Raw genomic sequence first — 115343 nt, 5'->3', positions numbered from 1 at the left:
CCCAGTAGGTAAAGTTGACGGTGAAGGTCACTTGACAACAACTGACCCAACAACTGGTAAAGTCATCGAAGGTGATAAGAACGTTACTTATGTTTACAAACTTGTGAAGACTCCAAACGTTCCAACACCAAACACTCCAGTGCCACCAACTCCAACACCAAATACACCGGTAGATCCAACACCTAATAAACCAATGGATCCAACACCAAACACACCGGTAGATCCAACACCTAATACACCAGTGAACCCAGTTTCTGAGCAACCAGCTCAACCAGCTCCAGCTCTTGAACAACTTCCAAATACTGGTGAAACAGGATCTGTAGCTTCAGCTCTTCTTGGAGCAGTTGCAGGGGTTGCAGGGGTTGCAGCACTTGGACGTCGCAAAAAGGAAGATGAAAAATAATCTTCTATCCTAATTTGATTCGGTCATTTCAGGTATGTGGGAAATGAAAAAGGATCCAAAAAGAGAACCTCCGGGTTCTCTTTTTGTGTGCTGTTTTTTATGTTAAAAACTAGTCTTAATGAGTTACTTTTGGGGAAAATTAGTGTATAATAACTCGATATCTTATTTTTAAGGAGCGGACATGTTTTTCAAACGTTCGAAGGGTGAGTTTCGTGAAACGGAACGAATCACACGTTATAAATTAATCAAATCAGGAAAGAATTGGGTAAGGGCATCTGTCTCGCGGTTAGGCCTATTTCGTGTCATGCGAGCTGGTGTGGATGAAAATATCGTGGTTCAATATGAAGCATCATCACACTCTATGCCTGCAGATCTGGTCAAAGGGATGGTTGTGCTAGGTGCTCTGGCTGGGGCGACAACGGTTGCCAATCCAGTATTTGCTGAGGAAAATGAAATGAATGCGACTGTTGGGTCTGAAATCAGCCCATCGACCGGTGTAGCGGGTTCGGATAGTCTTGTATTGGGGACGACGTCAAACTCAGATTCTGTGTCAGCCAGTCAATCTATAAGTGAATCTATCTCATTTTCAGAGTCAGCTAGTGACAGCCTTTCTCTGTCTCAATCGGTATCTTTGAGCGAATCTCATGTTGTCAGTGCATCAATGAGTCCGTCCACTTCAGAAATCGCTAGTAGCACTCTCTCAGAGAATAATACTATTCATGTAGCTACTTCTGAAACGAGTGAGAAAGTAGCAGAGGCTCAGACAACTCACTCGGAGGAGCAGGTGAAGCGTCTGCAGGTCTTGGCTTTGGATTTATACACTTATCGTGCACAGGCTCTGGAAATCCCTGGGACAGAATCTGCTATTGAAAATGGAGATCTGGCTTTAGAAGCTATTCGTACAGGCTTGTCCAATCCCGCAATTCAAATCGATGCCTTAGAAAGTCAAGCAAAGAGTGCTCGCAATCGCTTGGTCAATGCGGTGCTTCGTGCGACATCTGGTCAGCGTGATCCGCGTAACGGGAACCGTATTGACACAGATACCAGTCTCCGTGCGCCTCAGTATAATTTAGGGCTAGCCAATAATGCCTTGATTTCTGTGTATAACTCTGATTACATCAATCAGGTTTATAAGGTTGTTGAAACCAATCCTACACGAAATAATATTAAGAGCATTGGCTACGCTTCTGGTAGCGATCGTGTGAATGGCATTTATGTTCCGCAAACATCGGCCTTGAAAAATAGTGCAGCTGTCTTTAATATCGTGGGGACTGTTGGCCAGACAGAGGTCGTAACGCCTGGGAAAATTTATAATGTTTCTTTTGTAGTGACCAATACGGCTAATCAGTCAGTGACACGAACGCTACGAATCCAGGTTTTGCCGCAAAATGATGGTATTCGTAATCCGATTACGGCTGTGACGACAGCGACTTTTGTTAATGATACTACTAACTTGGCCCAGGCTGAAAAAGATAAGGTTTGGGAAGCGTTTAAAGCTACTAATCCAAATATTGCGACTTCAAAGGACTTTAAATCTTATTCAGTTTCATCATCTGGTGTGGTGACCATTACCTATAAAGATAACACTACAAATGATGTGACGGCTCCAGTGAAGCGACTTGCAGCACCAACTGTTGAAACGAGATTATTGGATAAGGCTTACACACAGACGCCTGTAACGGTGACGGGAGCTGAGCCAGGTTCTACAGTCGTTCTATACAATAATGACGACGAAGTGGGAACAGCTGTGGCAGATGCTTCGGGTCAAGCGATTGTGACGCCGACTGTTAAGTTACAAACGGGTGGTGTAACAGCCAAAGCTCGCATCATGTATGGTGATTATGCGGTGTATTCAGATGCCAGTAATTCCGTGGCTGTAACTGACGGAACGCGTCCTGAAGTGACGGCCAAGTTGACTGTCGATGGTGTGGAACCGAAATCAACCCCTCTTGAAGGTGGTGGGAAGAATTATACTATTTACGCTGGTGATGATGCGGTTGTGACCTTTACAGCTACTGATGACAGTGGCAAGTTGAAAGAAATGAAAGTCGTTGCACGAGCGGATCTGAACGACAATGCTTTGAACGGGAATTTCTTTGGTGGCAGCCAGTATGGAACAGGTGATATTGCTCCTATCACGGGAGATATTACGGCTACCAGTGCGAACCCTGCAACCATCACAACGACCATTCATCTGAAGGATGACCTTTACCATACCTACCGGAATACATGGCAACGCAACGTCGCGGCTATTGACAATGCGTCCAATATGAACCGTCCAAATGGTTTGGGTGAAATTCGAATTACTCAGGGGCGTCTCGCTGATCGTACGCCAGGTGTGGCGCCGACAAGCACTATTCAGGTGACGAGTCTAACTGCATTGACAGATACAGATAAGAGCAAGGTGATTGCTGCTGTGTCGGCTGTTAATCCAGAGGTAGCCAACCGGATTAAGTCCTATACGGTTAATAGTGATGGTACAGTCACCATTACTTATAAAGATAGTACGACCAATGTCGTAGCGGTGAAACTGTCAGATAGCGATCACAGTCAGTCTGTATCAAACAGTCAGAGTGCGTCTACGAAGACTTCGCAATCGATCAGTCAGTCTTTAAGTGCGAAGCAATCACAGAGCGTATCGGCTCAGCAGAGCGTTTCATTGAGCCAGTCACTGAGCTCGGTTCGCTCACAAAGTTTGTCAGCTTCACTAAGTCAATCAGCTTCTGCAAGTGTCTCAGCTCAAGCAAGTCTATCTCGCAGTCAATCGTTGAGCAAGGAGGTTTCTCAATCTCAATCCGCTTCAACGAGTCAATCTGTATCGACAAGAAAATCTGAATCTGTGAAAGTTTCGGAATCAGCATCCGCAAGTGTCAGTGCCTTGCAGTCTGCTTCGGTATCAGCAAGTGTATCCAAAGTGGTTAGCCAGTCTGTCTCAAGTTCGACATCCGCTTTAACGAGCGCCTCTGTTTCAGTGAGTCAGTCAGTATCAGCATCGCTTTCACAGTCGGTATCAGAGTCACTAAGTCAATCGACTCGCGAGTCGGCTTCAAAATCAGTGAGTCAATCGCAGTCTGAGTCTGCATCAGTATCTTTGAGTGAGTCCGCTAGAAAATCAGCATCGTTGAGCACTTCCGTATTAGAGAGTCAATCAGCCTCAACTTCGGTGTCGGTTTCTACCTCTGAATCGGTGTCGACTTCCGAGTCTGTTTCTGTATCTGAATCAGTATCAGAGTCCGTTTCGACTTCTGAATCAGTGTCAATATCCGAATCAGTCTCAACGTCCGAGTCAGTTTCAACGTCTGAATCAGTGTCGACATCCGAGTCTGTATCAATGTCCGAATCGGTCTCAACCTCAGAATCAGTCTCAGCATCTGAATCGGTGTCAACCTCAGAATCAGTTTCAGCATCCGAGTCAGCGTCAACTTCTGAGTCAGTCTCAACATCCGAGTCAGCGTCAACTTCTGAGTCAGTCTCAACATCCGAGTCAGCGTCTACATCGGAATCTGTATCAACGTCTGAGTCAGCATCTGCGTCCGAGTCAGTATCAACGTCTGAATCGGTATCGATGTTCGAATCTGCATCTACATCCGAATCAGTATCAACATCCGAATCAGTGTCTACGTCTGAATCGGTGTCGACATCCGAGTCGGTTTCTGTATCTGAATCAGTATCTACGTCTGAATCAGTATCTACGTCTGAATCCGTTTCAACATCCGAGTCAGTTTCAACGTCTGAGTCAGTCTCAACCTCGGAATCCGTTTCGGCGTCCGAATCAGCGTCTGCTTCTGAGTCAGTTTCAACATCAGAATCAGTCTCAACGTCTGAGTCAGTCTCAGCATCTGCTTCAGAATCAGTCTCAACATCAGAATCAGTTTCGACATCAGAATCGGCATCTACATCCGAGTCAGCGTCAACTTCTGAGTCAGTCTCAACATCCGAGTCAGCGTCTACATCGGAATCTGTATCAACGTCTGAGTCAGCATCTGCGTCCGAGTCAGTATCAACGTCTGAATCGGTATCGATGTCCGAATCTGCATCTACATCCGAATCAGTATCAACATCAGAATCAGTCTCAACATCTGAGTCAGCATCTGCGTCCGAGTCAGTCTCAACATCTGAGTCAGCGTCTGAATCAGTGTCAGCGTCTGAATCAGTGTCAGCATCTGATTCAGTATCAACGTCCGAATCAGTCTCGACTTCTGAATCGGCATCTACATCAGAATCAGTTTCTGCATCTGAGTCAGCGTCAACGTCTGAATCAGTATCAACCTCTGAATCGGTGTCTACGTCCGAGTCAGCGTCAACTTCAGAATTAGTATCGACCTCTGAGTCAGTTTCAACGTCTGAATCAGTATCAACCTCTGAATCGGTGTCTACGTCCGAGTCAGTCTCAACATCTGAGTCAGCATCTACATCAGAATCTGTATCAACGTCCGAGTCAGTTTCAACATCCGAATCAGTGTCAACATCCGAGTCGGTATCGACATCAGAATCGGCATCAACATCCGAATCAGCTTCTGCGTCTGAGTCAGTTTCAACATCCGAATCTGCATCTGCTTCTGAATCACTCTCGATATCAGAGTCAGCATCTACATCCGAATCAGTCTCAACCTCTGAATCTGTATCAACATCAGAATCAGTTTCAACATCCGAATCAGTCTCAACGTCTGAATCGGTATCGACGTCTGAATCTGTATCGACGTCTGAGTCGGTTTCAACGTCCGAATCTGCATCTACATCCGAATCAGTCTCAACATCTGAGTCTGTCTCAACATCTGAGTCAGCGTCTGAATCAGTATCAACATCAGAATCAGTGTCAGCCTCAGAATCAGTGTCAGCCTCAGAATCAGTGTCTACTTCTGAATCGGCATCTGCATCAGAATCAGTGTCAACCTCAGGATCGGTGTCGACTTCCGAGTCAGTTTCAGCCTCAGAATCAGTGTCTACGTCAGAATCAGTGTCTACGTCCGAGTCAGTTTCAACGTCCGAGTCAGTATCAGAGTCAGCGTCAACGTCTGAATCAGTATCGGCATCTGAGTCAGTTTCAACTTCTGAATCGGCGTCTACATCCGAATCAGCTTCTGCATCTGAGTCAGCCTCAACGTCAGAATCAGTGTCAGCATCTGAATCAGTGTCTACTTCCGAATCAGCATCAACGTCAGAATCGGTCTCAACTTCAGAATCAGTGTCTATTTCTGAATCAGTATCTACATCTGAGTCAGCATCGACATCTGAGTCAGTTTCAGTCTCTGAATCGGTCTCAACCTCAGAATCAGTCTCAACGTCTGAATCGGTATCTACATCTGAGTCAGCATCAACGTCTGAATCAGTGTCAACGTCCGAATCGGTTTCTGTCTCTGAATCGGTCTCAACCTCAGAATCAGTATCGATATCCGAGTCATTGTCCGCGTCCGAGTCAGTTTCAATGTCTGAATCAGTATCAGCCTCAGAATCAGTATCTACATCAGAATCAGTGTCGACATCCGAGTCAGCATCAACCTCGGAATCAGTATCTACATCTGAGTCAGCATCAACGTCTGAATCAGTGTCAACGTCAGAATCAGTCTCTACGTCGGAATCAATCTCGACATCTGAGTCAGCATCAACGTCAGAATCAGTGTCAACGTCCGAATCAGCATCTGCGTCCGAGTCGGCGTCAACTTCTGAATCAGTCTCAATGTCTGAATCGGTATCTACATCTGAGTCAGCCTCAACGTCAGAATCAGCATCTGCTTCTGAATCAGTGTCTACGTCCGAATCGGTTTCTGTCTCTGAATCAGCATCAACCTCTGAATCAGTATCGATATCCGAGTCATTGTCCGCGTCCGAGTCAGTTTCAATGTCTGAATCTGTGTCGACATCCGAGTCGGTTTCTGTATCTGAATCAGTTTCAACGTCTGAATCAGTATCAGCCTCAGAATCAGTATCTACATCAGAATCAGTGTCGACATCCGAGTCAGCATCAACCTCGGAATCAGTATCTGCTTCTGAATCAGTATCTGCTTCTGAATCAGTATCAACATCAGAATCAGCATCTGCGTCCGAGTCCGAGTCAACATCAGAATCAGTCTCAACCTCTGAATCGGCATCGACATCCGAATCGGCATCAACCTCGGAGTCAGTCTCAACGTCCGAGTCAGAGTCAGCCTCAGAATCAGCATCAACGTCTGAATCAATCTCGATATCTGAATCATTGTCAGCATCGTTGAGCACCTCAGTATCAGAAAGTCAGTCAGTTTCGACTTCAGAGTCAGCATCTACATCAGAATCTGTCTCAACGTCCGAATCAGTGTCTACCTCTGAATCGGCTTCAACATCCGAGTCAGTCTCAGCATCTGCTTCTGAATCAGCCTCAGTGTCCGAATCATTGTCCGCGTCTGAGTCGGTATCGATGTCTGAGTCCATCTCTACGTCCGAATCAGTCTCAACGTCTGAATCAGTGTCAATGTCCGAATCAGTCTCTACGTCGGAATCAATCTCGACATCCGAATCATTGTCAGTATCGTTGAGCAGTTCAGTATCTGAAAGCCAGTCAGTCTCTACTTCTGTTTCAGTTTCGACATCAGTATCTGCATCTGAGTCAGCATCATTGAGTACCTCTGCACCTGAATCAACTTCAACATCAGTAAGTACTTCAGTTTCAGTAAGTCAATCACAATCAGGATCGACATCTGGTAGCGGTTCATACTCTAATTCAATGAGCCAATCAATTTCTCATTCAGAGTCATTGTCTGCATCAGAATCAGCAAGTGGTTCACAAAAACACAGCCAGTCTGTGGTGCTTCCAAATACTGGCGAAACAGGATCTGTAACATCAGCTCTTCTTGGGGTAGTTACAGGGTTAGCTGGAATTGCTGGACTTACCCGACGTAAAAAGAAAGGGAACTGATCTAGTAGGAAAAATCATTTTTTTCGAGTGAATCTCATAGGAGATTCACTTTTTTTCTAGTAGAATGAGGTGTTTTTAATGTGTTACAAAAAAATTTGAAAATTAAACGATAATATATAAGTTTTTTGTAGCAAATTACTTGAATCTACGTAGTATTCCTGTATAATGAATAATGACTACAATGTAAGGGGAATATCATGCAATTTAAGCGTTCAAAAGGAAACTTTCGTGAAACAGATCGTGTCGTACGCTTCAAATTAATTAAATCAGGAAAAAATTGGCTTCGGGCATCAACGGCTGCCCTAGGCCTCTTTCGCGTGGTGCGTGGGCAAGTGGAGGAGACCATCATTGCCAACGTGCAGCAAGATCAAATAGAAAATCAAAAGCATAACCAAGCCTTCTTAAAAGGTTTGATTACGGTAGGGACTGTTTTTGGTGGTGCTGTGCTTGCTACGACAGCTAAGGCGGAGGATGCAACATCACTTGCACCAACGGTTTCTGAGACAAAAGAGGAAACTTTGGCAGAAGTGGATAGTGTGGTCTTAGGAAATACCTCTACCCAGTCTTCAGAATCCAGCTCTGTTTCAGGATCAACTAGCCTTTCTACATCTGTGAGTGTATCTACTTCGATCAGTGAATCTACTTCTTTGTCCTTGAGCGAAGTTGGATCAACTGCATTATCAACGGCATTTAGTGAGTCTGCTCAAGCTCTAGAGTCAGAGGTAGTTGTTGAAGAGCCGACTAGTTTAGAAGAAGCCGTTGTTTTGGAACAAAATACCTCTGAAGCTGAATTGCTTCAAGAAATTGCAGGGAATTACGCATCTAAAATGACGGACACTGATCGCCGAGCAGTGGTCGAAGCGGTCATTAACAAAGTGCAGGCCGAAGTGGCTGCAAGTAATAACTTGATCCATACCAATGCCAGTGCTCAAGCTTATGCTGACCAGCGCGATCGTTTGGAGAAAGCTGTCGATGAGATGATGACGACCTTGACAGCTGCAGGTTTTGTGGGAAATACAATTGTAGATGGGAAACCTGCGATCTCTGCTCAGTTGGCTCCCATTGCTGAGGAAACATACTTGGCTGATGATGTATTGGATATGAGCCCGAACCCAGAAGATCCCAATGGTGCGAGTGTAGAAGATCCTACACTTGACACACCAGGATATGCTAAGGATCCTCATCTAGATAAAGATCTCTTAAGGTTTTCGCCTGAAGAGTTGAAAAATTTTTTAGGTGAGCCCTACACCAATCGTTATACATTTGGTATTTGGGACTTTGTGAATAAACAAGGAGAGTCACTTGGTTACTATGCGACCATGTCGATTGATATCAGTGAGATAGACCCGGAAAAGCATAAGGCAATGGATGTTTATTTCCGCATTGTTCGGAAATCAGATGGGGCTGAAATTTTTTCACAAACTGTATCTCCAGAAGGATATGGCCAAGATATTCAATTACCAAAAGAAGTACTAATTGGTCAGGCTCCCCTTGGGAACAAGGTTTTTAATTCGGAACCTTCTACAGGTAATGGGACCTTTGGAATGCTAACGAATTTTATTCCGGAACAGGCTTTCTTATTCCGGAGTATTTATGATGTCATGACGCCTGAGAATCAAGGGCAATTGATTAGGACGTATCCTAGTATCAAAATTCCATCTATGATGGGACAACAATCGACCTTCTATAGAGAAGTGGACCCGAATGGTAGATGGTTCAATGGGCAATATGAACCAACGGGGAAAGAAAGATCCTTACTAGAGTATAGAATCTACGGATTGGAAGGCCAGCATTATACAGCTTCTAATCCACGCGAATTTCCTGGTTATGTACAGGTCCCAGCGCATACCGTATTCCCAAATCGTCAAAGTGGGGTGTTCGATAATAGCAAGAATGGGAAATCAAGAGTTGAACTATTAGGGGATGCACGTGAGCATTTCATTAAAAGTGAAGTTGTCACCCTTAATCAAAATGGTGATTATTCTCTTCGCTACTATGTTTTAGATCCTTCTAAAATCCATGATGTTAGTAGTGGTGATGTAGGAAATGCTAAGGTAACCGATGTATATACACTTGTTTATGAAAAAGAATTTAAACAAGATAGTACGGATAACCTTTCAGATTTAGGTGGAACTCGTAAAGTTGAAAGTAAAAACAAGGATTATTTCCTGAATGTTACACCAAGACGAATAGATTACCAACATTTTGAGTTGGATATTACAGGTTGGTTCTCTAGTAAGGAGACAGTTACTTACACTGATGAGAAAACAGGAATAGAATATACTGTTCCAAAACCATTCACGGAACTTCCAAAATCAGCATACCTCGATAAAAATACGACCATGGTCGTTGGAGAAGATGCAACACCTCAAGGAGCAGATGGTTTTTCCAACTTCAAACAAACGATCAAAAAAATAGTAGATTCATACCCCTTAACGAGTGTGAATTATTACTATCGGAAGATGACACCGTCAGAATCTGCTTCACAATCTCAAAACTTCTCGATTTCAACTTCAGAGTCACTAGTTTCAGAATCCATTTCATCTTCTCAATCTGTTTCGGTCAGTGAGTCCGTTTCCTTGTCACAAGCATCTAGCTCCGCCAGTCAATCAGATTCACAGGTTTCAACCTCGATTTCCTTGTCACAATCTGTATCGACAAGCGAATCCAACTCGTTGATCCAGGAATCGATTTCAGCAAGTCAGTCAGAGTCGTTGATTCAAGAGTCCGTTTCAGCGAGTCAATCAGATTCCTTGATTAAAGAATCCGTATCAGCAAGCCAGTCAGATTCATTGGTTCAAGCGTCCGTTTCAGCCAGCCAATCAGACTCGTTGGTTCAGGAATCTGTATCGGCAAGTCAATCAGAATCCTTGGTTCAGGAATCCGTATCAGCAAGCCAGTCAGAGTCACTGGTTCAAGCCTCTGTTTCAGCAAGTCAATCAGAGTCACTGGTTAAAGAATCAGTTTCTGCAAGTCAGTCAGAATCCTTGGTTCGAGAGTCAGTTTCAGCTAGTCAGTCCGATTCGCTTGTTAAAGAATCCGTGTCAGCAAGCCAGTCAGATTCATTGGTTCAAGCATCCGTTTCTGCAAGCCAATCAGAGTCACTGGTTCAAGCATCCGTTTCTGCCAGTCAGTCCGATTCGCTTGTTAAAGAATCTGTATCTGCCAGTCAGTCAGACTCGCTTGTTAAAGCATCCGTTTCTGCTAGTCAATCAGACTCACAATCAAAAGCAGCATCAGCATCTAAAAGCGAGTCTGAAAAAGCTTCTAAATCTGCTTCGTTGAGTCAGTCGGTATCCGTATCTAATTTAGCATCTAGATCAATTTCTGTGTCTCAATCGCAGTCGACATCAGCGGTTGGATCGGAGGAAGTGGTTTCTCAACTGATTTCCTTGTCACAATCTATTTCGATGAGCAAAAAGCTGTCAGAATCCGTTTCGTTGAGTCAGTCAGATTGCTTGCTTCAGGAATCCGTATCTGCTAGCCAATCAGAGTCGTTGGTTCAGGAATCTGTATCGGCCAGTCAGTCCGAGTCGTTGGTTCAGGAATCCGTATCAGCCAGTCAATCAGATTCGCTAGTTCAATCGTCAGTTTCTGCGAGCCAATCTAAATCGTTATTACAAGAATCCGTATCAGCAAGTCAGTCAGAATCCTTAATTCAGGCATCAGTTTCTGCCAGTCAATCAGAATCCTTGGTTCAAGCCTCAGTTTCGGCCAGCCAATCAGACTCATTGATTCAAGAATCAGTTTCTGCAAGTGAGTCAGACTCGTTAGTACAGGCCTCAGTTTCAGCAAGCCAGTCTGAATCGTTGATTCAAGCCTCAGTTTCGGCCAGCCAGTCTGATTCGTTGGTTCAAGCCTCCGTTTCAGCGAGTCAGTCAGAGTCGTTGGTTAAAGCATCTGTATCAGCGAGTCAATTAGAGTCGTCATTTAAAGAATCCGTATCTGCCAGTCAATCAGACTCGCTGGTCCAAGAGTCGGTATCCTTATCTAATTTAGCATCTAGATCAATTTCTGTGTCTCAATCGCAGTCGACATCAGCGGATGGATCGGAGGAAGTGGTTTCTCAACTAATTTCCTTGTCACAATCTATTTCGATGAGCAAAAAGCTGTCAGAATCCGTTTCGCTGAGTCAGTCAGAGTCCTTGCTTCAGGAATCCGTATCGGCCAGCCAGTCAGACTCATTGGTACAAGCCTTAGTTTCAGCGAGTCAATCAGACTCGTTGCTTCAGGAATCTGTATCGGCCAGCCAATCAGAGTCGTTGGTTCAAGAGTCCATATCTGCCAGTCAGTCAGATTCCTTGATTAAAGAATCTGTATCAGCGAGTCAGTCAGAGTCGTTGCTTCAGGAATCCGTATCGGCTAGCCAATCAGACTCGTTAGTACAAGAATCCGTATCTGCCAGCCAATCCGATTCGCTGGTTCAAGAGTCAGTTTCGGCAAGTGAATCGAATTCATTGGCTCAAGAATCGATCTCAGCAAGCCAATCAGATTCGTTAGTTCAAGCATCAGTTTCCGCAAGTCAGTCCGAGTCATTGGTTCAGGAATCAGTATCTGTCAGTCAGTCAGACTCGCTGATTCAAGCATCAGTTTCCGCGAGTCAATCCGAGTCTTTGGTTCAAGCGTCCGTTTCTACTAGTCAGTCCGACTCGTTGATTCAGGACTCCGTTTCAGCGAGTCAATCCGATTCGCTAGTCCAAGAGTCGATCTCAACTAGTCGATCCGAATCTTTGACCCAAGCATCCGTTTCAGCAAGTCAATCCGAGTCGTTGGTCCAAGAGTCAGTTTCCGCGAGTCAGTCAGAATCCTTGGTTCAGGCCCCGGTCTCAGCTAGCCAATCATACTCGCTGATTCAAGCATCCGTTTCAGCAAGTCAATCTGAATCCTTGGTTCAAGAATCAGTTTCTTCAAGTCAATCTGACTCCTTGGCCCAAGCATCCGTTTCGGCAAGTGAATCAAATTCGTTGGCCCAAGCATCCGTTTCGGCCAGTCAATCCGACTCCTTAGTACAAGCGTCGGTTTCAGCTAGCCAATCAGACTCGCTGGTACAAGAATCAGTCTCAGCAAGTCAATCAGATTCATTAGTTCAAGCTTCTGCTTCGACAAGCGAATCGGCTTCAACTTCTCATGTCGTAGCTGCATCGCAGGTTTCAGAGTCTGGATCGTTCTCTCGATCCGTTTCTGAGAGTCTATCTGCTTCACAATGGACATCCCATTCAGAATCTCTAGCATCAACATCTGTTTCAAAATCAGACTCCTATAGCCAATCAACTTCGCTCCTTTCAGCAAGCGAATCGGCTTCAACGTCCATGCCAGTATCTGAATTTCCTTTGACGAGTGTTTCAGATTCTATAAGCGCATCATCAACAGAGAGTCAATCCTTATCGCAGGAAATTTCTGAATGGATCAGTGTGTCTTATGCGTCAAGTTTCTCTGCTGTGACAAGTTCTTCGGAGTCTGTCGTGTCTTCGTTAGACACCTCTTACTCAGAATCTCCATCAGATGCAAGCTCGCTAAGTGCGACACGTTCTTCAGGACCTGCTCTTCCAGAGACAGGTGCCCATCCTTCATCTAATATTCTTGCTACAGGAGCTTCCATTCTTCTGTCTGGATTAGCCCTTTTAGGAATTCGGAAAAAAGATGGCAAATAAAACCTTAAAAGACCGGAATGAACCGGTCTTTTATTGATCTAGAATGTCTAAGAAGTTGGGAAATATGTTATAATGAATGAGGAAGTTTTCGTTGAGGGATATGAAAAAGGTTACTTTGTGAAAAGCTCTGTTTGCCTTCATATCTTCAGAAAATATGGGATTAAAAAAGAAGAGTCAGAGGAAAGAGATGAAAATCCATTTTACAAATTTATTCGGGCAATCTTCGAAAAGTGTTGCCCTGATGGCACAAAACGATATTATGAATGTCGTTCGTGAACTTGGGGTTAATGAACTAGGGATCTACTTTTATGATCATAGCAATGAACCAGCTAGCGAATTGAACTCGCGGATGGATGGGATTTTAGCAGGCGTTGCTTTTGGGGATATCGTCTTCGTTCAATCTCCTTCTTGGAATGGAATTGAGTGGGACCGCCGTTTGGTTGATAAGTTAAAACTCCTTCAAACCAAGCTGGTCATGTTTATCCATGATGTTCCACCACTCATGTTTGAGAGCAATTATTACCTAATGCCTAACTATATCGACATGTACAATCAGAGTGATCTGGTCGTTGTTCCGTCAGAGCAAATGTACCATCGTCTAGTATCAGAAGGGCTCACAGTGAAAAAATATGTGGTCCAAAAGTTGTGGGATTTGACCCACAGTTTGGATCTCTATACTCCGCAATTTGAGAAAAAACTGATCTTCTCAGGGAATCCGTCGCGTTTCCCACATATCATCGATTGGAAATATGAGACACCCCTTCATGTCTATACCGAACCAGTTGAAGGAGTCGATTATTCTAAGGTCCATATAGAAGGCTGGCGGACCAAGCAAGAGTTGCTTCTCGAGCTTTCCAAGGGTGGTTTTGGGCTTGTCTGGGGAAATTCTGAGAATCCTGAGGATGAGCGGGATTACTACAAAGAAAATATTTCCTACAAACTATCGACTTATCTATCTGCTGGTCTTCCAGTAGTAGTGCCAGACTATTTGTCAAATGCAGACTATATTCGAGAAAAAGGGCTGGGCTTTGTAGCTTCCAGTCTTGAAGAAGCCAATCGTTTGGTCCAAGACTGTACAGAAGAAGAGTATGCCCAAATGGTCCGAAAGGCTCAATATACTTCTTATTTGATCCGCAATGGCTATTTTACAAAGAAATTATTTGTCGATACCATCATGGCTTTAGGAGAATAATGTCCAAGTAAACCAGATTCTTCAGATAAACATCTGAAGGATTTTTTGTTGAATACGGTACCAAATGGGGAAATTGAAATATTATCAAATATTAGTGACAAATGAGTTTGGAAAAGTCGCAAATTATGGTAAAATAAGTTGAGATAAAATGCTCTAAAGGCACATATTTAAAGGCTGTTTCCCTGGTGGAAGAGTCAAAATGAGTAAGAGAAAGTTTAAAAGAAATGTTAAAACAATCTGAAGTAGGAAAGAGATTTTGTTGGACGATATTTTTCGTCTTTATTTATGTTTTGGGAAGTAAAATTTCCCTGCCTTTTGTTGACTTATCAAAGGCCTTGAGACTCAACGAGGGAACGACAACGGGCTTGCAGCTCTCAAGCGCTGTGATGGGGGGAAACCTCCGTGGGATGTCGATCTTTTCGATCGGTCTATCCCCATGGATGTCTTCCATGATTTTGTGGCGGATGTTTACCGTTTCAAAACGCTTTAACCTCGAAAAAACCAGCACGGAGATTGTGGAGCGGCGAAAGATGTACGTGACCTTGGCGCTCGCTATTGTCCAGTCTTTGGCAGTGGCCATGTATCTCCCCTTGAAGACAGGATTGAACCCCGGGCTTGTCATTGCGGTCAATACCATGATTATGGTAGCCGGAGCCTTCTTTTTAGTTTGGCTCTCCGATCTAAATGCCGCTTTGGGGCTTGGAAGTTCTGTTGTGATCATGATGGCTGGGATGGTTATGTACCTGCCAGAAGACGTGATGCAGACCCTTTCAAATGTTAATAATATCCCAGAAATCGCTTATGTTCTGGGCGTGATTTTCATCTTGATTTTTGTCTATGTGGCAGTCTTGGTGGAATATTCCAAGTACCAGATTCCTGTCAATAAATTAGGGATCCACAACAACTTGAAAAGTTATACTTTTTTGGATATCAAGCTTAACCCGGCAGGAGGGATGCCCTTCATGTATGCCATGACCTTGGTGTCCATTCCTCAGTATGCTATGCTCTTGATCTTGTCAATGGATTCCAATGCCAAGTGGGCTGCTCGTTTAGCCAAACACTTGGTGATGGGAGATCCGATTTGGATTCTTCTTTACATTCTGATGATCGCCCTTCTCTCTTTTGCTTTCGCCTTTGTCAATGTGAACGGAGAAGAAATTGCAGATAAGATGATGAAGGCTTCCGAGTATATCGATCATGTCTATCCTGGAGCAGATACACGTCGCTATATCAATAAAATTGTGCTACGCTTGACGGTTTTTGGGACCTTGTATCTGATCCTCTTCACGGCGCTTCCTTTTTCTCTCTTGTTATGGGATAAAGATCTCTTGCGCTTGACCATGATTCCAGGAACCTTCCTCATGTTTGTCGGGATGATTTACAATATCCGAGAAGAAATTCGTGCCCTTCGTGTGAATCAACGTTATACAAGAATATTCTAGGAGTAACCATGTATTATTTTGTACCAGCCTGGTATGGAACGGACCGCATCTGGCAGCAAACAGCTACCCCTTGGTACTGGATGCGAGAGTCCATTGAATTTGACGATACCATTAATCAAGTTCGTATTTTTCAAGAAGCAGAAATGGATCGGATCTTATTGTTGCCTCAATATAGTCCACAACTGCGCTATTTTTTGCACCGCCAAGATTTGTTAGAGACAGATGTGCTCTCGATTTTTGATAAGATCCAACAGGTTCCGTCTGATTTGGCCATGCGTCCAGTTCAGCTTCAGGACATCGAATGGCCGAGTGAGACCACTTTTTCCTATACTCCCTTTTTGGTGATGGCATTTCGAAAGGGCCACCACCTAGCGAAAATTGATATGGGAGTGGATGGAAACCTTCTCTCTTTGACCCGTTATAAGAATGACGAGATCAGCTACATCGAGTACTTAGATGATCGTGGCTTTATCTCTAGTAGAATTTACTACAATGAGGGAAAACCCTATTTCCAAGAGTATCTGAGTTTTGATGGGCAATGGGTTTTGAGAGAGATGTTGATCGAAGAGAACCACTCCGTCATGGTTAATGAAGCTTTCTTTCATGCCTTCAAAAAAGAAAGCTATGCCAATATGGGAGACGTTGTCGCTGAAAAAATGAAGGAGCAGCTAGCAACCTTGGTTCCAGGACGAGATCAGTTGGTTTTGGCAGCTCATCCAGCAAATTTGGCCTTTTTACAAGATACGGCAAGTAGCGTCAAGAAAGTCTTGTCTTTCTATGGGAATCGTCAGCCCTTGTCTGCTGAAAACTTTGCCCTCTATTTTGATATGATTGATGCCCAACTCTTGATTACAGATAGTGAAAAAACCAAAGAAGCGATTGGGGTCTTTTCTCCTAGCTTGGCTCAGAAGACACACCGGATTACCTCTTTTGACTCCCGCCTTCGTTTGGGATCTAGTCAGGAACGCAAGGAATCAAAGATTTACTTTTATGTCAACGAAGCCGAGCTCCCGAGTAAGAGCCAGCTCAAGAAGGTTCTGGAAGTGTTGGCGCAACATCCATTATTCGAAGTTGTTTTTGCATTTTACAATGGATCACCGGAGCGTGTTAAGGAATTAGAAGGGCAACTCGAGGAATTGATCGCTAGCGAGCAGGACTTGCATCTGGTTCAATCACCAGCCCAAATGGAAGGGCTTGGGGAAAACCAGATTATCGATGAAGAGTCCGTACAAGACGCACCGGATTATCGCTTTGTAGTTAAGAATTTTTCAAATGAAAATGACATTATTCAAGAATTGGAAAAAACCCGCTTGATCGTAGATTTAAGCGAGGAACCCAACCTCTACACGCAGATTGCAGGGATCTCTGCTGGGATTCCTCAGGTCAACCGCGTCCAGACAGAATATGTCGATCATTTGAAAAACGGCTATGTCTTATCAAAGGGAGACAAGGAATTAGAGAAGGCGATTACTCACTTTTTATTGGAATTGAAGCCTTGGAACGAAGCCTTGGTCTACTCGATCGAAAAAATTCAAGAATACACCGGTCAACGCTTGATCGAGAAATGGGAAGGATGGATGAAAGAACGTCATGGATAAAAAATTACAAATACCCCATATTCTCCAAATCGGCTCAAGCAGTTGGCAGGATCAAGTGGAGCTTCCTGCTGGACTAGGCTGGCACTTTTTTCAAGCTACCACTCTTCCATCGCTCAAAGAGTATATGGAAGAAGAGGAAATCTCCAAATTCAAAGCCTTGATTCTGGAAAAGCCAGAAGATTTATTAGCTTTAGGAGAAGACCTGGCTTATTTCCAGCCGTATACCGTTTTTTATGATCAAAGCCATGAACTAGAGGTGCCTTCTGAAGAATTGGCTCACCTATTAAGGCTCAAGCAAGCAAAACCCTGGGATTTCTCAAACAAGCATCAATTTCTCTACGTCTTAGAGCGCTTTTTATACGACAATCAATATGGAGATGCCTTTACGGTTCGTGACCTGCGAGTGAGACCGGATTTTGCGGGCCAGCAAACGGTGCTGGGGCAACATTTTCTTCAGCTAGATGGATCATACGGTGAAGAGTTTACACCGATTGCTCAGTGGGTCTACAACTACGTGTATGATGCTAGTCGTCCCATCAATTTTTGGTTGGAATATGAAAAAGATCCAAGCTGTCAGCTGCAATTGCGGATTCAATTTTACCGCTTTGGTGCTCTGGGAGAGTGGGTCAAAGATGCAGTCTTTTCAGAAGAAGAGATGGCACAACCACTAGAATTGGACGGCGCAGAGCCTTATTACCTAGCCTTTTCGCTGGAAGCAAAAGGAGAGGGGACGCTTACGATCGGAGCCCTACATAAGCGCTTGTCACATGGTCCTTTAGGAGAGATGACCGTAGGAGCTAAGACGCTACGGGACCACAAACGCCAAGAAATTTTTGCTTATTTCCATCCTGGCGATATGAAGCCACCTTTAAACATTTACTTTTCTGGGTATCGTCCGGCCGAAGGATTTGAAGGGTTTGGGATGATGCGTGCGATGGGGAGTCCCTTTATTCTCTTTTCTGACCCAAGACTGGAAGGTGGATCCTTCTATATGGGCTCAGAAGAATTAGAAAATCAAATCACTGCCTTTATTGATCAGCACTTGGACTTGCTCGGCTTTGAGCCAAAAGATATGAATTTCTCTGGCTTGTCCATGGGGACCTTTGGTGCCCTTTACTATGGTGCTCTTTATTCTCCTCATGCGATCTTGGTCGGAAAACCCATTGTCAACCTGGGGGATGTCGCTGCCAACCTGAAATTTAAACGTCCAGATGAGTTTGGAACATCCCTAGACATGATGCAGTTGATCATTGGTCAAGTGTCGCAAGAAGGGATCGGTCAGCTCAATCAACGCTTCTGGGACCGGTTTGACCAGGCAGATTTCAAGGATACGATTTTAGCCCTTGCCTATATGAGGGATGATGACTATGACCAGCAGGCTTATCCAGATATTTTAGAGGCCTTGTATGAATTGCCGGTTCGTATTATCAGTACTAGCCGCGCCGGTCGACACAATGATGCGAGTGGTCCGATCATTGAGTGGTTTGTGACCCAGTACAAAGAAATCATGGAAAGAGACTTTGGAAGAAACCAATGATAAAAATAAAAGAAAATGAAAGCAGACGAATCTACTGGGGCGATACCGTTCTGGCAGATTATCTTTGGGGGTCGACCATTCAAGCGACTGACCAAGGAAGCGTTCAGTTTCAGAACCCCCTCATGCCATCTGGTCAAGTACTGAAAACTTGGCATTCGCAGACAAATTTTGGCGCAACTCGTCAAATTCCTAGTCTGCCCCTGCTCAAAAGAGAGCAAGATTATGAATTGGTTATCACGATGGAAGCGACTCCGGCTCATACCGTTATGGTAGAAATCGTCTTCAAAGATCGCTTTGGAGAGGTCGTTGCCCGTCGAGTAACCGCAGAAGGTCGCTTGCTGTTTACCTATCCAGATCAAGCTTACGCCTATGAAGTACGCTTGCTCAGTGCAGGTTTGCAAGAGTTTACCTTCCACTATTTCACGATTCAACCAATATCGTCTGAGGGAGCAGAAGTTCTCGAATAGACGAACATCACTGCAAAAAAAGAGGATTACATTGGATTACGTTAAATTAAGAAACATCAAAAAAATCTTAAAAGAAGTCAATAGCTGGAAGGATGACATGGCCCGCTTGACGGATCGACAACTACAGGAGAAAACTGTGGAATTTCGGGAACGTCTAGCTAAGGGTGAGACCTTGGATGATCTCTTGCCGGAAGCATTTGCGGTTGCGCGTGAAGCTGATAAACGGGTCTTGGGCATGTTTCCTTATGACGTGCAAGTCATGGGAGGTATTGTCCTCCACCAAGGCAATGTCGCTGAAATGAATACTGGTGAAGGGAAGACCTTGACGGCAACTATGCCGGTTTATCTCAATGCCTTAGAGGGCAAAGGGGTCATGGTTATTACGACCAATACCTATCTGGCAACTCGGGATGCAGAAGAGATGGGACAGGTCTACCGCTTTTTGGGCTTGACTGTTGGAGTTCCCTTGAAACAATCAGAAGACGAAGAATTAGATCCAGAAGTCAAACGGGAGATTTACCGGTCAGATGTCATTTATACGACCAATACCAGTCTAGGCTTTGACTATCTCACAGAGAACTTGACGGCTTCGGCAGATGGCCAGTTTTTGGCAGACTTCAATTACGCCATTGTCGATGAGATTGATTCGGTGCTTCTAGATAGTGCTCAGACTCCCTTGATTATTTCTGGTTCTCCTCGGGTCCAATCCAACCTATATGGGATTATTGATACCCTGATCCAAACCTTCAAAGAGGGGGAAGACTTCAAGTTTGATGAAGAAAAGAAACGGGTTTGGTTGACTCGAAAAGGAGCTCATGCAGCAGAAGCCTTTCTAGCCATTCCCAACCTCTATGATCCCCAATACCGTGACTTGGTCCGCCATATCAGCTTAGCCCTGCAGGCCAATAAAAACTTTATTAAGGATAAGGATTATGTCATCCATCCCAATGTCGAAGGGCAACCGGAGATTGTCTTACTAGACCAGGCGACGGGGCGCTTGATGGAAATGACCCGTTTGCAAGGAGGACTCCACCAGGCGATTGAAGCCAAAGAGGGTCTCAAGCTCACCCAAGAAACACGGGCCATGGCTTCTATTACTTACCAAAACCTCTTTAAGATGTTTCGGAAGTTGGGTGGCATGACTGGGACTGGGAAGGTCGCTGAGGCAGAGTTTCTTGATACCTATGCCATGTCAGTGATCAAGATCCCAACCAATCGCAAGAAGATCCGCAAGGATTTGCCAGATGAAATCTATCAGACCTTGCCAGAGAAAATCGTGGCTTCTCTGGATTATGTGAAGAAGGTCCATGAAAAGGGTAATCCGATTCTGGTCTTTGCCGGATCCGTTGAGATGTCGATTCTTTACTCGAATCTTCTTTTGCGCGAAGGGATTCCTCACAATCTTCTTAATGCCAACAATGCTCCTCGAGAGGCCCAGATCATTAAGGAATCAGGTCGCAAAGGAGCCGTGACGGTTGCGACCTCAATGGCCGGTCGGGGAACCGATATCAAGTTGGGACCAGGAGTCGCTGAGTTAGGTGGCTTGGTGGTTGTTGGGACTGAGCGGATGATGAACCAGCGGATTGACCTTCAAATTCGTGGACGTTCAGGTCGTCAAGGAGATCCCGGTTTGACCAAGTTCTTTGTCTCTTTAGAAGACGATTTGATGAAAAACTGGGGACCAGACTGGATCCAGGATACCTATCAAGACTATGATGTGGATGAGCGGATTGGTTCAGCCAAAGCTCTGACCAAGCGCAAGTATAGAAACTTGGTGGAACGGGCCCAAAATGCTAGTGAAAGTTCTGGTCAGGCCAGTCGTCGGATGACACTAGAATTTGCGGAAAGCATGAATATTCAGCGTGCCATCGTCTACGAAGAGCGCGACCGCTTGATTAAACAAGAAGGACGCTTGGATGATATCGTTGAAAAAGTGCTTCGTTCCGTCTTTTCAAGTGTAGCCCATAAAAAAGAATACAAGGAACCGGTAGCTTTTTATCGCTATATGTTAGACAATGTGAGCTACCAAGTAGATCCGGAAAAGGCCCACCAAACCTTCCGTAGCAAGAAAACCAAAGAGAATTTCTTATGGGAGATTGCTAAAAGCGAGTTGGAAGCTAAGTATGAGATCTTAGGCACCGATGAGGTGATCGCCCAATTCCAGCGCATGGCCATCCTAAAAGCTATCGATGAAAACTGGGTCGAGCAGGTAGACTATCTGCAACAATTGCGCATGGCGCTCTCTGGTCAGTACACCAGTCAGAAAAACCCTTTGGTAGAATTTTTCCAAGAAGCCTACCAATCCTTTGAACGAATGAAAGAGGCGGCCAAAGAACAAATGGTCCGCAATCTCTTACTAAGTCGAGTAGAAATCAATAAAAAAGGGGAAATTGTCTTGCATTTCCCATAAAAGAGGACATTATGACAGTATACAATATCAACCTTGGAATCGGTTGGGCCAGCAGTGGTGTTGAGTATGCCCAGGCCTACCGTGCCCAGTTGTTACGCAATATCCATCAACCAGCCAAGTTTGTTTTTATGGATATGATCTTAGCCGATAATATCCAGCATTTAACAGAAAATATCGGTTTTAAAAATGATGAAATCATCTGGCTCTATAGCCATTTTACAGATATAAAAATTGCGCCAACGACCTATACCATTGATCAGGTCTTAGCAGGTTTTGCCGGAAAACCGACTCGGGAAGAAGTCGACGGCAAGATCAAGCGCTTCTTTTATGAGGACCAGGACAATTTTTTGACCTGCTACCTGCGCGAAGAAAACAGTCCTTATGTCGAACGCTGCGAGTACGTGTCTAGAGGGATTTTGGTGAGAAAGGATTATTTCTCCTATACCCGCTATTGTACCGAGTACTTTATTCCTAAGAACAATCAAGCCAACTTGATTGAGCGCCGCTTTTACAATGAAGACGGGACGGTTGCCTACAGCATGCAGATGGCGGATGGCCGCGAAATCTATCGTTTCCCAGATCGCTATCTAGTTGGTCGCCAAGAATTGATCCGCTACTTCATGCAAACCCTTCAATTGACCAAACAAGATCTGGTGATTTTGGATCGGGAAACCAATATCGGTCAGCCTATCTTTGAAGAAGCGCAAAAAGCCCGCCTGGGTGTGGTCGTCCATGCAGAGCACTTCAGTGCCAATAATGTTGACGATCAGTATATCCTGTGGAACAACTACTACGAGTACCAATTTACCAATGCTGACAAGGTGGACTTCTTTATTGTTGCGACCGACCGTCAAAAAGAAATCTTAGCCGAGCAGTTTGCCAAATACACCAACCATCAGCCAGCCATCTATACCATTCCAGTTGGGAGTCTTGCAAACTTGCCACAAAATGAAAATCGCACCCCATTTTCTATGATTACCGCCTCTCGTTTAGCGACAGAAAAACATATTGACTGGTTGGTGCGAGCAGTGGTTCGTGCCAAAAAAGAATTGCCAGAACTGTCTTTTGACATCTATGGAAAAGGTGGAGAAGAAGGCAAGTTGCGTTCTCTGATTGATGAATTGGGAGCAGCAGACTATATCCACCTCAAAGGGCATGCCAATCTAGAGGAGATTTATAAGAACTATGAGGTTTACCTGTCAGCATCGACCAGTGAAGGTTTTGGGTTGACCTTGATGGAGGCGATTGGTTCTGGACTTCCGATTATCGGTTTTGATGTTCCTTATGGCAACCAGACCTTTGTCACAGAAGGCAAAAATGGCTATCTCATTCCGCCTTCAGCAGACCAAGTGGTTGACCAGATCGCTGCTGCCTTTGCGGAAAAAATGATCCAGCTATACAAAAAAGATGATCTAGCCAGCATGCGTCAAGCATCTTATGCGCGTGCAGAAGACTTTTTGACCAGCCGAGTAGAAGAAGCTTGGGCACAATTGATAGAAGAGGTGACACATGCTGAACGTATTTGATAGTTATTCTCGTGAAAGCCAAGACCTGCTCCACTCCATGAAAGAGTCTGGCTTTGACCACCCGACCGTTGTTTTGGAGCCAAATGGTTTCTTACCAGACGGTGTCGAGTCTCCCTTTATCTATTTCTTAGGACAAGCAAAAGGGGAGAAGCGGGGACGCTACTTTAATGAAGTTCCAGTGCCTGATTTCTGGGAAGTTTCTGGGGATAACAGTTCGGGGAAAGTGACCTACTATGGTCAGGAAAAAGCTCGAATTGTGTACCATGCTGCTTCTTATAAACGCATCGTCGAGCGCATAGAGTGGCTGGATGATAAGGGGCAAGTAGTCATGATTGAGCACTATGACCAATACGGTCGTAAGATAGCTGTAACGACTTGTGGTGATCAAGGTCAGCATTTGGTGACCACTTATTTTGAAGGGGATATCGAGCGCTTGACAGAGAATCACCAAACAGGGGATTTGATCTTGACCTTGGACCATCAACCTATGCGGATTTTCAAGAATCGCTTAGATTACTTTGTCTTTTATCTAGAGTATCGTGGTTTTGATCTAGATGGTTTGGTCTACAATACGCTGGCTACCTCCTTTAGCATTAGTCTCCAACTGGGCAATAAAGGCATCAAAGGGCACGACGTCTTGGTGTGGCAAGAGCCTCTTCACGACAGCCTTCCGGGCAACATGCAGTTGATTCTAAAGAGCCCAGGAATCCGGACTAAGAAGATCTTGATTCCTCAAAACGAGACTTATCATCGTGCTTTGCAGTTGACCTCGCAAGACCAGCATAGCTATTTTGGTCCCCTTGGCTACCTGTATGATTTCAAGGTGAAAGACGATATCCGTAAAGACGCCTTTGTCTTGACCAATTCGGATCAGATCGAAGCCTTGACCTATCTAGTAGAGAACTTGCCAAATGTGACCTTCCGTGTAGCAGCTTTGACGGAGATGTCTGCGAGCCTCTTGTCTATGGTCCGCTACCCAAATGTGGTCTTGTACCAAAATATCAGCCAAGAGCGGATCAAAGAGTTGCTTAAGGTCTCTAGTATTTATCTGGATATCAACCACTATGCAGAGGTGCAAGGCATTGTCCGCAAGGCCTTTGAACACCAGCAAGTCATCCTTGCCTTTAGCCATACCCTGCATGACCGCCACTTCCTCGCACAAGCCAATATCTTTGACCAAGGAAAAGAAGCGGATATGGTGGCCCGTATCCAGGAAATCTACCAATCTGTAGATAGCTACAGAGAAGCAGTCGCGCAACAAATTGCCCAATCAAGTAGTGTCGAGCCAGCTGTTTTCACAGCTCGCTTACAAGAAGGGATCGGTGGACAAGGTGAGTGATCGTAAGAAAGATTTATTTTACAAAGAAGTAGAAGGACGGATGGAGTCTCTCAAACGCCGTCCTTCCGAAAAAGAAAAGACGACGCGTTCCGAAAAGATCAATGTTACCTTTAATGTGATCATTGGTTTGGTGATTCTGCTGGGAGTTATTTTTACCCTCTTGAGAGTGTTAGGAGGATCCTAAGATGGAAATGGTATTTGCAATCCTCATCTCGATTTTATCTCTAGCTCTGGTGGTTCTCATTACCCTGCAACCTCGCCAACAACAATCGCTCTCAACAGATGCAACCAGTAACTTAGGGAAGCCAAGTTATTGGCGCTCCCACCGCGGGCTCAAGCTAGCAACCCTTGCCGTTAGTATCGTCTTTCTCTTATCCTTGTTTCTTTATATGATGGTCGTACAGGCCTAGTGTCTAATAGAATGTAATCCACCTGTTTATTACATAATGCAACCTAAATGATACTTAAGAAATTAAATAAATATCAACTATTAGGCTCACTTAGACATCTATTGAAACTTTCCGCCGTGAGATAAGTGCTAGAAACATTCTTGTTTCTAGCACTCGGGAGTTTTGGAACCTTAGGTCCAAAACTAAGTCATGGAACTTCCTCGAAGTTCGCTGACGTCCGTACTCACCTAAGGAAAGTTTCTAAGGTGACTCTATCTATAATTTGAAAGAAGTTGGAGAATACCAACTTCTTTTTTTATCATGCTTCCTTCTCTTTTATGGTATACTGAAAGCGATAAAATAATTGGAGCTTCCGATGAAAAAGATCCCCTTAGTATTTTCAGGCTGTCTGTTAGGACTAGTTGGCGCTGGAAACCTTCTTGCAGACTCTCTACCCATTCTTGCCCATGCCTTTAGTTTGACAGGTTTGTTCTTCTGGTTTTTCTTTTTAGTCTATCATGCGATTCGCTGGCAAGAAACCAAGATAGAACTCCAACAGCCAGCTCTGTTATCTGGGATGGCGACCTTTCCCATGGCAGGGATGATTCTATCCACCTATCTTTTTCGCCTCTTTCCCGCCTTTGGAGGTCTATCTCAGTTGGTTTGGTGGTCAGCCTTTCTCTTGGATCTTTGCTTGATTCTTTATTTTACCAAGACCCATGTCATGGTGCGTCCAAGAGCCAATGCCACTCCGAGTTGGACCGTTCTCTATGTGGGCATTGCAGTAGCAGCCTTGACCTACCCTGTTGTAGGAATCAGAGAGATTGCTTATCTCGCTTTAGTGATTGGTTTTGGTTTGACCTTTCTTCTCTACCCAGTCATTTATTTTGATGGGAAAAAGCAGCCCTTACCCAATCATCTGCTAGGGCAAGAAGGCATCTATTGTGCTCCATTTTCCCTTCTTTTAGCAGCCCTGGTTCGTGTGGGTGGAGCAAGCCTTCCTACCTGGTTCTTACTGATCATGGTGATGGCCTCGCAAGGGTTTTATTTCTTTGTTTTGACGCGCCTGCCAAAAATGATCAAAGAAGGTTTTCAACCCGCTTTTTCAGCTCTTACCTTTCCAACGGTCATCACAGCGACCTCTTTAAAAATGGCCCAAGGCTTGTTGCAACTGCCCTTCTTGACAGTTCTTGTATGGATGGAAACTCTTCTTTGTCTCTTGATTCTAGTCGCTGTCTTAGGAGGTTATGTAGCTTATCTTAAAGAGTAGAAAGGCATCCTTTTTCATTGAAACCTTGTCACGATTATGGTAAGATGCACTATACGATTTGTCATACTCTATAAGAAAGGTCTCTATGAAATTCATCAAAGGAAAGCTCTCACTGCTTTATCCCCTCTTTCTGCTCTTGTTTTATTTTTATATCCGGCCTCAGTTTCGCCCCTTGGCCCAGTATGTCTCTACTAGTCTAGCAAGCGCAAATAGCTATTATTGGACCTTATTTGGCCTAGAAGGGCTCTATGCAACCTTTGCAGGATTTTTGGTCTATCGTTTTTCTAAAAAAGCGCAGTTTAAGCTGGGGAAAAACCCTCTTCAATCTCTGATGGAAGCCATTTTTGCAGCCTGTTTGGTTTACTGGTTGGACTACTTCATCAGTGGTTTTGTCCAAGGACGAGCAGCCGTTTTGAGTCTCTTTCCACGGAAAATTAGCCCCACAGGAGTGCTTATACTGGTGATCGCAATGGTCGTCATCCGGCCAGTGACAGAAGAGCTGATCTTTCGTGGAGCCTTGGTGAATGCCTACTTCAAAGGCTGGAAACTCTATGCTGAGATTTGGCTTCCAGCCCTCATCTACAGTGGCTTGCATTTTCTCCACAATCCCTTTTCGCTAGGAGCTTCTATCATCTATCTCCTGCCGAGTGTGATTTTTGGGATCCTGTATTATCGGAGTAAGACGCTCCTTGCTCCTATTTTGGCTCATATCTTGCTCAATCTCTACTACACCTTACCTTTACTTTTATCTGTATTTAAGTAGCAACCGATTTCCTGAGTGAGATTGGTTTTTTTTGAAAATATGGTATAATAGAATAAATTTAAAAGAGGGAGTTGAGGTTTGAAAAAAAGCTACCGCGTCAAACGTGACAAAGATTTTAATGCTATTTTTAAAAGTGGTCAAAATGTTGCCAATCGGAAATTCGTTGTTTACCGCTTGCGCAAAGACCAACCGCATTTTCGAGTCGGCCTGTCTGTTAGTAAGAAACTGGGAAATGCTGTGACCAGAAATCGCATCAAACGTTTGATTCGCCATGTTTTGATCAAACACCAAGCCTTCCTTACGACCGATGATTTTGTTGTCATTGCTCGTAAAGGAGTGGAGGAGCTCGACTTTCATCAAGTAGAGAAAAATCTTGTACATGTCTTAAAATTAGCGCATGTCTACCAAGAAAGGGAATAATGTGAAAAAGAAACTGAAGTTAACTGGATTATTAGGAGCGGCCTTATTGGTCTTGACAGCTTGTGGAACCTCTCAAGTGACAGCTCAGTCGACAGGTGGTTGGGAACGCTTCGTCTACTTCTTTGCAGAAGCCATCCGCTTCTTGTCCTTTGGCGGAAGTATCGGTGTAGGGATTATCGTCTTTACCATTGTCATACGGACGGTCCTCTTGCCCCTCTTCCAATATCAAATGAATTCAACCCGCAAAATGCAGGAAATTCAACCCCTCCTCAAGGAATTGCAAGCTAAGTATCCTGGGAAGGATCTTGATAGCCGGACCAAGCTTTCCGAAGAGATGCGGGCCCTTTACAAGGAAAAAGGCGTCAAAACATCTTCAGCCTTCCTTCCTCTCTTGATCCAGATGCCGGTCTTGATGGCCTTGTTCCAAGCGCTGAGCCGTGTCGAATTCCTTAAAGTCGGTCATTTCCTCTGGTTGGACCTTGGCGCGATTGACCCGACTTATATCTTGCCGGTTCTTGCAGCACTCTTCACATTTTTCAGCAGTTGGTTGACCAATAAAGCCATGCCAGAGCGTAATGGTAGTGCGACAACCATGATGTATGTGATGCCTGTGATGATCTTCTTCTTTGCCTTGTTCTCAGCCAGCGGGGTCGCACTATACTGGGTGACGTCCAATGCTTACCAAGTCGGGCAAACCTATCTCTTGAACAACCCCTTCAAGATTATTGCAGAGCGTGAAGCAAAAGAACAAGCTTCGCGCGACATGGAAAAACAAAAACGCCGTGCCCTAAACAAAGCACAGAAAAAGAAAAAATAAGAAAGAGGTGGACATATGGTCCTATATACTGGAGCAACTGTTGAAGAAGCGATTCAAAAAGGTCTGAACGATTTAGATATTCCTCGTATGAAGGCACATATTACGGTTGTAGCGCGTGAAAAGAAAGGTTTTCTTGGCTTGTTTGGGAAAAAACCAGCCCAAGTAGAGATTGAACCCATTGCAGAAACAACTGTTGTGAAAGCCAATCAAAAAGCTGTCAAAGGTGTCCCAGATGAGATCAATGCACAAAACGAACCGGTTAAGACAGTGAGCGAAGCAACGGTCGATCTCGGACGCGTCGTTGCAGCGATCAAAAAGGTCGAAGAAGAAGGAGAAGTTGTCTCTGAAGAAATCAAGACCGAAATCCTGAAACATGACAAAGAAGCAGATACCGTTCTTGAAGAAAAAGGGCATGAACATATCCTTGAAAAAGTCAAAGAACCAGCGGCAAAAGAATCAAGCGAGTCTGATTTCTCAAACCTAGGTATCGAGGTAGAGGAAAACTACAACATCGAAGAAGTCGTAGCTGATGTGACAGCCTATGTTCAAACAGTGGTCGATGAAATGGATGTGGATGCGACCATCTCAAGCAGTCACAACCGCCGTACGGTCAATATGCAAATTGATACCAATGAGCCAGGACGTGTCATTGGTTATCACGGAAAAGTCTTGAAGGCTCTTCAACTTTTGGCGCAAAATTACCTCTATAACCGCTACTCAAAGAATTTTTACATTACCATTAATGTGAATGACTATGTAGAACACCGGGCAGAAGTTCTTCAAATCTATGCTCAGAAGTTGGCAACGCGTGCTCTCGAAGATGGGCAAGCCCAACAGACAGATCCGATGTCAAACAGTGAACGCAAAATCATTCACCGTATCGTCTCTAAGATGGAAGGAGTCACTAGCTACTCTGAAGGGGAAGAACCAAACCGTTACGTGGTGGTAGACATCGAAGGATAATCTAGTTATTATTTTCCATAAGGGAGAGACGGGATTGAGCCGATCTCTCCTTTTTTAGGTTTAGAAAGGAAGCAGATGGCATTTGCAGCGATTCGAGATTTTTTAAAGCTTCAAGGAATTCACTACCAGGCCCCAGCAAAGGCTGGGGTGCTAGCATCGGAGATGGAGCAGTATCGTGCCCTAGCTCAAGCGGCTCGTAAGGAATTCACCGATTTGGTCTCGGCCTTTCAGCAGCGTCACCCTTACTTGGAGCAGGACCGGACTAGCCAATGGATGAACCAGGCCCAGGTCTTGCGGCCTCATTTTTGGGCCTATCTAAAAGGAGAAGGGACGATGGCAGAGCCCATGTTTGCCTTGAGACTTTATGGAGATGCAGCCGATTTTGGTGTTTCCTTAGAGGTGAGTTTTATCGAGCGAAAAAAAGATGAAGAGAGCCTTCAAAAGCAACACAAGGTTCTCACCCTTCCTATCTCTCAGCCAGTTTATTATTTCGCCCAGAAAAATGGGGAGAGTCAAAGGGTAGAAGGAACAGAAAAGAATCGCCATGATCTGTTGCAAGCAGTAGCAGAAGGGGTGGTTCGTAAGGTCCTCGTCAAATACGATGTTTCTCTAGTCGAGGAAGATTCTCTTGAGGATATCCTGGATCAGTTGCAAAAGGCGCTGGTGGCTCTGGAACCCTATTACTTGGCAACCCGTCAGGTGTAGAAAGGTGTTCTCCGACCTGTATTTGCAACAATTTTGCCATAGCTATTGACAAATAGAGTCGAATCCGATAGAATAGTAAAGTATGTTTAGTAACTGATCACAACTAGCCGGCTAAACGAATACAAAATCTATGAGGAGGTATTCATCGTGAAACGTACTTATCAACCAAGTAAACTTCGTCGTGCGCGCAAACATGGTTTCCGTCACCGTATGGCAACTAAAAATGGTCGTCGCGTATTGGCAGCTCGTCGTCGTAAAGGACGCAAAGTTTTGGCTGCCTAATTCAGATAAAAACCTAAAAACCAGTAGAAACTCGAGACTACTGGTTTTTGTTTTGTCCGAAAGTGAATTTAGAGGCGCTTTCTGCTATAATAGAAAGAAGAAAAACTCGGAAGAAAAGGAAGATCATGCAGATTTTTGATACCCACACCCATCTCAATGTGGAAGAATTCGCAGGAAAAGAACAAGAAGAGCTCGACTTGGCCAAGGAAATGGGTGTTGTAGCCCACAATATCGTTGGTTTTGACAAACCGACGATTGAGCGTGCCATGGAGTTGGCAGACCAGCATCCAGAACTCTATCTCACGCTTGGTTGGCACCCCACTGAGGCGGGAGATTATACTCCTGAAGTGGAGGCCTATTTACTTGAACAGCTAAAACATCCTAAAGTTGTCGCACTCGGAGAAATCGGTCTGGATTACCACTGGATGACGTCACCAAAAGATGTCCAAGAAAAGGTTTTTCGTCGTCAGATTCAATTGTCTAAGGACTTGGACTTGCCTTTCGTGGTGCATACGCGTGATGCTCTCGAAGACACTTATGCCATTATCAAGAGTGAAGGAGTGGGGCCTCGCGGTGGGATCATGCATTCTTTCTCAGGAAGTTTAGAAGAAGCGAAACGCTTTATGGATCTGGGAATGATGATCTCTTTTTCTGGAGTGGTGACGTTTAAGAAAGCCACAGATGTCCAAGAAGCAGCAGCTGGCCTGCCGCTCGATAAGATCTTGGTTGAAACAGATGCACCCTATCTGGCGCCAGTTCCCAAACGTGGTCGGGAAAATAAAACAGCCTACACTCGTTATGTAGTAGACTTCATTGCAGAACTACGTGGCTTAACAACAGAAGAAGTGGCTCAGGCAACCTATGACAATGCAAGAAAGGTATTTGGCCTTGACTGAGAAAAGAAAAATACCAGAAGTGATTGTCGTGGAGGGCAAGGACGACACAGCCAATCTCCGTCGTTTTTATGAGGTGGATACCTATGAAACACGAGGGTCTGCGATTGACCAAGATGACTTGGAACGAATTGCTACCTTGCAAGAATTGCGTGGGGTCATTGTTTTAACCGATCCAGACTATAATGGCGAGCGGATTCGCAAAATCATCATGCAAGAGGTGCCCCAGGCCAAACATGCCTTTTTAAATCGTGGTGAAGCAGTCCCCAAATCCAAGACCAAGGGGCGTTCCTTGGGAGTGGAGCATGCTAGCTTTGAAGACTTAGAAAAGGCCCTGGCTGGACTCGTGGGCTCCTATGAAGATGAGACGTTCTTTGATATTACCAAGTCAGACTTGATGCGTCTTGGGCTGTTGATGGGAAGCGATAGTCGCAAACGACGGGAATACTTAGGAGAAGCCTTGCGCATTGGTTACTGCAATGGCAAACAACTGATCAAACGCTTGGAGTTGTTTGGAATCAGCTTGGCTGAGGTTGAGGATGCTATGGCAGGCTATTCAGATGCCAAGGACTAGCTAGAGGAGCTACCTCTAGTGTGTATGAAATAGAAAAGAGAAAACATGAGAATTGCAGATTATAGCGTGACCAAGGCAGTGCTGGAGCGTCACGGTTTTACCTTTAAAAAATCTTTCGGACAGAACTTCTTGACCGATACCAATATCCTTCAAAAAATTGTGGACACTGCTGAGATTGATAAGCAGGTCAATGTTATCGAAATCGGTCCCGGAATTGGAGCTTTGACTGAGTTTTTGGCAGAAAATGCCGCAGAAGTCATGGCCTTTGAGATTGATGACCGTTTGGTTCCTATCTTAGCGGATACCTTGCGTGATTTTGACAATGTCACGGTTGTCAACCAAGACATCCTCAAGGTAGACCTCAACCAGTACATCGCAGAGTTTAAAAATCCAGAGCTTCCGATCAAGGTAGTGGCCAACCTTCCTTACTACATCACGACTCCCATCCTCATGCACTTGATCGAGTCTAAAATTCCTTTCCAAGAATTTGTGGTCATGATGCAAAAAGAGGTAGCAGATCGCATCTCAGCTGAGCCCAACACCAAGGCTTACGGGTCTTTGTCCATTGCAGTCCAATACTATATGACGGCTAAGGTGGCCTTTATCGTGCCCCGCACCGTCTTTGTGCCAGCGCCAAATGTCGACTCGGCCATCCTCAAGATGGTGCGTCGCGAAGAACCGGCAGTGGCCGTCAAGGATGAAGATTTCTTCTTCTCTGTCAGCAAGGCTAGCTTTGTCCACCGCCGCAAAACGCTTTGGAACAACTTGACCAGTCGCTTTGGCAAGACCGAAGAAATCAAAGCCAAACTAGAAGTAGGGATCGAAGCTGCAGGCCTGCAACCATCTGTGCGAGGAGAAGCTCTTAGTTTAGAAGACTTCGCCCGCTTAGCAGATGGCCTTCTAGAAGCAGGAATAAAATAACAGAAAAGCCATAGGTTATTACCTATGGCTTATTTGCATCGTAAGGAAAGGACGGGATTTGAACCCGCGCGTGAAGAAAATCCACTTGCCGGATTTCGAGTCCGGTGCCGTACCGAGCTGGGCCACCTTTCCAAGATGCGGAGAAAGGGATTTGAACCCTCACGCCCGAAGGGGCACATGCGCCTGAAGCATGCGTGTCTGCCGTTCCACCACCTCCGCATAGTTCTATTATACACTTTTTAGGGAAAATGCCAAGGAAAAAAAGGAACAGGGAGCCTACAGATGGCTCCTGTTCCTTTTATCCATAGATCATTTCAATGCCGCAGGATATAGGCTCTCTTGCTCCTTGGAGGTATCTTTGAGGATAAAGATGGCCCATAAAAGAGCTAAGATGCAGACCACTAATCCCGGGATGCCCCCTTCAGGACCGAATTCACCACCAGTGATTAAGGTGTGATTTGAAGTTGTGAAGTACATCAAGGATGATTCGCTGTCAAAGCCGCTGACATGAAAACCATAGACATTTCCCATCAGGAAATTCCAGGCAAAGTGGAAGCCACAAGGTCCCCAAATATTCCCGCGTTTCAGGGCATAGACTGCTGTAAAGACTCCAAAGAAGAAGAGATGAACAGTAGAGAACCAAGAAGCACCGTTGTTATTCATATGGAAGTAGGAGAACATAGTAGCTGAGATCAGGATAGCTAGAAGGGCATTGGTATGGTAGGAGATAGTTGGAATCAACCAACCACGGATATAAATTTCTTCTGCCGCAGTTTGGAAAATATAGCCGATCAAGACCAAAATCCAAGACACAAGAAATGGCATACTAAATTGAATGCGATGGAATGTGGCATTCCCTGTGACTAAAAAGACGATCAAGACTGTTGTGATCATGATGCCTCCCACAAGGCAACCTTTGGCGAATTCAGAAAGCCCATTTCCTTTGGAAAATCCCATGGTTCGAATAGGTCGCTTTTCAATCAAGCGAACCCAAAGGAAGAAGGCGATGATGGTATAGAGGAAGGACCAGAGGTCAAGGATGTTCCACCAGTCTGGGATCCAGTGTTGTTTATTGAGAAAAAAGCTAGTCGATGCCGTGCTAACAGGGGACATGTACTCTGTGATGTAATACAGAATAAACGGAGCCAAAAACCAGGGTGTCAGAAATTTTCCCTTTTTGATATTGGCAATCAAGGGATTCTCTTTAGAAAGAAAAGAAAGACTCATAAAGAACCTCCATCTAAAAACGTAGAACAAAGAAACAGCTTTCTTTGTACAGCAAGTAATCATTGAAACAAGGCGCTTCTTGATGTCACTTCCTTTCTGCGTTCTTGTTTCGAGCTTCCCACAAGCAACTTATTTATGAATGTTTTCACATTTATTATACCTAAATTAGGAAGCGGTTACAATGCCCCTATCTTTATTATCCCTAAAAATTTTACTGAAACTAGTTCCAGATTTTTCTTATTGAGCAATCCAGCCTTATTTCTCATTTTTTGGTATAATAGATAGTATTAATCTCAAAGGAGTGCGATTTGCAAGGAACAATCGTCAAGGCCTTGGCTGGCTTTTACTACGTGGAGTCAGACGGTCACATTTACCAGACACGGGCTCGTGGAAATTTTAGAAAAAAAGGACAGACTCCTTATGTGGGGGATCAGGTGGAGTTCTCTGCTGAAGAGAATTCAGAAGGCTACATTTTGAGCATTGCTCCTCGAAAAAATAGCCTCGTGCGCCCTCCTATTGTCAATATTGATCAGGCAGTAGTCATCATGTCAGCTAAGGAGCCGGATTTCAACGCCAATCTTTTAGACCGTTTTCTGGTTCTTTTGGAGCATAAGGGGATTCATCCCATTGTCTATATTTCAAAACTGGACTTGTTAGAAGATATGGAAGACATCCACTACTACCAAGGAATCTATCAGGCTATTGGCTATGATTTTGTCTTGTCGATTGAGGAACTCTTGCCCCTTTTGACCAATCAAACCACGGTCTTTATGGGACAGACCGGTGTAGGAAAATCGACCTTGCTCAATAAAATTGCTCCGGATCTGGAGCTTGAAACGGGTGAGATTTCAGATAGTCTGGGGCGCGGTCGACACACGACCCGAGCTGTCAGCTTTTACCATTTAAATGGAGGAAAGATCGCAGATACGCCAGGCTTCTCCTCCCTCGATTATGAAGTGACAACCAGTGAAGACTTAAATCAAGCTTTTCCGGAGATCGCCGATGTGAGCCACTCTTGTAAATTTCGTACCTGTACCCACACGCATGAGCCAGCTTGTGCGGTGAAACCAGCCGTTGAAAGAGAGAAAATTGCACCTTTCCGTTATGAGAATTACTTGCAATTTCTAAGTGAGATTGAAAACCGTCGCGAAACCTATAAAAAAGTTTCGAAAAAAATGCCAAAATAGGAGACACTACAACGATGAAAACAATGAAAATTGCACCCTCAATTTTGAGTGCAGATTATGCCAATTTTGAAAGTGAATTGAAACGCTTAGAAGCAGCAGGAGCTGACTATGCCCATATCGATGTCATGGATGGCCATTTTGTGCCCAATATCAGCTTTGGAGCTGGTGTCGTAGAGAGCATGCGTCCACATAGCAAGTTAGTTTTTGATTGCCACTTGATGGTCACCAATCCTGAACACCATATCGAAGAATTTGCCCGTGCAGGAGCTGATATCATCAGCATCCATGTGGAAGCTACTCCCCATATTCACGGAGCTCTTCAAAAAATTCGTCAAGCGGGTGTGAAGGCTAGTGTCGTGATCAACCCAGGGACTCCTGTAGACAGTATCAAACATGTCTTGAACTTGGTGGATCAAGTCTTGGTTATGACCGTTAATCCAGGATTCGGTGGCCAAGCCTTCTTGCCTGAAACAATGGACAAGGTGCGCGAATTAGCCGCTCTTCGTGAAGAAAAAGGCTTAGACTTTGATATCGAAGTGGATGGTGGAATTGATGACCAAAGTATTTCGCAAGCCAAAGAAGCCGGGGCCAATGTCTTTGTAGCAGGCTCTTATGTCTTTAATGGAGATGTTAATGAGCGCGTTCAAACGCTCCGAGATGCTGTAAATGGATAACATTGCAATACTGGCAGGAGGTGACAGCACGCTCTTGCCAAAAGATCATGACGTTTATGTAGGCGTTGATGGTGGCTGTTTGAAGTTACTGGAAAAAGGTCTGCCTTTAGATATAGCTGTGGGGGATTTCGATTCCGTCTCTGAGACCGATTTGAATAAGATCCGTACCCAAGCCAAGCAGGTTGTTCAGTCCGTTCCTGAAAAGAATGATACGGATTTGGAATTGACCTTGAAAGCGGTCTTTGAGGCCTATCCAGAGGCTGCTGTCACTGTTTACGGTGCTTTTGGTGGTCGCTTGGATCACTTTTTGTCCAATATCTTTTTGCCGACCGATCCAGACCTAGCTCCCTACATGGACCAGATCCAATTAGTCGATGGTCAAAATCGCTTGATCTACAGACCAGCTGGTTGCCATGAGATTCAGCCAGATCCAGCCATGTCCTATGTTGGTTTTATGCCTGTCGGACAAGGTCATCTAGAGATCACAGGGGCCAAGTATCCGCTCCATCAGGAGAATTATTTTTTGAAGGCCATGTATGGCTCCAATGAATTTTTGGATCAACCGATTCAAGTGAGTCTTGACCGTGGCTATCTTGTCATTGTTTATAGTAAAGACAGAGGTTAATATGAATATCATTCTGCTTCTGATTGGCCTGCTCAATCTGGGCCTCCTCATCTATTTCTTGCAACGGTCAGATGATACAAGACCGGCTTTACGAGAGATGCTGGAAGACCATGAGGATCATTTGACAGACCAGTTGGACTATCGTTTTGAAAAAGAAAGACAAGCAAGCCAGATTGCCAATCAGCAGTTAGAGATCGCCCTGACAGATCGCTTAACCGAGATGCGAGTGGAGATCCACCAGCAGACGACGGCTCTGCGCGCTGAGATGAATGAGCACTTTACTAAAAATCGGGACAAAACAGATGAGCGCATGCGCCAGATCCAAGAGTCCAATGAAGTGCGGCTAGAACAGATGCGCCAAACGGTAGAAGAAAAATTGGAAAAAACCTTGCAGCACCGCTTGCAGACCTCCTTTGAGACGGTTTCAAAACAATTGGAGTCGGTCAACAAAGGGCTGGGAGAAATGCAGACGGTGGCGCGGGATGTCGGAACCCTTAATAAAGTTCTCTCCAATACCAAGACGCGTGGGATTATGGGCGAATTGCAACTGGGCCAAATTATTGAAGATATCTTGACCCCAGCCCAGTATGAGCGGGAGTTTGTCACCGTTCCCCAATCCAGTGAGCGCGTGGAGTATGCCATTAAGCTTCCAGGGCAAGGAGAGGAGCCAGTCTATCTGCCAATTGACTCTAAATTCCCACTGGAAGACTACTATCGTCTGGAAGAAGCTTATGAATCAGGAGAGAAAGAGGAGATCGAGCGTTACCGCAAGGCCCTTCTTGCTAGTATCAAGCGTTTTGCTAAGGATATCCAACAAAAATACCTCTTTCCACCAGCGACAACGAATTTCGGAATTCTCTTTTTGCCAACCGAAGGCCTCTATTCCGAAGTGGTTCGCAATCCAGAATTCTTCGATGGCTTGCGTCGGGACGAACAAATTTTGGTGGCTGGTCCAAGCACCCTATCAGCCCTCTTGAACTCCTTGTCTGTTGGCTTTAAAACGCTCAACATCCAAAAGAGTGCAGATGACATTAGCAAGGTGTTGGGATCGGTCAAATCAGAATTCCATAAGTTTGGAGGGATTCTGGCCAAGACTCAGCGCCATTTAAAGAATGCTTCCAATAATATTGATGATTTGCTAACCAGACGGACCAGTGCCATCGAGCGGACACTCCGCCAAATCGAAAGCGATGAGGACCTGCTGGGACTAGATGTATATATAGAAGATGGAGAAGATGATGGTCAAAATTAACCAAATGAAAAAAGATGAATTGTTCGAAGGATTCTATTTGATCAAGTCAGCAGAAGTGCGTCAAACGCGGGCCGGGAAAAACTACCTCGCCTTTGTCTTCCAGGATGAGACCGGTACGATCGAAGGCAAATTATGGGATGCCCAACCTCACAATGTAGAGAGTTTTATGGCTGGGCGCGTGGTCCATATGTCTGGACGTCGAGAAGTTTACAATAATACTCCGCAAGTCAACCAATTGAACATGCGTTTACCTCAAGCAGGTGAGCCCAACAATCCAGCAGACTTCAAGGAAAAACCACCAGTAGATCCCAAGGAATTGCATGAATATTTGTCAAACATGATTTTCAAAATTGAAAATCCAGTCTGGCAACGGATTGTCCGGGCCCTCTATGGGAAATATGAGAAAGAGTTTTATAGTTATCCAGCTGCTAAGACCAACCACCATGCCTTTGAAGCAGGCCTTGCTTATCATACGGCAACCATGGTCCGCTTGGCAGATAGTATCGGCGATATCTATCCTCAGTTGAATAAGAGCTTGCTTTTTGCAGGGATTATGTTACACGATTTGGCCAAAGTGATCGAGTTGACGGGACCTGAAAATACAGAATACACTGTTCGGGGCAACCTCATCGGCCACATTGCACTCATCGATGAAGAAATCACCAAGGTCTTGCAAGACTTGAAGATTGATGATCAAAAAGAAGAAGTCATCGTCCTTCGCCATGTGATCTTGAGTCACCATGGTTTGCTCGAATACGGTAGTCCTGTTCGTCCAAAGATCATGGAAGCAGAGATTATTCATATGATCGATAATTTGGATGCAGAAATGATGATGATGACAACAGCACTTGGCTTAATTGGTCCTGGCGAGATGACCAATAAAATCTTTGCTATGGAAAATCGTTCCTTCTATAAACCGAATCTCGACTAGTAAAAACAGAGATAAATACGGGAATGATTCTGCCAAAAATAAAATAATCAGGAAAAAACGGCCTTCTGTAAATCAGAATGTTCGTTTTTTTCGCTTCTTATGGTATAATGATAGAAAAAACTACATGGTGAGAAAATGAAATTAAGAAGAAGTGAACGGATGGTCGTGATTTCTAATTACTTGATCAACCATCCCTATGAATTGACTAGCCTCAATACGTTTGCGGAAAAGTATGAGTCTGCCAAGTCTTCCATCTCAGAAGATATCGTGATCATTAAGCGGGCGTTTGAAGAGATGGAAATCGGAAATATTGAGACCATTACAGGAGCTGGTGGAGGTGTTATCTTTACACCGTCTATCTCAGATCAAGAATCCAAAGAAATCGTCGAGGATCTTTGCAAGCAGCTGTCTGAAAGTGATCGTATCCTTCCTGGTGGCTACATTTACCTGTCTGATCTGTTGAGCAATCCAAAGATTTTGAATCGCATCGGCCGCATCATTGCCAAAGCCTTCCGAGATAAGAAGATTGATGCTGTCATGACCGTAGCGACCAAGGGAGTTCCTCTAGCCAATGCAGTAGCCAATGTCTTGAATGTTCCTTTTGTTATTGTCCGTCGTGATTTGAAAATCACAGAAGGGTCAACCGTTAGTGTCAACTATGTTTCAGGCTCAAGTGGGGATCGTATTGAGAAAATGTTCCTTTCAAAACGGAGCCTAAAAGCAGGAAGCCGGGTCTTGATTGTCGATGACTTCCTTAAAGGTGGCGGAACGATTAATGGAATGGTCAGTCTCTTGGCTGAATTCGATTCTGAATTAGCAGGAGTAGCTGTCTTTGCGGATAATGCTGCAACTGACCGGGAATTCTTTGAACACAAATCCTTATTGCGCGTGACCAACATCGATGTAAAAGAAAATAAATTGAGCGTCGAAGTTGGAAACATCTTTGATTAAGAGCAGCAAAGGAGGATCAAAAAGTGAAAAGAATTTTAGATCGATTTGATAATAGTCCTTTGTGGATTCGCTTGGTGACAGTTCTGTCTCTATCCTTTATTTTGGTAGCTGGTTTGTATACCGTTAAAAAGAATACGGCTGCCCAGGTAACGACAGAAATTCAACCTGCTAAAAAAACAGGTTCCCTTCCAGTGAAAAAGGAAACAAAGGAAGAAAAAGAAAAGAAGGAAGAAAAGAAAAATACAGAAGCTGCTGAAAAAGCAGTCGTTCAAATGGAAACAACGCCAAGTCAAGATTCTGTGAACGCTGCCCAAGCTGCTGTGAAGAAAGTCAAAGATGCGACTCAAAAGCAATCGCTTGAGGCGCGTATCCAATACATCGCTAACTATTATGGACTGACCTATGAGAGCGACACAGCGGCAACACAGCAGACTCAAACAGACGCTAATGCCAACGCGAACGCAAATACTAATGCCAATGCTAATGCTAATGCTGGAGTAGCTGGAGCCAATGCGACAGTTCAACCACAACAGCAACAACAGTATGCTCCGGCTGCAGCTACAGGGGCAGAAGAACCTGCTGAAGCTGGTCAATAATGAACTTTTTCGACTTCTTTAAAAAATAAAAAAACATCTTGCAATCAAAGTGCCGTCATGTTATAATAATAGACGGTACTTTTTACTTTTGGTCTCTCAAGAGTGTACAGGGACGTGCTGACAAATGTTGCAAAAGTACACACAGATGGTAGCTGTCACCAAGTGTACCATCACCAAAAATAAAAAATTTCACAGGAGAATGTAGATGCCTACAATTAACCAATTGGTTCGCAAACCGCGTAAATCAAAAGTAGAAAAATCTAAATCACCAGCTTTGAACGTTGGTTACAACAGTCATAAAAAAGTTCAAACAAACGTTTCTTCACCACAAAAACGTGGTGTTGCAACTCGTGTTGGAACAATGACACCTAAAAAACCTAACTCAGCCCTTCGTAAATTCGCTCGTGTACGTTTGAGCAACTTGATCGAAGTAACTGCTTATATCCCAGGTATCGGACACAACTTGCAAGAACACAGCGTGGTTCTTCTTCGTGGTGGACGTGTAAAAGACCTTCCAGGGGTACGTTACCATATCGTCCGTGGAGCACTTGATACTGCAGGTGTAAACGATCGTAAACAAGGCCGTTCTAAATACGGTACTAAAAAACCAAAAGCATAAGGAAAGGGGATAAAGAAAAATGAGTCGTAAAAACCGTGCGCCTAAACGCGATGTATTGCCAGATCCGCTTTACAATTCACAATTAGTTACTCGTCTTATCAACCGCGTTATGCTTGATGGTAAACGTGGTACAGCTGCTTCAATCGTTTACGGAGCTTTCGAACAAATTAAAGAAGCTACTGGAAACGACGCTCTTGAAGTATTCGAAACAGCTATGGAAAACATCATGCCTGTACTTGAAGTACGTGCTCGCCGTGTCGGTGGTTCTAACTACCAAGTCCCAGTTGAAGTTCGTCCAGAACGTCGTACAACACTTGGACTTCGTTGGTTGGTAACAATCGCTCGTCAACGTGGTGAACACACAATGGTTGATCGTCTTGCAAAAGAAATCTTGGATGCAGCGAACAACACTGGTGCAGCTGTTAAGAAACGTGAAGATACTCACCGTATGGCTGAAGCTAACCGTGCATTCGCACACTTCCGCTGGTAAGATTAAGATACTAGGAACGGCAAGGATGCAAAGTGAAAATAGGAAACTGACGCAGTATTCGATGAATACAAGGAAGTTTATCTTTTTCACACAGCATCCCGTTCCGGCTCAGATCGGTTAACTTGAGCTTTTAGCCCGGGTTCAATTGAGCTCAACTCGGCTAACTAACTTTAGCCCGGGTTCAATTCAACTCTTCTTACAAGTTGGAACCAAAACTTAGCATGAAAACACTGAGAACGGGTAGGTCCTGCCTATCCGTTTTTATTAAATCATGTTATAATAGAATATAGAAATAAAAAATATAGGAGAAACAAACCTCATGGCACGCGAATTTTCACTTGAAAAAACTCGTAATATCGGTATCATGGCTCACGTCGATGCTGGTAAAACAACTACAACTGAGCGTATCCTTTACTACACTGGTAAGATTCACAAAATCGGTGAAACTCACGAAGGTGCGTCACAAATGGACTGGATGGAGCAAGAACAAGAACGTGGTATCACTATCACATCTGCCGCTACAACAGCTCAATGGAAAGACACTCGTGTAAACATCATCGACACACCAGGACACGTGGACTTCACTATCGAAGTTCAACGTTCACTCCGCGTTTTGGACGGTGCTGTAACCGTTCTTGACTCACAATCAGGTGTTGAGCCTCAAACTGAAACAGTTTGGCGTCAAGCAACTGAATACGGAGTTCCACGTATCGTATTCGCTAACAAGATGGATAAAATCGGTGCTGACTTCCTTTACTCAGTAAGCACACTTCATGACCGTCTTCAAGCAAACGCTCACCCAATTCAATTGCCAATCGGTGCTGAAGATGACTTCCGCGGAATCATTGACTTGATCAAGATGAAAGCTGAAATCTATACTAACGACCTTGGTACAGATATCCTTGAAGAAGATATTCCAGCTGAATACCTTGAACAAGCTCAAGAATACCGTGAAAAATTGGTTGAAGCAGTTGCTGAAACTGATGAAGACTTGATGATGAAATACCTTGAAGGGGAAGAAATCACTAACGAAGAATTGAAAGCTGGTATCCGTAAAGCGACAATCAACGTTGAGTTCTACCCAGTACTTTGTGGTTCTGCCTTCAAGAACAAAGGGGTTCAATTGATGTTGGATGCAGTCCTTGACTACCTTCCAAGCCCACTTGATATCCCTGCAATCAAGGGTGTAAACCCAGATACAGACGAAGAAGAAGAACGTCCAGCATCTGATGAAGAGCCATTTGCAGCTCTTGCTTTCAAGATCATGACTGACCCATTCGTAGGTCGTTTGACATTCTTCCGTGTTTACTCAGGTGTCTTGAATTCAGGTTCATACGTATTGAACACTTCTAAAGGTAAACGTGAACGTATCGGACGTATCCTTCAAATGCACGCCAACACTCGTAAAGAAATCGAAACAGTTTACTCTGGAGATATCGCTGCTGCCGTTGGTTTGAAAGATACTACAACTGGTGACTCATTGACAGATGAAAAAGCAAAAATCATCCTTGAATCAATCGAAGTTCCAGAACCAGTTATCCAATTGATGGTTGAGCCTAAATCTAAAGCTGACCAAGACAAGATGGGTATCGCCCTTCAAAAATTGGCTGAAGAAGATCCAACATTCCGCGTTGAAACAAACCCTGAAACTGGTGAAACAGTTATCTCTGGTATGGGTGAGTTGCACTTGGATGTCCTTGTTGACCGTATGAAACGTGAATTCAAGGTTGAAGCTAACGTTGGTGCTCCTCAAGTATCTTACCGTGAAACATTCCGCGCTTCTACACAAGCACGTGGATTCTTCAAACGTCAATCTGGTGGTAAAGGTCAGTTTGGTGATGTTTGGATCGAATTTACTCCAAACGAAGAAGGTAAAGGATTCGAGTTCGAAAATGCGATCGTCGGTGGTGTGGTTCCACGTGAATTCATCCCTGCAGTAGAAAAAGGACTTCAAGAATCTATGGCGAACGGTGTTCTTGCTGGTTACCCAATGGTTGACGTGAAAGCTAAGCTTTACGATGGTTCATACCACGATGTCGACTCATCTGAAACTGCCTTCAAGATCGCTGCATCTCTTGCGCTTAAAGAAGCTGCTAAGACTGCACAACCAGCTATCCTTGAACCAATGATGCTTGTAACCATCACAGTTCCTGAAGAAAACCTTGGGGATGTTATGGGTCACGTAACTGCTCGTCGTGGACGTGTAGATGGTATGGAAGCACACGGTGCAAGCCAAATCGTTCGTGCTTATGTGCCACTTGCTGAAATGTTCGGTTACGCTACTGTCCTTCGTTCTGCAACTCAAGGACGTGGTACCTTCATGATGGTATTTGACCACTACGAAGATGTACCAAAATCAGTACAAGAAGAAATCATTAAAAAAGCTAAAGGTGAAGCTTAATTTACCAAAGCTTAAAAACTCTTCCCACTTTGGGAAGAGTTTTTCTTTGTTCCAAAAGTGAGTACAAGTAAAATAGCGCTTTTCCTATCGATCAAGACTTTGTGAAAAACTTTAATAAAAGAGGTGGTGATCTATGATAAATCTTGCTTTTCGTTGGGAAATAGTTGCTTTTTAATGCAATAAAGTATATAATAGAGACTGTTAAAAGATGTTTGGCGCTGTGTCAAGTTACTCTTTTCACAAAAAATTTTTTTGATTTTCATAAGGAGGAAATCACGAATGGTAGTTAAAGTTGGTATTAACGGTTTCGGTCGTATCGGACGTCTTGCTTTCCGTCGTATCCAAAACGTAGAAGGTGTTGAAGTTACACGCATCAACGACCTTACAGATCCAGTTATGCTTGCACACTTGTTGAAATACGATACAACTCAAGGTCGTTTCGACGGTACTGTGGAAGTTAAAGAAGGTGGATTCGAAGTTAACGGTAAATTCGTTAAAGTTTCTGCTGAACGCGATCCAGAACAAATCGACTGGGCTAACGACGGTGTAGAAATCGTTCTTGAAGCAACTGGTTTCTTTGCTACTAAAGCAGCTGCTGAAAAACACTTGCATGCTGGTGGTGCTAAGAAAGTTGTTATCACTGCTCCTGGTGGATCAGATGTTAAAACAGTCGTATTTAACACTAACCACGATATTCTTGATGGTACTGAAACAGTTATCTCAGGTGCTTCATGTACTACAAACTGCTTGGCTCCAATGGCTAAAGCTCTTCAAGATAACTTCGGTGTTGTTGAAGGATTGATGACTACTATCCACGCTTACACTGGTGACCAAATGATCCTTGACGGTCCACACCGTAAAGGTGACCTTCGTCGTGCACGCGCTGGTGCTGCTAACATCGTTCCTAACTCAACTGGTGCTGCTAAAGCAATCGGTTTGGTTATCCCTGAATTGAACGGTAAATTGGACGGAGCTGCACAACGTGTTCCTGTTCCAACTGGATCAGTTACTGAATTGGTAGTTGTTCTTGACAAGAACGTTACTGTTGATGAAGTGAACGCAGCTATGAAAGCAGCTTCAAACGAATCATACGGTTACACTGAAGATCCAATCGTTTCTTCAGACGTTGTAGGTATGTCTTACGGATCATTGTTTGACGCAACTCAAACTAAAGTTATTGACGTTGACGGTAAACAATTGGTTAAAGTTGTTTCATGGTATGACAACGAAATGTCTTACACTGCACAACTTGTTCGTACTCTTGAATACTTCGCAAAAATTGCTAAATAATTCATGCGTATGATGAGAGGAGGGAAACCTCCTCTTTTTTTGTACTTTTTTTAGGGCTTTCTCATCATATTATAGGAATTGGCAAAATAGATTGACAGTGCTAAATAGATTAGGGTATCCTATTCTGGATTGGAGATTTCTAATACAATAAAATGAAAGCGATTACAGTTCGTAGAGAAAGGAGCCAATGGAAATCGCTCAAGAAAAAGAAAAAAACCATACAAGGAGGTCAAGATGAAAGGTCATCTATTTGAAAAGAAAGAACGATTTAGTATACGAAAATTCAGTGTGGGAGTTTGCTCCGCATTGATTGGGTTAGCATTTTTAGGAACAGGAGCTGTCTCTGCAGATGAGACAGTTTCTACTAGTGAACAACCCTTAGAAACATCTTCAGTAGCGACAGAAGATGTCAATCATCTAGTGAGAGAAGCTGGCGTCTATACTGCAGATGCGGCCTTGCCTGCTGCAGAAACGGAAAAACCAGTCGCAGAAGCGGTCGCTCCGGAGGCTAGTCCTACAAGTACAGAAGCTAGCTCGACAACTACAGATACTCCAGCTGTTTCAGAGACTGAAAAACCGAAAGCTGCTGCAGAAAAAGTGGCCGATTTACCAACCAATGAAGAAAAACAATTAAGACCCAAAGAAGTTAAGTTCGATACCTGGGACGATCTCTTGAAGTGGGAACCAGGAAAACGAGTGGATGACGATATGAACAGAGCAAGCGTTCCACTTGCGAGCCGCTTTCAAGGGAAACAAATTAATGAACAAGCCAACCCTGAAGCGAAGATCCAAGCGCTGTCAAACATGAACTCCAAAGCCAAGGATCATGCGTCTGTCGGCGGGGAAGAGTTTAAGGCCTATGCTTTTGATTACTGGCAATATTTGGATTCCATGGTCTTTTGGGAAGGACTGGTTCCATCAGCAGATGTGATCGATGCAGCCCACCGAAATGGGGTTCCTATTTATGGAACACTCTTTTATAACTGGTCTAGCAGCATCAAGGATCAAGAACATTTTGCAGAAACCTTGAAAGAAGATAGTGAAGGCTCTAAAACTTTCCCGATCGCCCGTAAATTAGTCGAACTTGCCAAGTACTATGGCTTTGATGGTTACTTTATCAACCAAGAAACGACCGGAAATCTTGTAGAACCATTGGGTCCAAAATTGAGAGATTTTCTTCTTTATACCAAGGAATATGCGAAAAGTCTGAACTATCCGATTAAGTATTCCTGGTATGATGCTATGACCTATGAATATGGCCGTTACCATGAGAATGCGCTGGGAGAATACAACTACAATTTCATGCAGCCAGAAAATGGGGAAAATCCAGTTGATACCTTCTTTGCTAACTTTAACTGGGGCAAATCAGAAGTGGATTATTCCATCAGTACAGCTAAATGGATTCATCGGAATCCTTATGATGTTCTAGCTGGACTCGAGCTCCAAAAAGGAGGCTCTTATAAGACTAATGTAGACTGGAATGCCATTTTAGATGAACATGGCAAGTTGCGTCTATCTCTTGGTCTTTATGCACCTGATACCATTACAGGGCTAGGAAAGACTGGAGAAGGTTACCATACCCATGAAGATCTATTCTGGACAGGTTTCCAAGGAGATCCGACTAAAGGAAAACCAGCAGACCAATCTTGGTACGGTATGTCCAATCTAGTAGTGGACAAAACTCCTATTACAAGTGAAAATTTCAATACTTCCTTCAATACTGGACACGGAAAACACTGGTTTGTGGATGGCAAGATTTCTAAAGAAGGGGAGTGGAACTACCGTTCTGTTTCTGGCTACCTTCCAACATGGCGTTGGTGGGTAGAGCATAGTGAGGATAGTGTGCCATTGAAAGGTCGTTATGATTTTGATCAAGCCTACAATGGAGGAAATTCTCTAGCCTTTGAAGGAGATTTAAAAGCCAATAGCAGTCAAAATGTCATGCTCTATTCGACCAAGATTCCTGTGACAGAAACGACAAAATTGAGCGTCAGTCATAAAGGTGGGATCGGAGCAGCTGCCTGGGTAGCTGTTGCCACCAAAGAAGACTACTCTGAATACGAATGGAAAGAATTGACACCGAGTGCAGATTGGTCTACTCAAACCTTTGATTTGGGAAGTTTGGCTGGCAAGACCATTTATGCTGTGAAGATGTTCTTTGACCATGATACGGATGTTAAAGACTACAAATTTAATCTCGGCCAATTGTCGATTACGTCGAACCAAGAGAAACCAGCGACTCCAGCAGAAGTATCCGTTCGGGCAAAACGCCTACAAAATGCGCAAGAAGCAGAAGCAGTCCTCAATTTTAAAGGGGTAGCAGATGCGGATTATTATGAAGTCTATGAAAAAGATGGCGATAACTGGCGTCTCTTAACAGGGTCTTCTGCGACAACCGTCTATCTACCAAAAGTTAGCCGTTCAGCAAGTGCTGAAGGAACCACTCAGGAACTCAAGGTTGTGGCAGTTGGAAAGAATGGTCAACGTTCGGATGCGGGAACTGTAGCCTTTGATTGGGGCATGACCGTGTCAGATACCAGTCTACCAAAAGCTTTAGCGCCAAACGTAGTCATTGGAGCCAAAGTGATCGGTTCGAGCTTCCCAGATGCGGATGGTAGTGAAGGCATTGAAGGTATGTTAAATGGGACCATTACCAGTCTTTCAGATAAATGGTCTTCTGCTCAATTGAGTGGAACCGTCGATATTCGCTTGACACAACCACGGACCATTGTTCGTTGGGTCATGGACCATGCCGGTGCGGGTGGAGAATCTGTCGACGATGGCAAGATGAATACCCGTGACTTTGATCTCTACTACAAGGATGAAGCGGGTGAGTGGAAGCTCGCTAAGGAAGTTCGTGGCAATAAAGCCCATGTGTCCGACATTACACTCGACCATCCAATCAAGGCTCAAGACTGGCGTCTCCATGTCATTACGGCAGATAACGGAACCCCATGGCAAGCCATCCGGATTTACAACTGGAAGATGTATGAAAGTCTGGATACTGAAACGGTCAACATCCCGATGAAACATGCTGCAGCGCAAAGCTTAGGCAATCATTTTGTCCAAGTCGGCTTCAAAGATGTTCCGGCCAATACTACACTGACTCTTTATGCTGATAAAGAAGCGACCAGTCCAATTGCGACCATGACAGCCGATCAAGCTGGAAATCTCATCTTTAAACCGCTCGCTTTTGAATCAACCCCATCTCTTCTCTACTACCGTGCGCAAGAACCTGGCAAAGATATCAGTAATGTTCTAGCGATCGAAGTTCCAAAGAATGATAAAGAAATTGCGGGACTTCAATTTGAAGATGGTTTGACCAAGAAGGTCTACCGGGAAGGGGATGCTCTTTCCTTGAAAGGAGCAACACTCCGTGTTCATTATAAAGATGGCCAAGCAGATCAACTGGTCAACCTCACCAACTCAGGTGTAGAGATTCATGGATTTGATAGTAGCAAGCTGGGAGAACAACACCTAGAAGTTTCTTACCTTGGTCAGAAATTGGATAAGACTCTCACTGTTTTTGTAGTCAGTGCAGAGGAAGCAGGTGAAAAAGCAGTTGCTGGTCTAGAATTGACCGACAAACCAAAAGTGGAATATATTGTCGGAGAAGCATTGGAGAAAGATGGCGGACGCTTTACAGTTGTCTTTGATGATGAAACAACCGAAACGCACGCCTTGACAGATGAAGGTGTGGAAGTGACTGGCTTTGATACGACTAAGGAAGGTCGCCAAACCATCACTGTCCATTACAAAGGAGCTAGCACAAGCTTTGATGTCCTCGTCAATCCAAAACCAGCTCTCAACGATGAATACCTCAAGCAAAAATTGGCTGAAGCTGAAGCTGCAAAAGCTAAAGTAGACTTTACATTTGCCACTCCAGAAGTCAAAGAAGCCTTGCTAGCTGGAATGGCTGCTTCTGAAAAAGTCTTGAAAGAGCATGATACCAGCACACAAGATCAAGTCAATGAGCAGTTGAACCAATTGACCGCTCTCTTGAAAGCCTTGGATGGTCAAGCTAATCTAACCAAAGAAAATGAAGCTCTCTCTGCCCTAACAACAGAAGCGACTGCTCTATTAGCAAGCAAGCCAAATCACCCTTCTGGTGAGGCTTTGCAGGCACTGGTTGAGAAAAATAAAGAGCTCCTAGCTTCTTCAGAGCTCACTCCTGAAGCGCTTGAAACAGCTAAGACAGGTCTAGAGACCTTGATTGGGCTCCTGAAAGAAGATAAGCCAGCGGTCTTTGTAGACCCTGCGACTGGAGTCGAAGTTCAATTCTCCAACTTAGAGCCAACCGTTGTCAAAGGACTGAAAGTCGCAAAAGTTGAAGCCAATCAGGCAGAAAAAGAAGAGCTGAAGGGTCGAGAAGGAATCGTCTTTGATATTGAAGGCGTGGATGCAAGCGGTCAAGATATCGATACCCACCATCCATCCCTTGTGCAAATCCCTGTGGATAAGGATAAAGAAGTGGAGCAAGTTCTCTTCTTCACAGAAGGTCAAGCTCCTCAATCCTTGGCCTTTGAGAGAGTCGGAGATGTAGTCATCTTTACAGCACCTCACTTTACCCACTATGCGATTGTCTATAAGCCAGCAAAAACGGAAGGACCAGATCAACCGATCCAACCAGAAGAACCGGCTAAACCAGATCAGCCTGTTCAACCGGCTCAACCAAATCAACCAGTCCAACCAGCTGCCCCAGTGACTCCGGATCCAGCTAATCCATTGAAGCCTACAGAGTCTTCTCAAGTGGATCAGTTGGCCACAACGACTTCTACTCAACCGGGTCATCAAGAGGAAGAACACAAGGATATGGTTGATCAAGAGATCCATCAGTTGTTAAGTGCCCACCAAGGAGCGAACTCACAGCCAACAGTTCAGCAAGAAACAAAAGATGCCAGCAAAGAAAGTCAATCGGAACACTTGCCAAATACGGCAAGCCTAGAAGCTTCCTTTGCAGCTGAAGCTGTTCTCCTAGCAGCCTTAGGCGGCTTCCTCTTGGCTGGTAAGAAGAAAGAAGAGTAAGTCTTTTACAGGATTCTTTCGTTCACTTAAAAAGTCACTCTCAAAAAACCTCTCTGGTGAAAACCAGAGAGGTTTGATCTTGTATCTAGAAGTGTCGTTCGGATCCTGTGAATTAGAAGGGAAAAGCATTGGATTTTTCTACCTCTTTTACAGCTTTTGTGATATAATTATCATGTATTAAAAATAGAAGGAGTCATATCTAATGGCAAAATTGACTGTTAAAGACGTTGACTTGAAAGGGAAAAAAGTTCTCGTTCGTGTTGACTTCAACGTTCCTGTAAAAGATGGCGTGATCACTAACGATAACCGTATCACTGCAGCTCTTCCAACTATCAAGTACATCCTTGAACAAGGTGGACGTGCAATCCTCTTCTCTCACCTTGGACGTGTAAAAGAAGAAGCAGATAAAGAAGGTAAATCACTTGCTCCTGTAGCTGCTGACTTGGCTGCTAAATTGGGTCAAGAAGTGAAATTTATCCCAGGTGTTACACGTGGTGCTGAATTGGAAGCTGCTGTTAACGCTCTTGAAGATGGACAAGTTCTCTTGGTTGAAAACACTCGTTTCGAAGATGTTGATGGCAAGAAAGAATCTAAAAACGATCCTGAACTTGGAAAATACTGGGCATCACTTGGAGATGGTATCTTCGTAAACGATGCATTTGGTACTGCTCACCGTGCACACGCATCTAACGTTGGTATCTCTGCAAACGTTGATAAAGCTGTTGCTGGATTCCTTCTTGAAAACGAAATTGCTTACATCAAAGAAGCAGTTGAAGCTCCAGAACGTCCATTCGTAGCTATCCTTGGTGGATCTAAAGTATCTGACAAGATCGGTGTTATCGAAAACTTGCTTGAAAAAGCTGATAAAGTCCTTATCGGTGGTGGGATGACTTACACATTCTACAAAGCACAAGGTATCGAAATCGGTAACTCACTTGTAGAAGAAGACAAATTGGATGTGGCGAAAGCTCTTCTTGAAAAATCAAACGGCAAATTGATCTTGCCAGTTGACTCAAAAGAAGCGAACGCATTTGCTGACTACACTGAAGTGAAAGACACTGAAGGTGAAGCAGTAGATCCAGGATTCCTTGGTCTTGATATCGGTCCTAAATCAATCGCTAAATTCGACCAAGAATTGACTGGTGCGAAAACAGTTGTATGGAACGGACCTATGGGTGTATTTGAAAACCCTGACTTCCAAGCTGGTACAATCGGTGTGATGGACGCTATCGTGAAACAACCAGGCGTTAAATCAATCATCGGTGGTGGTGACTCAGCTGCTGCTGCGATCAACCTTGGCCGTGCAGACAAATTCTCATGGATCTCTACTGGTGGTGGTGCTTCTATGGAACTCCTTGAAGGTAAAGAACTTCCAGGATTGGCTGCTCTTACAGACAAATAATCTAAATAGAATGAAAGAGGCTGGGACAAAAGTCCTAGCCTCTCAATTATTTTTGGATTGTCGAGCAAGACGCAGTGGTTGAGTGGGCTCTACTAGGCTGATTTCATCAGCTTTTATAGCCCTACTCAACTGTACGGAGGTGGGACGACGAAATCGAATTCTAACGAATTACCGATTTCTGTCCCGCTCTCTTTTTTCTTTCTATTTATATCTGTTCTCTCCTTTCTGAAAATATGGTAGAATAATAGAAATAGAAAGATAGGTGACCATGGATTACTTTAAACGACACAAATTTGATTGGTCCAAATTCCGTTTGGGGATGAGAACCTTTAAAACAGGGATTGCCGTTTTTATTGTACTACTTATTTTTGGAATATTTGGCTGGCGAGGCCTTCAGATCGGGACTTTGACAGCTGTTTTTAGTTTGAGGGAAGACTTTGATAAGAGTGTCCATTTCGGGGCTTCGCGTGTCATGGGCAACAGTATCGGAGGTTTTTATGCTGTTTTGTTCTTCCTTTTAAAAACGCTCTTTCATGGGGCGTATTGGGTGACTCTGATTTTTGTCCCAATTGCGACTATGTTAACCATTATGACAAATGTCGCTATGAATAATAAAGCAGGAATTATCGGAGGAGTTTCGGCAATGCTGATCATTACTCTCTCGATTCCTAACGGAGAAACCTTCTTGTATGTTTTTGCCCGAATATTTGAGACCTTTATCGGCGTTTTTGTTGCGATTTTGGTCAATTCGGATGTCGATCGCATTCGAGATTTTCTCAAGAAACACAAAAAACCTATGTAAGATTATATAACATTTAATCTTGACATAGATTTTTTTTTCGATATAATAGAATAGAAAGAGGAATGGTATGAAGGAAAAGGAATTACGACGCTCACTGGCTGTCTTCCCGATCGGAAGTGTTATGAAGTTGACCGACTTGACAGCTCGTCAGATTCGTTATTATGAAGATCAAGGGTTGATTTCTCCTGATCGGACAGAAGGCAATCGTCGCATGTATTCATTGGACAATATGGACCGCCTGCTTGAGATCAAAGATTATATTTCAGATGGTTTCAATATTGCGGATATCAAGAAGAGATATGCGGAAAAAGAGCAAGAGCAAACCAAGGTGGTCAGCCAAGAAGCCATTCGTAAGGCTCTTCATCGCGACATTCTTCAGCAAAGTCGCTTCACATCTTCCCCATCGCCATATGGTCAATTTCGTTGATCATTTCATAAGCTTGTAATCTATTTTAAGGAGACAAAAATGTCAATTACTGCTGCAGATATTCGCCGTGAAGTAAAAGAAAAAAATGTTACTTTTATTCGCTTGATGTTCTCTGATATTTTGGGAACCATGAAGAACGTCGAAATTCCAGCTACCGATGAGCAACTGGACAAGGTTCTTTCAAACAAAGCCATGTTTGATGGTTCTTCTATCGAAGGATTTGTCCGTATCAACGAATCAGATATGTATCTTTACCCAGATTTGGATACATGGACAGTCTTCCCTTGGGGAGATGAAAATGGTAGCGTAGCTGGCTTGATCTGTGATGTCTATACGACAGAAGGAGAACCATTCGCAGGAGACCCACGTGGCAACTTGAAACGTGCTCTTCGTCATATGGAAGAACTTGGATTCAAATCCTTTAACCTTGGTCCAGAACCGGAATTCTTCCTCTTCAAGTTGGACGAAAATGGAGATCCAACTCTTGAAGTAAACGACAAAGGTGGCTATTTTGACTTGGCTCCAACAGACCTTGCAGATAACACTCGTCGTGAAATCGTAAATGTCTTGACCAAGATGGGCTTTGAAGTAGAAGCTAGTCACCACGAAGTAGCCGTTGGTCAGCATGAAATCGACTTTAAGTATGACGAAGTTCTCCGCGCTTGTGACAAGATCCAAATCTTTAAACTCGTTGTGAAGACCATCGCTCGTAAACACGGCTTGTATGCAACCTTTATGGCCAAACCAAAATTTGGAATTGCCGGATCAGGTATGCACTGTAATATGTCTCTCTTTGACCAAGATGGCAACAATGCCTTCTTTGATCCAGAAGATCCAAAGGGCATGCAATTGTCAGAAACAGCTTATCACTTCTTGGGTGGCTTGATCAAGCATGCATATAACTTTACAGCGGTGACAAACCCAACGGTTAACTCTTATAAGCGTTTGGTGCCAGGATATGAAGCACCCGTTTATATCGCTTGGGCAGGTCGCAACCGTTCCCCATTGGTACGTGTGCCAGCATCACGTGGTATGGGAACTCGTTTGGAATTGCGCTCTGTAGACCCAATGGCCAATCCTTATGTAGCCTTGGCAGTCTTGCTTGAAGTCGGCCTTCACGGTATTGAAAATAAAATTGAAGCACCTGCTCCGATCGAAGAAAATATCTATGTGATGACACCGGAAGAACGTAGAGCAGCTGGAATCACAGATCTACCTTCTACCCTTCACAATGCTTTGAAAGCCTTGACAGAAGACGAAGTGGTGAAAGCTGCCTTGGGTGAACATATTTACACCAGCTTCCTTGAAGCCAAACGAATCGAATGGGCAAGCTATGCGACCTTCGTATCTCAATGGGAAGTAGACAACTATTTAGATCTTTATTAAGAAACAAGAGTAAAGAGGCTAGGACAAAAGTCCTAGCCTCTCAATTGTTTTTGGATTGTCGAGCAAGACGCAGTGGTTGAGTGGGCTCTACTACGCTGATTTCATCAGCTTTTACAGCCCTACTCAACTGTGCGGAGGTGGGACGACGAAATCGAATTCTAACGAATGACCGATTTCTGTCCCACTCTCTTTTTGATCCCCAAAAAGTCACCATAAAACCAGTTGAAACAGTGGTCTCAACTGGTTGTTTTGTTAATTTTCGTCATCTGGTGTGAGAATCATTGGGATAATGATAGGTTCACGTTCCGTGCTCTCGTATAAGAATGGGCGAAGGGCATTGACAATCGCACCATTGACGGTTTGGATATTGGCATCTTTGTTCTTCAAGGCGATACGAATAGCGTTGAAGAGGATGCGTTGGCTTTCACGGATCAGATCCCCTGATTCACGCATGTAGATAAAACCACGGCTCAAGATGTCTGGTCCAGCCAGGATCATCTTCGATTTGAAGTCAACAGTCGCAACAGCAAGCACGACACCATCTTCGGAAAGGTCTCTCCGGTCACGAAGGACAGCAGCCCCGATTTCACCGATACGATTTCCATCGACATAGATGTCTTGAGCGTTGAAGCTTCCTGCGATCCGAGCAGAGTTGGCTGTAAGGGCAAGGACATCACCATTACTCATGATGAAGATATTGTCTTTTTCTACTCCACAATCACGCGCAAGTCCTGCGTGGATCTTCTGCATCCGGTATTCACCATGAACAGGCATGAAGTATTTTGGTTTGATCAAGCGGAGCATGAGTTTTTGTTCTTGTTGCCCCCCGTGTCCAGAGGTATGGATGTTGTTGATCTTCCCGTGAATGACCTCTACACCCGCTTCAGAAATCGTATTGATCAATTTATTTACACTGGTTGTATTTCCAGGAATCGGACTAGAAGAGAAGATCACGGTATCTCCTGGTTGGAGTTGCACTTGGCGGTGCGTTCCGTTGGCAATCCGAGAGAGGGCTGCCATTGGCTCTCCTTGGCTTCCTGTACACATGATCAGGATTTCATTGGCCGCATAGTCTTTGATCTCATTTGGCTCGATAATGGTTCCAGCAGGGACCTTGATATAGCCAAGCTCGATTCCGTTGACGATGGCTTTTTCCATCGAGCGTCCAAAGACGACGATCTTGCGGCCAGTTTTCACAGCTGCCTCAGCTGCTTGTTGGAGACGGAAGATATTCGAAGCAAAGGAAGCAAAAATGATGCGCCCGTGAATCCCTTCGATGATCTTCATGATGGATTGGCCAACTACTTTTTCAGAGTTGGTAAAGGTTGGGACTTCTGCGTTGGTTGAGTCTGAGAGCAGGCAGAGAACGCCTTCTTCCCCAAGGGCCGCCATCCGATGGAGGTCAGCCGGTTCCCCAACAGGTGTGAAGTCGAATTTGAAGTCTCCGGTACAGACAATCTTTCCTTGAGGGGTGTGAATCACAATCCCTAAAGGTTCTGGAATCGAGTGAGTCGTACGGAAGAAGGTTGCTTTAAGATTTTTAAATTGAAGCTCAGTGTTTTGGTTGATTTCGTAGAGTTTGGCATCACGAAGAAGGCCGTGCTCTTCTAATTTTCCACGGATCAAGGCAAGCGCCAAAGGTCCAGCGTAGATAGGGACATTGGCTTGCTTCAAAAGGAAAGGAATCCCACCGATGTGGTCTTCGTGTCCGTGGGTAATGAGGACCGCTTTGACGCGATCGATATTGTCAACGATATAAGAGTAATCTGGGATTACATAGTCGATCCCAAGGAGGTCATCTTCTGGAAATTTGATCCCGGCATCGACAATGATGATTTCATCTTGGTATTCGATCCCGTAGGTATTTTTTCCGATTTCTCCAAGTCCACCAATGGCAAATACACCAACTTCTTCAGGTTTTAAGGTATAAGCCATGGATTAGTACTCCGTTAGTTCAAAAGCACCTGACTCTTTCTCGTAAGCAAGGTGTTGCTCAGAAAGTGGTGTGATAAATTCAATGTTGAAATCTGTGTTTGCTTCAACCAATTGACGTGCTTGGATGCGTCCTTCGCGTTCATTCGGTGCATCAATATCGAGATAAAGTGCATGCGTGGTTTCACGACGAGGGTTGCGGTCTTTTGTTTCCTGATAAAAAACTTTGTAAATCATGAAGTAATTTTCCTTTCATTATTTCGGTCTATTTGTTAGCTGCGGAGGAGTGCAATCACTAGAGTTTCCTACTCGCAACTAGTGGACCTGATTCGATACAATTATTTATCATTATATCATAAATTTGCCTGTAAGTAAAAGATAGACTGGAAAAGTCAGAGAGGCAAAGACCTATAATAGAGAAGCTTTTGAGCGGTTTTGGATATGAAAATCCTGCGCTCTGGAGGAGAGTTTCGCTGGGATTTAAAGGGAATTTGTAGTATAATATAATCCAGTTCAAGAGGAGTAGGAAATGAAATTATTAGCATTTGATACCTCGAGTAAGGCTCTTTCTGTAGCGATTTTAGAAGATGAGACTCTACTTGCAGAAACAACATTAACCATTAAAAAAAATCATAGTATTACCTTGATGCCGGTCATCGATTTTTTGATGCAACAAATCGACTTGACACCCAAGGACTTGGACCGCATCGTGGTGGCAGAAGGTCCTGGGAGCTACACTGGGCTGCGCATTGCGGTCGCAACCGCAAAGACATTGGCTCATACCTTAGGGATTGAATTGGTCGGGGTTTCGAGCCTCTTAGCTCTAGTGCCAGATGATCTAGAAGGTTTGGTAGTGCCTGTCATGGATGCCCGTCGAAACAACGTTTATGCAGGTTTTTACCAAGATGATCAGCTGGTCGCACCAGAAGGGCATTTTCCATTTGAGGAAGTCCTAGAGCGTGCAGCAACGAGTGAGCAGGTCACCTTTGTCGGAGAAATCACACCCTTTAAGGAGCAGATCGCCTCTAGCCTGCCAAGGGCTGCTTACTATGAAACGCTGCCAGATGCAGTGAAAATCGGACGTCTCGGTCTCAAACAAGCGCCTGTTAGCCTCCATGATTTTGTCCCTCATTATCTCAAACGGGTCGAAGCAGAGGAAAATTGGCTGAAAGACCACACAGAAACAACGACCTCTTACATCAAGCGCCTATGATGAAAGGAACAATCAGGAAAGGGAGCAACCAGGATGCGGCTGCTATTCTCGCTGTGCTGGAAGATGTCTATGAAGCTAGCCCCTGGAAGTTGGAGCAGATTGAAGCTGATTTAGAGCAGGAATCGATCTTCTATTTCCTAGCTGTGGATGAAGGACAAGTCCTTGGGTTTGTCGCCATTCAAGAAACTCTCTATGAAGCAGAAGTACTACAGATTGCGGTCAAGCGCGCCTTTCAAGGCCAAGGCTTAGCTCAGCAGTTACTCGCGCAGTTGCCGGGCCAAAAAGAAATTTTCTTAGAAGTGCGCGTGTCCAATCAACCGGCCCAAGGCCTATACAAAAAAATGTATTTTGAAGAAATTGCACGGAGGAAAAACTACTATCACGATCCCATAGAGGATGCTGTGATCATGAAGAGGAACCCAAATGAAAGATAGATATATTTTGGCTTTTGAGACATCTTGCGATGAGACCAGTGTGGCTGTCTTGAAAAATGACGACCAACTCTTGTCCAATGTCATTGCCAGTCAAATCGAAAGTCACAAGCGTTTTGGAGGGGTGGTGCCTGAGGTAGCCTCTCGTCACCATGTGGAAGTCATCACTGCTTGTATTGAAGAAGCCCTGGAAGAAGCTGGCATCACTGAAGCCGATGTCACAGCTGTGGCTGTCACCTACGGTCCAGGCCTAGTTGGAGCTCTTTTAGTCGGCCTAGCTGCAGCCAAGGCCTTTGCCTGGGCGCATGGACTTCCTTTGATTCCTGTCAATCATATGGCGGGGCACTTGATGGCCGCTCAAAGCGTCGAGCCCTTAGAATTTCCACTTTTGGCCTTGCTGGTGAGTGGAGGACATACAGAACTAGTCTACGTCAGTGAATCGGGTGATTATAAGATCGTCGGAGAGACCCGTGATGATGCTGTCGGAGAGGCTTATGACAAGGTCGGGCGCGTCATGGGCTTGACCTATCCAGCAGGACGTGAAATTGATCAGCTGGCCCACCAAGGATCTGATATCTACGATTTCCCTCGGGCCATGATCAAGGAAGACAATCTGGAATTCTCTTTTTCAGGGCTCAAATCGGCCTTTATTAATCTGCACCATAATGCGCAGCAAAAAGGAGAAAACCTCTCCAATGAAGACTTGTCTGCAAGCTTTCAGGCAGCCGTATTAGACATTCTCATGGCCAAGACCAAGAAGGCTTTGGAGAAATACCCAGTCAAAACCTTAGTCGTCGCTGGTGGGGTCGCAGCTAACCAAGGTCTTCGTGAACGCTTGGCTTCTGAGATCACCGATGTCAAGGTCATCATTCCGCCTCTGCGCCTCTGCGGGGACAATGCAGGGATGATCGCCTATGCCAGTGTCAGTGAGTGGAACAAAGAAAACTTCGCAGGCTGGGACCTCAATGCCAAACCAAGCCTAGCTTTTGAAGGAATTGAATAAGAAAAAGGAGCCAATTGGATGTGCAAGGTCCAATGGCTTTTTTGCTGGGATCTCACCAACTAGTAGCGGATTTGCGAGTCGAAAGAAAATTCGGTATGATAGAAGGAATAAAAGATTGAGGAGGGCTGGGATTATAAAGCTTTCTCTCTCAGTTGTCCTTTTTCAACCTTTTTTCTTGTGTTATAATAGAGGTCAATGATTTAGAAAGGAGTGAGAGAGTGGAAAAAGATTTTTGGCAGGGGGTGAGGGACGCGCTACCGACGGCTTTGGGCTATATCAGTATTGGCCTGGCTTGTGGTGTGGTGGCATCTCTCTATCTTTCTCCTTTGGAGATGGCCTTGATGAGTGTATTAGTCTATGCTGGGGCGGCCCAGTTTGCGATGATCTCTCTGATTGCGGCTCATTCTTCGATCTTGAATATGGCCTTGACGGTGTGTTTGATCAATCTCCGTAATATGTTGATGAGTCTGCATACATCGTCTGACTTTAAGGATGCTAGTCTCGCTCATACCATCGGGATTGGAAGCCTCCTGACTGATGAGAGTTATGGGGTCTACTTGAGTGAGAAGTTAAAGACGGATACCATTACAGTTCCTTGGATGCATGGGAACAATCTAGTAGGCTATGTGGCCTGGATCAGTGCGACGGTTATCGGAACAGCTCTAGGATCTCTCCTACCTGATCCAAAGGCTTTTGGGCTTGATTTTGCTTTAGTGGCTATGTTTATTGGGATTTTTGCAGCCCAGTTTCAAGGAATGCAACTGACAGAAAAGACCAAGACTATGCTCATGGTGCTGTTAGCAGTAGCAGTGAGTTTCTTTCTCTTACTCTTTTTTGTTTCGCAACCGCTAGCTGTGCTAGCTGCGACCTTGATCGGCTGTTTTGTGGGGGTGGTCTGTGATGCGCGTGAATAGTTATATCTTCATGGCCATTCTGGCCTCAGCCCTCGTTACCTGGATTCCTCGGATCTTGCCCTTCCTATTAGTCAAATACAAGGGACTGCCGGCTCCTGTAATCCGCTTTCTCAAATACCTGCCTATTTCCATTATCTTTGCCTTGGTTTTATCAAGCTTAGTAGATGGGAAAATTGGAAGCCTCCCGCAGTTTCACTGGTTGGACCTAGTAGTGACCATTCCCAGTCTCTTTGTAGCCTTTCGTTACAAAAACCTTATGGGAACCGTTTTGTTTGGAATTGTCTTGATCGCCCTATTACGATTGGTATTTTAAATGTAAAAATATGTTACAAAAAAATTACAATTGTTACAAAAAAACTTGATTTTTGTAACAATTGGAGTATAATGGGAGTCAGAAAGATAAAGAGGTGATCTTATGAAAAAATCAATCTTCCGTTGGAGTGCCGCTGTTCTGGTGGCTGCTTCACTTGGTCTAGCTCTCGGTGGTTGTGGTGCAAAGGATAAAAAGACAGCTACCTCATCCGCAAAAGCATCTACCAGTAAGGTAGAGAAAAAAGCCAAGAGCAATAGCAAAAAGAGTGCAGCATCTTCCTCTCAAGCAAACGATACAGCTAGCTCTTCGACTCAAGCCAGTAGCGCGACAGCTTCAAAAGACTCTGCTAAGACTGAGAATGCGTCTACTACGACGCAAGCTCCTGTCCCTGCAGAATTGGTGGGAACTTGGGTAGGATCTAGTCCACAAGCGGATGCGATTAAAATGACAGTGGATGCCAATGGAGATGTGACAACAGTGGTTAGCTTCAAAAATGATAGCGAACCAACTCGGACAGCGACCTATACGGCTAGAGCTGTCAAAGCAACTGGAAATATCTACTATTGGGAGTCAGAAGGATTGGATGGAGCTGATGCCTTGCTTCCTGGGATCACAGGTCTAGGTGTAGCCAACTTCCGACTGGAGCCAGGTTTTGTCTTAGAAGAAGGACATTATACCCCGATTGTTTTCACAGCGCCTATCAATACAGAATTTGACTACACCAAATACAATGATTTCCGTTTTTCATTAACCAAAGAACAATAAAAAGACGAACTCGATGGAAAATCGAGTTCGTTTTTTAGTAATGAGGGCTCCCTGCTACCCAACCGGTGCAGAGGGCGGATGTGATATTAAAACCGCCTGTATGGGCATTGATATCGAGGACTTCTCCTGCAAAGTGGAGCCCAGGAACGAGCTTACTTTCTAGGGTTTTAGGATTGATTTCTTTAAGGCTGACACCACCCTTGGTCACAAAGGACTTAGCTAGTGACATCTTCCCAGTGACGGGGATAGGTAGCTCTTTGATCTTTTGAATGAGCTCTTCTGTTTGAAGAGGAGTGAGTTGCTTGGCTTTTTCAGGGAATCCTTGCGCCAAGAAATCAGCTAATCGTTCAGGAAGCAGGGCTTTGAGGCTATTTTTAATGGCCTTTTCTCGATGCTCTTCTAGAAAGTCTTTTAACTCTTGAGAAGAGGTTGTCGGAAGGAGGTCCAGAGATAAGATTTCACCGCCTTTAACAAAGCTGGACATCCGAAGGGCTGCAGGGCCAGAAAGTCCAAAATGGGTAAAGAGCAGATCGTGTGTGATGATGTGTTTGCCGTAGCTGAGGGTCACATCTGTCAGAGAGATCCCTTGGAGGGCCTTGTGTGGAAAATCTGTCAAAAGAGGACTTTCTGCCGCTTCGAGATCTGTGATGGTGTGTTTAAAGTGGCGGGCAATTTCGTGTCCGTAGCCAGTAGAGCCGGTAGAAGGGTAGGATTTGCCTCCAGTCGTAACGATCAGCTTATCAGCTGTCCAAGTGTTTTCAGATGATTTGACGATGAAGACGTCTTCTGGCTTGGTGACAGAGACCACTTCACAGTTGGTGGCAATACTAGCACCAAGCTCAAGAATCTTATTTTCTAAGGCTTGAATAATAGTACGAGATTGATCACTAACAGGAAAGACCCGACCATGGTCTTCGACTTTCAGCTTGACGCCATTATCGGTGAAAAATTGGATGATATCATGATTATCAAATTGGGAAAACACACTGTAAAGGAAACGGCCATTTCCAGGGATACCGGCCATCAAATCGTCTAAGGTCCCGTTGTTTGTGACATTACAGCGACCCCCTCCGGTACCTGCAAGTTTCTTACCCAGCTTTTTATTTTTTTCGATCAGTAGCGTAGGTTGGCCATAAGAGGCGCTGGCAATGGTCGCCATCATACCTGCTGGGCCACCACCGATGACAATGGTGTGAAAATGAGTCATGTCGTTCTTCCTTCTCTTGTTTCTTTCATGATTTGCTTTGTCCATTATATCATTTTATGGACGGCTTCGGAAAATGAAGGAATCAAAAAACAAGCACCTTTCGATGCTTGCTTTCGAATGATTCTTCGATCAACTCATTACATGATTCCAAGGAAGTAACGGATGAAGAAGAAGGCAAGGACAGCACCAACAAATGGAGCAGTACCTGGTACAAGAAGACCATATTGCCAGTCGTTGTTTACTTTATCTTTGATTGGCAAGATTTGGTAAGCGAAACGAGGTCCAAGGTCACGCGCTTGGTTCATCGCGAAACCTGTAGTACCACCAAGACCCATACCGATAGCCCAAACGATCAAACCAACAGTGAATGGAAGCATTGCTTCGTTGGCGTGTTCAGCAGCCATGATAGATGTCAAGAAGATAAATGTTGCGAACGCTTCGACGAAGTAGTTACGTGGAAGGTTACGGCAGTTAGGGTTAGTTGAGAAGATGTTACGGATAGCAACACCATCAATTTGACCTTCAGAAATCTTGAAGTGGTCTGCGTACATAAAGTAAGCAATGACTGCACCAAGGAAGGCACCGATCATTTCAGCGATTGCAATTGGGAAGAATTGAGCGATTGTCAATTTACCAAGAAGGACTTTCAACAAAGCCATAGCAGGGTTCATTGAAACGCCGCCAAAGACGAACAAGCAGACAGTGATACCGAATGCCCATGTAGTGATCGCGAATAAGTGTCCAGTTCCAGCATATTTTGTTTTCTTCAAAACGTCGTCACAGTGTACGCCAACCCCGAAGATAATCATCAAAGCTGTACTCATAACTTCTGCAAGTAATTGATGTGTCATGTTAATTAATGTCTCCTAAATTAATAAATGTATTTTTGTAATTGGTGATAAACTTCTTGAATTGGCAACTGCATCTCCGTAGCAATACGCTGACAGTCTTCGTATTCAAGTGTTTTTTTAGTGGTAGATCCGTACTGGTTAATTTTTACCGTAACGGGTCCAAATTCCGTATCGATTTGTTCAAATCGACGTTGCATGACCTTTCGGTCGACTTGTTGGTATCGAAAACCAATGGTACTGGTTTCTTTGAACAAGAGGGCTGAAAAATCTTCCAACTGACTTCCCTGAATCAAGAGAATCAATTCAAAGCCAGGGCGATTCTTTTTCATAACGACGCTACGATAGTAGACATCTAAAGCTCCAGCGTCCAGGAAACGGTGGATAATATAACCGAGTTGCTCTGGTGTTTGATCATCGATCGTAGTGGTGATCTCAATAATTTGATCTTCCGTGCGATGAACAACAGTGGTGCTGTGAGAGGTGTCTTCTTTCAATAGCGAACCGCGTAAAGCATTGAATTTTCCAGTCTCTCTTTTACCAAATCCATAGCCCACACTTTCGATGGAAAGGTGAGAGGGGATTGGTTCAAAGATTGGGGACAATGCTTTAAGGAGGGCTAACCCTGTCGGAGTAATCAACTCCGTTTTAACTGTGAAGTCTTGAGTAATCGGAATAGTCGTTCCTTTTCTCAACTGCATCACAGCGGGAACCGGAACAGGCATTTCTCCATGGGCAACTGAAATGGTCCCACTTCCCTCAGTGAGAGGAGTAGAGTAAACTGTATCGATACCGAGCGATTCCACTAGGATGAAAAAACTAACGATGTCGACGATGGAGTCAATTGCACCAATTTCATGGAAATGAATCTGTTCGACAGGCATGTTATGCACAGCTGCTTCGGCCTTTGCGATATCAAGAAAGACTTCAAGACTTTTTTGTTTCACAAAAGGACTCAACTGTGAAGCGGCAATCAGATCGTGGATATCCGCATAACTGCGAGCATCCGCGTGGGAATGGTGATGATGATGTTCATGATCGTGATGATGTTCATGATCGTGATGATGTTCATGATCGTGATGATGTTCATGATCGTGATGATGTTCATGATCGTGATCAAAATCACCTTCAATCCCCGTATCTTTCTCCCCGTGGTGAAGGTGAACATCGAAATCAGTTCCCCAAATTGCGCTTTTTGCGACGCGATGAACGTGGAGGTGGAAACCATCCACTCCCAGTTTCTCGAGTTCTGTGTGAAGAAGGTCGACATCTGCCCCAAGGTCCACAAGAAGACCATTGAGCATATCGCCACTTATTCCAGAAAAAGGTTCTAAAAATAGACTGGTCATCAGTTTTCCTTTCGATTGTGGTTGAGTCGATTGATCATACATGCTGAATAAGCTGCACCAAATCCGTTATCAATGTTGACGACCGTTACGCCAGAAGCGCAAGAGGTCAACATACTCATCAAGGTTGTTAGTCCTTGAAGGTTGCTTCCGTATCCAATGCTGGTCGGAACGGCAATAACGGGGACATCCACAAGGCCTCCTACGACACTGACAAGAGCTCCTTCCATACCGGCAATCACGATGATTACACTGGCTTTTTGGATCTCTTCTAAGCGATTGAAGAGGCGATGGATGCCGGCGACTCCCACATCATAGATTCGGCGAACCGAATGGCCAAAGGTTTCTGCAGTGACTGCAGCTTCTTCTGCAACAGGAACATCACTTGTCCCTGCTGTGACGACCGCAATGTAGTGTTCAGGATCGGCTTCTTCCTTTTTAGAGTTGAGAACGAAGCAGCGGGCTTCTGGATAATAGTGGCCAGTCGGAAAGCGCTGAGAAAGAGCCTCTCCCTTTTGGAGAGAGACTCTTGTTGTGAGGATCGGCAATTCTTTTTGTGAAAGAAATTGCAGGATTCCTTCAATTTGCTCAACTGTCTTTCCTTCGCCGTATACGACTTCAGGGAAGCCGTTGCGACGTTGCCGGTCAGTATCAATTGCTGCATACCCTAGTTCTTTAACCCCGTTGATTTGCTCAAGCGCATCCTCTACTGAGAGATGACCTGCTTGCAAAGAACGGAGTGTCTGTTCTAGATTGGGTTGAAAATCCATGTTTGATTCTATTCAACAACGACAGAAAGTCCGTCGCGGATAACTGTTACTTTAGCATCTTTTCCTTCACGAGCCAAGGCTTTTTCAAGCGCTTCGTCAAATGAAGTTGCAAGTTCCATATGCATACCTTTGATCAATTCAGGATCTACAAGGTCAGATACAAAGATAACATGGTGGTGTACCAAAATACGTGCCAAGATTTGAGAAGTCCATTGGTCTGGGACAGTCTCTAAACGAGGTGTATTGATGGCTTGTTCCAAGAATTCTTTTGGATCTTCTACGTCAGCAAGGTTGCGATAGAAACCTTCTCCACCGTGACCGTCTGCACATCCAGCCACCATGATGATTGTTCCGCCTTCTTTGTTAGAAGCTTCGGCTGCAGTCATCCCTTTAACAGCTTGGTAGATGTTTTGGTCAAGTGGGAAACCACCGTTTGTTGAAATTGTGATGTCGCTTTCGATCTTAGACACATGTGCCAAGTCTGCAACGAATTCACAACCAACTTTGTGGGCTTCAACCATGTCCCCAGCGAAAGATCCGATGATGTGTTTTTCGCCGTCCAATACAACGTTGACGATGAAGGCCAAGTTTGCAGTACGAGCAGCGTAAAGCATATCTTCGTGGATTGGGTTGTGGTCAAGGTTACCAGTACGTGCCTTATCAGAATTGATGAAGTCACCTGAGTGGTTCGCCATGATAGTTTTGTATGATGCGATACCTGGAAGGACTGATTTACGTCCACCTGAGAATCCAGCAAAGAAGTGAGATTCGATGAATCCTTCTGCTAGCAACAAGTCAGCTTCAGCAGCGATCTTGTTGATGATACAATCACCACCTGAAGGAAGTTGACCGATTTTCACCATGTCATCGTCGTTTGTTGAAATGTGCATAACGATTTCTTCATTGTCAACGATTTCTTGGCCGTATTTATTGATCAATTCTTCACGAGTTGAAGGACGGTGGAAACCAGTAGCAACCAAGATACGCACGCGTGCATCAGGGTTAACTGAGCGAATACGACGCAAAATGATTGGAGTGATGATGTGAGAAGGGACGGGACGAGTGTGGTCAGAACTGATCAACACGATGTCTTTTTTGCCTTTAGCAAGTTCTTCCAAAGTTGGGCTGCCGATAGGGTTGTCCATTGAACGTTCAACAGTTTCTTCTTCAGACAGTGGGTTATGGAAGTTTTCCGCCTTAGACTCTAACAATCCTGCAAAGTTTTCATCTGGAATCTTTGCAACAATCGATTTTTTGTCGTACGGTAATTTAATTTCTACCATTATTTGCGATCTCCTTTATTAATACTGATACTTATAGTATAATTCTTTTTAAAAAGAGGTGTGCACCAATTGATGTCAACAAATGTTAACTATATTGTTTAAGAACAGGTGTATCATTAGTGTGACTTCTATGAAGAGCCAAAACAGGAGGAAAAACGCGCGTGGATTCAGCATTTTTAGTGAAATTCTTGGAAGAGAGGCGAACGCCTATTATCAAGAAAAAATACCACAGCTACCTCTCTTATCGCGGGATTAAAGAGGACTATATCTATATTTTAAAAGAAGGGGTTGTCAAGACCAGTGTCATCATGCGTGATGGTCGAGAATTTAACTTTTCCTATTTAAAAGCGACTGATATTGTATCCTTGTTACGGGATGAGGTATCCAATTATACGGACTCGCCTTTTAACGTGCGCGTCGAGACAGCTGAGGCTAGTTTTTACCGGATTCCTCGGGTCAAGTTCTGGACCTTTGTCAAAGAAAAAAAGGAACTGCAAGATTACGTACGGGATTATTATCGCAATAAACTGTCTGAGAGTATGGAATCCCAGCAGTACATGATGATGAATGGGAAAAAAGGCGCAGTTTGTTTTCACCTACAAAAGCTATGCAGCTTATTTGGGGTAGAGCAGGACGATGGTATCTTGATTGATTTCAACATTACCAATGAAGATATTGCCGGTTTTTGTGGGATTTCGACGCGAAACAGTGTCAATCGCATTCTCAATGAATTAAAACGAGAAGGTGTTTTAGACATTCGACAGCAAAAGATCGTTATTTTGGACATCGAACGAATTGAAGAATTTATTGGAAGGGAAACATTCTAACATGGCAACAGAAGCACAAATCAGAAAAGAAAAAGAAGAAAAATTACAAGATATTTTACGAAAAATCGGAAAGGTAGCCGTTACCTATTCAGGTGGGATTGACAGTTCTTATCTCTTGAAGGTGGCCTTAGATACCTTGGGACCTGACAATGTTATTGCGGCCGTCGTGAACTCTGAGATGTTTTCAAATGAAGAGTTCGATCTAGCGCTCGACTTGGCTGATCAGCTAGGAGCACCTGTGCTTGGTCTGGAAATGAGAGAATTGAGTGATCCACGGATTGCTGCCAATACGCCCAATATTTGGTATTACACCAAACAATTGATGTACCAAACTATTAAGGATTCAGTTACAGAACTGGGCTTTAAGCAATTGGTGGACGGCAATATTATGGATGATATCGACGATTTTCGCCCTGGTATCAAGGCTCGGGACGAAGCGGGTGTCCGCAGTGTCTTGCAAGAAGCCGGCCTCTATAAGACAGAAATTCGTCAATTGGCCAAGGAAAGAGGGGTCTCCAATTGGAATAAGGTGCCATCTTGTAGCGTTGCCTCACGCTTCCCATACGGAGTGAAAATCACTTCAGAAAATGTACAACGGGTTTTTGAAGGGGAAGAGTTCCTTGTAGGACTTGGCTTTGAGCAAGCCCGTGTGCGTGTGCATGGAGACTTGGCGCGCATCGAAGTGGAAAAAGACCACCTGCTTAAAGCCATCCAACTGCATGACAAGATCAATGACTACATGAAAAAAATCGGATTTACCTATGTAGCCTTGGATTTGGCTGGATATAAGTACGGCCGGATGAATGATGCATTGGATGAAAAAACAAAAGAAAAAATTATGGCAGGTTAAGCAATGAAGGAAGTGATAAGGTTCTGGTTTGAAGAGTTGAAGCCAGAGGATTGGTTCAAAAAATCAGACGCACTGGATCAAGAAATGCGCGTGCGCTTTGAAGAACTTTACTGGAAGGCCAGTCGTGGAGAATTGTTCAGCTGGCGCACTTCCGCCCAAGGGCGCTTGGCAGAGATTTTGCTTTTGGACCAAATTCCTCGGAATATTTTTCGAGGGACGGCCCAAGCCTTTATGACCGATTCGCTTGCCTTGGTCTTGGCCCAAGAAGGCCTAACACAAGCTCAAGAATTACCAGTTGTACAAAGAGGCTTTTTCTACATGCCCTTTATGCATTCGGAATCTTTAACCATTCATGAAGAAGCTCTGCGCCTATTTGATCAACCGGGCTTAGAAAAGCGTTTGAAGTATGAGAAGATGCACATGGACATTCTTCAACAATTTGGGCGTTATCCACATCGGAATGCCATCTTAGGACGGCCTTCGACCAAGGAAGAAGAGGAGTATTTGAAAGAACATTCTGGCTTTTAAGGGAAGATGAGGCCCACAGATTTCAAAACTCTTTTCTCTCTTCATGAAATTGCCTGAAACAGCAGGCATGATGTCAGAGTTCCCTCACCTAGGCTTTTCCAAGCGTCTAAAAAATGGTATAATGAACTGTAAATTTCACAATTTGGAAGGAATGTTATTGCTATGATGAATATGCAAGACTTAATTTAAGATTCTTAAAGTCTTGTTATCCGTCAAAATATTGATTTTAAGCAATTTTGCATTCGATAAAATCAACAATTTATAGATGTATTACATTATATTGGACAGTAAATGGACAGTGACAGAGTGTTTGAAGGAGAAAAAGAGGCCTAAGGGTCTCTTTTATGTTAATTACTTTCATTATTATAAATTATGGTCAGCAAAAAAAGCTCTTTTAGAAGTGACTTACCATATAGTGAAAATTCATGTGAATAATGATGTAACAATAGATTTAGAGTTTTTAATTTTCCTAGTAGTAAAAAAGATTGAAGAAAATTATCTAAAATAGACTTTTTCTTCAATCTAATACATTATAATCATCTTTTTGTCTGATTACATCTAACCTAACTTATCTTTTTGTGGTGCTGATATTAATACGGATATATCGTATCAACCACATTATGATTTTGTAAACTATAAATACTAATATGGGAATAAATATGGTTGTTTGTATCGAATTATAAATCATTGGGGAATAATGATTGATTACCGAAAATAAGCAAAATATTAAAAAAATAATAATAAATTCTTTAAGATTCTTCATGTCATACCTCTATTCTGCGGATATTCTACCAATCTAATTTATTTTATTATCCACGTTTTTCATTCAGGATTTGATAGCTCTCCTCCTTTTATAATATTACTATACCAAAATAAAGTTACAAAACTGTATCAATGTCTGTTATAATGGAAATTTCAAATAATGTCCATTATAACAGACATTAGTAAATTTTAGAAAAAGATCTATATTTGGCTATAGTTTTACTGAATCTCTACGACTATAGATTAATAATGTATACACTTCTATACAAATAGTAGAAAAGGACTCAGTCCTGTGCAATACAGAACTAAATCTTTTGGATAGCCTATTTGCCTAACTTTTTTGGGGCCAGTACAATCTGGTTGCTAGGGCTTTATTATGCTATATCTTACTAGGGATGATGATCTTTTTCAGGATTGCTCATGATATGTGTAAATATTTCTTTATATTTATATTTCAGATATTTTTCGTGTAGAATGAACAAAGCTACGTAAACAATCATAAAAACAATAGATAAATACAGCATATCAAATGTACTATGTCCAAAATAAGTTGCGGACTCATAAGATCCAATAGCTCCTAAGACCAACCAAGGAATATACTTGTAATACTTAGTTACCATAACACAGTCCCTCCTTTAATTAAACTAATGAGAATATCTAAAACTAAAAGTCATACCTGTACTTGTAGGATTATAATGATCTAAGGTCATCAAAGTGCTAAATTCTCAAACCAACTTCTACCGATAATAAACGTGGAAGTTAATTTGTCAAAACATGCTATTAAAAAATAAAAGGGAAAACTTTTTTGTTAAAAAAGGTTAACGTTACTATTAACCAAATATAGTTTTTAGACAATTAACTATAAGTGGTCTAAGTAATGGGATTAAGAATAGACCTACAATGATACCTAAAATAAATATTAGAAACATTTTTTTGAAGCTTCTTTTGTTCATCTATGGACACATCCCTTCTAACCTAAATAATCTATTTATTGAATTCGCTTTCATTATAACATTGTTATGCATTAAAGTCAAATAAAATAAACTATAATGTTATAGTATGTAATTGTATAAGTGGGCAATATCATAGTAAAAGGTCCTGATATAATTTATTTGCCAATGACAAAAAGTTATAAATATACCCATGAAACTTAATCCGTTAATTCTTAACAAAAACAAAGTAATTATGAAAGCTAAAAGTTGTAGGGAGATCTTGTGGGAAATCCAATATAGATAGTAAAAGCCTGATTTAAAATAACTAAGAGGATTAGATAATTAGTTTAAGTAAAACATAACACGGTCATGATTCATGAGTCGTGTTATTGTATGATAAGCAAAAAAAGCCTCAACTGTTGGGGTTGTAGGGAATTTTAGTGGTGGGATTTGTCCGTCCTCTAATCTGAAAATAGCTCAGAATGGCTATCTCAGCATCATTTTTAACAATTTATTTTACAAAAAATGTCCGTTATATCAGACATTTATTAAAATTTCTATTATAACAGACATTGACACAATTTTGTAATATTATTTTGGTAAAATAATATTACAAAAGGAGGCGAAGGATATGAAAAAAATTATAAGTGTTTTGCTACTGTCAATAATGGCAGTTCTATTAATTGCATGTTCTAAAAGCAATCAACAATCGTTGGATGGTGAATATTATTGGATATCGGACGAAAGAAATGAATTAGCATTTACTATAAAAGGTAACAAAGGTTCTATTGAGCATGGAGAAGCCGATAACTTTAGTATTGATAAACAGAAGAAAACCATTGAGTTAACTGGACAAGATATTGCAAACAGGACAGAAGAATATTCGTTTAACGATGGAGTCTTTTCTGTTGATATTAGTGGAATGAAACATGACTACTACTTAAAAGGTAGCAGTGCATATAAGAAAGCTCTTAAAGAATTTGGTTATAGATAAGAAAATACACCTATTTTACCGAATAGGTGTATTTTAGTGCTTTTTAGATGATTTATCTATTTTGGACTTATCAATTTGTACCAAATAGTTTATATTTCTTACAGAATAATTTAATTAAAATATTAGAGAAGAGTATATTTTTTCCTTCGACCTTTTCCTTAATTAGTTTACCTGATTTTGAAAAATTTGAACACAAAAATAATGCCATGTTATTAACTTTTTCCTCTTAATACACTGAAAAAATGGTAATGAAGATATTAAAGAATATCAGTTATCATTTTCTCTCTTTTGCATAGAGAGAAACTCTTGAAGGAATAGTTTTTTAGCCTCTCCATCTGATGAAGTATCTAAATCCTCGATAATCATTCTGGCTACCTCTTCGCGTGAGGTTGTTCCGTACTCTTCTAACAATTTATAATCAATCCGTTCTTCAACGTTTGTATACGGATAACGATCAAGTAATTCATCGATACGATTATCAAATTCATACTCAGTCCATAACTCTTCAAAGACATCCCTATAATTCTCTATATTAGACTCTGAAGCAATTAAAGATAATGTATCCAGAAAGCCAGATTTATATCCTTTTATTTCTGAACAAAGAGCGATGACTTCATCTTTATTAATTTTGGTTAAATCTTCTCGGATGTCTAACAAGTCCTTATCTCTAAAAAGTTTTTCAAAACCTTCAAGTTGAGTATTGAAGCCGCTTAGTTTTGAATGCTCTGGTTGAACCAATATTTCTCTAAAATCCATAATAATCTCCAAATTTCTCTAAATAAAATATTAGAGTGTCATGAATAGACACTCTTAGAATGGCAGCTAAAAGTCAAATTAGCTTGGAAGGGCTTACATATAAATATTATACATTTTATAAAAGTATACGTCAAATTTTATAAAAAACTCTCTATAAAATATAGTATTTTAAAAAAATTTTTTAAAAAAGCTCAAATTTCTATCGAATAGAGACTGATAGATCATCCTAAATTAAACATAAAATACAATAAAGTGAATTTTTTATTCATTTTATTAGTGATCGAGATAGAACAAATAATATAGAAAACAAACAAGACTAAACACGCTTTTATAGGTATATAAACAAATGAGTATAAAAAATAGCATAAATCAAAATGTTGTGAAAACGCAAACAATCTTACTATATAAAGGTTTGTTGTCGAACAAGAATATTTATGCTTTTTAAAAATACCCAAGCATTTTAGTTGACTTTGTTTGGGTAAAGGTTTATAGTTATACCAATCATAGAAAAATATTTTGGAAAAAAATATCCAAAATAAGATTTTAGCTAAAATTCTACTATTTATTTTATCAATTCAAATTGATAATATTATTAATCAATGGAGATAGATAATATTTAAATAAATATTCTTTGATTTAGAAAGGTGGCCCATTATGCTATGGTCTATTATTGTAGGAGGCCTTATTGGTCTCGTTGCAGGAGGAATTACTAAAAAAGGTGGTTCAATGGGTATTATTGCTAATGTTTTAGCAGGTTTAATTGGTTCATCAGTTGGACAATCCCTTTTGGGCAGTTGGGGCCCATCTTTAGCAGGCATGGCATTGCTTCCTTCAATTGCGGGAGCTGTCATTGTTGTTAGTGTAGTTTCATTCTTCTTAGGAAAAAAAGAATAATTTTCTTTTTCAAGAATAAATCATAATCTTTAAGACAGGGCAAGGTTATGATTTGATTGTATTCATGAAAGGATTCAATATGTCAAAATCTAAGAAAATACTTTCTCTTATATTTTGTATTTTAATCTTGACAATTTTGATTCCTATTTTGCTAGATTATCATAAAGTTAGCGGTTTAGAGCTCCATTTGATTAATTGGAAGAGGATTTCTTTTTTAGGATATTATCTTTCTAGATACATTTTTTGGGGTACTTTAGTTCTTTCAATTTTAATTTTATTCTCTATGATAGTGATAATTTTTTATCCTAAACAACATTTAGAGATAGAGTTAGAAAATGCTGGTGGTGAACTAAAACTAAAAAGTTCTGCTATTGAAGGATTTGTTCGTAGTGTGGTTAATGAAAACAACTTCATTAAGAACCCTAAAGTTCGTGTAAATAGTCGGAAAAATAAATGTTTAGTTTACGTGGAAGGAGAAATTCTTCCTTCAGATAATATTATTAAAAGAACTCAGTCTATAAAAGATGAAATCGGTAATGGATTAACACAGTTTTTTGGATTAAATCATGGTGTTAAGCTTGATGTTTCTGTAAAGGATTATAAGCCTAAAAAACCAACTAAAAAAACTGTGAGTCGTGTAAAGTAAGGAAATAAAAAATGGAATGGTTTAAAAAATACCAGTATCCACTCCTGTCTGGGTTAGCAGGTATTATTTTAGCTTGCTTCATCCTCTCCTATGGTTTCTTTAAAACATTATTTGTTTTAATCTTCGCCGTCTTAGGAGCTGGAGTTGGATATTATTTACAACAGAAAAATTTATTTAAATAAAAGGAGTTTCATATGTCAAACGAAAAAAATATCAAAGAAACTAATGCGAAAGCAGAAGATGTTAAACAAACTAATGTAAAATCAGAAGAAGTGAAGGGTGAATTGACTTACGAAGACAAAGTCATTCAAAAAATTATCGGACTTTCTCTAGAAAAAGTAAATGGCTTGTTGGCTGTTGACGGAGGATTTTTCTCTAATCTAACTGATAAGATTATCAACACTGACAATGTTGCTAACGGAGTAAACGTTGAAGTTGGTAAAGAACAAGTTGCTGTCGACTTGAATGTCGTGGTTGAATATCAAAAGAATGTTCCTGAAATATACAAACACATTAAAGATGTAGTTGTATCACAAGTTTCTAAGATGACTGACTTGGAAGTTGTTGAAGTGAATGTGAATGTTGTTGATATTAAAACAAAAGAACAATATGAAGCTGACTCAGTAAGCTTGCAAGATCGTGTGACTGGAGTTGTTGAATCAACAGGTGAATTCGCATCTGAACAGTTTGAAAATGTTAAAACAGGTTTAGGAAATGGATTCTCAGCAGTTAAAGAAAAAGTTGGTGAAGGCGTAGAAGCTGTAACTGACTCTTCATCAAATGAAAAACCACGTGTTCATTAATTTGAATTTGGATATATAAAAACATATACAAACGGAGGTAAGACCATGTCTACAGAAGAAAAAGTAAACCAAGCAAAAGGAGCAGTCAAAGAAGGATTCGGTAAATTGACTGGCGACAAGAAAACAGAAAAAGAAGGAGCTGCTGAAAAAGTAGTTTCTAAAGTTAAAGAAGTCGCAGAAGACGCAAAAGATGCTGTTGAAGGAGCAATCGAAGGCGTTAAAAATATGATTAAAGGTGACGACAAATAGTTGTCAAGATAAAAGATGGTAAATGGTCATAAGCCAACTAATAGGTTAAATGACGATCAGATTTAATTCGAGTAAAAATTATTCATAGAATAAATAAATTATAACGGAGGCAAGACTATGTCAACTGAAGAAAAATTAAACCAAGCAAAAGGTGCTGTAAAAGAAAAAGTTGGTGAACTAACTGGCGATGAAAAAACAGAAAAAGAAGGAACTGCTGAAAAAGTAATTTCTAAAGTTAAAGAAGTTGCCGAAGACGCAAAGGATGCTGTTGAAGGAGCAATCGAAGGCGTTAAAAATATGATTAAAGGTGACGACAAATAATAGTTATTTGTTATCATTCAATCACAACTAGTCTATCCTAAAAAAGCACCCTAAATTCTATAGTTTTTACATCTACTATAGAAGATGGGGTGCTTTTTGATCAAGATTTTTAAGAGGCTGTTACTATACAGATATGTTGAGAATCTAAAAAAATCTCTTAATGATATAAGCAATTAGCTACATTTCTGCTTTGCTTTAAAAATTAACGAAACACACACTTTGTATTTATTTTATACATTAAACAAATGTAAATAACTATAAAAAATAAAGTGAGATAAGACATAATTTAAAAGCAGAAAAATATATATAAATCAATATACAATAGAATGATTCAACATATATTTTCTATTTGTTTATCACAAACAATAATACTATTTAGGTATTTTGTTTTATAATTTAATATATTTCAACAATTTTAAAAAAGTCAAGTATTTTAGTTGACTCCATATAAAAAATAGGCTATAATTATATTATCTCTAGAAAAGTAAGCGCTTTAATTTTTATTCAATGAGAGACTTTTAACTAAAAAATCAAAATACAAAAATGTTATATTCATCATACTTGCTTATTGAATGTGATTTAAATAGCGTTTCTTTGAGATAGAAAGGAGTCCTATTATGCTTTGGTCTATTATTGTAGGAGGTCTTATTGGTCTCATTGCAGGAGGAATCACAAAAAAGGGTGGTTCGATGGGTATCATTGCTAATGTTTTAGCAGGTTTAATTGGTTCATCAGTTGGACAATCTCTTTTGGGTACTTGGGGACCATCTTTGGCAGGTATGGCATTGCTTCCTTCAATTGCGGGAGCTGTCATTGTTGTTTGTGTCGTTTCATTCTTCTTAGGGAAGAAGGAATAAATTTCTTTTTTCAAAAATAGATCATAATCTTTATAACAGGAAAAGATTATGATTTGATTGTAGTTTTGAAAAGATTCGTTATTTCAAAATTACAGAAGAAAAAGGCAACTAAGTAAAAGATGCTGTTTAAGGCGCAATCAAAGTTATAAAGAATTTATTTAATGGTGATGACAAATAAGTCATAAGTATAATCGATTTTTCGTGTTAGATCAACATACTCTATACAATTTTTAGTTCTGTTCATATTAACTTTTACAATAAGATTATATAGGCTATAAGCTGATATAATCAAATAAACCTAAGTAAAGCACTATTTCAATTTAACTGAATGATGGCACACTTAGCATAAGATTTAAGCGAAAAATCGGTTTTCTTTTGATATAAAATAAAATATATTACAGATGGAGGTAATAGTATGTCTACAGAAGAAAAAATCAATCAAGCAAAAGGTACAGTCAAAGAAGGATTCGGTAAATTGACTGGCGACAAGAAAACAGAAAAAGAAGGGGCTGCTGAAAAAGTAGTTTCTAAAGTTAAAGAAGTCGCAGAAGACGCAAAAGATGCTGTTGAAGGAGCAATCGAAGGCGTTAAAAATATGATTAAAGGTGACGATAAATAATTGTTAATAGTCATCTTTTAGTCCCTAATGACGCATTCTAATTAGCTCCACTATGGAGAATAGAGTGCGTTTTTGATTTTGTGAGATTAATTTGCTATTGTAACAGACATTTTTAAAAATTGCTGTTATCATAGATATTTTCGTAGTATTCCTGTAATGGTATTTTGTTATAACATAAACAATTAAGGAGGTATTACATTGGATAAACTATTGATTCTACTATTTTTAACGATTTTGAGTATGCCTTTAATTTCATGCTCTAATCAAAGAAATCAGACTTTGGATGGGGAATATTATTGGGTTAGTGAATCTAGAAATGAACGAGCATTTACTATCTCAGGAAATAAAGGGATACTTGATAGTAGTGTTGCTGACAATTTTGTAATTGATCGAAAGAATGAAACAATTGAGTTAATGGGTTCGCAAATGTTAAACCGTACAACAAGTTATATATATGAAAATGGTGTCTTTACTGTAGATATCTCTGGTGTAGAGCGTGATTATTATAAGAAAGATAGTGAGGCTTATAAGAAGGCACTGAAGGATTTAGATGAAAATTGACCACAATAATTAATCTTTTCTTTTGCTCTTGTCATTTAACGCTTATCCTATACAAAGGGATTGAGCGTTTTTATATTATAGTCTTTCTTGGTTATGAATTGATTCTCAGTTTTCCTAGTGTACCAAATCCTACGAATTTGACAAAACTATATAAATTTGCTATAATAAATTTATATAAGGAGTTGAATTAAATTACTACAACTAAGAAATATCCTTTAAATAATAAGCTAGCCTTGTTGCTTACTGTTACTTATAAAATAGAACAAGTTGTATAAATAGAAAGTGAGATTACTAGATGAGAATAACAAGTTTTAGAGATATGGACACCACTGAAGATTTTGAATTTGTAGAAGAAAAAATGGGAGATTATTTCCGTTGGGGAATTGCTGATTTCTATTCACTTCAACAAGCTACATATTGGATTGGTGATCTTTTAAGAAAAGAGCCTAGCGCTAATTTTGAAGTAAGAGCACGCCTTTCAGGAAGTGAAGATGTAGATGACTATGAAAGAATTGTGTTGTACGAAGGGAATCAATGTTTTGACAACTGGTTCTTAGAAGAAAAAGCAAGTTTCATGTCTCCATATTCCATGGTTCTATTTCTCAATAAAGATACAAATGTAGTATATGCGATTGAGAAAAACGAATTTGATGAGCCTGGACATGTGAAATATTTATGTGAGATAAGAAAATAAGAGAGTTGAAAAACTCTCTTTAAATCTAGTTAATAGTGTGTTGAAAATTTTATTTTTCAAAACCTTTTGTTAAAAAAGGGGGATCATAAAATGGATATGAAAATTAAATACATTAAAATACTTGTATTGCTATTCGTTAATTTTTTTTTAATTGGAGCTGGTATTATTACATATCAAAAAATTCAAGAGAAGAATGCGATTAAGAATTATACTCAAGAATTCTCGAAAGTTACAAGAGAAGAACGAGCAAAAGCGAAGAATACTGTCATTCAAAAAGGTATGGTTGGGGAAAACTATTTAGAAGCCTACTATCCTAAAATAGATGGAGAGCCTATTGGTCTTGTGAGGGATAGAATCCTTGCGGATGTAGGTGAACTTCCTCAAGAAGTGATAGAAAATAAACAGCCCCAAAAATTACTTTTTTATCATACTGAACTTTTAACAGAGCCTTTTGTAGGTGTTCATCCATATCAGATTAACCGTATCCGTTATAAATGGAAGAATGATAAGTTTATTAGTGAAAAATCAGAAAAATTGTCTTTACTCTATTTGGATGATAGCGGAAATGCTTTTCAGTTTACTCAATTGTTTGCTGATAGTGATGCAGTAAAGGAAATATTACTGATTGAATTACGATCACAACTTGTTTTTCTTCAATTAAGTGAGGAACGTATTGAAGAAGTTTTGCAGGTTGTTTCAGAATCAGATATGGCCAGCTGGGGATTTACTTATGAGAAAGGCACTTTTCTCATTGACTTACCAGTTGAAATAGAGGGAATGGGAACTTTTGATGTTCCACTATCGAAACTTTATGACGTTATCGATATAGATCGACTTCAACCTGAAGATTTAAAAGGCTACGAAGCATATCAAGAACAACGGAATAAAAAAATGGTTGCCTTAACTTTTGATGATGGTCCAGATCCGAGCACAACACCTCAAGCTTTAGAAATTTTAAAGAGGTATGGTGTTAAAGGTACGTTCTTCATGTTAGGGAAGAATGTTGCTGCATATCCAGAGGTAGTAAAGAAAGTACATAAAGAAGGCCATGAAATTGGAATTCATACCTGGGATCACCCGATTTTAACAAACTTACCTTTGGACGATGTTGAACATGAAATAATGGACACACAGGATATCATTCAAAAAGTGACAGGTATTCAAACGAAAATTACTCGCCCACCATATGGTTCCATTAATAGTGCTGTCCAGTATGCGGTAGATCAGGCCTTTATAATGTGGGATGTAGATACCTTGGATTGGAAGACTCATAATACAGATGCTATTCTACAAGAAATTAAAAATGAGGTTAGTCCAGGTTCCATCATTTTGATGCATGATATCCATCAAACTTCCATTGACGCCCTTCCGACTGTTATTGAGTATTTACAGTCTCAAGGATATGATTTGGTAACGGTTAATGAACTATTGGATCATAAAGTAGATAGTCATCATATATATTATAGAAAGAATTAAGAAAGTAATTGTAAAGAAAGAGAGTTGAAAAAAACTCTTTTTTTCTATAAAGAAGTGGATAAAATGCTGATATAAAGTGGATATCTAATTTTAATTTTTGTTTGAAATAGTAGTATGAAGTGTTTAAAACGTATTATTTGTAAGGTACGAAGTTCCCAACAATAATTCCTACAATTCTAGGATCTTCATCATACGATAAAAAAATATCTTGATAGTTTGGATTGATAGAAACTAACCGTAAGCCTTGCTCTTCACGATAAACTCGTTTAATGTAGGTCTGGCTATTACAGACTATGGCATAAACTGCTCCATCATAATCAAATCCTGTCTTACGAATGAGAGCCACAGAGCCATTTTGATATTTGGGCTCCATTGAGTCACCAGAAATCCATGAGGCGAAATCATGGGCTAGTTCTTCATTAAAATAAACAGTATCATAGTTCTGATCGTTATAAACCGATGAGCCAATACCAGCAGACATTTTTTCGTAAACATGGTATTCGTATAGTTTTTCTGATATCGAAACAACATTCTTACATTGTTCTTTTTGAGCTAAGCTTCTGACATAACTAAGTGCATTATTCTTACCTTCATCCGATAAAGTATTATATATTCGGACGATTTCGATCTCTGTAAAAAAATCTTTCGGTACATTTAGAATCTGCTCTAGTTGTTGCACTTTTTCTCTAGATGGTTGTTTTATTCCACGCTCCCATGCAGAATAGGCCTGGTAGGTAATACCTAATTGATCTGCAATATCTTTTTGAGTCATTTTTAGCTCTTTTCTGCGAGCCTTTAGTTTTTCTGGTTGGTACATCGTTTCCCTCACATTAATAGTAATTTCAATTCAGCTTTTTGTTTTGCCTCTTTGTCCGTTAGCTTATTTTTATCCCAAACATAAGCTATAGATTTTCCTTTGTCATAAATGAGCCATACTCTTAAATTATTACAGTAAGTCTTTATTGTTTTCCAATTCTCTTGATCTAGAAGTTCTGGATATTCTTGACTAGTCACGAAGCCTTTTTTGATTACTGATTGCTCAATCTTATTGATTAGAGAAGTCTGATAGTTGTTGAATTCCTTTATAATCTGTTCTTTGACACCGTGAAACAAAAGGAGTAGTGTGGCATTTTGTCCATCAATATAAGCATCGATAGCCTGCTTAATGGTACTTTCCTTTCCAGGATAATATTCTCTAAGAAGATCTAAAAGGCGATAAAACAATGCCTGTTTTGAAACATCCAGGCTATTTTGAATGTGTTGAAAGGTGTCGCAACTATAATAAATCTTTGACAACAAAACAATGTCAGGCATTAATACTACAGCAGAGAAAATATTCGCTTCTCGCTCTAGTAGGTTCTCCTGATTATCAATAGATTCAGTAAAATAATTTCCTTCATGCTCTAGGATAAAATGTCCCAGTTCATGACATAGAGTAAAATTTTGCTTTACAATTGGATTATCCTTTTCATAGGAAAAACTAATTCCTAATTCATCGATAACAGTTAATCCTTCAATCTTACGATTAGAGAAGTGGTGACTAATCACTTGAATCTGATATTCTTGAATACAGTGTTGAAAGAAGTAGTTGAAATTATAATTTAGTAATGAAATGTCATGATCTTTCATATACTGGTATAACACATGTTTTGTAGAATTACTTATTCTTGTATACAATTCATCCAAAGAATGATACCTCCTTTAAGTATAAAATACAAAACTAAACCAATTTAGTTGAGTTTATTATATAAAAAAAGTGGATGTGTGTCCACTTTTTTTATATTACGTTAAATATATAAACATAGTCTAATTATTTCTTTTTTTTACCAAAGCTGAAAGTGCTATTCCTCCAAAAGTCAGCAACGCCCCTCCAATTTTATTCCTGTGTTCTCTATAAAATCTTTCGTGCTCTCCACAGAATTTTGCTTTTGGAGAGTATACTTCTTTATTACATCTAAAGTATTTACATGTTTTAACTTTCTCTTCTTTCATTCGTATCTTCCTCTACTAATAATGTTTCTGAATGGTTAACCAATGCATTGATATTTTCTGAAATACTCTGTGTCAAATTTATAAAAGAGCTGCTATTTCCTTTTGTAAAATTATCAATTTTCCAAGCTAAACTTTTTCCATCATATTTAGGCTCAAGTAAAGTTTGCTCAGTAAAAGCTTTGTAATTGCTTAATACAGCTATAACAGACTCATGTTCCTCTAATACCGTATAAGCAACAACATTTAACTGCATTGCAGATGATAGGTAACTAATTGATTGTTGAAGCAGAGTATTTATTCTTTTTGCATCTTTTGAATTGGTTTTAATGTTGATAAAGTCTAAACCATCTGTGTAAATTGACATCATTAGTTTTGCAATAGTATTATTATTTTCTTTAATCGCTGAAAGTAGTAATTCTTTTTTTAATTGCTCATTTCTGGTTGCTAAGGCCTCTACAATTAGTTGGCGAGCACTGAAAAAGCCTGAAAATCTATCATTGTATTGCCCTTGTTCCACGCGGATAACTAGTTCATTTAAGCTTTCAATTTGTTCTGAAATAGATGCTAGTTGCCCTTGTATTGCAGAAAGCTCAGGTAGATTCCCTAACTCTTTGACAGTCCTTTTCTCTAAGGTTACACTACTTTTAATTTTTCCAGATTCAGTATCTTTTAATACTGCATAGGTCTCGCCTGTCTTTTTTCGTATACCATAACTCCATTCTCCCGATTTTAACTTTTCTTTTGCAACTTCGGATAATTTTGCAACGTATTCTACATTGTCATTATCATTCTTTTCAACAAGCTTTTTTAATAATTTAGCTTCGGGAATATGAGCAAATAAATTATTTCTAATCTTATTAGCAACTACTAAAGAGGCTTCTTTTTGCAGTGGAGTTAATGAATATGATTGGAAATCATAGTTGTATAATTCCTTTTTTCTGACATCAACTTCAAAATGCTCCATTTTTGGTATTTCAATTTCAAAACTTTCCATACTTTAATCCCCATTTTTGGAACTTTAATTTAAAGTTCTATAGTTTGTATTGTTTCTAGATCTTTGGTGACGATCGCAGTATCAAATCGTATTTCAAATAAAACTAAAGATTCCCCTGCTAATTCAATAGTATTTTTGTAACCTGGTACTTTAGCAATAAACTGGTCCGCCACTTCAAAAATAGTTTTGGTACTTTTTTGAACTAAGCCCTTAGCTTTTACGTGTTCATTTCCAGAGTGTGGAATTGTAGTAAATGCAATATGAAAGTTTGATTCCATTTCCTTAATCTTATCATTATCTTTGAAAGATGCGAAATAGAGTGTATTATTGGTTGAATCAAAAACAAAATTTACTATTCTTACATTTGGAATATTGTTTACAGATGTCGCTAAGGCAATTTCTTTTTGTTCTGACATTATTTTCAAAAATTCTTTTTTTACATCCATTTATAAAACACTCCTTTTAATCAATGAAGTTATCGAACAAAAAAGGCTAATTTTTTATTTACTTATTTTTTTCAAATGCTTTTTTTCTCTTTTCCATAAACTCGATCAACTCTTTCTTGAAAATAGCCTTTTCTTCTTCGGTTAGACCATTTGAATTCATACGGAAAAGAAGTTCTACATTATCTAACTCGTCTTCTTTTAGATGTTCATCCGAATTACCAACTAAATAATCAATTGATACATTTAAAACTTGTGCAATCTTGACTAAATTATCTTGTGTTGGTTTTTTAGCTCCACGTTCCCATGAAGCATAAGCTGGTTGCGAAATTCCTAGTTTTTCAGCTACATCGACTTGTGTAAGATGTGCTTGTTTTCTAAGGTTTTTTAATCGTTCCGAAAATTCCATTTTAAACCTCTAAAATTTTTTTGTATTAATTTCAAATAATCTCTTGACAAATATAACCAATGGTTATATAATATAAAATATAGCCGAGAGTTATATTGGTTTTAAAAATAATAACGCCTAACTATCGGCATTATGATCATTGACAATTAAATAAAAAGTGCGTCTGACAACCAGAGGACTGACTATCAAACTACACTAAACTTCGTACCTTTATTGTAATCTATTTGATAGGTAAAGTCAAGTCCGTTTTATGGTTGAAGTGAAGATATAAAACATTTTTGTGGGCTTCCACGCATTTCGGACTTTCGCACTTTTCCGAATAGTAAAGTGAACTGGCTTCGCCAAAGGGCGTAAGAGAATCCCTTGGGTATGATGAGGACTACCTGAAGAGATTGGCTGGGAAAGCGATGGTAATTGACGCAAAGCACCTTGCTAAACGTTGCCACCGTGAAGGAGGGATCCTTCAACCAAATAACTTTTCTTTACTGCTGTCTATCTAATAAGATAGACCTACTCTCAAGCTACTAAGTTCTTTCCTTTTTTCACTTAGTAGCTTTTTTACTTATTACAATAAAGGAGAACTCTATGACAAACTTTTTTCGCACTACAATGTAAACGACTCTATGATAACTATGAATTTACCTATGGCATGTTTAGCGAATCTGATAAACTACAGGCTAAACTCTATGCTCAAGCTCAAATTGATTTAGACAATCTCGCAGATGATGCTCGTAGAAATGGCTATGCTCATGGGGATATTCAATTCTATAGTCGAATGTTTAAACGAAAACTATTTACCCACTATTACTCAAGAGTAAAGCAACTAGCTTAACTCTTTTTATTTTACACTCAGAAAGGAAAATCTTATGATCTCAGAAACACTTAAAATGAAACCAGAATTTATTGGCCCTGCTTACTATGAACGTTTAGGAAATGCTCCTAAATTTATTTTTGGAAAAGAAGGCAAATACCAACGTCACATTCTAAACAGCGCAGAGCACGGTGCCTTTCATGTCATTACACCAGCCTCTACAACGGTCTTTCCAGAAGATGCTCTAGTAGAAACAGTCAACCCAATCTTTTTCCCAGACACTGCTTTAAATGGCAATACTGTTGCACCATATCTCAATGTCTTTGCGGAAAAATTGGTAATCAAAAAATAAGAAATAAAAGGAGAAAATTACATGGCTAAAATTGGATTAAACTACGGAGAAAAACTACAAATTGCTGACAAGACTTATCGTGTTATTACAGACGGGTTAGATGTCCCAGCTGTCCTTGGAAAACTGACTTTCCGAGGTGTTGAAGGTCCTGATATCATCTTTGAAGTGGATCGCTCACAACGGAATCCTGATGGATCGTTTGTACAAGTCAATACAGGTGAGATCCGTGGAATTGTTGTAGGGATTCATTCTTCTGTCCAGCACGAAACACTCTTTTTCACGATCGCAGATATGTCTGAGTCTGAAATTGAAGACCTGGGCATTAAATACCGAGAAGAAGTTGAACTGGAAGATATTGTTATTACGCATACTCATGTCAATCGTAATGATATCTATAAGCTCTTTGCTTCTAAAATCAAGAAAAAAGCTGGAAGTGCACCAACTAAAGAAAACAAACCAGTAGAAAATAAGAAGGAGAACTAGGAGGTGATTCAGGATGAAACTCTTTACCTATCGTGGAAAAAGAGTTCGAGTTTTTCATCGTAAACTAAAGGGAATCACATGGTTTATCTGGTGGTTTCCTTTTTTGTTGGCTATTAGTTTCTACAGCTACTTACATTTAGAAGAATTAAAAGTCCATCCCTTACCTCAAGGATATTTTCTAGAAGCTGGATTTATCTTTTCTTTGATCTTATCTTGGTTTATTAATCGTGTTTGCTACAGGAAGGTACTTTTTTTTCAAAAGCTCAATAGTCTTCGAATCCTATCTCGTTTCTTGCTAGAAAATAACCTCTATCTCGTTAAAAAGGTTAAACGTGAAAACAAGATCATTGAAAAAATCACCTTACCTCAAGTGTATGTCAAACAGTCTCGCTACAAGATTGAAGTGAGCTTCATTCTAGAAGGCAATAAGTTCCAAGATCGCTTTTTAAATCTAGGAGCTACGCTTGAAGTCATGTTTAACGGGGACTTTCGCAATAAAACCTTTGATAATCGCTTTATCAAATATGAAATTGCTATTAACCGAATTGATAGCAGGATCACCATTAATGAAGTAACAGTCAAGGGATCCAAACTCCAGCTCATGAAAGATGTATCTTGGGATTATATTGAAGAACCTCATCTTCTCATCGGCGGTGGAACAGGTGGAGGAAAAACAGTTGTTCTCATGACCATAATTTATGCATTAGCTAAAATTGGCTTTGTCGATATCTGTGACCCAAAGAATTCGGACCTTGCTGGATTAAAGAAAATTCCAGTCTTTCATGGCCGTGTTTATACTAGTAAGGAAGATATCATCAACTGTTTTAAAGAGAATGTAGAGTTCATGGAAAAACGCTATGAAAGGATGTCCACTTCGCCAAAATTCCAAGCTGGAAAGAACTTTACTCACTATGACATGAAACCAAAATTCATTCTTGTAGACGAGTGGGCAGCTCTTATGGCAAAGATTGACCGTGACTATAGCCAACAGTCCGAACTCATGGAATATCTCTCTCAGTTAGTTTTAGAAGGTCGTCAAGCTGGAGTCTTTATCATCTTTGCTATGCAACGGCCTGATGGGGAATTCATCAAAACGGCTCTTCGGGATAACTTTATGAAGCGTCTCTCCGTCGGTCATTTAGAATCAACAGGATATGACATGATGTTTGGAGATGCCAATAAAACCAAAGAGTTCAAAAAGCTGGATGAAATTAATGGAGTCAAGGTCAAAGGACGGGGCTATATCGCAAACAACGGAGAACTGGCTGGTGAGTTTTTCTCTCCCTATGTACCGCTTGATCAAGGTTTTTCCTTCTATGATGCCTACTCTAAAATTCCCATCATGGAGTTTGAAGGAGAAGTATTCTCAGTATTTGAAGAATATAAACCACCGGTTGAAACAATTAATCCTATAGAGGAAGAGGAGACTATAAAAAACGAACCAAACAAACGACCACTCAAGGAATTTGCGGACGAACAAAATCTTAAAATGCCAACCCTACGCAAGATTATCTATCTCTTAACAGAACAAGGGATCATCTTTGAACGGACTGTATCCGCTATTCTAGTGGATCCTTTTCAAGAAAAACTTCTTCTTGAAATCCTCGTTCAATTTGAAGAGGGAGGACGCAGGTCTTATCCAAAAGCAGTTGAAGCGACGATTGTTCATCATGGGCTAGGACAAGGGCAAGGGCAAGCCTGACCGCAGGTCAGGCGCAGACCGTAGCCCGAAGTCTCTAGGCCATGATGAAACTTCAACCCCCGTTTTCTAATAGGGGGGTTACATTTGGCAAAAACGCCAAGTCCACCCCTCCTCATTCCTTATGGGAGTTGGGTTTTCAAATTTTATGAAGTGTGTCATTTTCATCAAAAAAGTGTGTCACTTCGTTAGAAAGAGGTGTTGCGATGAATGGACAAAATTAGTCCTTTTCATATTAAGAATTTCAGAAAACAAACAGGACTTAGTCAAAAAGCATTTGCACAAGCTGTTAATCTACCTACAAGAACCTACCGCTCTTATGAAACAGGCGAAAGAGGACTGACGATTGATAAGTTTAGAGAACTTAAAGAAAAACTTGGTTACTATCAAGATTGCGATAAAAACAGTCTTCGAGCTCAAATTGACTATCTACGATTGACATTTCCTAGATTAAAGGATTTAGATGCTTTCTGTGAAAACTTCCTTCACTGCCACCTTAGCGAATTTACAGATCAAGAAACCCGTCTCATGAACTATACCCACTTATGGCAACGAGGGAATATCTGGATTTTTGATTTCTTTGATAAGTCTGTAACCAATGACTACCAAACTTGTCTTCAACTATCCGGTCAAGGATGCCGTGAGCTGGAATTGCTTTTAGAAGACAAGGGAATTACTTGGCAGATCTTTCTTCAAAACATTCTTTATTCCTATGAAGATGTTCGGGTGAAGCGTCTCGATATCGCTCTAGATGAACTCTATAAAGGGTACGGTCACGAGGACGAACAAATTCAAATCCCCAAACTGATTGATAAACTCTATTCCAAAGAGATTGTCCTAGACACGATCAAGAAATGGAATATCACGGGTGGTGGATCTTTCACAGATAATGAAGATATGGAAGCGAATCACGGCTTGTCCATTTACTTTGGAAGCCGTCAAAGTCAACTCTACTTCAACTTTTATGAAAAGCGCTATGAAATTGCTCGAATGGAAAACATCTCCTTGGACGAATCCTTGGAGATTTTTGGTATATGGAATCGCTATGAATTGCGTTTTTCAGATCAGAAAGCTCAGGGCATTGTGGAAGAATACATCAATGGTGTAGATCTCGGAGAAATTGCTAGAGGCATCATCAATAAAGAAATCCAAGTCTATGATGGTCTCACTCGCTTCGGAGCCTATAAACCTGATGAAAAATGGCAAAAACTCTTTGGAGGTGTTGAACCCTTAAAACTTTCAACCAATCCACAACCATACAGTATTGAGCGAACGATTCGCTGGCTGACCTATCAAGTTGCTAACTCTCTTGCACTAGTCACTGAAGCAGACAAGATCCTCCAAACAGAATACATGAAGATGATTCAGAACAGCGGAGAGATTACTGATCGAGGAAAAGCCATGTTACGACTTCTCAAAGCCAATAAACACTATGAAAACTAGAAAGGAAAAACTATATGGAATACAAAGTTCAAATCAATTCACTAGAAAACTTTAAAGCTTGGTCTGGTGGACTAACCACCTTGAACACTGTCCGTGAACGTGGTGGAGTGGATACCCTAACCGTCATTTGTGAAGATATCTTCTCTGGTGATACGCCAACAGAAGGACAAATCAATGACTGGCTCTGGTTTGATTCAGATTTTATCTACCAAGCTCTAGGCTACGATGATCTGCTTGAGGCTTCTTGAGATGCTGAAGAAGATTTATCAAGCAGATTTTCTGCTTCTTCCAGAACAAGAATTCTGGCATATGTACGTTCTCTTACGAAAAGGAAAGGACTTCTACTATGAATGTGCTGGAAGATCTACCGAAAAAGCACCAGATGCGAAAGGTTTCTATGACTATGAACATGCCTGTTTCACGCTAGATGGTCAAGTGTTGAGCGTAAATAAGAAAATGCGCCCCTCACTCATTACTTATATCCAAAAGACCATCAAAGACAATCAAGAAAAATTTAGAAAGGAAATTGAAATGGCCACTAAAACTATTTTTGAAAAGAAAGTCTCTCAAGTCACGAATGAACTGGGAGAATTACTGAAAAAGAAAGATCACAGAGAGGCTTGGACCAAGGCTGGAGAATTAAATAGTCTCCTAAAAAAAGAAGAAGCCAAGGATCTAAAACCTGACCTGATCGAACAACTCCAAACTGAGCTACGAGGCTACTATTACATTAATGGCGAGATCGAAAAAGCCAATAAGCGCCTCTATGCAAAAGGATCAAAGCTCATTGAACTAGCTGCTCTCTAAAAGGAGGATCTATGGATAAAGCCAAACGCTACTTGCTTCAAGCAAAAGAATATCTCTCACACTTTAAAAAGGTGGAGAAAAAAGAAGGTCCACCAAAACTAAAAGTCACCAATAAAAAGACCGTCAATATCGCAGTCATAGGAGGAATTTCTTTCCTCCTTTTTGTTGGTCTCTTGGGATCTATTCGTGCTATCACACTATCAAATAAAGTAGGAGCACTACAAGCTCAAGTGGAGGCTACTAAAAAACAAAAGGCACAGCCTATGGAGTCGAGTAGAAAATACGACTATAAACTCCAGTACTACTTGAACGACTATGTCTACGCTTATTTCACCCTTCCGCAAGAAGGAGATAAACAACAAGCTCAAGTGGAATACTTAAATAGCTTTTACAACTTCATTCCTGATGTGAAAGCTCAAGGTCAAGTTCGAAATCCTAGTGAACTCCTCTATTCTCAGTTAGTGACTGTAGAAGGGAAGGTTGCGACCTATAAGATCAAATACAAGGAAACGATCCGTCGGGATAATAACACAGAAGAAAAAGAAATTGTGACAGGTTTCAATATTCCATTTGATGAAAAAGATGGGAAATATTATATTTCTGGCCTTCCTTGGTTCTCTGTCATTGAATCCTCACAAGCTGGACACTTTAGCGAAGACGATCAGCTTCAATTAACCGCTAACGATCACTTTTCAGATGGTCAGCGTAAAAAAGTTGAAAAATTCCTCAAAGTCTTCTTTACCAACTATACTACTAACCAAGACAACCTCAATCTGATTGCTAAGGATGTGGATATCATCGCAAATAGCACTTTCAAAACGATCGACTACACTTATCTCAAACAGGACGGTGATGATTTAATCGCTTATGTCCAAGCCACCTTTGAAGTTGGAGGTACCACTCACTCGGAAAACTTCACCTTTACTCTATCAGAAAAAGAAAAGACCTACTATGTCTCAAAACTAGAACACACCATTCCACTGAATTATGCAAATAATAAAGAATAGGAGAACTCTATGAATACAGACAATCTACGAACCTTCCTCCAGGGCGATGGAATTTGGATCCTGACAGCCATTGCTGTAACATTAGCTATAAAGGCTTGGCGGAACAGTTCTTGGCTTCAACTCTTCTCTGTCGTTGGTTTCTATGCCGTTATTGTTTCAATTGCGAAAGGACAAGATATCCTAAAAGCAGTCGGCTGGTTCCTACGACTCTTCGGTATTGAATCAGGACTTTAAGTATGAATGAAGAAAGACTTTATGATTACAGTAAGGGCCTAAATGCTCCTTATTGGATCCAAGAAATTAAGACAAAAAAGGGCACTCGACTATGGTACTTTGCGACACCTATGCAGTTGTCCTTTTTCATTGTTTTTATCATCGTCTTTGTGGCCATGTTACTCTTTGGAGGATTTATCTTTGTGCCACTCGCAAAAATCACTCATTCAATTTCATTACTTCTCTATTGGTATCTTCCTTATAAATTAGCTAAATTCTATACGGAATATGAGCCTCACGGTAAGAAGATGCACGTCTTTATTGGAGATTACCTGATTTACTTTTGGGACTTTAAGATCAATAAAAGAGCTATCTACCATGAAGATCGAATAGAGCCTGTAGAAGAAATTGTCTTTGAAAAAACAAATTTATAGAAAAGGAGGACCTATGAGTATTACTTTAACCTATCCTATTAGGGAAACACATGAAAATCTAGCTCTCAAAAAAGATCAAACAGTCGTTGCTTATTATCGTATTCCAAATACTCCCATCACAATTACGGATGATGAAAAAAAGGGCAAACACAAAATTACGGTTGCTCAAATGATGAAGAAGCTCCAGAAAAACAAGTTCTTTGAAATATCTCTGATTCCTAAAGACTATCTCTTAGAAGAGAAAATGCGGGACTTCTCAGATGCTCTAGCAGATGACAGTCGTGAACTAGGAGAAGAACTGCTTCTTTACACAGTGGATCGTCTAACAGATGAAATGGAAATCCCTTATCAGTTTGATTGGGTCGTGGGAGTGACCTTACGCAAACAAAATCATGGAGCTACAGTAAAAGACTTGGCCTATGAGAACTTTAATGAGTTCACAGAAAAAATCGCAAAGGGTCTGGGCTATGAATATGAATTAAGTCCCACTTGGTATGAAGACTATAAAAGTGATGAATTCACTATTTTCCAAGCCTTCTCTGTCCTTCGGGCAAAACGGTTATCCAATGAAGAACTCTTTTATTACCAGCGGATGCAGTACCTTCGCTATATCCCTCACTACAAGAAGGAGGTCCTGGCCAATCGTGCTCAATTCAATATCACAGACACTTTGATCAAAGTCTTAAAAGGTGGCTTCCTCAAGCTAGAAAGCCCTTATGGATCTTCTTTTGTGACAATTCTTCCTGTAGGTAAATTTCCTGTTCAATTCAACGGCTTTCACCTAGGTGAATTTATCCAACGTTTGAACTTTCCCGTAGAGCTACGAATCAAGGCAGAATTTATTGATACTGGTAAAATCAAGGGGCGAATGGGACGCTCGAATACACGTTACAGAAACATCATGGAAGAGGCAGAAAATACTGATACTGTCCAACAAGACGAGATCATCATGGGCTCTATCTCCCTAAAGGACTTAATGAAGAAAGTCGGAAACAAGGAAGATATCATCGAATATGGAGCCTATCTGATTGTCTCTGCTTCTAGTGTGAACCAACTCCGTCAAAGACGGCAAGTGGTTTTGAACTACTTTGATGATATGGGCGTTGAAATCAGTGAGGCCTCTCAAGACGGACCTTATCTCTTTCAAGCCCTGCTCTATGGAGAAAATCTTCAAAAGAAAACTCGCACCTGGACACATATGGTCACAGCTCGTGGATTTTCAGAGCTCATGCCCTTCACCAATACCTCTTCTGGAAACCGTATCGGTTGGTATATCGGCCGAGTAGATAACTGGACAGGGCGTTGGGACAATATTGAGAAAGCTATTGATTCCTCAAAGAATATTGTACTCTACAATGCGACAGTGGGAAATAAGGAAGATATCGCTGGAAAGATTACCAAGAACCCGCATATCATCATTACGGGTGCAACAGGACAAGGAAAATCCTTTCTCGCCCAGATCATCTTTTTAAGTGTGGCTTTACAAAATGTTAAAACCCTTTATATCGACCCTAAACGTGAACTTAGAAATCACTACCAAGAAGTGATTAACTCGCCTGAATTCGCACGTCTCTATCCTGAACGCAAGAAACAGATTGAGAACTTTAACTTTGTGACACTGGATAGCTCACTACCATCAAACCATGGAGTTTTAGATCCTATTGTCGTTCTAGATAAAGAACAAGCTGTAGAGGTCGCAAAAAACATGCTTGAGTTTCTACTACAAGCTGTAGATGATGTCACGATGGATCAAAAAACAGCTATCACAGAAGCTATTAATGCGATTGTGGAGAAACGAGTCGCTGGTGAGAAGGTCGGATTTAAACACGTCCTAAAAGTTCTGAGAGACTCTACTTCCTCTGAAATTGCTTCGGTTGGTCGTTATCTGACTTCAATTGTCACAAACTCTATCTTGGAACTAGCCTTTTCAGATGGAACCACTCAAGGACTTAACTATGAATCACGGGTGACTATCTTAGAGGTCAATAACCTCAAACTACCAAAAGACGATTCCACAAAAATTTCAGATCATGAACGCAATTCTATTGCCCTCATGTTTGCGCTTGGTGCCTTCTGTACTCACTTTGGAGAACGAAATGAAAATGAAGATACTATTGAGTTCTTTGATGAAGCATGGATTCTTATGAAGTCCGCAGAAGGAAAAGCCGTTATCAAAAATATGCGTCGGATTGGACGCTCCAAAAACAATACCTTGGCACTGATTACTCAATCTGTACATGATGCAGAAAATGACGATGATACAACGGGATTTGGGACTATCTTTGCTTTCTATGAAAAGTCTGAACGAGAAGATATCTTAAAACATGTCAATCTCGAAGTCACTGAAAGCAATCTCGAATGGATTGACAATATGATCTCTGGTCAATGCCTATACTATGACGTGTATGGCAATCTCAATATGATTTCCGTACACAACATCTTTGAAGATATTGATATGCTTCTAAAACCAATGAAAGCTACGGTATCATCAAGCCTTGAAAATAAATACGCTAGTTAGGAGGTGAATCCATGCAAGAAGCTTTTGACAAACTAAGGGGAGTTGATATCTTCTCTCTCAAGTCTTACATGGAGCCTACTGGGTTCGCTTCCTTTAACGGGGCTTGGGTTCTGATTAATGAGCTTTTCGTCAACTTCTTCTTTTTCATTCTAAATGCAGTGGTGGGCTTCTTTTCTTTGCTAATTCGGATTCTCGAAAAGATTGATCTCTACTCTAACTACAAGAACTATGTGTTTAATGGAGCAATGAATATTTGGAAAGGATTCATCGGTTCAAGCTCTGGTGGAGTCGCAAAACAATCACTCGTTTCAATGTTGCTTCTGATTCTAGCGTTCTATCTCTTTTATCAGTTTTTCTTTTCGAAAGGAGCTTTTTCAAGAACTCTCCTTCATGTCTTTCTAGTTCTCATCCTTGGATTTGGTTACTTTGGAACAATCGCTGGAACATCAGGTGGTCTGTATCTACTCGATACTATCAACCATGTCTCTCAAGATGTCACCAAAAATATCACGAATATCAAGGTGGAGTATGGCAATAATAAATCCATTAAAATTGGCGATTCCATGGCAGATAGCTATATAGCAGAAACATCTTATAAAGCCTATGTCTTTGTCAATACTGGACAAGAAAATGGGAAATATAAGAATAGCCAAGATGGGAAACAAGAGACTTTTGATGATAGTAAGGTATTAGGAACAGGCGATAAGAATGGAAACTTTAAAGCAGTCAAATCGAAAGATCGTAATAAATATCTGGATGAACTAGGAAATGGAGCCAATGATGATGGTGAAAAGAACCGTTGGGTTTCAGCTATGCCTGATTTCATTTTCACTCGTATGTTTTATGTCATCTTCAAAATTTGTGAAGCCTTTGTATTAGCGATACCCGTTATCTTGATTCAGATGTTAAACGTCATCGCTCAAACACTCGTCTTGATGATGATCCTGCTCTTTCCGATTGTGCTATTGATGTCTTTTGTACCAAGAATGCAGGATCTGATTTTTGGAGTCTTGAAAGTCATGTTTGGTGGGTTGCTTTTCCCAGCTATCACGAGTCTATTGACTCTATTAGTCTTCTACATTGAAAAAATGATAGAAAATATCGTCATTACTGGCTTTGATGGTATCCTTAAAACTCTTCCATCCTTGATCATCTTCGGCCTTGTATTTAAACTACTCATCTCAGTTGTCTCAAAAGGACTCGTATATTTCCTTCTATGGAAATACAAAGCTGAGCTGATCCAATTCATTCTTGGATCTAAAGCACGTATGGTTGCGAGTGATATTGGAAATAAAGTTGAAAAAGGGGTCACAAAGACTAGAGAGGTGGCTTCACAAGTACCATCTAGAAGCCTTTCATCTGCTCAACACCTTGGAAACTTTGCCTTAGCAGGTGCTGGTTTTGGAGCTGGGATGATGATGAATGCCAAGAGTCACTTCCAAAATGTTGGTTCTTTCTTTACCAATAAGGAATCAGAGCACCAACCTGATGAAGTGCTCCCGGCAGAAACACTTGAGACTCCAACAAATCCAGATACTCCTGAACCAAACATTCCGAAAACAAAGGCAATTCCTGAGAAGGTTAAACCAGTTGAAGAAAAAAGACCAACTCCTTCAATGGAATCCCCAATCACAGCGGAGTCAACATCAAGTTCAAGCGAGGAATTCCAAACTCTTAAAGAAGAATGGATTTCTCCATTTAAACAACTCCGCATTAATAGTATTGAGCGCAAATTAGAGGAATATAAAGATCCTCAAGCCATGTACAAAGCCCAAGGATCCAATGCCTTCACTCGTGCTTATAGGAAAACCATGACACGAGATGATAAATTAAGAGCCAATATTGAACGAAGAGATCGATTAACAGAACGCTTAAAACAACTCAGAGGAGAATGAAATGAATACCAAAATACGCTCAAGAACTTCTTTTCCAAGAGTTCTTGAAGAAACTCTTTATCAGGCCTACCAAGAAGGAAAACGCTCAGTCGATTTCCTTCTTTTATTTCCAGTCACAGAACAAGAGCGAGACCAAATCATCCTACAGGTTAAGTCCTATTCAGTCGTTTTAGATGCTAAATGGCGGTTTGGGACGGTTTTGTTCACTGCTTATATAAGACATTAACTAGAAAGGAGATTCGATGAAAAAACTAAAATGGTTTCTATTAGCTAGTCTCATTCCTCTCTTTCTACCGGTCCTCATTATCATTATCCTTATGGGAGCTGTCGGAGGTGGCGGAACAAATGGCTCACCTCAATCCCAAAATGGAGTGACATATGCGGATCACTGGTCAGATGGAGATCCCTATACTCACAACTTACTTGTTCATCGCTTCGGTATCACAGCAGAGCAATTAGACGGCTTTTTAGATACGTTAGGAATCTCCTATGATAAGACCCGAATTAATGGGAAAAAGCTCCTAGAATGGGAAGCCAAATCTAATCTTGATGTCCGTGGAATTGTTGCGATCGCACTAAATGAAAGCTCTCTTGGAACTGCTGGAGTTGCAACCAACCCTGGAGCTAATATGTTTGGTTTTGGTGCTTACGACTCCAATCCAGAATACGCAAATCATTTCAACGATGAAGTCGCTGTTGTAGGACTAACCCAACAAACTATTATTGGGAATAAAAACCAAACCTTTAAAATCCAAGATGACAAGGCTAAGAAATTTGCGAATGGTACTCTAAATCCTTCTACTGATGGTGGAGTCTATTTCACAGATACCACAGGATCAGGAAAAAGACGTGCAGAAACCATGCAAAAACTGGATGCCTTCATTGATGAGCATGGAGGAACTCCAAAAGCTCCTGAACAAACTACAGGAAAAACTAGAGATGGTGGAGGAGTCACTTCAAATGATATACCTGTAGGTTATAGTTTGACAACAGCTATTGATACCACAGGATATATCACTAGTACCTATCCTTGGGGACAATGTACCTGGTATGTCTTCAACCGTGGGAAACAAGTCGGAGTCAACTTTGATCCATTTATGGGAAATGGTGGTCAATGGATGAATAAGCCAGGTTTCACAACAACCCATACACCAACAGAACACTCTGCTCTATCATTTAGTCCTGGACAAGCTGGAGCTGATCCAATATACGGACACATTTCATTTGTGGAACAGGTTAAATCTGACGGCTCAATTCTTGTCTCAGAATGTAATGTAAAAGGGCTAGGGATTATTAGTTACCGTACTTTTGACGCAGAAACTGCCAAACAATTTACCTATGTAATAGGACATTAGAAAGGAATAGATATAGATGATTCAAGTTGTAGATAAAAATGATTTAATGGAATTGATTGGATATTCTGAAACACAAGCTAGTAAATTAATACGAAAGGCTAAAAGCCAGCTTGTACAAGAAGGATTTGAATGGTATAAGAATAAACGTATTGGACGTGTACCGATTATTACAGTTGAATCCATTCTTGGTTTTCAAATACAATTAAAAAATGATATAATTGAGGGGAACCTTCAAAGCGCTGTCATGACTGAAGGAGAAAAATAGCATGGCGGTAATAAAACAGGACGATGGACTGTGGCTAGTTGATATTAGTGATGGTAAAAGTTCCTTAACTGGCAAACGTATACGACACCGCAAATCTAATTTTTTAACGAAAAAAGAAGCAGAGGAATATGAGGCTTATTACCGTATCCATAAGTTAAATCAGATACAGAATACAAAAAAACTCACCATTTCCTCTCTTTATGTAATGTTAAAAGAAGAAGATGAGCTTCGTGGAAATAAAAGAGGTACAATAGATACTCAGAACTCATACTATACCCAATATGTATCGCGATTCTTTGAAAATGCTGATATGTCTTCAGTTACCATTCAAGATGTAAAAAAATATCGAGATTGGTTAATTGAACAGCCTAGTGTAAAAGGTGGGACGCTTACACCAACGCATATTAACCAACAAATGATTTTTGTTCATAAGTTGTTTGATATTGCTATTTCGAAAGGATTCAGACAGGATAATCCATGTGATGCTATTCGGAAACTTCCAGAAAAGCATAAAGAAATGTCCTACTATACTCCTGAACAATTCAAGGAGTTTGAGTCCTATTTCGAAGAAAGTGAATATCCTTTTAAACTTTTATATCGTGTACTCATGTTTACGGGAATTCGTATGGGGGAGGCACTTGCCTTAACTTGGAGAGATATTTTTCTTGATGAGGGATATATTAAGATCCGTAAGTCAGCCTATTATCGCAATGGAAAAACACATATTGGATCTGTAAAGACAACTCAATCAAATAGAGAAATCTACATTCATAAAGCTTTTGTGGATGAGTTGAAAACCTGGAAGTCAGTACAAAGTCAGAGGCTGTCTAAGCTCACTGATTCAACAGATGATTTGCAGATTTTCCAATTTTCAGGGGAACCTATGACTGCTCCAAATGTCTCTAACTTTAGAGCGTCATTCAAGAAAAGATTGCCAGAAGATTTCAAATTGATCCGAAACCATGATTTTAGGCATTCGCATGTAGCCTTTTTGATAAATCAGGGATTGAGGAGAGGAGAAGGAAAGGATTATATCTTTTTCACACTGATGAAACGACTAGGACATAGTTCTATCAATACAACAATAAATATCTACTCACATTTGTTCCCATCACAACAAAAAGAGGTCGCTAACGCATTTGACGATTTTTAGAAAAATGGGCAGAAGTGGGCAGTGAAAATTAAGCAATAGGGTCTAAACCCTTGATACGAAAGGAATCTAGAAAACATTATGATGAATATGCAAAATATGATGAAGCAAGCTCAAAAATTGCAAAAGCAAATGGAGCAAAGCCAAGCGGAGCTAGCTGCAACTCAATTTGTCGGAAAATCTGCTCAAGATTTGGTTGTCGCGACCCTTACAGGTGATAAAAAGGTCGTTTCAATTGATTTCAATGCGGCAGTGGTCGATCCTGAAGATACAGAAACGCTTTCGGATATGACGGTCCAAGCCATCAATGCTGCCATTGAAGAAATTGATGCGGCGACTAAGAAAAAACTCGGTGCGTTCGCAGGGAAATTGCCATTTTAAGTAAAGTAAGTTTTCATCAACTAAAAAGAGGCTGGGACAAAAGTCCTAGCCTCTTCTTGTTTTTAGATTGTCGAGCAAGACGCAGTGGTTGAGTGGGCTCTACTATGCTGATTTCATCAGCTTTTACAGCCCTACTCAGCTGTGCGGAGGTGGGACGACGAAATCGAATTCTAACGAATGACCGATTTCTGTCCCACTCTCTCTTTTTATACATCAAATAATCCGGATAAATCCAATCCTCCGAAGGGGTTGTTGGATAAATTCTTTTGCTCTTCAAGGAGGGTGCGGCCTTGATCAAATTCGAGGAATTGTTGATAGACCAGGGCTGTCATGCGGGCATCTTCTAAGCTATCATGTGATTTTCCTGCGACTCCTAGAAATTCCGCAACGGTATGGAGTTGGAGATTTTTAATGCCATGGAGGTCAGATGGACGACGTTCGAAAGCTTGGTCAAAGACATCGACGGCGTACTGGTCTCCTAAATCCAAGCCGTTTTCAAGCAGGATGGGAAGATCGCTCTTCTGGGCATTGTATCCGATCAAGGGCCGATCTCCAACGAAGGCCTTGAATTCGCTGAGGACCTGCTCTAGTTGTGGGGCATTTTGAATCTTGTCCTGGGTGATGCCGGTCAGGCCGTTAATAAAGCTTTTTAAAGGTTTATCGGTGTAGACGTAGGAGTCGTAGTGGTCGACTTCTTCACCATTTGTAAAGCGCACGGCAGAGACTTGGATGATCTGATAGGCCCCCTCGTATTGGTTAAATTCAAGATCAAAGGCGATATAATCTTCTAATGCTTTCATGGGAAATCTCCTGTGGTAGAAAAGAAAAGGGACTGGTAGGATCCAGCCCCGGATTATCGACGGAAAACGCGTGCCCAGAAACCTTTGCTTTCTTGTTCTTGAACTTTTTCATTAGCTTGTTCGAGTTCAAGTTTCAAGGTATCGCGGTCGTTCATTGCTTGTAAGGTCAATTGTTGCTGTTGGTCCAATTGCTTATCTTTTTCAGCAATTTGAACGTCTTTCACGCGCAACTGTTCATCTTTCTTAGCGAGTTGCTCGTCTTTGGCCTTGAGTTGCTCGTAGAGACGGACAATTTCAGCATTTTTTTCATCCACCAAAATTTCCATCAATTCGCGTTGCTTCACATCATCGCTGACTGGCTCATCTTCAAAAATAGTTTTTTTGTAGATTTCTTCGAGCTTGATCAAGCCACTACGGGTTACAACGGTAACCCCTTTTTCGTTTTTTTGGGTATCTTCTGGAGCCAGCGCCTTGACACGGTTATTGACCGCTTGGCGGCTGACTCCTAAAATTTCAGCAATTTCGCTGACAGTTTTTTCAATCGCCATAACTTCCTCTAATATCTTTTTCTATGAAATACTCTATTAGATAGTAACATAAGTAGGCTAAGCTGTCAAATGAAGCCGAGTAAGGGCAAGCCTTGAGACCACGATTAGCGGGTCTCTGTCATTTCAGGAAGATGGAGGCTGGATTGTGCTAAATCAATGGTCAGTTGGTAATCGGTTTGATCGCGCACAGTGATTTCAAAGTCCGTTGTGTAAAGGACCAGGCGAAGGGTCGCTCCTTTTTCGAGCTTGTAGATGGTTGGTTGAAGATCAAAGTCAAATTCCATCCACTCGCCTGGCGTCACAGCCTCAACCTCTAAGAGGTCATGACGATTTTGGAGGTTGAGATAACCTTTAGAAATGACTCGTTGGCCAGCTTCTTTGAAAGGCAACTCAGTCAAATTGTCTAGCATATGGTAGCGACCGTTATCCAGCGTACGGACCGACAAGACAGCAGGATAGGGTTGGAGGTATTTCTTGCTTCCAAGCTCTAAGAGTTGGGCTGAAAGCAGGCCTTTATTGGTGCTGGAGTAAAGTCGCAGGTGAAGGCGAGCTTTCCCATTGAGGTGTAGGTCTTCTTCGATTGGAAGATCAATGGTCACCTGTTGCGCCTTATCCTGGTAGAGGTCCGTTAAGAAGGTCGGATAAGCCTTGCCATAGCGCTCGTAATCTTTTGTCTCGTAGCGGTTTTGGATGACTTTTTCGTCGTCTCCCAGGGAGAAGGTCCGCTGATTTGTTTGGTTGCCAAAATCATCCAAGGAAGTCCAACTTTGTTCTCCTGTATTGTCCTGCCAGATGACAGTAGGCAATTCATAGCTTGAATCGTAGCCCAGCAATTTTTTAGAGAGGAGGGCGTTCATGCTTTCGCGGAAGTCAATGGATTGCCAGTTGTTGAGATAGACATGGGCACCATTGTGATAGAAGAGGTGTTTCTTGATGCTTGTTGGAAGAGCCTGGAACATATTAAAGACGTGAAGAGGTTTCACGTTCCAGTCTTGCGAACCATGAGTGAAGACCACCTCAGCCTTCACCTGATCAGCATGTAAGAGATAATTGCGGTCGTGCCAGAATTGATTGTAGTCTCCAGAAGCGCGGTCCAGCTCTTTTTTCACGATGTCTAGATCGGCTTGGTGGGCTGCATTATGGTGCAAATAGTCTCCACCTAGAAGGTTGCGCGAGTAGGTCAATTCGGCAAGGGAATCGAAATCTTCACCTGGATAGCCACCAGGACTTGTCACGAGGCCGTTTTCGCGGTAGTAGTTGTACCAAGAAGAGATCCCAGCCTCTGCAATGATGACTTCAAGACCGTCCACACCTGTGGTCGCAAGGCCGTTAGACATGGTTCCAAGGTAAGAGATCCCGGTGGTTGCGACCTTTCCATTAGACCAATCAGCTTTGACTTGGCGTTTGCGTGTGTGATCTGTAAAGGCCCGGCAACGGCCATTGAGCCAGTCGATAACGTTCTTGTAGGCTTCGATTTGTTGGTAATTTCCATTGGTCATCAAGCCTTGCGAATCTTTTGTCCCCACTCCAGATACGTAGAGATTAGCGTAGCCGCGTGGAAGGAGGTAGTCGTTGAGGGTATAGCTGGAATTGATATGGGTGAGAGTTTCTTCAGCTTCATCGACTAGCTCAGCTGAACCGACAGGATCCACCAATTCTAATTGAGGTACTTCTACTTGAATGGTATGAGGTTCTTTGACCTCGAGGTCGACATTCATATTGTAGAGGGCCTTGTCGCTGGCCTTATCGTTGGTCCCTTGGTGATAAGGACTTGCGGTCATAACAGCTGGAATCTTGCCTTCATAGCGAGGACGGATGATGCTGACCTTGACCAAGTCTGGCAGACCATCTTTGTCGGTATCGACCCGACTTTCCACATAGACGACCTCGCGGATGGCATCATGGCTCGTAAAGGTTGCGAGGCTCTTGCCGTTAAAATAGTGATACTGGTTATCTTCAGGAATCAAGCCATCGCTGACCAACTGATCGATGAGTAAATTTCCTTTTACTGTTCGAGTATTGAGAAGGTGATAGAGGTTTTCTACCAAGTTTCCATACTCAATCGGAAATTGGACTTCTTTCAAGAAGCTATCCGTATCTTCAAAATCAATAAAATAGCGGAAACCGAGTAATTGGAGGGCTACTGTGTAAAAAATGTTCGGAGACCATTCGCAGTCAGATTGGATATACGTTAAAAAGTCTGTTTTAGAATCCACCACTAGGTTAGAGAGGGGATAATCTGTATCTTTATAGGTGAAGTAAACCTTGCGGACAAACCATTCAAACAGTTCTTTTTCTGGGAGGTGGGTGGGAAGGTCAAACCCAATTTCTTTTAGTTCCTTAAGAATGTCTTTTTGGTCAACAGATAGATAGCTATATTGATTGTATTTCATAGACTGCTCCTTTTATCAGTTTCTTTTTTCTTTACTTCTTATATTATACTTGATAAAATAGTATTTGTCTAAAGACCTTTCGTCTATAAGGAGAAGGAATATTGAAAAAAATATCTTTTGAACAAGTTGCAAGAAGACGGACCTTATTGTTTGGGGTTCTTGCCGTCATTTTTGGGATTCTCATTTTTCGAAACGGCGTTGGTTTCACCAAATTTTCCTTGGATCTATTAGCCATTTACTTTTTAGTTGATGGACTAGGAAGCTTTCTTCTTCGCTTTTTGTTACGTAGCAAGTCTATTTCCTATAGCCACTCTATTTGGTTTATTTTTCTTTCACTTGCGTTGATCTGGTTGAATCGACTGAGTAGTCTGCCCGTAAACTTAGTTGTGATTTGTTTAGGGGCATATCAGTTGGGGAGTGCCATTGTCTATGGGATCACATTTTGGCTTTATAAGGCCAATCGGGTAAAAGGAGGCTGGCTCTATTTATGGGATGCGCTTTTAAACGGTGGGCTTGGTCTAGCAACTGTCTTGGAACCTGGTTCAGATGGGCACTTCCAATTTATCCTCTTGGGGGCTTATCTGGTCTTGTTGGGGATTTCTAATATTCGAGATGGTATTTTATTTGACAAAGACCAACAAGGCCAAGAGTTAAAACGTCGCTTTCGTATTAGCCTACCGGTTATCTTTGCAGCCTTTATCCCTGCTAAGGAGTTAAAACGGTTTAACCAGTTTCTTCAAAAAGGGAGCTCGGCGGGACACACAGGCCCTTATCGATTGGTGAAAAAAGAAGAAGAGGCAAGGGAATTAGAAATTTTGGTTCATACTTCTGACAGCAACTTATTTGGAGCGATTGGGCATGTAGATATTTGTTATCAGGGGAAGGTCATTTCTTACGGAAGTTACGATCCCTTTTCAGAGCGTCTATTTGGGACGATTGGGGATGGCGTACTGTTTAAAGTGGATAAGGAACCATACATCGAACTATGTAAAAAAGAGAGTCAAAAGACGCTGTTTGGCTACAGCCTATCCCTTACCGAAGAAGAGAATCAGGCAGTAGAGAAGCGTCTAGCTGAAATTGATCAGTTGTTAGAACCTTGGGATCCACCTAGGAGGTTACTGGAAGACGGTCAGCCGACCTACGCTTACAAATTGAAATATGATTTAGGGGCTGAGCTATATAAATTTACTTCTTCGCGTTTTAAATCTTACTTTGTTCTGTCTACTAATTGCTGCCTGTTAGCAGATTCCATTGTGGGACAGGCAGGAACGGCTGTATTAGATGTGCGTGGAGTGATTGCACCAGGGACCTATCAGGATTACTTAGAATACGAATTTGAAGCTCCAAACGGGCGGGTCCATACACGAACAGTATACTAAAAAAAGAAAGACAGATTTTTATTTTTGAAAAATCTGTCTTTTTTGCACAAGATTTCTTGTAAAAAGCCAGAAAATCTTTTACAATAAAAAGTGCTTGGAGGAAAGTATGACAGCAAATCAGATCGTAAGAGTGATCCCAGTCTTGAAAGTGAATAACCGAAATGTCAATCAACGCTTTTATGAAGAGACATTGGGAATGAAAGTATTAGTGGAAGAAGGAGCTCTCCTATCTTTAGGAGATGCCTCAAAAGTAGAGAAAATTGTCTTAGAAGAGTCACCGAGTATGCGTTCGCGTAAGGTCGAAGGTCCAAAGAAATTGGGTCGCATCGTGGTGAAAGTGGCACAAGCTCAAGAAATTGATTATTTGTTGGCCCGCCAGCCAGAAACAAGCGCCCTTTACCAAGGAGCTAATGGTCGCGCCTTTGAAGTTGTGTCTCCTCAAGGAGATACCATTTTCGTGCATGCTGAAGAAAATCTTGAAAGCCTAGAACCGTTGGAGAAAGCGCCTCTTGTTGACGTGCCAGAAGATTTCAAAGGTTTGACGAGCTTTGATGTGGACTTTCTTGAGGTTAATGTGGCCGATTTTGCTGAGGCTGAGAAGTTCTATAGCAGCTTACCAGATCTTGCCCGCTTTATCCATTTGCAGGAAGCCCAAGGAGAAGATCTCCAAGTGGAGAACAAGGTGACCTGGGATTTGAGCATGATCAAGGTCGAATTGGCACCTTTTGATGTGGAAGACTTGAAAGAACGCTTGGGAGAAGCTGTCGATTTTGTGCACCGTAAGGGAACTTTCTTGATTGCCAAGGATCCAAGCCAGATCGAACTCTGGTTTGAAGCCAATCAAGATCAGGTCCATATTTCTTATGAAGAATAAGAATGGAGTGATGAGCGTGAACGCAATCATCGAAAAAATTACCGAACAAATCCAAGAAGGCATCTATCCAGGTGCCTCTCTTGCGCTTTACCGCAATGGTCAGTGGAGTGAGCACTATTTGGGACTTGCGGATCCTGAAAAAGAAGAGCCAGTAGTGGCTGACCTGGTCTATGATTTGGCCAGTGTCAGTAAGGTCGTCGGAGTCGCTACCATCTGTGCCTTTCTGTATGCGAAAGGGGAGCTTGAGCTTGATCGCCCCTTTAAAGAGCTTTACCCGCGTTTTGCTCATGAGAAGACAACCATCCGGGAACTCTTGACCCATACGTCAGGACTTGATCCTTTTATCCCCAACCGGGATCAATTGGATGCGAGACAGTTGAAAACAGCCCTTGAAAATTTGCAGTTAAAAGAAGACAAGAGTTTTCATTACACCGACGTCAATTTTCTTTTGCTGGGCTTTTGGTTAGAAGACAGGTTTCACCAGCCCTTGGATCGTTTATTTGACGAGTTGATTTTTGCACCCTGGAAGATGACGGAGACGCGGTTCGGACCGGTCAAAAAGGCGGTACCAACGGTCCGTGGGGTTGCTTCTGGAAGTGTTCATGATCCCAAAGCGAGAGTATTGGGCTGTCATGCGGGAAGTGCTGGACTTTTTTCAACTGTTGCTGATCTAGAGCGCTTCTTAGAGCATTATCTGAAGGAGGATTTTGCGCGTGATTTGTCTCAGAATTTTGCGCGTGAAGAGGGCAAGACCCGCGCTCTCGGATGGAATCTAGAGGGGGACTGGTTGGATCATACGGGCTATACTGGAACCTTCATCATGTACAATCGCAAGAGCCAGGAGGCTGTGATCTTTTTGTCCAATCGGACCTATGAGAAGGACGAACGGGCCCAATGGATCCTGGACCGCAACTCTTTGATGGACCTAATCAAACAAGAATTTGAAAAATAGAAATGGAAGGCTAGGATGATGGATCCTGGCCTTTTGCTATCTGTCAGATAGAACTCAACTCCGTCTTAGGTTGGATTTCCTTCAAAAGCATCGCTTTTTTGGCTGATTTATATTAAAATAGTAATGACCTTAATAGAGCGAGATGAATATGAACAAAGAGATAGGCGTCGGAAGGGCGCATAGTAAAATTATCTTAATTGGAGAGCATGCGGTAGTTTATGGTTATCCGGCTATTGCTTTGCCTCTCCATCATATCGAAGTGACCTGCCAGATCATTCCGTCAGATGGTCCATGGATTTTGTTTGAAGATGACACTTTGTCCATGGCAGTTTTTGCGTCTCTTGAGCACCTCGGGATTAAAGAGGCCCGGATTCGCTGTCGCATTCAGTCCATGGTGCCGGAAAAACGGGGGATGGGATCATCTGCGGCGGTGAGTATCGCAGCTATTCGTGCCGTTTTTGACTATTATCAGAAAGAGCTGGATGATGAGACCTTAGAAATCCTGGTCAATCGAGCAGAAACCATTGCCCATATGAATCCAAGTGGGCTCGATGCCAAGACTTGTTTGAGCGATCAAGCCATTAAATTCATCCGGAATGTCGGCTTTTACCCGCTAGAGCTGGGTATAAAAGCGAGCTTGGTGATTGCGGATACGGGGATTCACGGCAATACCCGTGAGGCGATCCAAAAGGTTGAAGCCAAAGGGCAGGAAGTTTTGTCCCATTTCCATGAGATTGGTCAGTTGACCCAGCAGGTGGAAGAGGCTCTGAAAATGAATGATCTAACGAACCTAGGACAGGCTCTGACTACTTGCCATGAGCACTTGAGAGCCGTCGGTGTCAGCTGTGTTGAAGCAGACCACCTGGTTGCCGTTGCCCTTGAGAATGGGGCCTTAGGCGCTAAAATGAGCGGAGGCGGTCTTGGTGGCTGTGTGATTGCCCTCGTCAAGGATTCTCGTGAGGCAGCAACCATTGCCCATGCATTAGAAAAAGAAGGAGCGCACCATACATGGATCGAAAACCTGTAAAGGCTAAGTCCTATGCCAATATCGCGATTATCAAATACTGGGGAAAAGAAGATGCCAAACAGATGGTCCCTTCGACCAGTTCGATTTCGTTAACCTTAGAGAATATGTATACAGAGACAAGGCTATCACCCTTGCCAGCAGATGCGACTGCGCATGAGTTTTACATCGATGGGGAATTCCAAAATCCAGCTGAGCAAGCTAAAATTGGAGCTGTGATTGATGGCTTGAAGCCAGCAGATGAAGCAGGATTTGTTCGGGTGGATACCAGCAACAACATGCCAACCGCAGCAGGCTTGTCCTCTAGCTCGAGCGGCCTCTCTGCTCTCGTCAAGGCTTGCAATCAGTATTATGATTTGGGCTTGAGTCAGGAGGAATTAGCTCAAAAAGCCAAGTTTGCTTCGGGCTCTTCTTCGCGGTCTTTCTTTGGTCCCTTAGCAGCCTGGGACAAAGAAAGTGGCGATATATACAAGGTTAAAACAGACCTGAAATTAGCCATGATCATGCTGGTCCTCAATGACAAGCAAAAGCCCGTTTCCAGCCGCGAAGGGATGAAACGCTGCATGGAGACTTCGACTAATTTCAAAGAATGGATCGAAGAGTCTCGACAAGATTACAAGGACATGCTGGGCTATCTAGCTGGCAATGATTTTGAACAGGTTGGTCAGTTAACAGAGCGCAATGCCCTTGCTATGCATGCGACGACCAGAACAGCCACTCCAGCCTTTAGCTACTTGACAGAAGAAAGCCACAAAGCTATGGACTTTGTCCGTGAGCTTCGCGCAGCAGGCCATGCCTGTTACTTCACCATGGATGCAGGGCCAAACGTTAAGGTTCTCTGTTTAGAAGAAGACTTGGATCAGCTGGTGCCTTTATTTGACGCCCGCTATCGGACCATCGTATCTAAGACAAAGGACCCTCAAGATGAAGACTAAGTATCAGGTACAGACTGGAGGCAAGCTCTATTTAGCTGGAGAATACGCGGTGCTAACGCCTGGTTATGGAGCTGTGATTCAGTTTATCCCTATTTATCTGTCAGCTACCATCCAAGAATCTAGAAGCTATCAGCTAGCCTCAGATCTCTTTGGTTACCAGGTGGATTTGACCCCAAATAAGGACTACGCCTTGATTCAAGAGACCATTCAGCTCATGGAAGAGTGGCTGAAAGATCAGGGAATAGCCCCTAAACCTTTTGATCTTCACCTTAGGGGAACATTGGGCGAAGAGGGGAAAAAGTATGGGATTGGTTCCAGCGGAAGTGTGGTCTTGCTCGTGATCAAGGCCATGGCTGCTCTGTATGAACTAGATCTAAATCCGGACCTGCTCTTTCGACTAGCAGCAGTGGTCTTAGTGCAAAGAGGGGACAATGGTTCCATGGGCGATTTGGCTTGTATTGCCTACGAGGACTTGATTTATTACCAATCCTTTGATCGGACTTGGTTGCATGAAGTCTTAACTTCTCAGCCTCTTTCACAAGTTTTAGACCTGGATTGGGACTACCAGATCTGCTCGATCCAGCCAGCCATCTCTTATGATTTTCTGGTTGGTTGGACCAAGGAACCAGCGATTTCAAGTGATTTGATCCGTCAGGTCAAGGGAGCGATCAAGGAAGACTTTCGCAAGGAAAGCCAGAGCGCAGTGAAGAATCTTGAAAAAGGCCTCCGTGAAGGGAACCAAAAGGACATTGAGACCAGTATCAAACGAGCCGATAAGAACCTAAAGTCTTTGAACCCTTTGATCTATACCCCAGCTCTAAAAGAGCTACAAGAATCGACAGAGGGCCTTTTTGCCTGTGCCAAATCCAGTGGTGCTGGAGGAGGCGACTGTGGGATTGCCCTTAGTTTTGACCCAGTTGAGACTCAGACCTTGATAGATCGCTGGAAGGAAAAGGATATTGAGGTCATTTACCAAGAAAGGATGGGAGATTCGTGAGCGAAAATCGAAAAGACCAGCATATTCGCTATGCCTTGGAGCAAAGCTCCTCCTATAATAGCTTTGATGAGATAGAGCTGATTCACCGATCCCTCCCACTTGTGGATCTAGCGGAGATTGATCTAACAACCCATTTCGCAGGGCGTGATTGGGAGGTCCCTTTTTATATCAATGCCATGACAGGTGGGAGTAAACGGGCCAAAGAGATCAATCAAAAGTTGGCAGCAGTAGCCGAAGCCTGTGGAATTCTCTTTGTGACTGGTTCTTACAGTGCAGCACTGAAGGATCCGAACGATCAATCGTATGCGGTCAAAAAAGACCATCCTCATCTTCTTTTAGCGACCAACATTGGCATCGATAAAGAGCCAGATTTGGGCTTGCGAACAGTGGAAGAGCTACAACCCCTCTTTCTTCAAGTCCATGTGAATCTGATGCAAGAGTTGCTCATGCCTGAAGGGGAGCGGATTTTCCACACTTGGAAAGACCATCTCAAGAGTTATGGGCAGGGCTTTCCTGTGCCGGTAGTCCTGAAGGAAGTTGGCTTTGGTATGGATCCCAAAACAGTTCAGGCAGCGCTAGATGCTGGGATCAAAACCGTCGATATTTCTGGTCGTGGTGGTACTAGTTTTGCCTATATTGAGAATCGTCGTGGTGGCAATCGCGCTTATCTGGATGATTGGGGACAATCAACTGCGCAGTGTCTCTTACAGTTACAAGATCAGATAGATCAGGTTGAGATCCTCGCAAGTGGGGGTATTCGTCATCCTCTTGATATGGTCAAGGCCTTGGTCCTTGGAGCGCGTGGCGTAGGACTTTCCCGCGTTTTTCTTGAGATGGTAGAGAGCAAGAGCATCGAAGAAGTGATTGCTATTGTCCAAGGATGGAAAGAAGATCTTAAATTACTCCTTTGTGCGCTCGGTTGTCAGAACCTGAAAGAGCTCCGTGAAGTCGACTATTTCCTCTATGGAAAATTGTGGCAAGCTCAGCAACAGAGAAAATGAAAGAGAGTGGGACAGAAATCGGTCATTCGTTAGAATTCGATTTCGTCGTCCCACCTCCGCACAGTTGAGTAGGGCTGTAAAAGCTGATGAAATCAGCGTAGTAGAGCCCACTCAACCACTGCGTCTTACTCGACAATCCAAAAATAATTGAGAGGCTAGGACTTTTGTCCCAGCCTCTTCTTTTTTTGAAAAAGTATTTCCCTCAAAAATTCTGATAGTTTACGAATCGTTTACGGTTGCTGGAATCGCTTGCAATATAGGCTTGTAAAAGAGTATACTAAATAAGGAAAAACATTTTTAAAAAGGAGTTTAGGATGAAGAAGCACTATTTTCGATCAGCTGTAGCAGCCTTGCTTCCGCTTTTGTTAATTGCTCAACCTGTTGAGGCTTGTACAGGGTTCATCATCGGGAAGAAACTGACGGCCGACGGCTCGACCTTGGTAGGGCGTACAGAAGATTTAGAGCCCAACCATAATAAAAATTTTGTGGTCAGAGAGCGTGTCTACAATAAAAAAGGAGCCATCTTTGAGGATGCTGCCAATGGTTTTCAATATCCCTTGCCAGAGATTAGCTATAAGTATACAGCGGTTCCAGATGTCACCCCTGATCAGGGAATTTTTGACGAAGCAGGATTCAACGAATATGGGGTTTCCATTTCTGCCACTGTATCTGCTTCAGCAAATGACAAGATCCAAAAAGTGGATCCCTATGTCAAGGATGGCCTCGCAGAATCGGGCTTGACCAGTATTGTTCTCCCTAGTGTGAAAACCGCAAGAGAAGGGGTTGAACTCATTGCTAAAATCGTCGAAGAAAAAGGCGCTGCAGAAGGAAATATCGTGACCATTGCCGATAAAGAAGGCGTCTGGTATATGGAAATCCTATCTGGCCATCAATATGCGGCGATTCTCTTCCCAGAGGATCGGTTTGCGGTCTTTCCAAATACCTTCTTCTTAGGGCATGTCGATCTATCGGATACCGAACGCACGATCGCCTCAAAAGATCTTGAAAAAGTAGCCAAAGAAGCCAATAGCTATAAGGAAGTGGACGGAAAATTCCACGTTTCTCAATCCTATAATCCGCCTTTGCAAGAAGCAGATCGCTCTCGGGTTTGGTCGGGAATCAAATCGCTAGACCCAAGCTCTCCTGTTAAATATGACGATGCGTCCTTTGACCTGCTTCATACAACCGATCGAAAATTAACCCTCCGCGATGCCATGAATCTCCAACGCAATCGTTTGGAAGGAACCAAATACAAACCACAGGATCAAATGGAGCTGGATGGAAAAGGCATCCCGAAAAAAGGAGAGTTTGATGCGGTTTATAAATACCCCATTTCCAATCCAAATGTCATGGAGGCCCATATTTTCCAACTGAAAGACGAGGTCCCAGCGAGTGCAGGTGGAGGCACCATGTGGCTGTCGATGGGTAGTCCACGAAATGCTCCATACCTACCGTATTATGGCAATATTCTCAACACCTATCAAGCCTACCAAGAATTAGGCGATCATTACAATGACCGCTCCTGGTATTGGACCATTTCAAGAATCAATGACCTTGTAGCCAAGTATCCTGATTTATTCGAAGATGGGGCGATTCGTACTGAAATGGAACGATTGGAATCTCAGTGGATGGTTGAACAAGATCTGAGTGATCAGGAACAAATTGCCCTTGCTTCTCAGCCTGAAGAAGCGAGTAAGAAGGCAACAGAGGAAGGAATAGCGAGAGCTGAGAAAACCTTTGAACGCTTGCAAGAAATTAGAAAAGAAGCAGAACAAAAGGTAGCAGATGAACACGGAAAAAGTGCCCTGCAAGATCTAAATGACGAAGAAGATGCTGCTTATGAAGAGAAAATTGATCTCGTTGATTTTGACTATGATTACATTTTAGCAGCAGGCTTGTTCGGAGCAACCCTTCTAGCGATTATGATCTACCTAATTCGCTCAAAGAAACAAAAAGGAGGAAAACAAGATGACTAAAATTCAAAGAGCCTCTATCTATCTCTTTCTACTATTTGCAGGAATTGGCTTGGAGTTTGAACTCGGTCATCTTTCTCAAGAAGAATTTAGCCAGTCTGCAGGCAGAGACTTGGTCTTGAACTTGTCTGTTTTAGCTGCTATTATTATCCCACTCTGTCTCTTTTCAAAACGATTGGCCAAGCAGTTGTCTGTCCCAACCTATCTCCTATGGATTGCTATGTTTGGGGGTGCCTTCGTAGCAGGCTGGTTGAGTTTTTCAGGTAATAGCTTGATTGATATTATGAATAGCCATGTGATCAAGGATGCCACTGTCTTTAACAAGTGGACCGATGCCTTGACAGCCCCATTCTCAGAGGAATTCTTTAAGGCTCTAGTTGCCTTTTGGGTTGTCTTAATGGTTGGCAAGAAAGATCTAAAAGCGATTCTAATTGCCGGCTTGGGCTCTGGCTTTGGTTTTCAAATCATTGAGGATTTAGGGTACGTTGCCCGCCAAACAAAAACTAGCCAATTAGCCGCCGTTACTGAGGCCATTAATCGTATTTCTGGTGGGTTAGCTTCACACGCTCTCTATACAGCAGTTGTATCCGTTGGTGTCTTCCTCTTGTTGTCTCAAGTGACCAAGAAAAAGGAAAAACTCTTTGGACTCTGGTGTGTTGTCTCGACAGTAGCCAATCACTTTTTATGGAATTCTCCGTTTTATGAAACAGACCATCGGATCAATCTTCTCGTCGGACTGCTCTTTGCCGTCCAAGTAGGGACCTTTATCGAAGTGGTGCTCTATACCAAGAAAAAGCCCGATCTGCCATTTTTAAAACAATAAGAAAAATTTTTCAAACACAAAAGAACTAAGACGTGGGTCTTAGTTCTCAAAGTGAAGATAAAATCATCTTAGAAACTTTCCTTAGGTGAAGACGGACGTCAGCGAACTTCGAAGAAGTTCCATGACTAATTATTGAGCCTAAGGTCTCAATAATTCCGAGTGCTAGAAACAAAAGTGTTTCTAGCACTTTTTTCACGGCGGAAAGTTTCATTATATTCTCGATTCATTTAAAAAATTAGAACTCATTTTTATTTCTTTGTAGGATCACTTGACTTAATTTACTAAAGAATTAGTTTGTCTTAGTTCTTTTATTTTCTCAATTCTTGTAAGAGTGTTTGTGCCTTTTCTAAATTAAAGGGTTTGTTTTCAAGGAGTTGGCTGACCAATCGGGGAACTTCCTCTTCTTTAGCTCCTGCTAGAAGGGCTAGGGAGCGTGCTTGGAGTTTCATATGTCCTGCTTGAATTCCTGTGGTGACAAGGGCTTTGAGGGCCGCGAAATTCTGCGCTAAACCGAGCGACGCGATGACACCTGCTAATTCGATAGCAGAAGGTTCTCCTAGTAAACGGTGGCTGACTTGAACTGTAGGGTTGAGGCCAATGGAGCCTCCTTTTGTTGCAACTGGCATTGGTAGGGTGATCTCTCCATAGAGTTTTTTCTCTTCTGGCTGACTTGTCCAGCTACTCAAGCCTTTGTATGGGCCACTTTGTGCGGCATAGGCATGGGCTCCTGCTTCGATGGCCCGCCAGTCATTACCTGTCGCAAGGACCAGGGCATCAATCCCGTTAAAAATCCCCTTGTTATGAGTGGCTGCACGGTAAGGATCCACTTGAGCCAGTTGGCTAGCTAGCTCCATCCGGTGGGCAATCTCAATGGCTTCCTCAGGATTTCGACTCAGTGCTTTAAAATCGATGGCACACCGTGCACTCACCAAAGAGCGAGTGGCCAAGTTGGATAAAATTGCCATCAAGGCCTGACCACCAGAGAGTTCCTGGATACGATCAGTCAGAGCTTCCAGCATCGTGTTGAGCATATTGGCTCCCATGGCTTCTTTAGGATCGACAGCCAAGTAGACAATGAGAAAGTTCCCCTTGTTTTCGACCCAAAGATCCCTCGCTCCGCCTCCACGCTTGACGATAGAAGGATAGGCTTCATTAGCCAGCTGAAGAAGAGTTTCCTTGTCTTCTAGGATGCGCTTGCTAGCCATTTCCACATCCTTAACATCTGTCAGAGCAATCTCACCGATCATTTGGCGTTGGTGCACTTGGGTGGTGAAACCGCCCGAACGTTGGATGAGCTTGGCCGCAAAGCTGGCAGCTGCAACCACGGAAGGCTCTTCTGTGACCATAGGAAGGACATAGTCACGACCATTGATCAGAAAATAAGGAGCGAGACTAAAAGGCAAGTCAAAAGTCGACAAGACATTTTCCGTCAATTGATCTGCAATAGAAAGGGGAAGTCCCTTTTGTTCTTTTAAGATCTGTGCTTCATCCCAAGTTAAGAGGCCTTCCTTCAGTAAGGCCTCTATGCGTTCTGTGGGAGAAAGTTTTGCAAAACCTGGTAATCGTGCCATTATTTTTCTACTTTCTGGTAAGTGCGTTGGTGTTCCTTGATCTCTGTCAACGCAAAAGTTTGATGCGTAGCAGGCTCAAACACTTGATTGCCACTAGGATCTTGATCTACTTCCTCATAAAAGAGTCGTTCGTAGTCAGAAACACTAAGAACCGTACGTTGGTCCAGTTTTTCCATGCGTTTGTGATCTAAGAGTTGCTCAAAACCAGGAACAAGGTTAGCACTAAAGATCTCAGAAACCGCTCCACTTCCATAGCTAAAGAGGGCGATTCGGTCCCCAGTTTTGAGTTGGGGGTCATTTTCCAGTAGTGACAGCAAGCCTAGGAAAAGAGATCCAGTGTAGATATTTCCCACTCGTTGGCTGTATAGAATTGATTGATCAAAGTTGTATTGTAATTGATCTTTTTTCTCTTCTGCTAATGACTTATCCAAGATTTTTTTCAAGCCCTTGAGAGCTAATTTTGGATAAGGCAAGTGGAAGCAGACGGCTGCAAAGTCTGTCAAGGCAAGGCCAGTCCGTTTCTGGTATTCCGCCCAAGTTGTTTTAAGAGAATCTAGATATTGCTGCGTTGAATAAATCCCATTCACGAAGGGAGTTGTCGCATAATTAGGACGCCAAAAATCCATCACATCACGTGTTTGGGCGACGTTATCATCGTTAAAAGATAGAACACGGGGATTTTGGCTGACTAGCATGGCAACCGCTCCAGCCCCTTGTGTCGGTTCACCAGGAGTTCCGATTCCATATTTAGCAATGTCACTGGCAATGACCAAGACCTTACTCTGCGGGAATTTTTCAACATGGAGTTTAGCATAATCCAAAGCAGCAGTTGCAGCATAGCAAGCTTCTTTCATCTCAAAAGAGCGGGCAAAAGGCTGGATATCTAGTAAACCATGGACAAAAACAGCAGCGGCCTTACTTTGGTCAATCCCAGATTCCGTCGCAAGAATCACCATATCGATCGCTTGTTTGTCTTCATCTGTTAAAATATCGTTTGCCGCAGTTGCAGCCAGTGTGACGATGTCTTCTGTGATCGGTGCAACACTTTGTTCTTTTAAGAGAAGACCCTTGCTCAGTTTTTCGGGATCAGTATCACGAGCAGCAGCCAAATCTTCTAAACGCAAGACATAAGGGCTCGTCGCAAAACCAATCTTATCAATCCCAATTGTCATTCTTAACCTCTTTTTTATTTGATATCTACTAGTATATTTCGTTACTATTTTACCATATTTAAGGGTAAAACTCCCTTGAAAAAACTAGATCAGCAAGGAAATCATTCTCGGGACCGATTTTGCAATGTTTCAAAGAAAAAATAAAGAATCTATCAGAAAAAGCCATCCTCAGATGACTTTTCAACTCTTATGCTTGCTTATCCTTCTTAGGGTTGCTCATGATTCGTATGAAGAGTTCTTTGCATTTATCTCTTAGAACTTTTTCGTAGAAGACGAGTATAGCGATGTACACAATCAGAAAGTTCAAGGTCAGAAAGAACAAGTCAAATGAATTGCGTGCATAGTTAGTTGCTAATAGATAGGAGGAGAGGGTTCCTAGGATCATCCAAGGAAGATACTTGATATACTTGCTTATCATCATACAGCACCTCGCATACTTTAAAGGATTTGTTTTTTCACTTTAATTGTAGTCCTTTTAAGTAAAAATGCAAGCGATTACACTTAGAGAAATTGAAAAACGAATATTATTTTGCATTAGTTTGAATGGAGAAAAACTATTTTAAGATAAGTGAAGCGATTACTTTAGTAACAAAAAAATTTTTTGAGCTAATCATTGTCAATTATGTACTTTATTTAAGCAAACTAATGACAAAATCATCGATTAATCAATTCCTCAATTTCCTTTACCCCTTCAAACTCTCCAACACTTTCGAAAAGTTCTATAGCTCGTTTGAAATGTGTGTTGGCTAATCCTTTATCTTCCAAGGCTAAATAAATTTCCCCTAACCCTCTATAGCTACAAGCCTGAGAAATCACATCATCAGTCTCTAAAGATTGTTCCAGTGACAGATTCATGAATGTAAGAGCTTCATCAAGATTGTTTAATTTCAATCTCAAATAGCCTTGTTCGTAGTTATTCACAGCTTTCTTTAGATTATCATTGGGAAAATGCTCTTCAATTATCTTCTCTTCATCTTCAATGAGCTTTAAAGCCTTATGAAAATCACCCTGATCTCTGTAGATCATAGCTAATTGATGTAATCCAATGTGTTCATGTTCTTTGTCTTCATTTTGTTGAGCTAATAAAATGTATTTCTCAAAGATACGGGTACACGAGGCATAGTCTTTTTCTGCCAATAATAAATACCCCATCAGATTTAAAAGGCTAAAATCTGTACAGGCATCAATAGAAAAATCTTGTTCAACCAATTTTTTTGCTTCTGATATTTTTCCTTCCAGAAAAAAGTTCCAAGCTGTATCAATTTCAGAGACCATCTATTTCCCCCTTCAACTATAAACAACCTTCATTAAATAAAATCACTCTCAAAGAAGATGCTAAACACTACTTTTATAGATTTAATCCACTAGGCTAAAGTATAGTAAAAAGCCCAAATAACTACTATTTGGGCAAAATGTTACTTAGTTTCTTTTTAAATGAGCAATGAGTAACTTAATAAGATAAGCTAGAACTACAAGTGATAATAGAAAGAAAATAGAATAAATAAAATAGATTTGCATATCTGCCACCTCCTAAATAAAAGAGATAAGCCATCTTTTCCTCAATATTATTGTACTCCCGTTTGAAAGCGGTGTCAAGTGGTATGATAAATAGTACTAGCACCTATTGTGAATTTAAAACCTATAAAAAGCAAAATAAATCAATCTGTTTCATTTTGAAATCCTTTAACGATTGTAAAATATATCCTATTTTAGAAGAGGT

At 41.8% G+C, this 115343-nt stretch carries 111 protein-coding genes, 2 tRNA genes and 2 pseudogenes (1 of these 115 running past the window's edge); 89 read left to right on the top strand and 26 right to left on the bottom strand.

Annotated features, from left to right (window positions below; translation table 11 throughout):
* From H7T92_RS10415 to H7T92_RS10560, 3 genes and pseudogenes are all read left to right on the top strand, one after another.
* Positions 1-403 carry part of the coding region annotated (locus tag H7T92_RS10415) for an LPXTG cell wall anchor domain-containing protein (protein ID WP_260314285.1) on the top strand (this coding region is incomplete at its 5' end). Its footprint begins 157 nt before the window's first position, so 403 of the 560 annotated nt are shown.
* Between the two features lie 181 nt (positions 404-584).
* Positions 585-815 (top strand): annotated as a pseudogene (locus tag H7T92_RS10580) (accessory Sec-dependent serine-rich glycoprotein adhesin); the annotation flags it as partial.
* A gap of 366 nt (positions 816-1181) precedes the next feature.
* A pseudogene (locus H7T92_RS10560) lies at positions 1182-6113 on the top strand (accessory Sec-dependent serine-rich glycoprotein adhesin); the annotation flags it as partial.
* Positions 6114-6631: 518 nt separating this feature from the next.
* On the opposite strand, the gene H7T92_RS10575 reads toward H7T92_RS10560, so the two are convergent.
* Positions 6632-6808 carry a hypothetical protein gene (locus H7T92_RS10575; protein WP_311626298.1) on the bottom strand — a complete coding sequence of 59 codons (177 nt, stop codon included), beginning with the start codon at positions 6806-6808 and terminating at the stop codon, positions 6632-6634.
* Between the two features lie 322 nt (positions 6809-7130).
* On the opposite strand from H7T92_RS10575, the gene H7T92_RS10570 reads away from it, so the two are divergent.
* The 22 genes from H7T92_RS10570 to rsmA all read left to right on the top strand — a co-directional run bounded on the left by H7T92_RS10570 (position 7131) and on the right by rsmA (position 32451).
* Positions 7131-7292, top strand: coding sequence for an LPXTG cell wall anchor domain-containing protein (locus H7T92_RS10570; protein WP_311638115.1), 162 nt, complete (start codon positions 7131-7133; stop codon positions 7290-7292).
* A gap of 197 nt (positions 7293-7489) precedes the next feature.
* Positions 7490-12943: an accessory Sec-dependent serine-rich glycoprotein adhesin gene (locus H7T92_RS04865; RefSeq protein ID WP_201037232.1), complete on the top strand. Its 5454-nt coding sequence runs from the start codon at positions 7490-7492 to the stop codon at positions 12941-12943.
* Positions 12944-13130: 187 nt separating this feature from the next.
* Positions 13131-14135 carry a sugar transferase gene (locus tag H7T92_RS04860; protein ID WP_155200149.1) on the top strand — a complete coding sequence of 335 codons (1005 nt, stop codon included), beginning with the start codon at positions 13131-13133 and terminating at the stop codon, positions 14133-14135.
* Between the two features lie 224 nt (positions 14136-14359).
* Positions 14360-15577 carry an accessory Sec system protein translocase subunit SecY2 gene (gene secY2 / locus H7T92_RS04855; RefSeq protein ID WP_155170302.1) on the top strand — a complete coding sequence of 406 codons (1218 nt, stop codon included), beginning with the start codon at positions 14360-14362 and terminating at the stop codon, positions 15575-15577.
* An 8-nt stretch (positions 15578-15585) separates the two neighbouring features.
* Positions 15586-17175: an accessory Sec system protein Asp1 gene (gene asp1 / locus H7T92_RS04850; protein WP_155200148.1), complete on the top strand. Its 1590-nt coding sequence runs from the start codon at positions 15586-15588 to the stop codon at positions 17173-17175.
* Entirely contained in the window at positions 17168-18712 is a 1545-nt protein-coding gene (asp2, locus tag H7T92_RS04845; RefSeq protein WP_155200147.1) for an accessory Sec system protein Asp2, read from the top strand. The genes asp1 and asp2 overlap by 8 nt, the downstream gene beginning before the upstream one ends.
* Positions 18709-19179, top strand: coding sequence for an accessory Sec system protein Asp3 (asp3, locus tag H7T92_RS04840; RefSeq protein ID WP_045759953.1), 471 nt, complete (start codon positions 18709-18711; stop codon positions 19177-19179). Before asp2 ends, asp3 begins: the two co-directional genes overlap by 4 nt.
* 25 nt (positions 19180-19204) lie before the next feature.
* The gene (gene secA2, locus H7T92_RS04835; protein WP_080934963.1) at positions 19205-21589 is read left to right on the top strand and encodes an accessory Sec system translocase SecA2; all 2385 of its coding nucleotides are present in this window, start codon (positions 19205-19207) and stop codon (positions 21587-21589) included.
* Between the two features lie 11 nt (positions 21590-21600).
* Entirely contained in the window at positions 21601-23115 is a 1515-nt protein-coding gene (gene gtfA, locus H7T92_RS04830) for an accessory Sec system glycosyltransferase GtfA (protein WP_201037231.1), read from the top strand.
* Entirely contained in the window at positions 23099-24454 is a 1356-nt protein-coding gene (gtfB, locus tag H7T92_RS04825) for an accessory Sec system glycosylation chaperone GtfB (protein ID WP_201037230.1), read from the top strand. Before gtfA ends, gtfB begins: the two co-directional genes overlap by 17 nt.
* Positions 24447-24638: an accessory Sec system protein Asp4 gene (gene asp4 / locus H7T92_RS04820; RefSeq protein WP_080978547.1), complete on the top strand. Its 192-nt coding sequence runs from the start codon at positions 24447-24449 to the stop codon at positions 24636-24638. The genes gtfB and asp4 overlap by 8 nt, the downstream gene beginning before the upstream one ends.
* Before the next feature lies 1 nt (position 24639).
* Positions 24640-24864: an accessory Sec system protein Asp5 gene (gene asp5 / locus H7T92_RS04815; RefSeq protein ID WP_201037229.1), complete on the top strand. Its 225-nt coding sequence runs from the start codon at positions 24640-24642 to the stop codon at positions 24862-24864.
* 355 nt (positions 24865-25219) lie between these two features.
* On the top strand, positions 25220-26113 hold the full coding sequence (locus tag H7T92_RS04810) for a TDT family transporter (protein WP_201037228.1): 894 nt from the start codon (positions 25220-25222) through the stop codon (positions 26111-26113).
* An 85-nt stretch (positions 26114-26198) separates the two neighbouring features.
* The gene (locus H7T92_RS04805) at positions 26199-26876 is read left to right on the top strand and encodes a CPBP family intramembrane glutamic endopeptidase (RefSeq protein WP_201037227.1); all 678 of its coding nucleotides are present in this window, start codon (positions 26199-26201) and stop codon (positions 26874-26876) included.
* A gap of 78 nt (positions 26877-26954) precedes the next feature.
* A complete protein-coding gene (rnpA, locus tag H7T92_RS04800; RefSeq protein ID WP_003002960.1) occupies positions 26955-27296 on the top strand; it encodes a ribonuclease P protein component in 342 nt (113 codons plus the stop codon).
* 1 nt (position 27297) lies between these two features.
* Complete coding sequence (locus H7T92_RS04795) at positions 27298-28113, top strand: YidC/Oxa1 family membrane protein insertase (RefSeq protein WP_003015944.1); 816 nt, start codon at positions 27298-27300, stop codon at positions 28111-28113.
* 15 nt (positions 28114-28128) lie between these two features.
* The gene (jag, locus tag H7T92_RS04790; RefSeq protein WP_201037226.1) at positions 28129-29076 is read left to right on the top strand and encodes an RNA-binding cell elongation regulator Jag/EloR; all 948 of its coding nucleotides are present in this window, start codon (positions 28129-28131) and stop codon (positions 29074-29076) included.
* A 75-nt stretch (positions 29077-29151) separates the two neighbouring features.
* Positions 29152-29781: a hypothetical protein gene (locus H7T92_RS04785; RefSeq protein WP_061605003.1), complete on the top strand. Its 630-nt coding sequence runs from the start codon at positions 29152-29154 to the stop codon at positions 29779-29781.
* A 147-nt stretch (positions 29782-29928) separates the two neighbouring features.
* Positions 29929-30063 carry a 50S ribosomal protein L34 gene (rpmH, locus tag H7T92_RS04780; protein WP_003003086.1) on the top strand — a complete coding sequence of 45 codons (135 nt, stop codon included), beginning with the start codon at positions 29929-29931 and terminating at the stop codon, positions 30061-30063.
* A 125-nt stretch (positions 30064-30188) separates the two neighbouring features.
* Positions 30189-30959, top strand: coding sequence for a TatD family hydrolase (locus tag H7T92_RS04775; protein WP_201037225.1), 771 nt, complete (start codon positions 30189-30191; stop codon positions 30957-30959).
* On the top strand, positions 30931-31530 hold the full coding sequence (gene rnmV, locus H7T92_RS04770) for a ribonuclease M5 (RefSeq protein WP_201037224.1): 600 nt from the start codon (positions 30931-30933) through the stop codon (positions 31528-31530). Before H7T92_RS04775 ends, rnmV begins: the two co-directional genes overlap by 29 nt.
* A 45-nt stretch (positions 31531-31575) precedes the next feature.
* Positions 31576-32451 (top strand): 16S rRNA (adenine(1518)-N(6)/adenine(1519)-N(6))-dimethyltransferase RsmA, encoded by an 876-nt coding sequence (gene rsmA, locus H7T92_RS04765; RefSeq protein ID WP_021153984.1) that lies wholly within the window; start codon positions 31576-31578, stop codon positions 32449-32451.
* A gap of 43 nt (positions 32452-32494) precedes the next feature.
* Here the strand turns inward: rsmA and H7T92_RS04760 are convergent.
* The 3 genes from H7T92_RS04760 to H7T92_RS04750 all read right to left on the bottom strand — a co-directional run bounded on the left by H7T92_RS04760 (position 32495) and on the right by H7T92_RS04750 (position 33678).
* Positions 32495-32583, bottom strand: a tRNA-Ser gene (locus tag H7T92_RS04760).
* Between the two features lie 4 nt (positions 32584-32587).
* A tRNA-Leu gene (locus tag H7T92_RS04755) sits at positions 32588-32670 on the bottom strand.
* Positions 32671-32760: 90 nt separating this feature from the next.
* Positions 32761-33678 (bottom strand): CPBP family intramembrane glutamic endopeptidase, encoded by a 918-nt coding sequence (locus H7T92_RS04750; protein ID WP_118095588.1) that lies wholly within the window; start codon positions 33676-33678, stop codon positions 32761-32763.
* A gap of 308 nt (positions 33679-33986) precedes the next feature.
* Here H7T92_RS04750 and rsgA point away from each other — a divergent pair, with 308 nt between their 5' ends.
* The 16 genes from rsgA (at position 33987) to glnA (ending at position 53736) form a co-directional block, all read left to right on the top strand.
* Complete coding sequence (gene rsgA, locus H7T92_RS04745; protein ID WP_201037223.1) at positions 33987-34865, top strand: ribosome small subunit-dependent GTPase A; 879 nt, start codon at positions 33987-33989, stop codon at positions 34863-34865.
* 14 nt (positions 34866-34879) lie between these two features.
* Entirely contained in the window at positions 34880-35539 is a 660-nt protein-coding gene (gene rpe / locus H7T92_RS04740) for a ribulose-phosphate 3-epimerase (RefSeq protein ID WP_201037222.1), read from the top strand.
* Positions 35532-36164 (top strand): thiamine diphosphokinase, encoded by a 633-nt coding sequence (locus H7T92_RS04735; protein WP_201037221.1) that lies wholly within the window; start codon positions 35532-35534, stop codon positions 36162-36164. The genes rpe and H7T92_RS04735 overlap by 8 nt, the downstream gene beginning before the upstream one ends.
* A gap of 1 nt (position 36165) precedes the next feature.
* Positions 36166-37416, top strand: coding sequence for a DNA recombination protein RmuC (locus H7T92_RS04730; RefSeq protein ID WP_201037220.1), 1251 nt, complete (start codon positions 36166-36168; stop codon positions 37414-37416).
* Positions 37403-38347 (top strand): 3'-5' exoribonuclease YhaM family protein, encoded by a 945-nt coding sequence (locus tag H7T92_RS04725; RefSeq protein ID WP_037608119.1) that lies wholly within the window; start codon positions 37403-37405, stop codon positions 38345-38347. Before H7T92_RS04730 ends, H7T92_RS04725 begins: the two co-directional genes overlap by 14 nt.
* Before the next feature lie 135 nt (positions 38348-38482).
* Entirely contained in the window at positions 38483-39298 is an 816-nt protein-coding gene (gene purR / locus H7T92_RS04720; protein WP_003012466.1) for a pur operon repressor, read from the top strand.
* 23 nt (positions 39299-39321) lie between these two features.
* Positions 39322-39894, top strand: coding sequence for a hypothetical protein (locus H7T92_RS04715; RefSeq protein ID WP_151191132.1), 573 nt, complete (start codon positions 39322-39324; stop codon positions 39892-39894).
* Positions 39895-40099: 205 nt separating this feature from the next.
* Positions 40100-40513 (top strand): 30S ribosomal protein S12, encoded by a 414-nt coding sequence (gene rpsL, locus H7T92_RS04710; RefSeq protein WP_003003125.1) that lies wholly within the window; start codon positions 40100-40102, stop codon positions 40511-40513.
* Between the two features lie 19 nt (positions 40514-40532).
* A complete protein-coding gene (gene rpsG, locus H7T92_RS04705) occupies positions 40533-41003 on the top strand; it encodes a 30S ribosomal protein S7 (protein WP_003003105.1) in 471 nt (156 codons plus the stop codon).
* Between the two features lie 319 nt (positions 41004-41322).
* Complete coding sequence (gene fusA / locus H7T92_RS04700; RefSeq protein WP_003003071.1) at positions 41323-43404, top strand: elongation factor G; 2082 nt, start codon at positions 41323-41325, stop codon at positions 43402-43404.
* A gap of 279 nt (positions 43405-43683) precedes the next feature.
* A complete protein-coding gene (gene gap, locus H7T92_RS04695) occupies positions 43684-44694 on the top strand; it encodes a type I glyceraldehyde-3-phosphate dehydrogenase (protein WP_003003093.1) in 1011 nt (336 codons plus the stop codon).
* A 234-nt stretch (positions 44695-44928) separates the two neighbouring features.
* Complete coding sequence (locus tag H7T92_RS04690; protein WP_201037219.1) at positions 44929-49719, top strand: endo-beta-N-acetylglucosaminidase; 4791 nt, start codon at positions 44929-44931, stop codon at positions 49717-49719.
* Positions 49720-49921: 202 nt separating this feature from the next.
* Positions 49922-51121: a phosphoglycerate kinase gene (locus H7T92_RS04685; protein WP_003008876.1), complete on the top strand. Its 1200-nt coding sequence runs from the start codon at positions 49922-49924 to the stop codon at positions 51119-51121.
* A gap of 268 nt (positions 51122-51389) precedes the next feature.
* Positions 51390-51923: an FUSC family protein gene (locus H7T92_RS04680; protein ID WP_003008874.1), complete on the top strand. Its 534-nt coding sequence runs from the start codon at positions 51390-51392 to the stop codon at positions 51921-51923.
* Positions 51924-51990: 67 nt separating this feature from the next.
* Positions 51991-52350 (top strand): MerR family transcriptional regulator, encoded by a 360-nt coding sequence (locus tag H7T92_RS04675; protein WP_201037218.1) that lies wholly within the window; start codon positions 51991-51993, stop codon positions 52348-52350.
* Between the two features lie 39 nt (positions 52351-52389).
* Complete coding sequence (gene glnA, locus H7T92_RS04670; RefSeq protein ID WP_003016943.1) at positions 52390-53736, top strand: type I glutamate--ammonia ligase; 1347 nt, start codon at positions 52390-52392, stop codon at positions 53734-53736.
* A 252-nt stretch (positions 53737-53988) separates the two neighbouring features.
* Here the strand turns inward: glnA and rnjA are convergent, their stop codons facing one another.
* Entirely contained in the window at positions 53989-55671 is a 1683-nt protein-coding gene (gene rnjA, locus H7T92_RS04665) for a ribonuclease J1 (RefSeq protein ID WP_070586717.1), read from the bottom strand.
* 3 nt (positions 55672-55674) lie between these two features.
* Entirely contained in the window at positions 55675-55905 is a 231-nt protein-coding gene (locus H7T92_RS04660; RefSeq protein ID WP_003008866.1) for a DNA-directed RNA polymerase subunit epsilon, read from the bottom strand.
* A gap of 292 nt (positions 55906-56197) precedes the next feature.
* On the opposite strand from H7T92_RS04660, the gene tsaB reads away from it, so the two are divergent.
* The 6 genes from tsaB to H7T92_RS04630 all read left to right on the top strand — a co-directional run bounded on the left by tsaB (position 56198) and on the right by H7T92_RS04630 (position 60307).
* Positions 56198-56881: a tRNA (adenosine(37)-N6)-threonylcarbamoyltransferase complex dimerization subunit type 1 TsaB gene (gene tsaB, locus H7T92_RS04655; protein ID WP_201037217.1), complete on the top strand. Its 684-nt coding sequence runs from the start codon at positions 56198-56200 to the stop codon at positions 56879-56881.
* The gene (gene rimI, locus H7T92_RS04650) at positions 56878-57315 is read left to right on the top strand and encodes a ribosomal protein S18-alanine N-acetyltransferase (RefSeq protein WP_201037216.1); all 438 of its coding nucleotides are present in this window, start codon (positions 56878-56880) and stop codon (positions 57313-57315) included. Before tsaB ends, rimI begins: the two co-directional genes overlap by 4 nt.
* Positions 57305-58315, top strand: coding sequence for a tRNA (adenosine(37)-N6)-threonylcarbamoyltransferase complex transferase subunit TsaD (gene tsaD, locus H7T92_RS04645; RefSeq protein ID WP_201037215.1), 1011 nt, complete (start codon positions 57305-57307; stop codon positions 58313-58315). The genes rimI and tsaD overlap by 11 nt, the downstream gene beginning before the upstream one ends.
* 218 nt (positions 58316-58533) lie before the next feature.
* The gene (locus tag H7T92_RS04640; RefSeq protein WP_201037214.1) at positions 58534-59229 is read left to right on the top strand and encodes an AzlC family ABC transporter permease; all 696 of its coding nucleotides are present in this window, start codon (positions 58534-58536) and stop codon (positions 59227-59229) included.
* Complete coding sequence (locus H7T92_RS04635) at positions 59216-59542, top strand: AzlD domain-containing protein (protein ID WP_175742838.1); 327 nt, start codon at positions 59216-59218, stop codon at positions 59540-59542. Before H7T92_RS04640 ends, H7T92_RS04635 begins: the two co-directional genes overlap by 14 nt.
* A 102-nt stretch (positions 59543-59644) precedes the next feature.
* Entirely contained in the window at positions 59645-60307 is a 663-nt protein-coding gene (locus H7T92_RS04630; protein WP_201037213.1) for a hypothetical protein, read from the top strand.
* 34 nt (positions 60308-60341) lie between these two features.
* Here H7T92_RS04630 and H7T92_RS04625 read toward each other — a convergent pair whose 3' ends face one another.
* From H7T92_RS04625 to larA, 5 genes are all read right to left on the bottom strand, one after another.
* Positions 60342-61514 (bottom strand): BaiN/RdsA family NAD(P)/FAD-dependent oxidoreductase, encoded by a 1173-nt coding sequence (locus tag H7T92_RS04625; RefSeq protein ID WP_201037212.1) that lies wholly within the window; start codon positions 61512-61514, stop codon positions 60342-60344.
* A 137-nt stretch (positions 61515-61651) separates the two neighbouring features.
* A complete protein-coding gene (gene larD / locus H7T92_RS04620; RefSeq protein WP_049489294.1) occupies positions 61652-62365 on the bottom strand; it encodes a D/L-lactic acid transporter LarD in 714 nt (237 codons plus the stop codon).
* 20 nt (positions 62366-62385) lie between these two features.
* Positions 62386-63711 (bottom strand): nickel pincer cofactor biosynthesis protein LarC, encoded by a 1326-nt coding sequence (larC, locus tag H7T92_RS04615; RefSeq protein ID WP_201037211.1) that lies wholly within the window; start codon positions 63709-63711, stop codon positions 62386-62388.
* On the bottom strand, positions 63711-64478 hold the full coding sequence (gene larB / locus H7T92_RS04610) for a nickel pincer cofactor biosynthesis protein LarB (protein ID WP_023919185.1): 768 nt from the start codon (positions 64476-64478) through the stop codon (positions 63711-63713). The genes larC and larB overlap by 1 nt, the downstream gene beginning before the upstream one ends.
* An 8-nt stretch (positions 64479-64486) precedes the next feature.
* Positions 64487-65761, bottom strand: coding sequence for a nickel-dependent lactate racemase (gene larA, locus H7T92_RS04605; RefSeq protein ID WP_201037210.1), 1275 nt, complete (start codon positions 65759-65761; stop codon positions 64487-64489).
* 161 nt (positions 65762-65922) lie between these two features.
* Here larA and H7T92_RS04600 point away from each other — a divergent pair, with 161 nt between their 5' ends.
* The 4 genes from H7T92_RS04600 (at position 65923) to H7T92_RS10555 (ending at position 69050) form a co-directional block, all read left to right on the top strand.
* The gene (locus H7T92_RS04600) at positions 65923-66588 is read left to right on the top strand and encodes a Crp/Fnr family transcriptional regulator (RefSeq protein ID WP_070594487.1); all 666 of its coding nucleotides are present in this window, start codon (positions 65923-65925) and stop codon (positions 66586-66588) included.
* A gap of 1 nt (position 66589) precedes the next feature.
* Complete coding sequence (gene larE, locus H7T92_RS04595) at positions 66590-67438, top strand: ATP-dependent sacrificial sulfur transferase LarE (protein ID WP_155200128.1); 849 nt, start codon at positions 66590-66592, stop codon at positions 67436-67438.
* 3 nt (positions 67439-67441) lie between these two features.
* Positions 67442-67966 (top strand): DUF924 family protein, encoded by a 525-nt coding sequence (locus H7T92_RS04590; protein ID WP_045759925.1) that lies wholly within the window; start codon positions 67442-67444, stop codon positions 67964-67966.
* Positions 67967-68981: 1015 nt separating this feature from the next.
* Positions 68982-69050 carry a hypothetical protein gene (locus H7T92_RS10555; RefSeq protein WP_375788514.1) on the top strand — a complete coding sequence of 23 codons (69 nt, stop codon included), beginning with the start codon at positions 68982-68984 and terminating at the stop codon, positions 69048-69050.
* A 67-nt stretch (positions 69051-69117) separates the two neighbouring features.
* Here the strand turns inward: H7T92_RS10555 and H7T92_RS04585 are convergent, their stop codons facing one another.
* Positions 69118-69348, bottom strand: coding sequence for a hypothetical protein (locus H7T92_RS04585; RefSeq protein WP_195412085.1), 231 nt, complete (start codon positions 69346-69348; stop codon positions 69118-69120).
* A 943-nt stretch (positions 69349-70291) separates the two neighbouring features.
* Here H7T92_RS04585 and H7T92_RS04580 point away from each other — a divergent pair.
* Positions 70292-70654, top strand: a complete 363-nt coding sequence (locus H7T92_RS04580; protein ID WP_049472622.1) for a hypothetical protein — start codon at positions 70292-70294, stop codon at positions 70652-70654.
* Between the two features lie 267 nt (positions 70655-70921).
* On the opposite strand, the gene H7T92_RS04575 is transcribed toward H7T92_RS04580, so the two are convergent.
* Positions 70922-71410, bottom strand: a complete 489-nt coding sequence (locus H7T92_RS04575; protein WP_207185390.1) for a hypothetical protein — start codon at positions 71408-71410, stop codon at positions 70922-70924.
* Positions 71411-72064: 654 nt separating this feature from the next.
* Here H7T92_RS04575 and H7T92_RS04570 point away from each other — a divergent pair.
* From H7T92_RS04570 to H7T92_RS04520, 11 genes are all read left to right on the top strand, one after another.
* A complete protein-coding gene (locus H7T92_RS04570) occupies positions 72065-72304 on the top strand; it encodes a GlsB/YeaQ/YmgE family stress response membrane protein (protein ID WP_201037209.1) in 240 nt (79 codons plus the stop codon).
* 79 nt (positions 72305-72383) lie between these two features.
* A complete protein-coding gene (gene amaP / locus H7T92_RS04565; RefSeq protein WP_201037208.1) occupies positions 72384-72950 on the top strand; it encodes an alkaline shock response membrane anchor protein AmaP in 567 nt (188 codons plus the stop codon).
* 11 nt (positions 72951-72961) lie between these two features.
* A complete protein-coding gene (locus tag H7T92_RS04560; protein ID WP_049506581.1) occupies positions 72962-73132 on the top strand; it encodes a DUF2273 domain-containing protein in 171 nt (56 codons plus the stop codon).
* 12 nt (positions 73133-73144) lie between these two features.
* Entirely contained in the window at positions 73145-73753 is a 609-nt protein-coding gene (locus H7T92_RS04555; protein WP_049506582.1) for an Asp23/Gls24 family envelope stress response protein, read from the top strand.
* 45 nt (positions 73754-73798) lie between these two features.
* On the top strand, positions 73799-74002 hold the full coding sequence (locus H7T92_RS04550) for a CsbD family protein (RefSeq protein WP_021153476.1): 204 nt from the start codon (positions 73799-73801) through the stop codon (positions 74000-74002).
* Positions 74003-74119: 117 nt separating this feature from the next.
* Positions 74120-74323, top strand: a complete 204-nt coding sequence (locus tag H7T92_RS04545) for a CsbD family protein (RefSeq protein WP_049472676.1) — start codon at positions 74120-74122, stop codon at positions 74321-74323.
* A 617-nt stretch (positions 74324-74940) separates the two neighbouring features.
* Entirely contained in the window at positions 74941-75180 is a 240-nt protein-coding gene (locus H7T92_RS04540; RefSeq protein ID WP_003007835.1) for a GlsB/YeaQ/YmgE family stress response membrane protein, read from the top strand.
* Positions 75181-75595: 415 nt separating this feature from the next.
* Positions 75596-75799, top strand: a complete 204-nt coding sequence (locus tag H7T92_RS04535; RefSeq protein WP_021153475.1) for a CsbD family protein — start codon at positions 75596-75598, stop codon at positions 75797-75799.
* A 198-nt stretch (positions 75800-75997) separates the two neighbouring features.
* A complete protein-coding gene (locus tag H7T92_RS04530) occupies positions 75998-76360 on the top strand; it encodes a hypothetical protein (RefSeq protein ID WP_201037207.1) in 363 nt (120 codons plus the stop codon).
* Between the two features lie 295 nt (positions 76361-76655).
* On the top strand, positions 76656-77054 hold the full coding sequence (locus H7T92_RS04525; RefSeq protein ID WP_201037206.1) for a hypothetical protein: 399 nt from the start codon (positions 76656-76658) through the stop codon (positions 77052-77054).
* Between the two features lie 90 nt (positions 77055-77144).
* A complete protein-coding gene (locus H7T92_RS04520; RefSeq protein ID WP_260314284.1) occupies positions 77145-78530 on the top strand; it encodes a polysaccharide deacetylase family protein in 1386 nt (461 codons plus the stop codon).
* A 133-nt stretch (positions 78531-78663) separates the two neighbouring features.
* Here H7T92_RS04520 and H7T92_RS04515 read toward each other — a convergent pair whose 3' ends face one another.
* From H7T92_RS04515 to H7T92_RS04490, 6 genes are all read right to left on the bottom strand, one after another.
* Positions 78664-79347 carry a LexA family transcriptional regulator gene (locus tag H7T92_RS04515; RefSeq protein ID WP_201037205.1) on the bottom strand — a complete coding sequence of 228 codons (684 nt, stop codon included), beginning with the start codon at positions 79345-79347 and terminating at the stop codon, positions 78664-78666.
* An 8-nt stretch (positions 79348-79355) separates the two neighbouring features.
* Positions 79356-80216 carry an ImmA/IrrE family metallo-endopeptidase gene (locus tag H7T92_RS04510; RefSeq protein WP_201037204.1) on the bottom strand — a complete coding sequence of 287 codons (861 nt, stop codon included), beginning with the start codon at positions 80214-80216 and terminating at the stop codon, positions 79356-79358.
* Positions 80217-80336: 120 nt separating this feature from the next.
* A complete protein-coding gene (locus H7T92_RS04505) occupies positions 80337-80522 on the bottom strand; it encodes a hypothetical protein (protein ID WP_049502660.1) in 186 nt (61 codons plus the stop codon).
* Positions 80503-81516 carry a hypothetical protein gene (locus H7T92_RS04500; protein ID WP_201037203.1) on the bottom strand — a complete coding sequence of 338 codons (1014 nt, stop codon included), beginning with the start codon at positions 81514-81516 and terminating at the stop codon, positions 80503-80505. Before H7T92_RS04500 ends, H7T92_RS04505 begins: the two co-directional genes overlap by 20 nt.
* A gap of 29 nt (positions 81517-81545) precedes the next feature.
* Positions 81546-81962: a pyridoxamine 5'-phosphate oxidase family protein gene (locus H7T92_RS04495; RefSeq protein WP_201037202.1), complete on the bottom strand. Its 417-nt coding sequence runs from the start codon at positions 81960-81962 to the stop codon at positions 81546-81548.
* 58 nt (positions 81963-82020) lie between these two features.
* Positions 82021-82368, bottom strand: a complete 348-nt coding sequence (locus tag H7T92_RS04490) for a helix-turn-helix domain-containing protein (protein ID WP_049502657.1) — start codon at positions 82366-82368, stop codon at positions 82021-82023.
* A gap of 649 nt (positions 82369-83017) precedes the next feature.
* Between H7T92_RS04490 and H7T92_RS04485 the strand changes: the two genes are divergently transcribed.
* The 17 genes from H7T92_RS04485 (at position 83018) to H7T92_RS04405 (ending at position 97181) form a co-directional block, all read left to right on the top strand.
* Positions 83018-83200: a hypothetical protein gene (locus H7T92_RS04485; protein WP_195968996.1), complete on the top strand. Its 183-nt coding sequence runs from the start codon at positions 83018-83020 to the stop codon at positions 83198-83200.
* A 34-nt stretch (positions 83201-83234) separates the two neighbouring features.
* Entirely contained in the window at positions 83235-83531 is a 297-nt protein-coding gene (locus H7T92_RS04480) for a hypothetical protein (RefSeq protein WP_006149313.1), read from the top strand.
* A 21-nt stretch (positions 83532-83552) separates the two neighbouring features.
* Positions 83553-84014, top strand: coding sequence for a hypothetical protein (locus tag H7T92_RS04475; protein ID WP_001062573.1), 462 nt, complete (start codon positions 83553-83555; stop codon positions 84012-84014).
* Between the two features lie 13 nt (positions 84015-84027).
* On the top strand, positions 84028-85716 hold the full coding sequence (locus H7T92_RS04470) for an FtsK/SpoIIIE domain-containing protein (protein WP_201037201.1): 1689 nt from the start codon (positions 84028-84030) through the stop codon (positions 85714-85716).
* Positions 85717-85923: 207 nt separating this feature from the next.
* Positions 85924-87156 (top strand): replication initiation factor domain-containing protein, encoded by a 1233-nt coding sequence (locus tag H7T92_RS04465; protein ID WP_201037200.1) that lies wholly within the window; start codon positions 85924-85926, stop codon positions 87154-87156.
* A 14-nt stretch (positions 87157-87170) separates the two neighbouring features.
* The gene (locus H7T92_RS04460; protein ID WP_000456042.1) at positions 87171-87404 is read left to right on the top strand and encodes a hypothetical protein; all 234 of its coding nucleotides are present in this window, start codon (positions 87171-87173) and stop codon (positions 87402-87404) included.
* Position 87405: 1 nt separating this feature from the next.
* Positions 87406-87963: a conjugal transfer protein gene (locus H7T92_RS04455; protein WP_201037199.1), complete on the top strand. Its 558-nt coding sequence runs from the start codon at positions 87406-87408 to the stop codon at positions 87961-87963.
* An 11-nt stretch (positions 87964-87974) separates the two neighbouring features.
* Positions 87975-88970, top strand: coding sequence for a conjugal transfer protein (locus tag H7T92_RS04450; RefSeq protein ID WP_201037198.1), 996 nt, complete (start codon positions 87975-87977; stop codon positions 88968-88970).
* 9 nt (positions 88971-88979) lie between these two features.
* Complete coding sequence (locus H7T92_RS04445; protein ID WP_201037197.1) at positions 88980-89204, top strand: TcpD family membrane protein; 225 nt, start codon at positions 88980-88982, stop codon at positions 89202-89204.
* A 2-nt stretch (positions 89205-89206) separates the two neighbouring features.
* On the top strand, positions 89207-89617 hold the full coding sequence (locus H7T92_RS04440; protein ID WP_201037196.1) for a conjugal transfer protein: 411 nt from the start codon (positions 89207-89209) through the stop codon (positions 89615-89617).
* Positions 89618-89630: 13 nt separating this feature from the next.
* Positions 89631-92135: an ATP-binding protein gene (locus H7T92_RS04435; RefSeq protein ID WP_201037195.1), complete on the top strand. Its 2505-nt coding sequence runs from the start codon at positions 89631-89633 to the stop codon at positions 92133-92135.
* A gap of 11 nt (positions 92136-92146) precedes the next feature.
* Positions 92147-94030: a conjugal transfer protein gene (locus tag H7T92_RS04430; RefSeq protein ID WP_201037194.1), complete on the top strand. Its 1884-nt coding sequence runs from the start codon at positions 92147-92149 to the stop codon at positions 94028-94030.
* A 1-nt stretch (position 94031) separates the two neighbouring features.
* Positions 94032-94256: a hypothetical protein gene (locus H7T92_RS04425; RefSeq protein WP_125402214.1), complete on the top strand. Its 225-nt coding sequence runs from the start codon at positions 94032-94034 to the stop codon at positions 94254-94256.
* Positions 94257-94272: 16 nt separating this feature from the next.
* The gene (locus H7T92_RS04420) at positions 94273-95385 is read left to right on the top strand and encodes a CHAP domain-containing protein (RefSeq protein WP_201037193.1); all 1113 of its coding nucleotides are present in this window, start codon (positions 94273-94275) and stop codon (positions 95383-95385) included.
* A gap of 16 nt (positions 95386-95401) precedes the next feature.
* Positions 95402-95650 (top strand): DUF3173 family protein, encoded by a 249-nt coding sequence (locus tag H7T92_RS04415; protein WP_003005186.1) that lies wholly within the window; start codon positions 95402-95404, stop codon positions 95648-95650.
* Between the two features lies 1 nt (position 95651).
* On the top strand, positions 95652-96803 hold the full coding sequence (locus H7T92_RS04410; protein WP_201037192.1) for a site-specific integrase: 1152 nt from the start codon (positions 95652-95654) through the stop codon (positions 96801-96803).
* A gap of 78 nt (positions 96804-96881) precedes the next feature.
* Complete coding sequence (locus H7T92_RS04405; protein ID WP_003005613.1) at positions 96882-97181, top strand: YbaB/EbfC family nucleoid-associated protein; 300 nt, start codon at positions 96882-96884, stop codon at positions 97179-97181.
* Between the two features lie 206 nt (positions 97182-97387).
* Here the strand turns inward: H7T92_RS04405 and H7T92_RS04400 are convergent, their stop codons facing one another.
* The 3 genes from H7T92_RS04400 to H7T92_RS04390 form a co-directional block, all read right to left on the bottom strand.
* Positions 97388-97981 (bottom strand): 3'-5' exonuclease, encoded by a 594-nt coding sequence (locus tag H7T92_RS04400; RefSeq protein ID WP_201037191.1) that lies wholly within the window; start codon positions 97979-97981, stop codon positions 97388-97390.
* 53 nt (positions 97982-98034) lie between these two features.
* A complete protein-coding gene (locus H7T92_RS04395; RefSeq protein WP_003008835.1) occupies positions 98035-98529 on the bottom strand; it encodes a DUF536 domain-containing protein in 495 nt (164 codons plus the stop codon).
* Between the two features lie 104 nt (positions 98530-98633).
* Positions 98634-100922, bottom strand: coding sequence for a Xaa-Pro dipeptidyl-peptidase (locus H7T92_RS04390; RefSeq protein ID WP_049488257.1), 2289 nt, complete (start codon positions 100920-100922; stop codon positions 98634-98636).
* A 101-nt stretch (positions 100923-101023) separates the two neighbouring features.
* On the opposite strand from H7T92_RS04390, the gene H7T92_RS04385 reads away from it, so the two are divergent.
* From H7T92_RS04385 to H7T92_RS04345, 9 genes are all read left to right on the top strand, one after another.
* Positions 101024-102301 (top strand): HdeD family acid-resistance protein, encoded by a 1278-nt coding sequence (locus tag H7T92_RS04385; RefSeq protein WP_023919173.1) that lies wholly within the window; start codon positions 101024-101026, stop codon positions 102299-102301.
* Between the two features lie 106 nt (positions 102302-102407).
* Positions 102408-103175 (top strand): CppA N-terminal domain-containing protein, encoded by a 768-nt coding sequence (locus H7T92_RS04380; protein ID WP_201037190.1) that lies wholly within the window; start codon positions 102408-102410, stop codon positions 103173-103175.
* Between the two features lie 10 nt (positions 103176-103185).
* Positions 103186-104127 (top strand): serine hydrolase domain-containing protein, encoded by a 942-nt coding sequence (locus tag H7T92_RS04375; RefSeq protein WP_201037189.1) that lies wholly within the window; start codon positions 103186-103188, stop codon positions 104125-104127.
* Positions 104128-104275: 148 nt separating this feature from the next.
* Complete coding sequence (gene mvk / locus H7T92_RS04370) at positions 104276-105154, top strand: mevalonate kinase (protein ID WP_201037188.1); 879 nt, start codon at positions 104276-104278, stop codon at positions 105152-105154.
* The gene (mvaD, locus tag H7T92_RS04365) at positions 105136-106086 is read left to right on the top strand and encodes a diphosphomevalonate decarboxylase (protein WP_201037187.1); all 951 of its coding nucleotides are present in this window, start codon (positions 105136-105138) and stop codon (positions 106084-106086) included. The genes mvk and mvaD overlap by 19 nt, the downstream gene beginning before the upstream one ends.
* A complete protein-coding gene (locus H7T92_RS04360) occupies positions 106076-107083 on the top strand; it encodes a phosphomevalonate kinase (protein ID WP_201037186.1) in 1008 nt (335 codons plus the stop codon). The genes mvaD and H7T92_RS04360 overlap by 11 nt, the downstream gene beginning before the upstream one ends.
* The gene (fni, locus tag H7T92_RS04355; protein ID WP_201037185.1) at positions 107080-108084 is read left to right on the top strand and encodes a type 2 isopentenyl-diphosphate Delta-isomerase; all 1005 of its coding nucleotides are present in this window, start codon (positions 107080-107082) and stop codon (positions 108082-108084) included. Before H7T92_RS04360 ends, fni begins: the two co-directional genes overlap by 4 nt.
* A 314-nt stretch (positions 108085-108398) precedes the next feature.
* Positions 108399-110060: a C69 family dipeptidase gene (locus H7T92_RS04350; RefSeq protein ID WP_201037184.1), complete on the top strand. Its 1662-nt coding sequence runs from the start codon at positions 108399-108401 to the stop codon at positions 110058-110060.
* The gene (locus H7T92_RS04345; protein WP_201037183.1) at positions 110053-110880 is read left to right on the top strand and encodes a PrsW family glutamic-type intramembrane protease; all 828 of its coding nucleotides are present in this window, start codon (positions 110053-110055) and stop codon (positions 110878-110880) included. The genes H7T92_RS04350 and H7T92_RS04345 overlap by 8 nt, the downstream gene beginning before the upstream one ends.
* A gap of 308 nt (positions 110881-111188) precedes the next feature.
* Here H7T92_RS04345 and H7T92_RS04340 read toward each other — a convergent pair whose 3' ends face one another.
* The 4 genes from H7T92_RS04340 to H7T92_RS04325 all read right to left on the bottom strand — a co-directional run bounded on the left by H7T92_RS04340 (position 111189) and on the right by H7T92_RS04325 (position 114898).
* A complete protein-coding gene (locus tag H7T92_RS04340; RefSeq protein ID WP_024055313.1) occupies positions 111189-112451 on the bottom strand; it encodes a hydroxymethylglutaryl-CoA reductase, degradative in 1263 nt (420 codons plus the stop codon).
* The gene (locus H7T92_RS04335) at positions 112451-113623 is read right to left on the bottom strand and encodes a hydroxymethylglutaryl-CoA synthase (protein WP_201037182.1); all 1173 of its coding nucleotides are present in this window, start codon (positions 113621-113623) and stop codon (positions 112451-112453) included. The genes H7T92_RS04340 and H7T92_RS04335 overlap by 1 nt, the downstream gene beginning before the upstream one ends.
* 187 nt (positions 113624-113810) lie before the next feature.
* Positions 113811-114041, bottom strand: a complete 231-nt coding sequence (locus tag H7T92_RS04330) for a hypothetical protein (protein ID WP_201037237.1) — start codon at positions 114039-114041, stop codon at positions 113811-113813.
* 236 nt (positions 114042-114277) lie between these two features.
* Positions 114278-114898, bottom strand: coding sequence for a tetratricopeptide repeat protein (locus H7T92_RS04325; protein WP_201037181.1), 621 nt, complete (start codon positions 114896-114898; stop codon positions 114278-114280).
* Positions 114899-115343 lie beyond the last annotated feature (445 nt).

Origin of the sequence: Streptococcus parasanguinis, from assembly GCF_016648855.1 — a bacterium.
In the GTDB taxonomy this organism is placed as follows: domain Bacteria; phylum Bacillota; class Bacilli; order Lactobacillales; family Streptococcaceae; genus Streptococcus; species Streptococcus parasanguinis_L.
This window is presented reverse-complemented; position numbering and strand designations above follow the sequence as displayed.

Bases quoted from the DNA above. Each gene is read 5' to 3' on its own strand.
- H7T92_RS10575 (WP_311626298.1), bottom strand. From the start codon at position 6,808: ATGGACTCAGACATCGATACCGACTCAGACGCGGACAATGATTCGGAC.
- H7T92_RS04865 (WP_201037232.1), top strand. From the start codon at position 7,490: ATGCAATTTAAGCGTTCAAAAGGAAACTTTCGTGAAACAGATCGTGTC.
- H7T92_RS04860 (WP_155200149.1), top strand. From the start codon at position 13,131: ATGAAAATCCATTTTACAAATTTATTCGGGCAATCTTCGAAAAGTGTT.
- secY2 (WP_155170302.1), top strand. From the start codon at position 14,360: ATGTTAAAACAATCTGAAGTAGGAAAGAGATTTTGTTGGACGATATTT.
- asp1 (WP_155200148.1), top strand. From the start codon at position 15,586: ATGTATTATTTTGTACCAGCCTGGTATGGAACGGACCGCATCTGGCAG.
- asp2 (WP_155200147.1), top strand. From the start codon at position 17,168: ATGGATAAAAAATTACAAATACCCCATATTCTCCAAATCGGCTCAAGC.
- asp3 (WP_045759953.1), top strand. From the start codon at position 18,709: ATGATAAAAATAAAAGAAAATGAAAGCAGACGAATCTACTGGGGCGAT.
- gtfA (WP_201037231.1), top strand. From the start codon at position 21,601: ATGACAGTATACAATATCAACCTTGGAATCGGTTGGGCCAGCAGTGGT.
- gtfB (WP_201037230.1), top strand. From the start codon at position 23,099: ATGCTGAACGTATTTGATAGTTATTCTCGTGAAAGCCAAGACCTGCTC.
- asp5 (WP_201037229.1), top strand. From the start codon at position 24,640: ATGGAAATGGTATTTGCAATCCTCATCTCGATTTTATCTCTAGCTCTG.
- H7T92_RS04810 (WP_201037228.1), top strand. From the start codon at position 25,220: ATGAAAAAGATCCCCTTAGTATTTTCAGGCTGTCTGTTAGGACTAGTT.
- H7T92_RS04805 (WP_201037227.1), top strand. From the start codon at position 26,199: ATGAAATTCATCAAAGGAAAGCTCTCACTGCTTTATCCCCTCTTTCTG.
- jag (WP_201037226.1), top strand. From the start codon at position 28,129: ATGGTCCTATATACTGGAGCAACTGTTGAAGAAGCGATTCAAAAAGGT.
- H7T92_RS04785 (WP_061605003.1), top strand. From the start codon at position 29,152: ATGGCATTTGCAGCGATTCGAGATTTTTTAAAGCTTCAAGGAATTCAC.
- H7T92_RS04775 (WP_201037225.1), top strand. From the start codon at position 30,189: ATGCAGATTTTTGATACCCACACCCATCTCAATGTGGAAGAATTCGCA.
- rnmV (WP_201037224.1), top strand. From the start codon at position 30,931: ATGCAAGAAAGGTATTTGGCCTTGACTGAGAAAAGAAAAATACCAGAA.
- rsmA (WP_021153984.1), top strand. From the start codon at position 31,576: ATGAGAATTGCAGATTATAGCGTGACCAAGGCAGTGCTGGAGCGTCAC.
- H7T92_RS04750 (WP_118095588.1), bottom strand. From the start codon at position 33,678: ATGAGTCTTTCTTTTCTTTCTAAAGAGAATCCCTTGATTGCCAATATC.
- rpe (WP_201037222.1), top strand. From the start codon at position 34,880: ATGAAAACAATGAAAATTGCACCCTCAATTTTGAGTGCAGATTATGCC.
- H7T92_RS04735 (WP_201037221.1), top strand. From the start codon at position 35,532: ATGGATAACATTGCAATACTGGCAGGAGGTGACAGCACGCTCTTGCCA.
- H7T92_RS04730 (WP_201037220.1), top strand. From the start codon at position 36,166: ATGAATATCATTCTGCTTCTGATTGGCCTGCTCAATCTGGGCCTCCTC.
- H7T92_RS04725 (WP_037608119.1), top strand. From the start codon at position 37,403: ATGGTCAAAATTAACCAAATGAAAAAAGATGAATTGTTCGAAGGATTC.
- purR (WP_003012466.1), top strand. From the start codon at position 38,483: ATGAAATTAAGAAGAAGTGAACGGATGGTCGTGATTTCTAATTACTTG.
- rpsL (WP_003003125.1), top strand. From the start codon at position 40,100: ATGCCTACAATTAACCAATTGGTTCGCAAACCGCGTAAATCAAAAGTA.
- rpsG (WP_003003105.1), top strand. From the start codon at position 40,533: ATGAGTCGTAAAAACCGTGCGCCTAAACGCGATGTATTGCCAGATCCG.
- fusA (WP_003003071.1), top strand. From the start codon at position 41,323: ATGGCACGCGAATTTTCACTTGAAAAAACTCGTAATATCGGTATCATG.
- gap (WP_003003093.1), top strand. From the start codon at position 43,684: ATGGTAGTTAAAGTTGGTATTAACGGTTTCGGTCGTATCGGACGTCTT.
- H7T92_RS04690 (WP_201037219.1), top strand. From the start codon at position 44,929: ATGAAAGGTCATCTATTTGAAAAGAAAGAACGATTTAGTATACGAAAA.
- H7T92_RS04685 (WP_003008876.1), top strand. From the start codon at position 49,922: ATGGCAAAATTGACTGTTAAAGACGTTGACTTGAAAGGGAAAAAAGTT.
- H7T92_RS04680 (WP_003008874.1), top strand. From the start codon at position 51,390: ATGGATTACTTTAAACGACACAAATTTGATTGGTCCAAATTCCGTTTG.
- H7T92_RS04675 (WP_201037218.1), top strand. From the start codon at position 51,991: ATGAAGGAAAAGGAATTACGACGCTCACTGGCTGTCTTCCCGATCGGA.
- glnA (WP_003016943.1), top strand. From the start codon at position 52,390: ATGTCAATTACTGCTGCAGATATTCGCCGTGAAGTAAAAGAAAAAAAT.
- rnjA (WP_070586717.1), bottom strand. From the start codon at position 55,671: ATGGCTTATACCTTAAAACCTGAAGAAGTTGGTGTATTTGCCATTGGT.
- H7T92_RS04660 (WP_003008866.1), bottom strand. From the start codon at position 55,905: ATGATTTACAAAGTTTTTTATCAGGAAACAAAAGACCGCAACCCTCGT.
- tsaB (WP_201037217.1), top strand. From the start codon at position 56,198: ATGAAATTATTAGCATTTGATACCTCGAGTAAGGCTCTTTCTGTAGCG.
- rimI (WP_201037216.1), top strand. From the start codon at position 56,878: ATGATGAAAGGAACAATCAGGAAAGGGAGCAACCAGGATGCGGCTGCT.
- tsaD (WP_201037215.1), top strand. From the start codon at position 57,305: ATGAAAGATAGATATATTTTGGCTTTTGAGACATCTTGCGATGAGACC.
- H7T92_RS04635 (WP_175742838.1), top strand. From the start codon at position 59,216: ATGCGCGTGAATAGTTATATCTTCATGGCCATTCTGGCCTCAGCCCTC.
- H7T92_RS04630 (WP_201037213.1), top strand. From the start codon at position 59,645: ATGAAAAAATCAATCTTCCGTTGGAGTGCCGCTGTTCTGGTGGCTGCT.
- H7T92_RS04625 (WP_201037212.1), bottom strand. From the start codon at position 61,514: ATGACTCATTTTCACACCATTGTCATCGGTGGTGGCCCAGCAGGTATG.
- larD (WP_049489294.1), bottom strand. From the start codon at position 62,365: ATGACACATCAATTACTTGCAGAAGTTATGAGTACAGCTTTGATGATT.
- larC (WP_201037211.1), bottom strand. From the start codon at position 63,711: ATGACCAGTCTATTTTTAGAACCTTTTTCTGGAATAAGTGGCGATATG.
- larB (WP_023919185.1), bottom strand. From the start codon at position 64,478: ATGGATTTTCAACCCAATCTAGAACAGACACTCCGTTCTTTGCAAGCA.
- larA (WP_201037210.1), bottom strand. From the start codon at position 65,761: ATGGTAGAAATTAAATTACCGTACGACAAAAAATCGATTGTTGCAAAG.
- larE (WP_155200128.1), top strand. From the start codon at position 66,590: ATGGCAACAGAAGCACAAATCAGAAAAGAAAAAGAAGAAAAATTACAA.
- H7T92_RS04590 (WP_045759925.1), top strand. From the start codon at position 67,442: ATGAAGGAAGTGATAAGGTTCTGGTTTGAAGAGTTGAAGCCAGAGGAT.
- H7T92_RS04585 (WP_195412085.1), bottom strand. From the start codon at position 69,348: ATGGTAACTAAGTATTACAAGTATATTCCTTGGTTGGTCTTAGGAGCT.
- H7T92_RS04580 (WP_049472622.1), top strand. From the start codon at position 70,292: ATGAAAAAAATTATAAGTGTTTTGCTACTGTCAATAATGGCAGTTCTA.
- H7T92_RS04575 (WP_207185390.1), bottom strand. From the start codon at position 71,410: ATGGATTTTAGAGAAATATTGGTTCAACCAGAGCATTCAAAACTAAGC.
- H7T92_RS04570 (WP_201037209.1), top strand. From the start codon at position 72,065: ATGCTATGGTCTATTATTGTAGGAGGCCTTATTGGTCTCGTTGCAGGA.
- amaP (WP_201037208.1), top strand. From the start codon at position 72,384: ATGTCAAAATCTAAGAAAATACTTTCTCTTATATTTTGTATTTTAATC.
- H7T92_RS04560 (WP_049506581.1), top strand. From the start codon at position 72,962: ATGGAATGGTTTAAAAAATACCAGTATCCACTCCTGTCTGGGTTAGCA.
- H7T92_RS04555 (WP_049506582.1), top strand. From the start codon at position 73,145: ATGTCAAACGAAAAAAATATCAAAGAAACTAATGCGAAAGCAGAAGAT.
- H7T92_RS04550 (WP_021153476.1), top strand. From the start codon at position 73,799: ATGTCTACAGAAGAAAAAGTAAACCAAGCAAAAGGAGCAGTCAAAGAA.
- H7T92_RS04545 (WP_049472676.1), top strand. From the start codon at position 74,120: ATGTCAACTGAAGAAAAATTAAACCAAGCAAAAGGTGCTGTAAAAGAA.
- H7T92_RS04540 (WP_003007835.1), top strand. From the start codon at position 74,941: ATGCTTTGGTCTATTATTGTAGGAGGTCTTATTGGTCTCATTGCAGGA.
- H7T92_RS04535 (WP_021153475.1), top strand. From the start codon at position 75,596: ATGTCTACAGAAGAAAAAATCAATCAAGCAAAAGGTACAGTCAAAGAA.
- H7T92_RS04525 (WP_201037206.1), top strand. From the start codon at position 76,656: ATGAGAATAACAAGTTTTAGAGATATGGACACCACTGAAGATTTTGAA.
- H7T92_RS04520 (WP_260314284.1), top strand. From the start codon at position 77,145: ATGGATATGAAAATTAAATACATTAAAATACTTGTATTGCTATTCGTT.
- H7T92_RS04515 (WP_201037205.1), bottom strand. From the start codon at position 79,347: ATGTACCAACCAGAAAAACTAAAGGCTCGCAGAAAAGAGCTAAAAATG.
- H7T92_RS04505 (WP_049502660.1), bottom strand. From the start codon at position 80,522: ATGAAAGAAGAGAAAGTTAAAACATGTAAATACTTTAGATGTAATAAA.
- H7T92_RS04500 (WP_201037203.1), bottom strand. From the start codon at position 81,516: ATGGAAAGTTTTGAAATTGAAATACCAAAAATGGAGCATTTTGAAGTT.
- H7T92_RS04495 (WP_201037202.1), bottom strand. From the start codon at position 81,962: ATGGATGTAAAAAAAGAATTTTTGAAAATAATGTCAGAACAAAAAGAA.
- H7T92_RS04490 (WP_049502657.1), bottom strand. From the start codon at position 82,368: ATGGAATTTTCGGAACGATTAAAAAACCTTAGAAAACAAGCACATCTT.
- H7T92_RS04485 (WP_195968996.1), top strand. From the start codon at position 83,018: ATGTTTAGCGAATCTGATAAACTACAGGCTAAACTCTATGCTCAAGCT.
- H7T92_RS04480 (WP_006149313.1), top strand. From the start codon at position 83,235: ATGATCTCAGAAACACTTAAAATGAAACCAGAATTTATTGGCCCTGCT.
- H7T92_RS04475 (WP_001062573.1), top strand. From the start codon at position 83,553: ATGGCTAAAATTGGATTAAACTACGGAGAAAAACTACAAATTGCTGAC.
- H7T92_RS04470 (WP_201037201.1), top strand. From the start codon at position 84,028: ATGAAACTCTTTACCTATCGTGGAAAAAGAGTTCGAGTTTTTCATCGT.
- H7T92_RS04465 (WP_201037200.1), top strand. From the start codon at position 85,924: ATGGACAAAATTAGTCCTTTTCATATTAAGAATTTCAGAAAACAAACA.
- H7T92_RS04460 (WP_000456042.1), top strand. From the start codon at position 87,171: ATGGAATACAAAGTTCAAATCAATTCACTAGAAAACTTTAAAGCTTGG.
- H7T92_RS04455 (WP_201037199.1), top strand. From the start codon at position 87,406: ATGCTGAAGAAGATTTATCAAGCAGATTTTCTGCTTCTTCCAGAACAA.
- H7T92_RS04450 (WP_201037198.1), top strand. From the start codon at position 87,975: ATGGATAAAGCCAAACGCTACTTGCTTCAAGCAAAAGAATATCTCTCA.
- H7T92_RS04445 (WP_201037197.1), top strand. From the start codon at position 88,980: ATGAATACAGACAATCTACGAACCTTCCTCCAGGGCGATGGAATTTGG.
- H7T92_RS04440 (WP_201037196.1), top strand. From the start codon at position 89,207: ATGAATGAAGAAAGACTTTATGATTACAGTAAGGGCCTAAATGCTCCT.
- H7T92_RS04435 (WP_201037195.1), top strand. From the start codon at position 89,631: ATGAGTATTACTTTAACCTATCCTATTAGGGAAACACATGAAAATCTA.
- H7T92_RS04430 (WP_201037194.1), top strand. From the start codon at position 92,147: ATGCAAGAAGCTTTTGACAAACTAAGGGGAGTTGATATCTTCTCTCTC.
- H7T92_RS04425 (WP_125402214.1), top strand. From the start codon at position 94,032: ATGAATACCAAAATACGCTCAAGAACTTCTTTTCCAAGAGTTCTTGAA.
- H7T92_RS04420 (WP_201037193.1), top strand. From the start codon at position 94,273: ATGAAAAAACTAAAATGGTTTCTATTAGCTAGTCTCATTCCTCTCTTT.
- H7T92_RS04415 (WP_003005186.1), top strand. From the start codon at position 95,402: ATGATTCAAGTTGTAGATAAAAATGATTTAATGGAATTGATTGGATAT.
- H7T92_RS04410 (WP_201037192.1), top strand. From the start codon at position 95,652: ATGGCGGTAATAAAACAGGACGATGGACTGTGGCTAGTTGATATTAGT.
- H7T92_RS04405 (WP_003005613.1), top strand. From the start codon at position 96,882: ATGATGAATATGCAAAATATGATGAAGCAAGCTCAAAAATTGCAAAAG.
- H7T92_RS04400 (WP_201037191.1), bottom strand. From the start codon at position 97,981: ATGAAAGCATTAGAAGATTATATCGCCTTTGATCTTGAATTTAACCAA.
- H7T92_RS04395 (WP_003008835.1), bottom strand. From the start codon at position 98,529: ATGGCGATTGAAAAAACTGTCAGCGAAATTGCTGAAATTTTAGGAGTC.
- H7T92_RS04390 (WP_049488257.1), bottom strand. From the start codon at position 100,922: ATGAAATACAATCAATATAGCTATCTATCTGTTGACCAAAAAGACATT.
- H7T92_RS04380 (WP_201037190.1), top strand. From the start codon at position 102,408: ATGACAGCAAATCAGATCGTAAGAGTGATCCCAGTCTTGAAAGTGAAT.
- H7T92_RS04375 (WP_201037189.1), top strand. From the start codon at position 103,186: ATGAGCGTGAACGCAATCATCGAAAAAATTACCGAACAAATCCAAGAA.
- mvk (WP_201037188.1), top strand. From the start codon at position 104,276: ATGAACAAAGAGATAGGCGTCGGAAGGGCGCATAGTAAAATTATCTTA.
- mvaD (WP_201037187.1), top strand. From the start codon at position 105,136: ATGGATCGAAAACCTGTAAAGGCTAAGTCCTATGCCAATATCGCGATT.
- H7T92_RS04360 (WP_201037186.1), top strand. From the start codon at position 106,076: ATGAAGACTAAGTATCAGGTACAGACTGGAGGCAAGCTCTATTTAGCT.
- H7T92_RS04350 (WP_201037184.1), top strand. From the start codon at position 108,399: ATGAAGAAGCACTATTTTCGATCAGCTGTAGCAGCCTTGCTTCCGCTT.
- H7T92_RS04345 (WP_201037183.1), top strand. From the start codon at position 110,053: ATGACTAAAATTCAAAGAGCCTCTATCTATCTCTTTCTACTATTTGCA.
- H7T92_RS04340 (WP_024055313.1), bottom strand. From the start codon at position 112,451: ATGGCACGATTACCAGGTTTTGCAAAACTTTCTCCCACAGAACGCATA.
- H7T92_RS04335 (WP_201037182.1), bottom strand. From the start codon at position 113,623: ATGACAATTGGGATTGATAAGATTGGTTTTGCGACGAGCCCTTATGTC.
- H7T92_RS04330 (WP_201037237.1), bottom strand. From the start codon at position 114,041: ATGATAAGCAAGTATATCAAGTATCTTCCTTGGATGATCCTAGGAACC.
- H7T92_RS04325 (WP_201037181.1), bottom strand. From the start codon at position 114,898: ATGGTCTCTGAAATTGATACAGCTTGGAACTTTTTTCTGGAAGGAAAA.